Below are 115,343 nucleotides of genomic sequence, written 5' to 3' on the forward strand. Positions count from 1 at the left end.
GTGCGGTTCCGCACGGACAAGACGCCGTACAAGACCCACCAGGGCGCCTTCGTCGCCGCCGGCCCGTCGTGCGGCTGGTACGTCCAGGTCTCCGCGCGCGGCGTGCGCACCGGTGCGGGGTTCTACCGCGCCGACCCGCCGGCCCTGGCCCGCTACCGCGCCTACGCGGCCGACCCCGACACCGGCCCGCTGCTCGCGGAGCTCGTCGCGGCCGCCGAGGCCGACGGCTGGGAGCGCGCCGGGGACCGCCTCAAGACCGCGCCCCGGGGCTTCGACGCCTCCCACCCGCGCATCGCGCTGCTGCGCCACCGCTCGCTCTCGTTCGGCCGCGACCACGGCTTCGAGCCCGCGGTCATCGGGGTGCCCGCGTTCGCGGAGACGGTACGGCGGGACTGGCGCTCCCTGCGCCCGCTCGTCGAGGCGCTGGCCGAGGTGCTCGACGACCCGTTCGGCGCCGAGCCGGCCTGAGCCCCGGTCCGGCCGCCGGCCTGGGCGCCGGCCGGGGCGCCGGTCGGGGCGGCGCTCAGCGCGTCTGCCAGGCGTCCTCGTCGGCGGTGCGCTCGACGACCTCGGCGGGCAGCTCCCGCGACGACAGGTGCGCGATGGTGACGTTCTCGAAGACGTCGCGCAGCGAGTGCCGCGCGGCGATCCACACGTGCTGGAGCACGGCGGCCGCCTCGTTGTAGGTCACGGACTCCGGGCGCAGGCCGTAGACGGAGACCAGCGGGCCGTCGACGGCGCGGATGACGTCGGCCACCGAGATCTCGCCGGCCTCGCGCTGCAGGCGCCACCCGCCGTACTGCCCCCGCTGGGAGACCACGAGGCCCGCGCGGCGCAGGTCCGCGAGGATCGCCTGCAGGAACCCGTGCGGGATCTCCTGGAGCCGACCGAGCTCCTCCGCGCTGACCGGCCGCCCGTTGTCGCGCCCGGCCATCTCGATGAGGGCCCGCAGGGCGTAGTCGGACTTGGCGGAGACGCGCATGGGCCGATTCAACCAGAAGCGGCACCGCCCGGGTCCCGCGCCGGTGACCCCGTCGGGGTGAACAGGCCGGGGATCGGGCGGGCGGTCGGGCGGGGGATCAGGCGGGGAGGAGCTGCTCGTCGGCGGCCGCGTCGCGGGCCGCGGCCCGGCGCGCGGCGCGCTCGTGCTTGACGGCCCAGACGATGCCGACGACCCAGAGCACGCCGAGCACCGCGGCGAGCACGCCCGCCTGCGCGCCGGTGGCGCCGGCCGAGCCGGCGATCGTGTTCGAGTTGGTGAGCACGATGAGGCCGCCGGCGGCGACGCCGAGCACGCGCGCCGGGAGGATCTTCACGAGGTACGCCGCGATGGGCGCCGCGACCACGCCGCCCGCGAGGAGCGCCAGCGCGTAGCCCCAGTCGATGCCGGCCGCACCGAGCCCGAGCAGGAAGCCGAGCGAGCCGCCGACCGCGACGACGAACTCGGAGGTGTCGATCGAGCCGACCACCTTGCGCGGCTCGAGCCGCCCCGACGACAGCAGCGTCGTGGTGCCCACCGGGCCCCAGCCCCCGCCGCCGATGGCGTCGAGCGCACCGCCGAAGAGCCCCATGGGCGCGAGGAAGCCGGCGCTGGGGCGCCCGTTGAACTGCGGGCGGCGCCCGCCGAGCACGAGGAACCGGAAGATCACGTAGAGGCCGAGGGCGAGCAGGATGCCGGAGACCCACGGCTTGGCCGTGTCGCCCGGCAGGCTGACGAGGAACGTCGCGCCGGCGAAGGCCCCGACGAAGCCGGGCCCCGCCAGGATCGCGACCGTGCGCCAGTCGACGTTGCCCAGCTTGTGGTGGGAGAAGCCCGAGACCAGCGACGTGCCGATCTCGGAGAAGTGCACGGCGGCGGAGGCCGCGGCCGGGGCGACGCCCGCGGCGAGCAGCAGCGTGGAGGAGGTCACGCCGTACGCCATCCCGAGGGAGCCGTCGACGAGCTGGGCCAGGAACCCCACGACCCCCAGCACGATCAGCTTGCGCACACCTGCCCCCTCCGGGCCCGTCGTCCCCGTCCACGGCCAAGACGACCGCGACTGCTAACTCGACAAGGAAACCTAGGTTAGTCGCCGCGTGGGCGTATGGAGGCGTCCGGATGGTGGGACCGCCGGCGGTCGAGGTGGTGAGCGCCTCGCGACGCGATGCGCTCGGCGACTTGAAATCTCCGGCCGCTCGTCCGATCATTGAAGTTACTGGCTGGTAGCGATCGGCCCGACCCCTCTTCGACCGCACGAAGGTGATGCAGCGTGAGCCACTACAAGAGCAACCTGCGCGACATCGAGTTCAACCTCTTCGAGGTGCTCGGTCGCGACGAGATCCTCGGGACCGGTCGCTTCGCCGAGCTCGACGGCGAGACGGCCCGCGAGGTCCTGCGCGAGGTCGACCGCCTCGCCCGCGAGGACCTGGCCGCCTCCTTCGAGGACGCGGACCGCAACCCGCCGGTCTTCGACCCCACCACCCACACCGCCCCCATCACGCCGAGCTTCAAGAAGAGCTACGACGCGTGGATGGACGCCGAGTGGTGGCGCCTGCAGATCGACGAGGACCTCGGCGGCCAGCAGGCCCCGTCCAGCATCGTGTGGGCGCTCGGCGAGCTCGTGCTCGGCGCCAACGCCCCGGTGTGGATGTACGCCGCCGGCCCGGCCTTCGCCGCCGTGGTGCACCGCAACGGCACCGACCGTGACAAGCGCATCGCGCAGCTCATGGTCGAGAAGAAGTGGGGCGCCACGATGGTGCTCACCGAGCCCGACGCGGGCTCCGACGTGGGCGCCGGCCGCTCGCGGGCCACCCCCAACGAGGACGGCTCGTGGAACATCACGGGCGTCAAGCGCTTCATCACCTCGGCCGAGTCCGACCTGCAGGACAACATCATCCACCTCGTCCTCGCCCGCCCCGCGGGCATCGAGGGCGTCGGCGGCCCGGGCACCAAGGGCCTCAGCCTCTTCGTCGTGCCGAAGTACCACTTCGACCACGAGACCGGCGAGCTCACCGGTGAGCGCAACGGCGTCTACGTCACGAACGTCGAGCACAAGATGGGCATCAAGGTCTCCAACACCTGCGAGGTCACCTTCGGCGACCCGCAGGTCGGCGGCGGCGAGCCGGCCCAGGGCTGGCTGCTCGGCGAGATCCACGACGGCATCGCGCAGATGTTCCAGGTCATCGAGAACGCCCGGATGATGGTCGGCACCAAGGCCATCGCGACCCTGTCGACCGGCTACCTCAACGCGCTGGAGTACGCGAAGAACCGCGTCCAGGGCGCCGACCTGACCAACTCGGCCAAGACCGCGCCGCGCGTCACGATCACCCACCACCCCGACGTGCGCCGCTCGCTGATGACGCAGAAGTCGTTCGCCGAGGCCATGCGCTCGCTCGTGCTCTACACCGCCTCGTGGCAGGACAAGGTGCAGATCGCCGAGTCCACCGGCGAGAAGGACGACCTCGCCGAGGCCGTCAACGACCTGCTGCTCCCGATCGTGAAGGGCTACGGCTCGGAGCGCTCGTGGGTGCTGCTGGGCACCGAGTCGCTGCAGATCTTCGGCGGCTCGGGCTTCCTGCAGGAGTACCCGGTCGAGCAGTACGTGCGTGACGCCAAGATCGACACGCTCTACGAGGGCACCACCGCGATCCAGGGCCAGGACTTCTTCTTCCGCAAGATCGTCAAGGACCAGGGCCGCGCGCTCGGGCACCTCGCAGGCGAGATCAAGGGCTTCATCGAGTCCGAGGCGGGCAACGGCCGCCTCAAGACCGAGCGGGCCCTGCTCGCCACGGCCCTCGACGACGCGAACGCCCTCGTCGGCCTGATGATCAACGACCTCATGTCGGCCGACGCCTCCAGCGGCGGCGACATCCGCAACGTCTACAAGGTGGGCCTCAACACCACCCGCCTGCTCATGGCGCTCGGTGACGTGGTCTGCGGCTGGCTGCTGCTGCGCGGCGCCGAGGTGGCGCTCAACGCGCTCGCCGGCGACCCGGGCAAGGACAAGGCGTTCTACGAGGGCAAGGTCGCCGCGGCGCAGTTCTTCGCGCAGACCAACCTCCCGCGCATCAGCGCGGAGCGCGCCATCGCCGAGACGACCGACCTGGCGATCATGGACCTCGACGAGTCGGCGTTCTGATCCCCCGGCGGGCGACCGCCTGACGCACCACCCGCTCCACGCGAGGGGCCCCCGGCGCACCGCCGGGGGCCCCTCGTCGTACCCACCCACGGCCCGTCCCGCCACCGGCCCCCGCCACAGGGGCGGGGTACGGCGGACCTCACCCGCCCGGGGCCGCGGCCACCACCGCGTCGGTCAAGCGGTCGAGCACCTCCGAGCGCACGCGCCAGCGCTGCCAGAAGAGCGGCACCGAGCTCGTCTCCCCGCCGGGCAACGGCACGACGCGCCGGCCGGGGCGGGCGCCGGTGCCCGGCTCGTCGAGCTGGCCGTCGAGGAACATCCCCCAGCCCAGCCCGCGGCGCACCGCCTCGGCCATGTCGGCGGTGGTCGGCACCCGGTGGACGACGTCCGGCGGCGGGACGCCGAGGCGCTCCAGCTGCTCGTGCTGCAGCGTGTCGAGCTCGTTGAACCGCACCAGGGGGAGCCGGCGCCAGTCGACGGCGTCCGGTCCACCGACCCGCGCCAGCAGGTCCGCGTCGACGACGGGGTGGTAGCGCAGCGCGCCGATCGGGCGCACCGAGCAGCCCTGGACCGGCTGGCCGTCGGAGGTGACGGCGGCCAGCACCCGCCCCTCGCGCAGCAGGCGGGCCGAGTGCGCCTGGTCCTCCACGTGCACCTCGAGCGCGACGCCGGCCCAGCCCGCGACGGCCTCGAGCACGTCGTGGAACCAGGTGGCGAGCGAGTCGGCGTTGACGGCGACGGCGACCGTCCGGGGCGCGGCGTCGCCGCCGAGGCGCCGGGAGGCCTCCGCCGCCAGCAGGTCGGTCTGCCGGCCGAGGGCGACGAGCACCTCCCCGCTCGCGGTGGCGCGGCACGGCGCGGCGCGGCTCACGACGACCTGGCCGACCTGGGCCTCGAGTGCGCGGACGCGCTGGCTGACGGCCGACGGCGTGACGTGCAGCGCGCGGGCCGCCGCCTCGAACGTGCCGTGGTCGACGACGGCGACGAGGGCGGCGAGCTGGGCCGGCGCGAACATGAAGCAACGCTAAGGGATGCGAAGATCCTTTCGCTTCCCTTCACGAGTGGGCCGCCCTAGCGTCGAGCCCGTGCCCCTCCCCGACTCCGCCCTGATCGCCCTCGCCACCGGCCTGGTGACCGGGCTCGGCCTCATCGTCGCGATCGGCGCGCAGAACGCCTTCGTCCTGCGCCAGGGCCTGCTGCGCCGCCACGTCGCCGGGGTGGTCGCGGTGTGCGCCGTCTCCGACGCGGTGCTCATCACCGCCGGCGTGGCCGGCGTCGGCGGGCTGGTCGACGCCGCGCCCCTCGCGCTCGAGGTGCTGCGGTGGGGAGGGGTCGCCTTCCTCGTGACGTACGGCGTGCTCGCCCTGCGCCGGGCCACCCGGGGCGACGCGCTCGACCCGGCGGCCGCCGCGGGGGCGGGGGCGCGCCGTACCCTCCTGACGGCCGCGGCGCTGACCTGGCTCAACCCGCACGTCTACCTCGACACCGTCCTCATGCTGGGCTCCGTGGCCCAGCAGGAGGGGCCGGACCTGCGCTGGTGGTTCGCGGGCGGCGCGGTCGTCGCGAGCCTCGCGTGGTTCACGGCGCTGGGGTACGGCGCGGGCCGGGCCCACCGCCTGCTGTCGCGCCCGGCGACCTGGCGCGTGGTCGAGACGCTCGTCGGCCTCGTCATGCTGGCCATCGCCGCGCGGCTCGCGTGGGCACCGGTGGCCTGAGTCACGGCGCTCCAACCGGCGTCCGGCGTCGCGGCGAGCCCGCGCGGACGACGAGGGGCGGGGTCACGGGCCTCCTCTAGGATGGGAGCCCCGACCTCCGTAGCCCGCCCTCGCTGCACCGCCCGCACCTGCGACCGCGACCAGCACCGACCACGAAGGCCGTCACTCCTTGCTGCTCGCCGTCGTCGCCGCCCACCTCGTCCTCGCCGCGGTGGCCCCCGCCCTCGTGCGCCTGCTCGGCCGCCGCGCGTTCCTCGCCCTCGCCCTGCTCCCCGGGGCCACGACCGTCTGGGCGGCCACGCTCCTCGACGACGTGCGTGACGGCGGCACCGTCACGACGGTGGTCGACTGGGTCCCCGCGCTCCACCTCGAGCTGGCCTTCGCGGTCGGCACGCTGCAGTGGGTGATGCTGCTCGTCGTCGCCGGGATCGGCACGCTCGTGCTGACCTACTGCGCCTGGTACTTCGAGGACGGCGCGCCCGGGCTCCCGATCTTCACGACCAGCTTCGTCGCCTTCGTCGGCGCCATGCTCGGCCTCGTCATGGCGGACGACCTGCTGGTGCTCTTCGTCTTCTGGGAGCTCACGACGATCTTCTCGTTCCTGCTCATCGGGTTCGAGCCGACGAAGCGCTCCAGCCGGCTCGCGGCCATGGAGGCGCTCGTCGTCACCACGCTCGGCGGCCTCGTCATGTTCGTCGGCATGCTGCTGCTGGGCCGCGAGGCGGGGACGTTCCGCATCAGCGAGATCCTCGCCGACCCGCCGGCCGGCACGGCGGTGACGGTCGCCGTGCTGCTGCTGCTCGTCGGGGCGGTCAGCAAGTCCGCGATCTTCCCCTTCCACTTCTGGCTGCCCGGCGCGATGTCGGCGCCGACCCCGGTCAGCGCCTACCTGCACGCGGCCTCGATGGTGAAGGCCGGCATCTACCTCGTCGCGCTGCTCGCGCCCGCCTTCGCCGACGTGCCGGGCTGGCACCTGTCGCTGCTGACGCTGGGCACCGTGACGATGCTCGTCGGCGGCTGGCGGGCGCTGCGCCAGATCGACGTCAAGCTGCTGCTCGCCTACGGCACCGTCAGCCAGCTGGGCTTCCTCGTCGTCGTGCTCTCCATCGGCTCGCGCACGGCCGGGCTCGCGGGGCTCGGCCTGCTGGCGGCCCACGCCCTGTTCAAGGCGACGCTCTTCCTCTCCGTCGGCATCGTCGACAAGCAGACCGGCACCCGCGACCTGCACCGGCTCTCCGGCGTCGGCCGCGCGATGCCGGCCGTCGCGGTGGCCGCGATCCTGGCGGGCGCCTCCATGGCCGGCCTGCCCCCGCTGCTCGGGTTCGTCGCCAAGGAGACCGTCTTCACCGCGCTGCTCGAGCTGACCCACGGCGAGACCGCCGGCGTCCCCGGCTGGGCCGGGTGGCTCGTCGTCGCCGGTCTCGTCGCCGGCTCGGCGCTGACGGCCGGCTACACGGCGCGCTTCCTGTGGGGTGCGTTCGCCGCCAAGCCGGGCGTCGAGGCGACCGCGGTGAAGCCGCTCCACCCGGCGTTCGTCGTCTCCCCGGTCGTGCTCTCCGCGCTCGGCCTGGGCCTCGGCTTCGCCGGCGCGGCGCTGACGACCGTGTTCTCGCCGTACGCCGACACGCTCGTCGCGGGCGAGCACGAGGAGTACCTCGCCCTCTGGCACGGCCTCGGGCTGCCGCTGCTGTTCTCGCTGGTCACGCTCGTCGGCGGCGTCGCGCTCTTCGTGGTGCGGGAGCCGCTGTGCCGCTTCCAGCGGCGGGTGGCGCTGCCGGTCACGGCGGAGGGCGTCTACCGGTTCTGCATGCGCGCGGTCGACCGGGTCTCGGTCGAGGTCACCGGAACGCTGCAGCGCGGCTCGGTGGCCAACTACCTCGCGATCATCCTCGGCGTCGTGCTGCTCCTGCCGGGGTACGCCGCGGTGCGGGCCGTCGCGACCGGTCAGTCCCCCGTCGAGCTCGTGGCCTGGGACCGCATGGCGCAGCCGGTGATCGGCGTCGTCGTCGTGGCGGCCGCGATCGCGACGGTGCGCTCGCGCCGGCGGCTGCGGGCCGTGATCCTGGCCGGCGTCACCGGGTACGGCGTGGGCCTGCTCTTCCTCGTGCAGGGCGCGCCCGACATCGCGCTGACGCAGGTGCTCGTCGAGACGGTCAGCCTCGTCGTCTTCGTCCTGGTGCTGCGCCGGCTGCCGGACTACTTCACCAACCGGCCGCTGAGCCGCCAGCGGTTCTGGCGCATGGGGCTCGCGGCGCTGTTCGGCACCGCGGCCGCCGGGTTCATGGTCGTCGCCGCGGCCGCCCGCACCGCCACGCCCGTGTCCGCCGCCTTCCCCGAGGCGTCGGTCGAGTTCGCCTACGGCAAGAACATCGTCAACACGACGCTGGTCGACATGCGCGCCTGGGACACGATGGGCGAGATCTCCGTGCTCGTCGCCGCCGCGACCGGCGTGGCCAGCCTGATCTTCCTCGACACCCGGATGTCCGGCATCCGCCGCGTCCACGACATCCCGTACCCGAAGGGCGTCGAGAAGCAGCCCACGTCGCCGGGGCGCCGGGTGTGGCTGCCCGGCCCGCGCACCCTCAGCCCCGACCGCCGCTCGATCATCTTCGAGGTGGTCACCCGGCTGGTCTTCCACGTGATCATGGTGTTCGCGATCTACCTGCTCGTCGCCGGCCACAACCAGCCCGGCGGCGGCTTCGCGGCCGGCATGGTGACGGGTCTCGCGCTCGTCATCCGCTACCTGGCCGGGGGCCGCTACGAGCTCGACGAGGCCGCGCCGATCGACGCGGGCATCCTCATCGGCACGGGCCTGTTCATCTCCGCGCTGGCCGGTCTGGCGCCCATGCTCTTCGGCGGGGTGCCCCAGCAGACGGCGGACTACTACCTCCACCTCCCCCTGCTGGGCGAGGTGCACCTGGTCTCCTCGATCTTCTTCGACATCGGCGTCTACCTCGTGGTGGTGGGACTCATCCTCGACCTGCTCCGCACCTTCGGCTCGCGCCTGGACCGCCAGATCCTGCGGGCGGAGCGCGAGGGCCGTCCGGCCGGCTCCGGCTCGAAGCCCGGGGCGGTGGTCTGACGTGGAGGTCAACGCCACCCTCGTGGTGACCTGCGGCGCCCTCGTCGCCTGCGGCACCTACCTGCTGCTCGAGCGCAGCCTGACCCGCGTGCTCGTCGGCCTCGTGCTGCTGAGCAACGGGGTCAACATCATGTTCCTCATCTCCAGCGGGCCGTCGGGGAGCTCGCCCATCGTGGGCTCGTCGGATCCCTCGGAGATGACCGATCCCCTCCCCCAGGCGCTCGTGCTGACGGCCATCGTCATCACACTCGGCACGGTCGCCTTCCTGCTCGCCATGGCCCACCGGTCCTGGCAGCTGCACGAGCACGACGACGTGCAGGACGACGTGGAGGACGCCGCCATCCGCAAGCTCGCCATCGACGACGCCACGTCCGACAGCTACGGCCTGACGACGCGGGCCCAGCGGGACGACGACGAGGCCCCCCGGGAGGACGGCGCATGACCAACCTGGTCCCGCTCCCCGTGCTGCTGCCCCTGCTGGGCGCCGGCCTCGCCCTCATGCTGTCGCGCCGCCCGCAGGCGCAACGGGCGGTGACGTTCGGCGTGCTGGTCGCCATCGTCGTCATCGCCGCCGTGCTGCTCGTCGCCGCCGACCGGGACGGGCCGCAGGTGGTGTGGCTCGGGGCGTGGGAGGACATCGGCATCGCGCTCGTGGCCGACCGCCTGGCCGCGCTCATGCTGCTCGTCTCGTCGGTCGTCACGCTCGCGGTCCTCGCCTACTCCATCGGCCAGGGCATGACCGGCGACGAGTCGGAGGCGCCGGTCTCGATCTACCACCCGACCTTCCTGGTGCTCGTCGCCGGCGTCTCGAACGCCTTCCTGGCCGGCGACCTGTTCAACCTGTTCGTCAGCTTCGAGATGCTGCTCTTCGCCAGCTACGTGCTGCTCACGCTGGGCGGGACGGCGGCCCGCGTGCGGGCGGGCACGATCTACGTCGTCGTCAACGTGACGTCCTCGATGCTGTTCCTCATCTCGCTGGCCGCGGTGTACGCCGCCGTGGGCACGCTCAACCTCGCGCAGATCGCGCTGCGGCTCGACGACCTGCCCCACCACGTGTCGCTGACCCTGCAGCTGCTCCTGCTCGTCACGTTCTCGATCAAGGCGGCCGTCTTCCCGCTGTCGCTGTGGCTGCCCGACAGCTACCCGACCGCGCCCGCCCCCGTCACGGCCGTCTTCGCGGGCCTGCTGACGAAGGTCGGCGTCTACGCGATCCTGCGGCTGCAGACCCTGCTGTTCCCCGACAGCCCGCTGACCGACCTGCTGATGTGGGCGGCGCTGATCACGATGCTGGTGGGCATCCTCGGCGCGGTCGCGCAGTCGGACATCAAGCGCATGCTGTCCTTCACGCTGGTCAGCCACATCGGCTACATGATCTTCGGCATCGCCCTGGCCACCGAGGCCGGGCTGTCGGGTGCGGTGTTCTACGTGGCGCACCACATCACCATCCAGACCGCGCTGTTCCTCGTCCTGGGCCTCGTCGAGCGCCGCGCCGGCAGCACGGCGCTGCTCCGCCTCGGCGGCCTGGCCCGGCTGGCGCCGCTGCTGGGCGTGCTCTTCTTCGTGCCGGCGATGAACCTGGCGGGCATCCCGCCGCTGTCCGGGTTCCTCGGCAAGGCCGGGCTGCTGCAGGCCGGCCTCGCCGACGGGTCGTGGCTGGCGGTGCTGCTCGTCGCCGGCGGCACCCTGACGAGCCTGCTGACGCTGTACGCCGTCGCGAAGACCTGGGCGCTCGCCTTCTGGCGGTCCCCGGAGCAGGCGCACGAGATGATGCGGATGCTGCCCACCGGAGCGGACCCGGCCGAGGACACCACCTCGTCGGCGCCGCACCTCGTGCGCCACCGCGGTCACGTGCACGTCGGCTCGGTCGCCTTCGGCGAGCGCGACGTCGCCGAGGCCAAGCGGGTGGCGGACGACGACGAGCCGGACCGTGACCTCCACCAGCGGCTGCAGGACGGCTCGCTGCCGTCGCGCCTCCCGGCGTCCATGGTCGTGCCGGCCGCCGGCCTCGTGCTGGTGAGCGTCGCCATCACGTTCCTGGCGGGCCCGCTGTTCGCGTTCACGGACCGCGCGGCCGACGACCTGCTCGAGCGCACGCCGTACCTCTCCGCCGTTCTGGGGGACGAGGGATGAGCCCGCAGATGAGGACGACGCGGTCGGGTCTGCAGCGCCCGGCGCGCTACCGCTCCGTGCAGTGGCCGATGGTGCTGGTGCTCACCCTCGTGTGGTGGGCGCTGTGGGGCAGCTACAGCGCCTTCTCGTTCGTCGGCGGCATCGTGGTCGCGGTGGGGGTCTGCCTCGTCTTCCCGCTCCCGCCCCTGCGGATGCAGGTGCGGCTGCGGCCCTGGGCGTTCGTCGTGCTGGTGGCCCGGTTCCACTGGGACGTGCTGGTCGCCAGCGTCCAGGTCGCCCGCGTGACCCTCTTCCCGCCGAAGGACCTGACGAGCGCCCTGGTGGAGGTGCCGCTGCGCACCGAGTCCGACTTCGTGCTCACCGTCGTCGCCCAGCTCGCCTCGCTCGTGCCCGGCAGCGTCGTGGTCGAGGTCCACCGCGCCAGCCACACGCTCTACCTGCACGCGCTCGACGTGTCCGACGAGGCCGACCTCGAGGACGTGCGCCGCCGCGTGCTGGCGCAGGAGGACCGGGTGCTCAACGCGTTCGGCGGACCCGAGGAGCACACCCTGACGGAGGTGGACCGATGACCGTCATGACGGCCCTCATGGCCGTGGCGGGGCTGCTGCTCGGCGTCTCGGCGCTGCTCGTGGTGCTGCGGATGGCGCTGGGCCCCACGATGCTCGACCGCGCCATCGCGTTCGACGTGCTCATCGCGGTCAGCATCTGCGCCGTCGCCGTCGAGGCGGCGATCGACGCCAACACCGAGACGATCCCGCTGCTGCTCGTGGCGACCCTGCTCGGGTTCGTCGGCTCCGTCAGCGTCGCCCGGTTCTCGCCGGGCAGCGACGACGTCGAGGCCGAGGAGTCCGACGACCCCGACAACCGCGCGCGGCTGGCCCAGCGCCGGGCGCGCAGCCTGCGCGAGGACAGCCTGCGGGCGAGGAGGATGAAGCGATGAGCCTGACGGACGTCCTCGACGTGGTGGCCGCGGCGCTCCTGCTGCTCGGAGCGCTGCTGACCCTCATCGCGGCCATCGGGCTGCTGCGCTTCCCGGACCTGCTGACCCGGATGCACTCCGCGACCAAGCCGCAGGTGCTCGGCCTGCTCCTCGTCGTGCTCGGGCTCGCCCTGCGCCTGCGCGACCCGTCCGCCACCGCGCTGCTCGTGCTCGTCGCGGTCTTCCAGATGGTCACCTCGCCCGTCGCGTCGCACATGGCCGGGCGCGCGTCGTACCGCGCCGGGCAGGTGCGCGACGACCTCCTCGTCGCCGACGAGCTCAGCGAGGCCCTGCCGCGGCTGAAGGAGAACCGCGGCGCCCCGTGACGAGGCGTGGCGGGTTGTGGCGTCGGGTGTCGCCCGGAGGCAGGTCCGGGGCCGGTACGACGGCCCGCCCCGCCGCGCGCCGATCTCGCTCGGCGGGGCTCGAGGCCGCGCCCGGCCCCGGACGCGCGAGAGCCCCCGAGCATCGCTCGGGGGCTCTCGTCATGCCGGGGACGCCCGGGGGCGTCGGCGGTCAGCGCGTGAAGCGCTGCTCCTTGCTCCACCGCTCCTTCTTGCGACCCGCGCCCTGGGGCGCGTCGTCGCGGTTGCGCGGGCCGCGCTCGGAGCGCTCGGGGCGGTCGGTGCTGCGGGCGCCCGCCGGGGCGCCGTCGCGGTTGCCGCGGTAGCCACCCTCGCGGTTGCCCTGGTAGCCGCCACCCTCGCCGGAGCGCTCGGGACGGTTGCCCTGGTGGTAGCCACCCTCACGGTTCCCGCGGTAGCCACCCTCACGGGCACCACCCTCACGGTTGCCCTGGTAGCCACCCTCGCGGTTCCCGCGGTAGCCACCCTCGCGGGCACCACCCTCACGGTTGCCGCGGTAGCCGCCCTCGCGGTTGCCCTGGTAGCCGCCACCCTCGCCGGAGCGCTCGGGACGGTTGCCCTGGTAGCCACCCTCACGGTTCCCGCGGTAGCCACCCTCACGGGCACCACCCTCACGGTTGCCCTGGTAGCCGCCGCCCTCGCGGTTGCCGCGGTAGCCGCCCTGGCCGCCGCGGTTGCCGAACGAGCGCGAGCCGCCGCCACGGGGGCCGCCCTCGCTGCGGGGGCCGGCGGAGCGCTGGGGAGCGGCCTCGCCGGACTCGTCGAGAGACTTCACGGTCAGCGGACGCTGCGCCTTGCGGAAGTCGTGGTGGCGCACCTCGACCGCGGCGCCCTTCTGCAGGCGGACGACGGAGGAGAGGAACTTCGGCGTGGTCAGCGTGACGACACCACCGTCGTCACCGGCGCGAGCCGTGCGGCCCGAGCGGTGCAGGTAGGCCTTCGGGTCGGAGGCCGCGTCGAAGTGCACGACGAGCTTGACGCCGTCGACGTGGATGCCGCGGGCGGCGACGTCGGTGGCCACGACGGCCTGGGCGTCGCCGGAGGAGAACCGCGCAAGGTTCCGCTCGCGCACCCGCTGCGACAGGTCGCCGTGCAGGTCGACGGCCGGGAGGCCGGCCTGCTCGAGGGCGTCGGCGAGCTCGATGGCACCCTCACGGGTGCGGGTGAAGACGATCGTGCGGCCGTTGGCCTTCACGAGGTCGACAGCGGCGTCGACCTTCTCGCGGAAGCCGCCGACGACCATCGTGTGGTGGGTCATGGTGGTGACCGCACCGGCGTTCGGGTCGAGCTGGTGCAGGCGCGGGTCGCGCAGGTGGTGGCGCACCAGCGTGTCGACGTCGCCGTCGAGCGTGGCGCTCAGCAGCATGCGCTGCGTGCCGGCCGGCGTCATGCCGACGAGCTCGTCGACGACCGGGAAGAAGCCCAGGTCGCAGAGGTGGTCGGCCTCGTCGAGGACGGTGACCTCGACGTCGTCGAAGAAGCAGTAGCCGTTCTCGAGCAGGTCGCCCAGGCGGCCCGGCGTCGCGACGACGATGTCCGCGCGCTGGCGGAGCTGGCGGGTCTGGCGCTCGTAGGGCACCCCGCCGTACACGGTCGTCAGCTTGAGGCCGACGGCCTCGGCGAGCGGCTGCATCGAGCGCGTCACCTGCGTGGCGAGCTCGCGCGTTGGCACGATGATGACGGCGCGGGGGTGACAGGGGCGGCTGCGCTTGCCCGCGAGACGCTGCATCACGGGGATGCCGAACGCCAGCGTCTTGCCGGAGCCCGTCTGGGCGCGGCCCAGGACGTCGTGGCCGGCGAGGCCGTCGGGGATGACGGCCTGCTGCACCGGCGTGGGCGACGTGATGCCCTGCACGGCGAGCGCGGCGATGAGGTCGGCGCGCAGCTCGGGGAACGACGGGGCGTCCTCGGCGGCCGCGGCGAGCGCCTCGGCGATCTCGGTGGCCTCGTCGGCCTCGGGGACCTCGACGTCGGTGGTCGCGGGGGTCTCGTCGGCGGCGGGGGCCTCCGACTCGGCCGCGGCGGCGGCCTCGGTCTCGACGGACTCGATCGGCGCGGACTCCGTGGCGGGGTCCGTCACGACGGGCTCGGCCGTCGGGTTCTCGGAGGTGCTGCTCGGGGCAGCGGTGTGCTCGGGGGTGTGGGAAGACAAAGCGGAACCTTCAATTCACAGCGGTGACGGGCATGCGTCTGCGCGCGGAACCGCGGGTGCGGAGCCGATGGGCCTGACGAGACGCGATCTCGATGAACCCGATCGCTGGTCTCTGCATCCCCTGGAGCGGGGACGCACCACACCGGGTGCAAGGAAAGAGGTGGCTGCCGCCGCGAGGGGCGGACCACTGGCCGTCGTCAAGAGTACGCCGCTGCTCCCCCGACCGTGAATCCTCACGATTGTCTCGTGGGTCACCCCCGGGACGGCGGACGCCGTGGTGGCAGTCTGTGCCCGTGAGCACCGATCCCGCCGACGAGACGTCGGGCAACCCGACCACGACGCCGCCCGACAGCCGGCCCGTGCTGATGCGTCGTCGCTGGTGGGTGACCTTCACGGTGCTGCTGGCGGCAGTCGTGGCCGTCGTCTGGTGGGTGCGCCAGCCCGACGCCGACCCGCCCGCCGACGACCCGGAGAGCTCGAGCGAGAGCGGCGAGGCCGGCGGGGCCGGGGACGGCGCGGCCGCGACCGACGGGACGCTGGCCGTGCCCGACGGTTTCGACGTCGGCGGCACGGCGTGGGAGCGCGACACCTCCCCCGCGGCGCAGCAGCGGCTCGACCAGGCGCTCGAGGTGCTGTCGGACCGGCCGGCGGGGGCGGAGGGCGGTCCGGAGGGCGGCGTCTACGCCGTCGAGGGCACGAGCGACCCGGCCGAGCAGCTGGTCGCCGTGGTGCTGGCCAGCGAGGCCCTGGGCACCGCCCCGCCCGCCGAGATCGCTGCCCAGACGGTCGAGTTCAACCTGGGCCAGGAGATCGTCTCCGACGAGGTCGACGGCGGCGGCGTGGCGTGCGGCTTCGTGCCCGTCCTGCTCGCGGACGAGCAGCAGGCGCAGCAGTGGTTCTGCGCGGCGGCGTACGGCGACGCGGTCGCCAACCTCCTGCTCCCCCTGTCGGTCACCGACGCGGCCGCGGCCACCACGCAGGCCACCGCCTTCTACGAGGCCGCCCGCGCCTGACGGTCGCGGGGACCGGCGCGCTCCCGGCGCTCAGCCCTCCCCGCCGAGCGGCAGCAGCAGCTGCGCCGGCCCGTCGGCGCTGACGCGGACCGGCACCCCCCAGTCCTGCTGGTGCAGGTGGCACGCCGCACCCTCGGCGGGCACGCCGTCCGGCGCCACGTCGCACGACGCGGCGCGCGCGGCCACGTGGAGCACGCCCTCCCCGACGGCCGGGTCGAGGACGAGCCGGCGCACCAGGTCGGTGCCCCGCCCCTCGCCGTCGCGCAGCAGCGCGGGCGGGGTGGCGGAGACGAGGAGCTGCGAGGGCGGACCGAAGCGGTCGTCGACCTTCTGGCCCGGCGGCGGCGTGAAGGCGACCACGAGCTCGACGCCGCCCGCGACCTCGGTGACCGGGCGCTGCGTGGTGTGAGCGAACCCGTCGGTGGCGACGACCCCGCCGAGGGGCACGCGGGTGAGGCGGTGGGCCGTCGACTCCACGACCACGAGGTGGTCGCCCTCGACGTGGGCGCCGCTGGGCTCCGCCAGGTCGGTCGCCAGCGTCGTCAGCTCGCCCCGCTCGCCGGCCCGCGGGTCGAAGCGGCGCACCGCGCCGTTATAGGTGTCGCAGACGGCCACCGAGCCGTCGGGCAGCACGGTGACGCCGAGGGGGTGCTGCAGCAGTCCCGCGTCCTCGTCGTGGCCACCGGGGCCGTCGCGGAACCCGAAGTCGAACAGCCCGGAGCCGACCGCGGTGCGGACCTCGCCGGTCGTGCCGTCCACCCAGCGCAGCGACGAGGTCTCGGAGTCGGCCAGCCAGAGGCGGTCCCCGTCCACCGCCAGGCCGGAGGTCTGGGCGAACCACGCCGACGCGAGCGGGCCGTCGAGGAGGCCCTCGTTGGTCGTGCCCGCGGCGACCTCCACCGCACCGGTGAGGGGGTCGAGGGTCCACAGCTGGTGGATGCCGGCCATCGCGACCCACACCCGGTCGCGCCACCACACCACGTCCCACGGCGAGGACAGCCGCTCCGTGCCGTCGCCCTGCATCCACTGCGTGCCGTCGCCGGCGAGCACCCGGGTGCCGCCGTCGGCGAGGGTGAGTCCCACCAGCCGGTGGGCGACGGTGTCGGCGACCACCACGTCGTACCCCACCCGCTGCGCCACGTCCGCCGGCAGCAGGCACAGCCCGTTGGGCTCGCGGAACCCGCCGAAGCGGCGCAGCACGGGGCCGTCGGCACCGGCGAGCTCGACGACCTCGTCGTGCCCCGCGTCCGCGACCAGCACCTTCCCGTCGGGCAGGGGCACCGCCTTCGCGGGGAAGCGCAGGTCGCCCGCGACGGCGGGCGGCGGGACGTACGGCGAGTCCCCCGGCTGCAGGGTGCCCCGCGCGCGGTGCTCGACCACCAGCTCGTCGAGCAGCCGGTCGACGGCGTGAGCGTGGCCCTCCCCCGCGTACTGGGCCACGACGTAGCCCTCCGGGTCGACGAGCACCAGCGTCGGCCACGCTCGGGCCGTGTAGGCCTGCCAGGTGACGAGCTCGGGGTCGTCGAGCACGGGGTGGGCGACGCCGTACCGCTCCACGGCGGCCACGAGCGCGTCCGGGTCGGCCTCGTGGACGAACTTCGGGCTGTGCACGCCGACGACGACGAGGTGGTCGGCGTGCTTCTCCTCCACGGGGCGCAGCTCGTCGAGGACGTGCAGGCAGTTGACGCAGCAGAAGGTCCAGAAGTCGAGCAGCACGAAGCGGCCCCGCAGGCCGCCCAGCGTCAGGGGCTCCGCCACGTTCAGCCAGCCGCGCCCGCGCAGCTCGGGGGCCCGGACCCGGGGGACGGTGCCGTCGTTCCTCGTCATGCGGGCGAATCTAAGCGGCGCCGCCGACCGTCCCGACGTGGCCCTCCACAGGACGCCGCGGGGCCTCCCCGTGGGTCGGCGCCGTGGCTACTGTGGCGCCCATGACGACGCAGGAGTCCGTGCCCGCGACCACCGCCCCCGACGACGACACCGCCCGCCTGGCGGCGTACGTCGACGTGTGGTGGCTGGCGGTCGGCGAGGCCCTCGAGCTGGCCGAGCAGGTCCCCGACGACGCCTGGACGACGCCGACCGAGCTGCCGGGGTGGACCGCGCGCGACGTGCTGGCCCACCTCGCACACCTCGAGGCCGTCGCGGTCGGCGCCGAGCACACGCCGGTGGACGTCGGTGAGGCACCGCACGTCCGCAACGACATGGGCCGCTTCTGCGAGGAGGGCGTCGTGGCGCGGCGGGACTCGCCGCCCCGCACGCTGGTGCACGAGCTGCGCGCGGCGGCGACGACGCGGCGCACCGCGCTCGCGGCCACCCCGCCCACCGACCCGACCGCCCCCGCACCGGGCGCCTTCGGCGCGATCGGCTGGGACACGGAGACCTTCCTCGGCAACCGCCCCCTCGACGTGTGGATGCACGCGCTCGACATCCGGCGGGCCGTCGGCCTGCCGGGCGAGGTGGAGGGGCCGGCGGCGTCGTACGTCGCGACCAAGCTGCTGCGCTCGTTGCCGTTCGTGGTCGGGAAGCGGGCGCAGGCGCCCGTTGGTACGACGGTCGTGCTCGACGTCGCGGGACTGTCCCCCGTCGCGGTCGAGGTGGGCGCGGACGGCCGGGCGCGGGAGGTCGACGTCACGGCCGTGGCGAGCCCGTCGGTGCGGCTGTCCTGCGACCTGGAGACCTACGTGCTCGCCGCGGGCGGGCGCGGGACGCTCGACCCGGCCGCGTTCGGCGTCGAGGGCGACCGCGCGCTCGCCGACCGCGTCCTCGCCAGCCTGGCGGTCACGCCGTGAGCGCCTGGTCGCTGGCCGACGTGCCGTCACTGACCGGCCGCACGGTGGTGGTCACGGGTCCGACCAGCGGGCTCGGCGAGGTCACTGCGCTCGAGCTGGCCCGCGCCGGCGCCCGCGTCGTGCTGGCCGCCCGCAGCGAGGCGAAGCTGGACGTCACGGAGGCGGACATCCGCCGCGAGGTGCCCGGCGCGCAGCTGGAGCGCCTGCTCGTCGACCTGTCGTCCCTGGCCTCCGTGCGCGCGGCGGGCGCCGCCGCCGCGCCCCTCGGCGCGATCGACGTGCTCGTCAACAACGCGGGCGTGATGGCGACGCCGGCGCGCCGCACCGACGACGGCCTCGACCTGCAGATGGCGACGAACCACTTCGGCCCGTTCCTGCTGACCGGCCTGCTGCTCCCGCAGCTCGTCGAGGGCGGCGAGGGGCGCGTCGTGACGGTGTCGTCGATGATGCACACCATCGCGCGCACGCCGCCGCTGGGCGACCCGCGGCGGGCACCCCGGCGCTACAGCCGGTGGGGCGTCTACGGGCAGACGAAGCTGGCCAACCTGCTGTTCACCCACGAGCTGCAGCGCCGGGCCACGGCGGCCGGTCTCCCGCTGCGGGCGCTGGCGGCGCACCCGGGCTACGCGTCGACGCACCTGCTGTCCTACGGGCAGACGGGCGGGTCGGGCGGCGGGGCCGCCTCGATCCTCGACGCCGTCACCCGGTTCACCGCCCAGTCGGCGGCGCAGGGTGCGCAGCCGACGATCATGGCGGCCACCGCGGACCTGCCCGGCGGCACCTACTGCGGACCCGGCGGGTTCCGGGGCATCCGCGGCAAGCCCCGGGTCGTGGGTTCCACCGCGCTCTCGCGCGACGCCGAGGCGCAGCGACAGCTGTGGGAGCTGAGCGAGGAGACCGTCGGGCTCACCTGGCCCTGACCGAGGTCGCCGGCCCACGGCCGGTCCCGGTGGTCGAGGTGGCCGCCCCCACCTGTGGTTGAGGTCGCCGCGCCCACCCGGTGGTCGAGGCGGCCGCCCCCACCGGTGGTTGAGGTGGCCGCGCCCACCCGGTGGTTGAGGTGGCCGCGCCAGCGGCCCTCGAAGGCACGCCCATCCACCTGCGCCCGCCCGGTGGTTGAGGTGGCCGCGCCAGCGGCCCTCGAAACCACGCCCGGCTGCCCCTCTGGGCCCGCTCCGGATATGGCCTGACCTGCCAGAACTGGTCCGGTGGAGAACCCTCGATCGGGTCCGAGAATGTCGGTGGTCGCTGGTGTGATGGGTCCATGACCGAGACAGCGCTGCACCCCCTCGCCGGGGTTGCTGCGCGTCTGCACGCCGACCTCGACGACGGCTTCGACCTCGGTCTGCTGACCCTCGGGTCCGCCGCGACGGGTGCCGCCCTCGTGGAGCTCGAACGCGCTGCGAACCGCCTCTCGGCGTTGCAGTCGCGGTTGCTGGCCCACGCCGTCGAGGTGCGGGTGGAGGAGGAGACCGGTGCGCCGTCGACCGCGGTGTGGTTCGCGAACGCCACGCAGGTCACCCGCGCGGAGGCGCACCGTCGGGTCCGCACGGCGATCGCGGTGGACGAGCAGTACGACGCCCTCGCCACCGGCTGTGCGTCCGGGGAGGTCTCGCCCAGCCAGGCCGAGGCCGTCGTGCGGGCGCTGGACGACCTGGGCGGTGCCATCAGCGCGGAGGTCCGGGCGGATGCCGAGCGCGCACTGGTGGGGTTCGCGGTCGATCACGACGCGAAGGACCTGCGGGTGCTGGGCCGGCGCATCCTCGACGTCGTCGCCCCCGCTGTCGGCGAGGCCCACGAGGCGGAGGTGCTGGCCCGTGAGGAGCGGGAGGCCGCCGCCAAGGTCCGGTTGACGATGCGGGAGGACGGCCACGGCAGTGTCCACGGTCGGTTCACGATGCCGGAGATGCACGGGGCGATGTTCGCGAAGATGCTCGACGCCATCGCCTCGCCCCGACGGGATCACCTACGCGGCGGGGCGGACCACGACGCCGCTGACGACACGGGCGACGCTCGGCCGTCGTGGGCGCGCCGCGGTCAGGCGTTCGTCGAGCTGATCGAGCGGATGCGCGACGCCGACCTGCCCGACGCCGCAGGAGCGGGGGCGACGGTGGTGGTGACGATGCAGGTCGCCACCCTCACGGGCGGTCTCGCTGCGGCGTCCCTCGACACCGGGCACCGCATCTCGCCCGGCGAGGCCCGACGGCTCGCCTGCGGCGCGGACCTCGTGCCGGCGGTGCTCGGCAGCAAGAGCGAGGTGCTGGACCTCGGCCGGTCGGCGCGGTTGCACAGCAAGCCTCAGCGGATCGCGATGATCCTGCGCGACGGCGGCTGCACCGCCGACGGATGCGACGCACCACCCCACCGCTGCGAGGCCCACCACGAGGACCCCTGGTCACGAGGAGGCCGGACCTCCGTCGCGAGGGGGCGGCTCTTGTGCTGGCGACATCACCGCGTCGCCCACGACCCGACGTACCTCACCGAGACCCTCGGCACCGGCAAGCTCCGGTTCACCCGGCGGAACTGAGCAGCCCCCACGATCGGGCCCCGGTGGTTGAGGTGGGTTGCTCTGACAACCCCTCGAAACCACGCCCAGGAACCCCGTCGTGGTTCCGAGGGCCGCTGGCGCGGCCACCTCAACCACCGAACAGGCGCAGCCACCTCATGCCCTCGGTGGTTGAGGTGGGTTGCTCTGGCAACCCCTCGAAACCACGCCCGAACAACCCCTCGTGGTTCCGAGGGCCGCTGGCGCGGCCACCTCGACCACCGCACTGGCGCGGCCACCGCGTGCCTTCGGTGGTTGAGGTGGGTTGCTCTGGCAACCCCTCGAAACCACGCCCAGGTTCCCTCGTGGTTTCGAGGGCCGCCGGGGCGGCCACCTCCACCACCGGACAAGCTCGGCCACCGCATGCCCTCGGTGGTTGAGGTGGGTTGCTCTGGCAACCCCTCGAAACCACGCCCGAACAACCCCTCGTGGTTTCGAGGGCCGCTGGCGCGGCCACCTCAACTACCGGACAGGCGCGGCCACCTCGACCCCACGCCCCTCGCAAACCGCTCGCGCGCGCTGCCCCACCCCGCGACGATGCGACCCGTGGACACGGTGGTGTGGATCGACGAGGCGGAGGCGGGGTGCTGCGGGCCGGCGTTCGCGGTCGCCGACGTCGTCGCGTGGCCCCTCACGGCCGACGTGGAGGCCCCCGACGGCCTGCATGACCTCGACCCCGAGCTGGGGTAGGTCGCGTGGCGGCTGTCCCTGCACGACCAGCCCGCGCCGGCCGCGCAGCGCGGCAGGGTGCGGCGCATCCGCGCGCTCAAGACCGACGTCGACCCCGAGCCGCCGACCCGGTGGCCGGCGCCGCCCCGACCGCGGCGGGGCGGCTACGCGCCGGGGCCGGAGCTGGCGTCGTACCTCGTCGACGTGCCCCAGGTGCACCGCGACGACGAGCCCTCGTCCGCGGACCGGCGCATCGCCGGGTGGCTCGTCGACCTCGACCTGTTCTGACCCCCGGGAGCCGGGGGCCGGGAGCCGGAGCCAGGAGCCTCAGCGCGAGCGCGGACCGAACGACGGCGTGATCTTCGCGAACGCCGACTCGCGGGCGACGCGGGCGTTGCGGGTCGCGAGCAGGAGCACCTGCTCGATGCGCTCGCGACCGAAGGTACGGCGCGCGCTCGACGTCTGCGCGCCGTCGAAGAGCCGCTTGGCGGCAGCGATCGCGTCGGGCGACTTCGTGCGCAGCGTCTCCGCGAGCGCCTCGGCGGCGGCGACGGGCTCGGGGTCGAGCTCGGTCACCAGGCCCAGGTCACGGGCCTCCTTGCCCGAGATGACCTCGGCGGTCATGGTCAGCTTCTTCGCCACGTCGATGCCGACGAGCTCGGAGATGCTCCGCACGCCGCTCATGTCGGGGATGAGGCCCCACTTGCCCTCGAGCACCGACCAGCGGGAGTCGGGGGTGGCGATGCGGAAGTCCGCTGCCAGCGCGATCTGCAGCCCGCCGCCGTAGCAGTGGCCGTGCACGGCCGCGATCACCGGCACGGGCACCCGGCGCCAGGCCCAGCAGGCCTCCTGGAACTTGTTGGTCCCCCGCAGCGGCGACGGCAGCAGCGCCGCCGCGATCGCCGCCGGCTTGCGCATGACGGACCCGAAGTCGAGACCGGCGCAGAACGAGTCCCCCTCGCCCGAGATGACGACCGCCCGCAGGCTGCGGTCGGTGCGCAGCCAGCGGGCGGTGCGGATCAGGTCGTCGAGCGTCTCGAGCGTCAGCGCGTTCAGCTTGTCGGGACGGGCCAGGCGCACGTGCGCCACGCCGTTCTCGACCGTGCAGGTGACGTATGTGGTGGTCGGCGAGGAGGCGCGCATGTCCGCGATGGTACTCGCGGGTAACGAAGCGCGCCTCCCCCCGACTCAGCGGAAGCGCTTGCTGACGTCCGCGGCGCTGTGCGAGGAGCCCGAACCGGCGGGCCGGGCCGCGCCGGAGCGAGCGGCGCCCGCACCGGCAGTGCGGCCCCCGCCGGAGCGCGCGCCGCCCGTGGAACCACCACGGCCGCCGGCCGAGCCGGAGCGGCCGGAGCCGCCGGAGCCGCCCTGACCGCCGGCGGGACGCGACGAGCCGGACCCGCCCTGGCCGGAGCCCCCGCCGGAGCCGCTGCGACCACGGCGCCGGCGCGGTCGGCCGCCCCCGCCACCGCGGCGCTCGTCGGAGCCCTCACCCGAGCCGGAGGTCGAGCCCGAGCCGCGGCCCCCCGAGGCGACCTCGGTCGTCAGGTCGAGACCACCGGGGACGAGCGTGCGCTCGCCCGGGGCCAGCTCGGCGAGGACCGCGTCGGTGGGCCCGGCGAGCTTGGTCGTGCGCGGTCGGATGCCGGCGGCCTTCGTCAGGGCGCGCACGTCGCGCGCCTGGTCGTCGGTCATCAGCGTCACGACGGTGCCCGCGGCGCCGGCGCGCGCCGTACGCCCGGAGCGGTGCAGGTAGGCCTTGTGCTCGGCCGGCGGGTCGGCGTGCACCACGAGCTCAACGTCGTCGACGTGGATGCCGCGGGCCGCGATGTCGGTGGCCACGAGGGTGGTCGCCCGGCCGGCGTGGAACGCGTCCATGTTGCGGGTGCGGGCGCCCTGCGACAGGTTGCCGTGGAGGTCGACCGCCGGCACGCCCGCCTTGTTGAGCTGGCGGGCCAGCGCCTTGGCGCCGTGCTTCGTGCGGGTGAAGACCACGGTGCGGTCGGAGCCGCTCGTGAGGTCGACGAGCACCGGCAGGCGGTGGTCGCGGCTCGCGAGGTGCAGCACGTGGTGCTCCATCGCGGAGACCGGCGACTGCGCCGAGTCGGCCTCGTGGGTGACGGGCTGGTGGAGGAACTGCTTCACCAGCGCGTCGATGGCGTTGTCGAGCGTCGCCGAGAACAGCAGCCGCTGGCTGCGCTTCGGGGTCGCGTTGAGCAGGCGTCGTACGGCGGGCAGGAACCCGAGGTCGGCCATGTGGTCGGCCTCGTCCAGCACGGTGATCTCGACGTCGCCGAGGCTGCAGTGGCCCTGGCCGATGAGGTCCTCGAGGCGGCCGGGGCAGGCGACGACGATGTCGACGCCGCGGCGCAGCGCCTGCACCTGCGGGTTCTGGCCGACGCCACCGAAGACGGTGCGCGTCGTGAGGCCGCTCGCGGCCGCCAGCGGGGCCAGCGACTCCTCGATCTGCCCGACGAGCTCGCGCGTCGGGGCCAGGATCAGGGCGCGCGGGGCGCCCGGGCGCGGACGGCGGGCGGCGCCGGCGGTGAGGCGCGCCACCAGCGGCAGGAGGAACGCGTAGGTCTTGCCGGAGCCGGTGCGGCCGCGGCCGAGCACGTCACGGCCGTTCAGCGAGTCGCCGAGCGTGGCGGCCTGGATCGGGGTGGGGACGGTGATGCCCTGCGCGGACAGCACGTCGCAGAGGGCGGTGGGCACGCCGAGATCGGCGAAACCGGGAGAAGTCATGAGGGGGGTCGACCTTCGTCAGCTGACGTCCCACCTGGGGGCCCGGCCGGCGACGGGGCCGGCGGGCACGTGCCGCGTCGGAGCGGCCACGTCCGCCGCCACGAGGGGCGGACGCTCGGTCCGAGGTGAGACGGGACGGGCCGACGCGACCAACCTAGCCGTGCGCCCCGACGTACGACGATTCCCCACCCCCCGCGCGGGGGGTGGGGTGGCCGAGGTCACGCCGCGGCCGGGACCGGCTCAGGACCAGGCGAGCGCGTCGTCGTCGAGGTCGGCCCCGCGGATCGCCCGCAGGTCGGCCACGTAGTTCTGCCGCAGCCGCCACGGGGCCTCGGCGCCCTGCTTGGGCAGCTGGTCGATCGAGCGGAGCACGTAGCCCGCCTCGAAGTCCATGAACGGCTCCTCGGGGACCGCGGGGTCGCGCCGCACCTCGACCTTGCGCAGCCCCGAGCCGTGCAGCCGCCCGAGCACCTTCGAGACGTAGTCGGCCACGAGATCGGCCTTGAGCGTCCACGAGGCGTTGGTGTAGCCGATCGTGTACGCGAAGTTCGGCAGCCCGGTGAGCATCAGGCCGCGGTAGGCCATCGTGGTGGGCAGCGCGACCTCCTCGCCGTCGACCGCGAAGCGGATGCCGCCGAACGCCAGCAGGTTGAGCCCCGTCGCGGTCACCACCACGTCGGCCTCGAGCTCCTCCCCGCCCTCGAGCCGGATCCCCGTGGGCGTGAACGTCTCGATGCGACCCGTCGCGACCGACGCCCGCCCCGAGCGCAGCGCCTTGTAGAGGTCGCTGTCGGGCACGACGCAGAACCGCTGGTCCCACGGGTCGTACGGCGGGTTGAAGTGCGTGTCGACGTCGACCTGCGGCAGCTGGCGGCGCGTGTAGGCCCGCACGGCCTTCTTCACGGGGCCGGGGAACTTCTGGCTCACGTTGTAGAACGCCATCTGCTGCAGCACGTTGCGCCAGCGCACCACCTGGTAGGCGGTCATCTCGGGCAGCACCTTGCGCAGGGCGAGCGACAGCTTGTCCTTGGCCGGGATCGAGATGACGTACGTCGGGGTGCGCTGCAGCATCGTCACGTGCGCGGCGGCGCCCTCGCCCGACGACAGCGACGGCACCAGCGTGATGGCGGTCGCCCCGGACCCGATGACGACGACCCGCTTGCCGCTGACGTCGAGGTCCTCGGGCCAGTCCTGCGGGTGCACGAACGTGCCCCCGAACTGCTCCTCGCCCGGGAAGGTGGGCCGGTAGCCCGAGGCGTAGTCGTAGTAGCCCGAGCAGCAGTAGAGGAAGCCGGCCGTGTACGTCGTGGGCTCGCCGTCGACGAGCGCCTCGACCGTCCAGCGGGCGGCCGCCGAGTCCCAGGACGCGCCGACGACGCGGTGGCCGTAGCGGATGCGCTCGGTCAGGCCGAACTCCTCGGCGGTCTCCCGCACGTACTCCCGGATGGCGGGGCCGTCGGCCAGGGCCTTCTCGCCGAGCCACGGCTTGAAGCGGTAGCCGAGCGTGAACATGTCCGAGTCGGAGCGCACGCCCGGGTAGCGGAAGAGGTCCCACGTGCCGCCGAGACGCTCGCGCGACTCGAGGATGACGAGCGAGAGACCGGGGTGGTCCTGCGCGATGCGGGCCGCCGCGCCGATGCCCGACAGGCCGGCGCCGACGACCAGGACGTCGACGTGCTCGGCGGGGGCGACGTCACGCACGACCTCGTCGTGCGGGGCGGGGCCGGTGCTGCCGGCGGCCCCGGCGTCGTCCGCCGAGGTCGACGGGTCGCCCGGGACTGCGAGGTCGGTGGGCTCGGGGGTGTCGCCGGAGCGAGCCGGTGTCTGCGCCATGGTCGGGATCATGGCGCAGACACCGGCTTGTTGTCACGCGTTCAATAGCGCGACGGGTGGTCGATCAGCGGTTCAGAAGATCTCGCCGCCGGGCACGATGTTGAGGCGGAAGTCGCTCGTCGCGGCCGGGTCACCCGTGTACTCCGTGACCTCGATCTTGTAGGCCTCGCCCTCGACGACCTCGATGGCGCACTCCTCGTCGTCGTACGAGCTGTCGCGGTTGCACAGCTCGGCGCGGGCCCCGTCGAGCACCCGCAGGCGGAAGTCGATCGCCCCGCCCGAGCCGCCGCCGGCCACGTCGATGAGCTCGATCGTGATGACGCCGGACGCCGTCGCGGTGATCGTCGTGCTGGCACCGCCCGGGGGCATCGTCGTGCCGCCCGAGGTGCTGCCGTCGGGCAGGACCGCCGCGCCCGGCGTGCCCGACGTCGTCGGCTCGTCGGTCGGGCTGGGGTCGGCGTCGGTCTCCTCGATCGTGAGGCCGGAGTCGGTGACGACGGCGAGCACCTCGCCGTACAGCGTGCACTCGTCGCCGTCGCTGCAGAAGAAGTCGGTGAACATGCCGCTCGGCACGGCGTACTCCCCGTCGGTGTCCTCGTAGATCGCCGCGCCCACCTCGGCGCCGTCGGCCAGCTCGACCTCGTCGCCCGGCTGGATGCGCTCGGCGTCGATGACGTCGACGTAGACCTCGATCGACGTCAGGTCCTCGTCGCCGTCGTAGGCGATCCGGATCTCCTGCGTGCCGTCCTCGGCCGCGTCCCAGCCGCTGACGCCCGCGCCCTCGAACCAGCCCTCGTCGACGTAGAAGTCGTCGAAGTCGTAGGTCGGGTCGGAGAGGTCCTCCTGCTCGGAGGACAGCACGATGATCTGCCCGGCCTCGGCCTCGACCTCGATGACGGCCTCGTCGCCGTCCATCTCGACCTCGTTCACCGCGCCGAGCTCGATGCCCGAGCCGCTGTCGCCGCCCTCGGTCGACGACGTGTCGTCGCCGCCCGGGTCGTCGTCGCCGCCGTTGTCGTCACCCTTGAAGACCGTCAGCATCAGCACGGCCACGATGGCCGCGACAACCAGCAGCGCGACGATCGACCAGATGATGATCCACTTGCGCTTGCCGTTGCCCCCGGAGCCGCCCGCCCCGCCGGGGGGCGCGCCGTACTCCCCGCCGTCGTAGCCGCCGGGCCCGTAGCCGCCCTGGTTGAACCCACCCTGGTCGTAGCCGCCCTGGCCGTACTGGCCCTGGTCGTAGCCGCCCTGGCCGTACTGGCCCTGGTCGTAGCCGCCCTGGGGCGCGGCGTAGCCACCACCGTACGGCGGAGGCGCACCCTGGTCGCCCTGGCCGGCCTGGCCGCCCTGGCCGCCCTGGCCGTAGGCACCGGAGAAGGTCGTGGGCGCCTCGCCGGAGGGGCCGCCGTACTGCCCCTGGGGCGCGTACGACGGGGAGCCGGTGGCGCCGAAGGGCTGCGTGGGGTGGTTGCCGGAGCCGTGGACGTTCGTGGCGTCGCTCGGGGTGCCGCACTCCTCGCAGAACGCGGAGTCGGGCGGCAGCTCGTGGCCGCAGGCGGTGCAGTTGGTCATGACGGATTCCTTCCAGCGCCCGGGCCTTCGGGCGAGCGACGTGAGGCTACCGGGTGGCGAGCCCGGCCGGGGCGCTCCCTACCCCGCGGCTCACCCCGCCAATCCAACGGATCGGAGGGTGCCACGTCACGCCGACGGGCCGCGGGGATGCTGGTGCATCCCCGCGGCCCGTCGTGGTGCCTCGGCGTCGGCTCAGGCGGCCTTCTCGACCTTCCGCGCCGCGGCGAGGCGGCGGGCCTGCTGGTCGAGGCGCAGCTGCGCGACGCGACGGACCTTGCGGTCCCCCGTCGTCATGGCCCACAGCAGCTTGAGCTGGCCCGGCAGGTTCGAGCGGTTGGTCGTCTCCAGCCAGCCGTTGGGCAGCGAGAGGCGCACGACCTTGTGCCAGGCGGAGTAGACCTGCGCCACCAGCGGGGCCTCGTGGTAGTTCAGCTCGTACTTGTCGAACAGCGCCTTCACCTTCGGTGCGACCTCGGCGTAGCGGTTGCTCGGCAGGTCGGGGAAGAGGTGGTGCTCGATCTGGTGCGACAGGTTGCCCGTCATGAGGTGCATGGCCTTGGAGCCGGAGATGTTGGCGGAGCCCAGCATCTGGCGCAGGTACCACTCGCCGCGGGTCTCCTTCTCCGGGATGGCGGCCTTCTCGTAGGTCTCGACGCCCTCGGGGAAGTGGCCGCACATGATGACGGAGTGGCTCCACAGGTTGCGGACCAGGTTGGCCGTGAAGTTCGCGGCCAGCGTGGGCAGCAGCGACCCGGTGGGCGCCGACAGCAGCGGGTGGACGACGTAGTCCTTCGTCGCCTGCTTGCGGATCTTCGCCAGCGTGGCCCGCGCCGACTTCTTGAACGACTCGGGACGCTTGTCCTTCGGCGTCTTCAGGTTCTTGCCGAGCTCGAGGTCGTAGGCGGCGATGCCGTACTCGAAGAAGCAGGCGTTGATGAAGTTCCACACCGGCTGCGCCAGGTAGAAGGGGTACCAGCGCTGGTCCTCGTCGACGCGCATGATGCCGTAGCCGAGGTCGTTGTCCTTGCCGATGATGTTCGTGTACGTGTGGTGCAGCTCGTTGTGGCTGTGCTTCCAGCCCTCGGCCGTGGACGCGTTGTCCCACTCCCAGGTGGTCGAGTGGATCTTCGGGTCACGCATCCAGTCCCACTGGCCGTGCATGACGTTGTGCCCGATCTCCATGTTCTCGAGGATCTTCGCGATCGACAGCCCGATGGTGCCGGCGACGAAGGCGGGCGGGAACGCGCTGGCGAGCAGCACGGCGCGCGAGCCCAGCTCGAGCTTGCGCTGCACGTCGATCACCTTGCGGATGTACGCCGCGTCGCTGCCGCCGCGGGCGTCGAGCACCTCCTGGCGGATGGCGTCGAGCTCGCGACCCAGCTCCTCGACGTCCTCGGGCGACAGGTGGGCGATGGGGCTCTCGGACTTCTTGCTGACGACGGTCATGGGTGGATCCCCTCAGATCTCGATGTGGCAGGGGCCGGCGGCGGCCGTGATGCAGGTCTGGATGCGGATGCCCTCGGGCCCGACCTCGCCGGGCACCGCGGTGGTCACCTCGCCGTTGCGCAGGTCGCGCACGGAGCCCTCCTTGAGCGGGAGGACGCAGCCGAAGCAGACGCCCATGCGGCAGCCGCTCGGCATGAGGACGCCGGCGGACTCGCCGGCGTCGAGCAGGGTGGTGGCGCCGTCGGCGTCGACGGTCGCGCCCGTGCGGGTGAAGCTGACCTCGCCACCCTCGGCGACGACGAGGTTGGCGGGCCGGAACTGCTCGGTGAAGAGCTCGAGCCCGGCCTCGGCGTGGTGGGCCTCGAGCGCGTCGAGGAGACCGCCGGGGCCGCAGGCGTACGTCGTGCGCTCGCCCAGGTCGGGGACCAGGTCGGCGAGCCGGGAGACGTCGAGCAGGCCGTGCTCGTCGTCGTACCGCGCCACGAGGCGGATCGCGCCGGCGGCGTCGAGGGCCTCGAGGTCGCGACGGAAGATCGAGTCGGGCCGGCTCGGCGCCACGTGGACCACGGTGATGTCGAGGTGGGCGCTGCGCGGGAGCCGCAGGACGCCGTCGTCGGTGGCCGGGAAGAGGTTGCGCAGCATCCCGACGACCGGGGTGACCCCGGAGCCCGCGGTGACGAACAGCAGCTTCGCGCGCGGCCCGTCGGCGGGGGCGTCGGCGGGGCCGTCGGCGGGGCCGTCGGCGACCTCGGGGGCCAGCACGAACTCGCCGGTGGCCTGCTCGAGGTGCACCAGGGTGCCGACCCGCACCTCGTGGACGAGGTGGTTGCTGACGACACCCTCGGGGACGGCCTTCACCGTGACGGAGATGAGGCCGTCGCGGCGCGGGCCGTGGGTCAGGGAGTACGCGCGCCACTGGCGCACGCCGTCGACGTCGACACCGATGTGGACGTACTGGCCCGGCACGTGGCCCGCCCAGTCCGACCCGGGGCGGATGACGATCGTGGCGGCGTCGGCGGTCTCGGGCTCGACGGCCACGACGCGCCCCCGCAGCTCGGCGCCGGCGCGCAGCGGGTTGAAGAGGTCGAGGTAGTCGGCCGGGACGAGCGGCGTGACGGCCGCGTTGGCCAGCCGCTCGAGGCGCGCCCGCAGGGCCGGGCGGGTGCCGGACCCGCCCGAGCGGCTCTGCAGCAGGGGAGCGAAGGAGCTCATGACCCCATCGTGGCGTCCCGACGGCGTGATCCCGTCACGCCCGGTGGTTGAATCGACCCGGGCGAGTTGTTCGCTCGGGACAAGGTCGGCGTGCCCAGGCGCGCCCCGGAGGGCCGGAGGCACCGTGGACTCACCGCTGCAGGACGGGGTCACCCTCCCCGCGTCCACCGTCACGTCGTTGCGGGCCGCGCTGCCCGAGGTCGCCGGGCGCACGGTCGAGGCGATCATCGCCGACGTGCCCAGCTACGCCGGCGCGCTGTCGGGGCCCATGGGGGCGACCATCCGCCAGGCCGTCGAGCTGGCTCTCGGCGGCTTCGTCTCGCTCGTCTCCGGCGGCGCCCGCGATCCCCGCACGCCGACCGCCGCCTCCGTCCGCGGCGCCTACGACCTGGGCCGCGGCGAGGCGCGGAGCGGCCGCTCGATGGAGGCGCTGCTCGCGGCGTACCGCATCGGCGCGCGCGTCTCCTGGCGCGAGCTGTCGCGCACGGCGGTCGAGGCCGACATCGACGCGGCCACGCTCGCGGGCTTCGCCGAGCTGGTCTTCGCCTTCATCGACGAGCTGTCGGCCTCCAGCGCCGCGGGCCACTCCGACGAGCTGGCGGCGAGCGGCCGGGTGCGGCGCCGCCGCCTCGAGCGCGTCGCGCACCTCCTGCTGGAGCGGGCGCCCGCGGACGCCGTGCACGCCGCCGTCGAGGTCGTCGACTGGTCGCCGCCCACGACCCTGACGGCGCTCGTCGTGCCCAGCGAGCAGGCCCGCGCGGCGCTGACGATCGTGGACCCGGCGACGCTGCAGCCGGCCGACGAGCTGCCCGCCCTGGGGGACGGCGAGCGGGTGCTGCTGCTGGTGCCCGACGTACGGCGGCCCGCACTGCTCGCGGCGCTGGCCCGGCGCGACGTGGTCGTCGGCCCGACGGTGCCGTGGCTGGAGGCCCGCACCTCCTACGACCGCGCCGAGCGCGCGCTGGCGCTGCGGGCACCCGAGGGCGAGGCGTTCGCCGTACCGGACGGGGTGCTCGACACCGACGACCTGCTCGCCCGGCTCGTGGTGCACGCCGACCCCGCGGCGCACGCCGCGCTGCGGGCCCGCGCCCTCGCGCCGCTGGCCGGCGTGCGCCCCGACACCGCGGCGCGCCTCGAGGAGACGCTGCGGGCCTGGCTGCTCCACCAGGGCCGGCGCGACGACGTCGCCGCCGCCCTCTTCGTGCACCCGCAGACCGTCCGCTACCGCATGGGCAAGGTGCGCGAGCTGTGGGGCGAGTCGCTCACCGACCCGCAGGTCGTGCTCGACCTCGTGGTGGCGCTGGCGTAGGGCCCGGCGTGGGGCCGCGCGGATACTGGACGCATGCGTCCGCTCCGCCCCCTGCTGGGCCCCCTCGCCACGGGCACCGCCCTCCTGCTCGCCCTCGCCGCCTGCAGCGACGACGGGTCGGGCTCGGACGGGGCCGGCGGGGCCGGCGGGGCCGGCGGGGAGCGCAGCGGGGCGACGTCCGCGGCCGAGGAGACCCCCGAGGGTCCGGCGGTGCGCACCGACGACTCCGACGACCACGCGGACCAGGTCTACGTGGCGATGGGGGACTCCTACACGGCCGCGCCCGGGGTCGACCCGGCGCAGGGCGACTCGGGCGTCTGCGGGCGCTCGCAGGTCAACTACCCGTCGCTGGTGGCCGGCGCGTTCGGCGGCTCGACGCTCGTCGACGTGTCCTGCTCCGGCGCCACCACGGCCGACCTCCTGGGCAGCCAGCAGCTGGCCGGCCAGACGTTCCCGCCCCAGGTCGACGCCGTGACCGCCGACACCGACGTCGTCACCCTCAGCACCGGGGGCAACGACTTCGGGGCCTTCGGCGTGCTCGCCGGCCAGTGCGAACAGCCCGGCGCGACGTGCCCCACCCTCGACCTCGCGACCGCGCAGGCGGGGCTCGCCCGCGTCACCACCGACCTCGTCGCCGTGATCGGCGCCGTCCGCGAGCGTGCTCCGCAGGCCCGGGTGCTGGTGGTCGGCTACCCCCAGGTCGTGCCGCCGGGCGCCGAGGGCTGCGCGGACCTGCCCGTCGACGGCGAGCTGCTCGGCCTCGCTCGCCTGCTCAACGAGGAGCTCGTGAACGCGCAGCAGCGGGCCGCCGAGCAGGCCGGCGCCGACTACGTCGACGTCTTCGCCGCGACCGAGGGCCACGCGCTGTGCAGCGACGACCCGTGGATCAACGGCAGCGACTTCGTCGAGGCCGCGCCGTACCACCCCCTGCCCGCCGGCCAGCGCGCCGCTGCCGCCGAGGTGATCTCCGCGCTGGACGGGTGAGCACGCCTCCGACCTTGGGAACAGATACCCCCCGGGGGTATGTTCTCCTCTCGTGAGCACCACCGGAGGAGGAACCATGGCGGACGGACCCCGCACAGCGACCCGGCTCGGGCTGTACGCCGGCGCACTCGCCCTCGTCTTCGCCGGCGCGTACGGCGCGGGCGCGGCGCTCGTGCCCGACCCCGTCGTCGACCGATGGGTCGAGCGCGCGGGGGCCGGCGACCACGGCGCGGAGGACGGCGTCGAGGACGGCGGCGACGGCGCCCACGAGGGCGGGCACCGATGAGCACGACCAGCCTCGAGCTCGCCATCGGCGGCATGACCTGCGCGTCCTGCGCCAACCGCGTCGAGCGCAAGCTCAACAAGCTCGACGGCGTCGAGGCGTCGGTCAACTACGCGACGGAGAAGGCGCGGGTGGCGGTGCCCGAGGGCTTCGACCCGCTCCTGCTCGTCGCCGCGGTGGAGCAGGCGGGCTACCGCGCCGAGCTGCCCGCCGTACCGGACGAGCGGGGCGCTCCCGGCGGGGACGCGGGGACCGCGACGGACGACCGTGCCGCCACCGAGCTGCGTGCGCTGCGCGACCGGCTCGTGGCCTCGGCCGTGCTGACGGTGCCCGTGGTCGTGCTGGCGATGGTGCCGGCGTGGCAGTTCACCCACTGGCAGTGGCTCTCGCTGGCGCTGGCGTGGCCCGTCGTCGTCTGGGGCGCCTGGCCGTTCCACCGCGCCGCGGCGGTCAACCTGCGCCACGGCGCGGCGACGATGGACACCCTCGTCTCGCTCGGCACGCTGGCCGCGCTGGCGTGGTCGGTCTACGCCCTCTTCTGGGGCACGGCCGGCACGCCCGGCATGACGCACGCCTTCGAGCTCACCGTCGCGCCGTCGGACGGGGCGGCGAACATCTACCTCGAGGTCGCGGCCGGGGTCACGACCTTCGTGCTCGCGGGGCGCTACTTCGAGAAGCGCGCCAAGCGCCGGGCCGGGGACGCGCTGCGGGCGCTGCTCGACCTGGGCGCGAAGGACGTCGCGGTGCTCCGCGGCGGCGTCGAGACCCGCGTCGCGGTGGCGGACCTCGCGGTGGGCGACGAGTTCGTCGTGCGTCCCGGCGAGAAGGTCGCGACCGACGGCGAGGTCGTGAGCGGTACGTCGGCCGTCGACGCCTCGCTGCTCACCGGCGAGTCCGTGCCCGTCGAGGTCGGGCCGGGCGACGCCGTCACCGGCGCCACGATCAACGCCGGCGGCCGTCTCGTCGTGCGGGCCACCCGGGTCGGGGACGACACCCGGCTCGCGCAGATGGCGCGCCTGGTCGAGGACGCGCAGTCGGGCAAGGCGGAGGTGCAGCGGCTGGCCGACCGGGTGTCCGGGGTCTTCGTGCCCGTCGTCATCGCCATCGCCGTGGCGACGCTCGGGGCGTGGCTCGGTGCCGGCTTCCCGGCCTCGGCCGCGCTCACCGCCGCCGTCGCGGTCCTCATCATCGCGTGCCCCTGCGCGCTGGGCCTGGCGACGCCGACGGCGCTGCTCGTCGGCACCGGGCGGGGCGCGCAGCTCGGCGTGCTCATCAAGGGGCCCGAGGTGCTGGAGTCCACCCGCCGCGTCGACACCGTCGTGCTCGACAAGACCGGCACGGTCACCACGGGCGCGATGGCGCTGGGCGACGTCGTACCGGCCGCGGGCGAGGACCGGGCCGTCGTGCTGCGTCTCGCCGGGGCGCTCGAGGCGGCGTCCGAGCACCCGATCGCCCGGGCCGTGGCCCACGCGGCGGCCGAGGCCGACGCGGACGTGCCGGGGGTCGAGGGCTTCACCAACGTCCCGGGACGCGGCGCCCACGGCGTCGTCGAGGGCCACGCCGTGGTCGTCGGGCGGCCCGCGCTGCTCGCCGACTGGGCGCAGCACCTCGACGCCGACCTGGAGGCCGCCCGGGCCCGTGCGGAGGCCGAGGGGCGCACCGTCGTCGCCGTCGGCTGGGACGGTCGCGCGCGGGGCCTGCTCGTCGTCGCCGACGAGGTCAAGCCGACGAGCGCGGCCGCCGTCGCCCGGCTGCGAGAGCTGGGCCTGCGGCCCGTGCTGCTCACCGGCGACAACCGCGCGGTGGCCGAGCAGGTGGCGGCCGAGGTGGGGATCGACGAGGTGGTCGCCGACGTGCTGCCCGAGGACAAGGTCGCCGTCGTCACCCGGCTGCAGGCCGAGGGCCGCGTCGTGGCGATGGTGGGGGACGGCGTGAACGACGCCGCCGCGCTGGCGGCCGCCGACCTCGGCATCGCGATGGGCACGGGCACCGACGCGGCCATCGCGGCCGCCGACATCACGCTCGTGCGGGGCGACCTGCGCGCCGCCGCCGACGCCGTGCGGCTGTCGCGGGCGACGCTGCGGACGATCCGGGGCAACCTCTTCTGGGCGTTCGGCTACAACGTCGCGGCCGTCCCGCTCGCGGCGCTCGGGCTGCTGAACCCGATGCTGGCGGGCGCCGCCATGGCGTTCTCGAGCGTCTTCGTCGTGGGCAACAGCCTGCGCCTGCGGAGGTTCCGCGCCGGGAGCTGATGGTGGTGCCGCTGGCGGCCACCTCGACCACCGGAACGGCCTCAGCCCAGGTCGATGCCCGCACCGTGGACGGCGCGGCCGGCGACGTACGTCGCGGCGACGGGCAGGTGGCGCAGCCAGGCGCCCTGCTCGGCGGTGGTGGGGAACGCGGCGTACGGGTCGGCGTCGAGCAGCACGAGGTCACCCGGGTGGCCCACGGCCACGGTGCCCCAGCCGTCGGTGGACGCCGCGAGCGCCTCGGCGACGGTGAGGGCCTGCTCGCCGTGCCACGGCTCCCGCTCGTCGGCGCTGCGGTGCACCGCCGCGGCGATCGCCAGCCACGGGTCCAGCGGCGACACGGGCGCGTCGGAGCCGAGCACGACGTCGACGCCGTCGTCGAGCATCCAGCGGTAGGCGAAGCACCGCGCCGAGCGCTCCTGCCAGATCTTCTCGGTCAGGTCGCGGTCGTCGAGCAGGTGCGCCGGCTGCACGCTGGCCCGGATGCCGAGCTCGGCCATCCGCCGCGAGTCCGCCCGGTTCAGCATCTGCGCGTGCTCGATGGAGCCGCGGGCGCCGGTGGCGGCGTACGTCGCGAGCGCGGCCGCCGCGGCCGCGTCCCCGATCGCGTGCGTGGCGACCTCCAGCCCCGCGGCGTGCGCCCGGGCGAGCAGGTCGTGCAGCTCGGCGCCCGACAGGTTGGGCTGGCCCGCGGGGTACTCGAGGCGGTGGGCGTCGGCGTACGGCTCGCAGCACCACGCCGTGCGGGTGTTGAGGGAGCCGTCCGAGATGATCTTCAGCGGGCCCATCGTCAGGCGGTCGTCGCCCGGGCCGGTCACGTCGGCCACGCCCGGCAGGACGTCGCCGGTGCGCAGCCCCAGGCGCAGCACGTCGTCGAGGCCCTCGGCGTAGGTCGACATCCGGATCCGCAGCCGGTCGCAGCCGTGCTCCCAGCGGTGCAGCCACTCGGTCGCGCCGCCGGAGAACTCGAAGTCGACGAGCCCCACGACGCCGAGCGCGGCCGCCGCGTCGAGCGTCCGTCCGTACGCCTCCGGCGACGTGCCGTCGTCGCCGACGAGGGTGGACAGGCGGGCGTACGCCGCGAACCACTCCCCCTCGCGCACGACCGAGTCCCGCACCGGCATCGCCAGGTGCAGCAGCGCCGTGGTGTTGAGCCAGGCGTGGTGGGCGTCGCCCGAGATCAGGACCACCGGCACGTCGCCCGACACGGCGTCGAGCTCGCTCACCGTCACGTCGCGGTCCCACCCGCCCGAGCGGTGCCCCCACCCGATGACCGGGTGGCCGGGCAGCTCCGCGAGGCGCTCGGCGACCCGCTGCGTCACGTCCTCCGGGGAGCGCGCGGCCGTGAGGTCGAGCCGCTGCGACGCCAGCGTCCACTGCCCGAGGTGCACGTGGGAGTCCCACAGCCCGGGGATGAGCCACCGGCCCTCTGCGTCGACGACCTCCGCGTTGCTCGCGCCCGGCGGGACGGGCAGGTCGGGGCCGACCGCGGTCACCCGGCCGTCGGTCACCGCGACGTCGACGGGACGACCGGAGGGGCCGGGGACGACCCCCCGACCGACGGGCACCAGACGGGCCTGGCGGATGAGCAGGTCGGACATGATCGGCACCCTAACGACGGCCTCCCCGGGCCCCGGCCCCGTCCACGTCGCGCCGGTGTGAGGCTGCGCACGCCGGGCCGGGACGGCACACTGAGCGCCATGTCGTCGCCGCGCCCGCTGCCGCCCCGCCCGACACCCGGTCGTGCCCCCGACCCGGGCGCGACGGCCCCCGGCCAGGCCCCCGATCAGACCCCCGGCGAGCAGCAGGACGCGCGGGGCGGTGGGGCCCGCCGTACCCGCACGTGGCTCGCCGCCGGCGCGGCGGTCGTGCTCCTCGCCGGCGCGACCGGCGTGGGCGTGGTCACCGGGCTCGACGACGACACCGCCGACCGCGTCACCGGCGGCGCCAGCGAGGCCGGCCCCCGCGAGGGCGGCGGCGACGACGGCGACGACAGCGGCGGGGGCGCCGGCGGGGGGAGCCGCGGCGGCAGCGACACCGACCTCGACCCGGTCGAGCTGCCGGACGACGCCGAGCTCGCGGTGGCGCGGAGCACGCCACGCACCGACTCGGTCTACCCCGACAAGGGCCACCCCGGGGTCGACGCGCTGCACTACGACATCGAGCTCCGCTGGTTCCCCGACGACGCCGACGACGGCGAGGACCCGGAGCTCGAGGGCACCACGACGGTCACCTTCCGGTCGACGAGCGCCGCACCGGGGTTCCGCCTCGACCTCGCCGCGCACCTCGAGGTCACCGACCTCGTCCTCGACGGCACCCCGACCGACGCCTTCCGCCGCGAGGGCGACCACCTGGTCGTCGACGAGCCGGTGCTCATCGAGTCGCAGCACCGGCTGACGGTGACCTACCGCGGGCCCGCCGAGCCCGCCGCCGCCCCGACCGACCGCAGCGACTTCTCCGGCGTCGGCCTGACGCGCTCCACCTCGCAGGACAGCGAGGACTGGCTCTGGACGATGCAGGAGCCGTACGGCGCGTTCACCTGGTACCCCGTCAACGACCAGCCGGCCGACAAGGCCCTGTACGACGTCACGGTCCGCACGCAGCCGGGCTGGACGGGCGTCGCGAACGGCGAGCTCGTCGAGCAGGCGGAGGACGACGAGCAGTCGGTGGCGCGGTTCCACGCGCCGGAGCCGATGTCGTCGTACCTCGCGACCGTGGCCGTCGGCGACTACGAGCTGACCGAGGACGTCAGCGACTCGGGCGTGCCGCTGACCTACTGGACCCCGGACGGCGACGACGAGGCCCTCGAGCGGCTCGGGGCGACCAAGGAGGCGCTCGCCTGGCTGGAGGAGCGGCTCGGCCCCTACCCGTTCAGCAGCCTCGGCTCCGTCGTCGTCGACTCCGAGAGCGCCATGGAGACCCAGACGATGATCACCTACGGCAACACCGGGTACACGCTGTCGCCCGAGGTGATCGTCCACGAGATCGCGCACCACTGGTACGGCAACGTCGTCTCGCCCGACGACTGGAGCGACGTGTGGATGAACGAGGGCATGTCCATGTACCTGCAGATCCTGTGGGAGGCCGAGGACATCGGGGAGGACGTCGACGACTACGTGGGGTACTACGCCCTCGAGGACCAGGCCCTGCGTGACTCCTACGGCCCGCCCGCGGCGTACGACGGCAGCTCCTTCGGCCAGAGCAACATCTACGTCCCGCCCGCGGTGATGTGGCACGAGCTGCGCACCACCGTCGGTGACGAGGCGTTCTGGGAGATGGTGCGGGCGTGGCCGACGGCGGGCGGCGAGGGCGTCTACCGCAGCATCGGCCGCGACCAGTACTGGCCGTGGCTCTCCGAGCAGCTGGGCACCGACCTCACGCCGTTCCTCACCGCGTGGCTCCTCGGCACCCAGGAGCCGCCCACGACCTTCGGCCCCGTGGGCTGAGCCCGGGCCCGCGGGACCGGCCCCGCGGGCGGCGCGGCCCGGGGCGCAGTTGGTGCCGTCGCGCAGGCTGGGGGCATGTCCGAGCAGACCTCGCAGACGCCGCCCCCGCCCCACGTCGTCGTGCTCTTCGGCGCGACGGGCGACCTCGCCGAGCGCAAGCTCTTCCCCGCGCTGCTGCGCCTGGCGGCGTCGGGGTGGCTGCCCGCGTCGTACCGGGTCATCGGCTCGGGCCGGCACTCCCCCGGCAGCGACGAGGAGTTCCGCGACGGCCTGCGCGACGCGCTGGTCGAGCAGGCGGAGCCCGACGAGCGCGACGCCGTCGACGGGCTGCTCGAGCGGCTGAGCTTCCAGACGGCGTCGGCCGACGACGGCTCCGACCTCGCCGCGGCCGTGCGGGCCGCCGAGCAGGAGGTGGCCGACGAGGCCGGCACCGACGTGGAGGAGGTACGCCGGCTCGTCTACCTGTCGCTGCCCCCGTCGGCGATGACCGACATGATCGGGATGCTCGACCGCGAGGACCTCACCGACCGCGCCCGGCTCGTCGTGGAGAAGCCGTTCGGGCTCGACCTGGCCTCGGCGGAGCGGCTGGACGCCGCGCTGCTCGACGTGGTGAAGGAGGAGCAGGTCTTCCGCATCGACCACTTCCTCGGCAAGGAGGCGGTGCAGAACATCCTCGCGCTGCGGTTCGCCAACGGTCTCTTCGAGCCGGCCTGGGACCGCCGCTCCATCGCCTCGGTGCAGATCGACGTGCCCGAGTCGCTGTCGATCGAGGGCCGGGCGAGCTTCTACGAGTCCACGGGCGCCCTGCGCGACATGATCTCCACCCACCTCTTCCAGCTGCTCGGCTTCGTCGCCATGGAGGACCCGGGCGCGTTCGAGGCCGACGCGGTCCGCGACGCCAAGTCGGCGCTGTTCCGCGCCATCCGCCCCCTCGACCCCGCGAAGGTCGTGCTCGGGCAGTACGCCGGCTACCGCGACGAGGAGGACGTCGCCGACGACTCCGACGTGGAGACGTTCGTCGCCGCCGAGGTCTGCGTCGACAACGAGCGCTGGCGCGACGTGCCCTTCCTGCTGCGCACCGGCAAGTCGCTCGCCGAGGGCCGGCGCACCATCACGCTGCGCTTCCGCGACCCCGAGTCGTCGATGTTCGCGGCGCCCGCCTGCGGCAACGAGCTGGTGCTCGAGCTGACGGACGAGCCGCGGATCACCGTCGACGTGCGCGCCAAGCGGCCGGGGCGCGACTTCGACATCACCATCGCCACCATGGAGCTGCAGGTGCACGGCGACGGGGGCGAGTCGTTCGCGCTCGAGGCCTACGAGCGGCTGCTGCTCGACGTGCTGCGCGGCGACCAGACGCTCTTCACACGCTCCGACGAGGTGGAGCGGCTCTGGGAGGTCTGCCAGCCGGTGCTCGACGACCGCCCCGAGGTGCTCCCCTACGAGCCCGGCTCGTGGGGCCCGCAGGCCGCGCTCGACCTCGCGCCCGGCGGGTGGCGCCTCGGTGACTGAGGAGGCCCGCACCGACCGGGCGCCCGACATCGCCGCCCACGGCCTCATCGGCGACCTGCGCTCCTGCGCCCTGGTCTCCACCGACGGCACCATCGACTGGTTCTGCCCGGGCCGCTTCGACGCGCCCAGCATCTTCGCCGCCCTCCTCGACCCCGAGGTCGGCGGGGCGTGGACCCTGCGGCCGACCGGCGAGGTGACGCGCACGCAGCAGTACTACCTGCCCGACACCGCCATCCTCGTCACCCGCTTCCTCACCCCCCAGGGGGTCGTCGAGGTGCAGGACTTCATGCCGGTCCTGCGCCCCCACGACGACGAGCACCGCCAGCGCGTCGTACGACGGGTCTCGGCCGTGCGCGGCGCCGTGCCGTTCGTCACCCGCGTGCAGGTGCGCCACGACTACGGGCGCGAGGACGCGACGCCCACGCAGGTCGAGGGCGGCATCTCCATCCCCGACGGCCACGTCGACCTGGTGCTGTCCTCCACCCACGACCTGGTGATCGACGGCGGGGTCGTCGTCGCCGACGTCGAGCTGGCCGAGGGCGAGACCGCGCTGTTCGTGCTCGAGGTGCTCGCCGAGGGCGCCGAGCCCGTGCCCTGCGCGGTCGACGACACCGCGTCGCTGCTCGATCGGACGACGTCGTACTGGCGCGGCTGGCTGGCCAGCTCGTCGTACGCCGGCCGCTGGCGGGGTGCGGTCGAGCGGTCGGCCATCACCCTCAAGCTGATGTGCCACGAGCCCAGCGGCGGCGTCATCGCGTCGCCGACGACGAGCCTGCCGGAGGAGATCGGCGGCGAGCGCAACTGGGACTACCGGTTCGTCTGGATCCGCGACGCGGCGTTCACCCTCTACGGCCTGCTGCGCCTCGGGTTCACCGACGAGGCCGCCGCGTTCACCGCGTGGCTCTCGCGCCGCATCGGCGAGGCCGACCGCGACGACCCGACGTACGAGCGCCTCGGCCCGCTGCGGGTGCTCTACGACCTCGACGGGAAGGTGCCGGTCGAGGAGCACGAGCTCGACCACCTCGCCGGCCACCGCGGCTCGCGCCCCGTGCGGGTCGGCAACGCGGCGGTCGACCAGCTGCAGCTCGACATCTACGGCGAGCTCGTCGACTCGGTCTACCTCTTCGACAAGTACGGCGCCGGCATCAGCCACGACGGCTGGTCCGACCTGTGCACGGTGCTCGAGTGGGTGATGGACAACTGGGACCGCGACGACCACGGCATGTGGGAGATCCGGCAGGAGCCGCGGCCGCACACCACGTCGCGCCTCATGTGCTGGGTGGCGGTCGAGCGGATGATCCGCGTCGCCCGCCGCCGCGGCCTGCCCGGCGACATCGCGGCGTGGGGCAAGGTGCGCGACGAGATCTACGAGCGCGTCATGGCCGAGTCGTGGGACCCCGACCTGGAGTCGTTCACCCAGGCCGAGGGCTCCCGCGTGCTCGACGCCGGGCTGCTGCTCATGCCGCTCGTGAAGTTCACCGCCCCCGGCGACCCCCGCTTCCTCTCGACGCTGGACGCCATCGAGGAGCACCTCGTCACCGACTCGCTCGTCTTCCGCTACGACCCCGAGGCGCAGGACTCCCACGACGGCCTCGACGGCGCCGAGGGCACCTTCTCGATGTGCTCGTTCTGGTACGTCGAGGCACTCACCCGCGCCGGTCGGGTGGACGACGCGCGGCTGGCGTTCGAGAAGATGCTGACCTACGGCAACCACCTCGGGCTCTTCGCCGAGCAGGTCGGCCTCACCGGCGAGCAGCTGGGCAACTTCCCGCAGGCGTTCACGCACCTCTCGCTCATCAGCGCCGCGACCAACCTGGACCGGGCGCTGGGCTGAGCGGGCTGCGGGCGGCGGGATGCGGGGGCGCGCGCTCACCCCCAGGAAGCGGGGCTACATTCGCCCGGTGACCGCGCTCGACGTCGACCTCACACCCGCCGAGCGGGCCGAGCTGGAGGCCCTCGAGGCCCGGGACCGCGACCGTCGCCTGGGGTGGCTGCTGGTCGTGACCGGCGCCGTCGGGTTCGTCGCCGCGGTGACGCTGCTGCTGGAGCGGATCCAGCTGCTGGTCGACCCGTCGTACGTGCCGTCGTGCAGCCTCAACCCCGTGCTCAGCTGCGGTTCGGTGATGGTGACCGAGCAGGCGCGGGTGTTCGGGTTCCCCAACCCGGTGATCGGCGTCGCCGCGTTCCCGGTCGTCGTCGCCGTGGGGGCGGGGATCCTCGCCGGCGCGTCCTACGCCCGGTGGTTCTGGGCCGGCCTGCAGGCCGGCGTCGTGCTGGGCGCGGCGTTCGTGGCCTGGCTGATCGCCCAGAGTCTCTACTCGATCAACGCGCTGTGCCCCTACTGCATGGTCGTGTGGGCCGTCGTCGTGCCGCTGGCCTGGCACGTGACCGTGCGCAACGCCGAGGCCGGGGTGCTCGGCGCCGGCCTCGCGCGGTCCGGCGCCGTCCGCGCCGCCCGGAGGTGGTCGCTGCTGGGCGTGGTGGCGGTGTACCTCGTCGTCGTCGTGCTGATCCTCGAGCGGTTCTGGGACTACTGGTCCACGCTGCTCTGAGCGAGTCCCGGTGGTCGAGGTGGCCGCGCCAGCGGCGTTCCGGTGGTCGAGGTGGCCGCCAGCGGCGTTCCGGTGGTCGAGGTGGCCGCGCCAGGGTCCGATCCGGTGGTTGAGGTGGCCGCGCTAGCGGCCCTCGAAACCACCACGACACCCGGGCGTGGTTTCGAGGGGTTGCCAGAGCAACCCACCTCAACCACCGCACGCGGCCACGTCAGACCGGTGGTTGAGGTGGCCGCGCCAGCGGCCCTCGAAACCACCACGACACCCGGGCCTGGTTTCGAGAGGTTGCCAGAGCAACCCACCTCAACCACCGGGGCCAGAGCAACCCAGCCTCGACCACCGAGAGCGGGCCTCAGTCCTCGCGGCGGCGCAGCAGGTAGCGCTGCACCTTCCCGCTGGGGGTCTTCGGCAGCTCCGCGACGAAGTGCACGATGCGCGGGTAGGCGTGGGCCGAGTACTCGTTGCGCACCAGCTGCTGCAGGTCGTGGGCCAGGTCGTCGGTGGGCTCGGTGCCGGACGCCAGCACGACGTACGCCGCGACGACCTCGCCGCGCACCTCGTCGGGCTTGCCCACCACGGCCACGTCGACGACGGCGGGGTGGGTGACGAGCACGCTCTCCACGTCGAACGGGCCGATGCGGTAGCCGGCGGCGAGGATGACGTCGTCGTCGCGGGCCGAGAAGTAGAAGTGCCCGTCCTCGTCGACGCGGCCGGTGTCGCCGGTGAGGTACCAGCGACCGTCGCGGGTGAAGCGCTCGGCCGACTTCTCCGGCGCGTCGTGGTAGCCGCGGAAGAACATCAGCGGCGAGCCCTCGACGTCCAGCGCGATCTGGCCCTCGACCATCCCCGCGGCGAACCCGGGCAGCGCCGGACCCATCGACCCGGGCCGCACCGGCTCGCGCACGCCGTCGGCCCAGCAGTTGACGATGCACATGCCGTGCTCTGTCTGGCCGTAGTGGTCGCGCACCTCCACGCCGAGCGCCCGCTCGCCCCACGCGACGACGTCGGGCGTCAGCGGCTCGCCCGCCGACGAGGCGCGCCGCAGCGTGAAGCCGGTGAAGGAGGGGTCCTTCGACATGGCGCGGTACATCGTGGGCGCGCCCGCGAAGCTCGTCACGCCGAGACGCTCGATCACCCGCCGCGTGAGGTCCGGCGAGAAGCCGGCGTCGACGAGCACGTTGGTCCGGCCCTGCGCCAGCGGGCCCAGCACGCCGTAGTAGAGGCCGTAGGCCCACCCCGGGTCGGCGGCGTTCCAGAACACGTCGTCGGGCCGGACGTCGAGCCCGTGCACGAGGTAGGAGCTGAACGCCGCCAGCGCCCGCACCGGGATCGGCACGCCCTTCGGCTTCCCCGTCGTACCGCTTGTGAAGAGCATCGCCAGCAGGCCGTCGCCGCCGACCACCGCCGGCTCGGCCAGCGGCTCGCGGGTCAGCAGCGCGTCGTACTCCGGCCCGGTCACGAGCACCTCGACGCCCTCGACCGCGTCGAGCTTCGCCCGCTGCGACGGCTCGGTGACGACCAGCCGGGCGCCGCTCCCGCTCACCCGCACCTGGATGGCGCCGCTCGCGAACGCCGTGAAGAGCGGCACCAGCACGGCGCCGAGGCGCCACAGGGCGACGACGGTCACGACGTACTCCAGGCGCTTGCCCATCAGCACCCCCACCGCGTCGCCGCGCCCGACGCCGCGCTCGGCGAGCCCCGCGGCCAGCCGGGAGGAGAGGTCGCGCAGCTCGCCGTAGGTCAGCGCCCGCACCCCGAGGTCGGCGTCGACGAGCGTGAACGCGACCGCGTCGGGGTCGTGGCGGTCGCAGAGCAGCGCGGCCGCGCAGGCGTCGGGTGCGGCGTACTCGGCGAGCCAGCCCTCGATCCTGCGGGCGGTGTCGGGGGTGGTGTCGGGGGCGACGTCGGGGGCGGCGGTCACGGGGGCCTCCTATGATCGGCACGGGTGGTCGGCGTCACATCGTGCGCCGCCCACCTCCCGGCGACCACCCTCCGAGGAGGGGGGCCGGGCGTCGGCGACGAGGGCGGGCGGGGAGCACATGGCGGAGCGGGACCGGGGCGTGGGCGCCGGGGACGTGCGGGCGGCGACGCGCCAGGCGCTGGGGCGGGTACGCCGGGACGCGGCCGTCTCGCTCGCCTTCGCCGGCCGCGTCGAGGACGGCCGGGTCACCCTCGACACCTTCGACGGCCGCACCGTCGGCGCCCTCGCGGGCACCCGCCTGCAGCCCGGGCACGGCCTCGGCGGCCGCGTCATCACCCTCGGCCGGGCGCACGCCTTCAGCGACTACCTGTCCTCGCGCTCCATCTCCCACCGCTACGACGCGATCATCGCCGCGGAGGGCCTGCGGGCGATGGCCGCCGTCCCCGTGGTGGTCGGCCGGCGCCCCGTCGCGGTGCTGTACGGCGCGCTCCACGCCCCGGGCGGCCTCGCCGGGCGGGCCCTCGACGTGCTCACCGCCGAGGCCCGGGCCCTCGAGCAGGAGCTGGTCCTCTCGCGGGCCACGCCGCGACCCGTCCCGCCGCCCGAGGCGCCCGGGCCCGACCCGCTGCGCGAGCGGGTGCGCGCGGCGTACGCCGACCTGCGGCTGATCGCCGGGCAGCTCGACGACCCGCGCCTGCGTGACGCGCTGCTGCGCACCGCCGACACGCTCGCCGAGCGGACCCCGCGGGGCACGGGCGAGGGCCCCGGCGCGACGCTGCCCGCCGTCGCGCTCACGCCGCGCGAGGCAGACGTGCTCGGCCTGGTCGCGCTGGGGCACGGCAACGCGCGGATCGGGGCCGAGCTCGGCCTGACGCTGCACACGGTGAAGGGCTACGTGAAGGCCGTGATGGCCAAGCTGGGCGCGTCGACCCGGCTCGAGGCCGCCGTGCTCGCCCGCCGCCACGGCCTCCTGCCGTGAGCGGCCCGGCTCGGCGGCTCAGCGGGCGCCGGGGAGCTGCACGGTGAAGGTGCTGCCGGTGCCCATCTCGCTCGTGACGGCCACGGTGCCGCGGTGCGCCTCGACGATGGCCTTGACGATGGCCAGACCCAGACCGGTGCCGGGGACGGCGTCGGCGATGGCGGTGGGCACGCGGTAGAGGCGCTCGAAGATCCGCTCCCGCTCCTCGACCGGGATCCCCGGCCCGGTGTCGGCGACGGTGAGCACCACGCTGTCGCCGAGCACCTCGACGCCGAGCACGACGCGGCCACCGGCCGGCGTGAACTTGAGCGCGTTGCCGAGCAGGTTGTCGAGCACCTGCCGCAGCCGCTGCGGATCGGCGCGGGCGACCGGCGCGCGCGCGGCGGCTCCCGCCGTACCCCGCTCGGCGTCCGCGTCGGACAGCCGCGCGACGAGGGTGACGGCCCGGCTGGCGGCCTCGGTGCGGCGCTCGGCGACGGTGGTCCGCACCAGGGCGTCCAGGTCGACGTCCTCCAGCTCGAGGGGCACGGCGTGCAGGGTGCCGGTCGCCAGGGTGAGGAGGTCGTTGACGAGGGTGAGCTCGCGGTGGGCGCTGCGCGCCACCTTGCCGAGCATCGTGCGGCGGGCCTCGGGGCGCAGCGTCTCGTCGAGCTCGAGGAGCATGTCGACGTAGCCGATGATCACCGTCAGCGGCGTGCGCAGCTCGTGGGTGACGGTCGCGAGCATCTCGTCGCGCAGGCGCTCGGACTCGGCCTCGAGCCGGATCCGCTCGGAGATGTCGCGGACGGTGGCGGCCGTCCAGGTGGTGCCGTCGCCGAGCTCGATGGGCGCGAGCGAGATCTCGGCGGGGAACTCGGTGCCGTCGCGGCGCACGGCGGCGAGCTGCAGCAGGCCCATGGGACGCCGGGTGTAGCTCGAGCGGCGCCGCGGGTGCCCGGTGCGGAGGCGGGTGGGCACCAGCACCTCGATCAGCTGCTGCTCGAGCTCGGCGGGCCGGTAGCCGAACACGCCCTCGACCTGGGTGTTGGCCGTGACGATCACGCCCTGGCCGTCGACGATGACGACGGCGTCGGGGACCGCGTCGAGGGTCGCGCGGAAGAGGTCGGGGTGCTCGCTCGCGAGCAGCGCCGTCACCGCGACGGGCCCGTCCTGGCCCGGCGCGCTCCCGGGTGGGGGCATGTGGGGGATCCGATCGCCGTGCCGCACCCGCGTGCGGCCGCCGCCAGGTTACCGGTCGGTCCCCTGGTCGGACGGGAGCCTCGCACGGGCCCGGCCGGCGGGCTAGCGTCCACCCCGTGACCGAGCGACTGACCTCCCACGACCTGATCGACCTCGTGCTCGACGCGGGCAGCTGGCGCTCCTGGGACACCCCGCCCGTGCGGGGGGAGATCTCGGAGGAGTACGGCGCGGAGCTCGCCCGCGCCGCCGAGAAGGCCGGCACCGACGAGTCGGTCGTGACGGGCGAGGCGCTCATCCGCGGTCGCCGCGTCGCGGTGCTGCTCGGGGAGTTCCGGTTCCTCGCCGGCTCCATCGGCCGGGCGGCCGCCGACCGCGTCGTGGCCGCCGTCGAGCGCGCGACCGCCGAGGGCCTGCCCCTGCTGGCCGCGCCCGTCTCGGGCGGCACCCGCATGCAGGAGGGCACGCCGGCGTTCGTGCAGATGGTGCGCATCTCGGCCGCGGTCGCCACGCACAAGAAGGCGGGGCTGCCCTACCTCGTCTACCTGCGCCACCCCACCACCGGCGGCGTCATGGCCTCGTGGGGCTCGCTCGGGCACGTGACCGTCGCGGAGCCCGGCGCCCTGGTCGGCTTCCTCGGCCCCCGGGTCTACGAGGCGCTCTACGGCCAGCCGTTCCCCGAGGGCGTGCAGACCTCGGAGAACCTCTACGCCCGCGGCATCATCGACGCCGTCCTGGCCCCGCACGAGCTCGCCGACATCGTCGACCGCACCCTCACGATCCTGCTCGCCCGGCGCCAGGGCGTGGGCACGGTGCCCGCGCCGGTGCTGGACGCCGTACCCGACGTGGAGACGTGGGACGCCGTCACCCGCTCGCGCGACCCGGAGCGCCCGGGCGTGCGCCGCCTCCTGAAGTACGCCGCCAGCGACGTCGTGCTGCTCAACGGCACGGGCGAGGGCGAGGCGGACCCGGGGCTCATCATCGCCCTGGCCCGCTTCGGCGACGCCCCCTGCGTGTTCCTCGGCCAGGACCGGCGCGGGCAGACGCGGGAGCGGCCCATGGGACCGGAGGCGCTGCGCGAGGCCCGGCGCGGGATGCGGCTGGCCTCCGACCTCAAGCTGCCGCTCGTCAGCGTCATCGACACCCAGGGCGCCGCGCTCTCGGCCGACGCGGAGAACGGCGGGCTGGCCGGCGAGATCGCCCGCTGCCTGGCCGACCTCGTGACCCTCGACGCCCCGACGCTGTGCCTCATGCTCGGCGAGGGCAACGGCGGCGGGGCGCTCGCGCTCCTGCCGGCCGACCGGGTCGTCGCGGCGCAGCACGCGTGGCTCTCTCCCCTGCCGCCCGAGGGCGCGAGCGCGATCGTGCACCGCGACCTCGACCACGCCGCCGAGATGGCCCGGGCCCAGCAGGTGCGGGCGCTCGACCTGGCGGCGCGCGGGGTGGTCGACGTCGTCGTGCCCGAGCAGCCCGACGCCGCCGAGGAGCCCGAGGCGTTCTGCGCCCGCGTCGGCTCCGTGCTCGAGCACGAGCTGTCGCGCCTGCTCGTCGCCGGCGCCGGCTCCGTCGCGCAGCGCTCGCGGCGCTACCTGTTCTGAGGGCCCCTGGGGTCTCCCCGCCCGGGCGGGGAGACCTGTGGTCCGCGGTCGACGCCTGGGCCGCAGACCCCAGGCTTTCCTCGCAGGGTCCGCCGTGGCACGGTGCTGCGATGAGCCTGCACATCGTGAACATCTGCGTCGACTGCGCCGACCCCCGCGCCCTGGCCGCCTGGTGGGGCCGCGTGCTCGAGCTGCCGGTCTTCGACGACGACGCGGACGGCGACGACGAGGAGACCGGCATGACGCTGCCGGACGGCCGCGACCTGCTGTTCCTGCGCGTCCCCGAGCCCAAGACGGTCAAGAACCGCCTGCACCTCTGCCTCGCCCCGAGCGGTGAGGACGACCGGCGCGACGCCGAGGTCGAGCGGCTCCTCGGCATGGGCGCCACCCTCGTCGACGACCTGCGCGCCGAGGACGGCACCGGCTGGGCCGTGCTGGCCGACCCCGAGGGCAACGAGTTCTGCGTGCTGCGCGGCGAGGCGGAGCGCGCCGGTTCCTGACGCGCCCCGGGGGCCACGCCGTACCGGCCGGCCGTCTGCTGCGGTGCTGAGGTCACCTGCGGTGCTGCAGCGTCTGGGACAGGCGCCGGACGCGTGTGCAGCAGCCCGGACACCGCGTTGCACGGGGCGCCGAGCCGCCTGACGCCCGGGGTACGGCGAGGAGGGCCGCCGCCGGTCTCCCGGCGACGGCCCTCCCGTCGGTGCTGCGGTACTACAGGTGCTGCGGTTCGGTCAGCGGCGCACGGGCACCGAGAATGACGCGCCGGCGGCCGCGATGGTCGGGTGGTTCGCGTCCGTCCAGACCCGCAGGCGGTACCAGCCGGTCGGCATCGCGGGCAGCGTCACCCGGGCGAGGCCGTTGCGGACGTTCGCCACGAGGCGCACGTCGCCGTAGACCACCTGGGCGGTGCCGTTGTACGGCGCACCGCTCGAGTTGCCCACCTGGATGCCGAGCGTGCCGGTGCGGCCCGCCGGGATCGGCTGCGGCCACGCCGAGACCAGCAGCGTGGAGCGGGCCTTGCCGACGGTGACCACGACGCCGCCGGTGGCGGGGGTCGTCGTGTCGTCACCGAGGTAGCGCAGGCCGACCCGGTAGGTGCCCGGGCGCCACGACGCCGGCAGGCGCAGCGTGGCCCGGCCGTCGACGACCGCGGCGGTCGCGACCGCGCCGGTGCCCCACAGGGCCTCGACGGTGCCGGTCGCCCCCGGCGCACCCTCGGGCGTGCCGACCTCGACGACGACCGTCGCCGCCGTGCCGAACGAGCCCGTCGCCGTCGCCGGCGCGGTGAGGCTGGTGGTGTCCCGCACGAGGGTCGAGCCCTCGACGACCCGGCCCGTGCCGGCGCCGGTGGCGGTGAGCGCCAGGGCACCGCGCGCGGTGTCGGCCGGTACGGCGAGGCTCGCCGTCGCGACGCCGTCGCCGTCCGCGACGACCCGTACCGGCTCGACGCCGGGCGCGGTCACCGTGACGGACTCGCCGGCGCGGAAGCCGCCCGCGGTGACGGCGAGCGCCGTACCGGGGGTGACCGACGCCGCCACGTCGAGCTCGCCGCCGGTGAGGGTGGCCAGCTCGGCGCACGGGTCGCCGCTGGTGCCGACGGGCGGCAGCTCCGGCACCGCGGTGCCGGTCGGGGTGGCGGCGACGGTGCCGTCGTCCTCGCGGATCGTGGCGAAGACGATGGAGTCGGTGCCCATGACGGCGCCGCGGGTGTTGACCACCGACGCCTTGAGCGCGGTCGACGCGGTCGTGCTGGCCGTCGTGTCGCCGTTGAGCGTGGCGGTGACGACCCGGCAGGTCTCGCCCGGGGCGAAGTCGACGCGCTCCATGGCGGCGCCGGCGCGGGCGGTGCCCGAGCCGAGCAGGGAGACGTAGCCGGTGACGGTCGACGTGGCCGGGCGGTCGAGGTGGACGGCGACGTCGGTCGTGCCGGGCGCGTCGCCCTCCTCGGTGGCCGGGGCGAAGACCTCGACGACGGGCAGGTCGCCGACCCCGAGGTCGCCCACGGCGGACGACTCGAACGCGAGGTCGGACAGGTAGGCACCGCCGGTCGTGGCACCGCCCTCGACCGGGGCGCCCGTGAGGCTCACCTCGCGGAGGTCGCCCAGGTCGAGCCCGGCGGCCGACAGCGTGCCGAGCGGCACCGCCAGCTGCTGGAGGACGATCTTGCCCAGCGTGCTGGCGCTCGTCGCCGTGTCCGAGGACGGGAGGCGGCGCAGGGCCTGCGGGTTGAGCTCGGAGACCAGCGCGGACCAGCGGGCACCCGTGCCGTCGACGACGGTGAGGGTGGCGTCGGTGCCGCCGACGACGGTCTCGTCGGCCGCCACCTTGAGCGACAGGCGCTCGTACGGGCTGGCGTCACGGCGCGCGGCCGGTACGGCCACGCGCAGCCCGGCGCCCGCGGCGGTCCAGCTCAGCCGGGTCATCGGCGTGGCGGGCACGTTGGTCGCGTTGGACGCGGGCGTCCAGTGCGGCACCTGGGCCGACTGCGCGGTGGTGGCGCAGGCCGGCAGGGTCTGGCCGACGGTGCGGCCGCCGAGCGAGGCGCAGACGGTCGCCGTGGCGCCCGTCGTGGTGCGGATGAGCGAGCTGGTCTGCTCGAACGTCGCGACCGTCGAGCGGGCCGACGCGGGCGCGGTGGCCTGCGTGCGGACGTCCTCGGCACCGAGGGCGGCCGGGACCGCGCCCGTGCCGTCGAACATCGGCAGGAACTGCTCCTCGCCGCCGAGCGTGAGGCGGAACCAGGCGGCCATGTACGACGTGCCCTGGTCGTACTGCTCCTGCGCCGTCATGCGGATCGACGTCGCAGCGGTGCTCGGGGCGGTGCCGCAGACCGGCTCGGTGGCGCGGGCGCTGGCGGGGTTCGTGCCGCTCCAGTCGTCGCTGACGCTGTAGCGGTAGACGCCCGGGGTCCAGACCGTGTTGTAGAAGTTGTGGTTCGCGCCCATCACCCACGTGCCCGAGCGCAGCGCGTCGTCGCCGAACGCGTAGCGGCTGTCGTCGAGCATGTGCTGGCCCTGCTGGTTGCTGACGTCGCCGTCGCAGTAGGGCAGCACGACGTTCATCGCGAGGCCGGGCACCGTCATGCGGCCGAAGTCGACCGGGGCCAGCGGCAGCACCGAGGTGAAGCCGAAGGGCTCGTCGCGGGCGCCGTTGAGCGTCGCCGCCGACGTGATGCCCTCGCCGCCGCGGGAGTGGCCCATGAGGCCGACGTTGGTGAGGTCGAAGCGACCGACGAGGTCGCTCGCGGCGAGGTCGTCGGGCGCGTCGTACCCGCCGACGAAGCCCTCGGAGCGCTCCGCCACGGCCGCCGTGCCGGCGTCGAGCGCCGCGTCGAGCGTGACGTCCGCGTCCGTCGCGGCGTCGTGGAGGACGACGGGCTCGCCGGCCGAGGCGTCGGCGAGCAGGTCGAGGGTGTCGAGCACGAGCTGGCCGCGCGCGACGGCGCCCTGGTCGGCCGCGAGCTGGTTGTCGTTGGCGTTGATCGCGTTCGCCGAGATCGACACCACGGCGTACCCGTGGCTGGCCAGGGTGCGGGCGGTGCCGTCGTACCCGAGGTAGCTGGGGATCGACAGCTGCGTGGCCGAGCAGGGCCAGCGGTCCGGGTTGGCGTCCCCGGTGCCGTAGCAGTAGCTGTGGCGGCCGTGCAGCAGCACGACCGTGGGCCGGGCCTCGTCACCCTCGGGGAGGTAGAGCTTGCCCTCCATCTCGCCGCGGATGCCGCCGATTGCGGCGAGGTCGACGGACTGGTCGCCGAAGGAGTAGACCGCCTCGTCCCAGGCGAGGTCACCGAGCGCGGCCGGGTCGTCGGCCAGCGCCGCGAGCGCGGACGCCTCGGGGGTCGCGGCGGGCGCCTCGGCGGCGAGGCCGGCGGCGCCGGTCGGCGCCGTGCTGGCCCAGCCGGGCTCGACGGTGCGGGCGCGCAGCACCGAGGCGTCCGTGGTGACGGCCGCGAGGCTGAGGCCGTCGGCGGACTCCGTGGCGACGCCGAGCGACTGGCCGTCGACCACGATGGTGGGCGCGTCGGAGACGATCGGCAGCGGCGCGTCGAGGTCGACGGTCACCTCGTAACCGCCGGGGACGACCTCCACCTCCCAGTCGTCGCCGGAGGGTGCGGTGGTCGGGGCGGCGGACGCGACGCCCGCGGACAGGGTCGCCGCGACGAGCGCGGCGCCGCTGAGCGCTCGGACGGCGTTCCGGGTGGCGCTCCGGGCGCGGGGCGCTCCGGAGCGGGTGAAGGCAGGCAGCAAGGACAAGACAGACCTCTCGTGGCCGCGGGGGACGGGTGCCGGCGTCACGCCCCGGGGGGAGGGTCGTGCTGGCAGCCGGACGCTACGGAGGGCCTGTTTCTAAAACGTTTCAATCGTGGGGCGGTCGGGCACGCACCCGCGGGGACGCCCCCCGCGGGTGCGCCGACCTCAGAGCAGCAGCGCGTTCGCCGGGTCCTCCAGCACGCTCGCGACGTCGGTGAGGAACGCCGCCCCCGTCGCCCCGTCGACGTGGCGGTGGTCGAAGCTCAGCGTCAGCGTGACCACGTCGCGCGGCGCCAGCGTCTCCGTGCCGTCCGCGTCCGTCACCACCCACGGGCGGCGCTGGACGGCGCCGAGGCAGAGGATCCCCGACTCGCCCGGGTTGATGATGGGCGTCCCGCCCTCGATGCCGAGCACCCCGACGTTGGTGATGGTGAACGTGCCCCCGGCCTGGTCGGCCGGCGCCGTGCGTCCCTCGCGCGCCGTCGCGACCAGCTCGCCGATCGCCCGGGCGAGCCCCGGCAGCGACAGCGTGTCCGCCGCCTTCACGTTCGGCACCACCAGCCCGCGCGGCGTCGCGGCCGCGATGCCGAGGTTCACCCGCTCGCGCAGCACGACCTCCCCGGCGCCGTCCGCCGCGTCGGCGTCGAACCAGGAGTTGAGCAGCGGCGTGCGGCGCACCGCGAGCGTGACGGCCCGCGCCACGAGCAGCAGCGGGGAGACGGGCAGGTCGGCGAAGTCGCGCCGCGCCCGCAACCGGGCGAGGTACGCCGTGGACGCGCTCACGTCCACCGTCGTCCAGATCGTCACGTGCGGCGCCGAGAACGCCGAGGCCACCATCGCCTCGGCCATCGCCCTCCGGACGCCCTTGACCGGCTCGCGCGTCTCCCCGACCCCGTCCGGTACGGCGGCCCGCACCGCCGCGGGGGCCTGCTGCCCGGCGGGGGTCGGGGCGGGGGCGGCGGGGGCGGCGGCCCGCTGCACGTCCTCCCGCGTGACGTCACCGTGCGGGCCCGTCGGCGTCAGCGCCGCCAGGTCGACGCCGAGGTCGGCCGCCAGCCGGCGCACGGGGGGCTTCGCCAGCACCCCGGCGGGCGGGGCGACGGCCACCGCCGCGGGCGCGCGGCGGGGGCGGCGCGCCGTACCGGTCTCGCGGGGGCCGTAGCCGACGAGGGTCGCGTTGCCCTCCGGCGGGACGTTGGTGTCGATGGGCTCGTGGGGGGTTCGAGACGCCGGCTCGCTCCGCTCGCGGGGCTCCTCACCCACCGCAGACGCCGGCTCGCTCCGCTCGCGGGGCTCCTCACCCACCGCAGACGCCGGCTCGCCGACGGCGATGATCGGCGTCCCGACGGCGACGGTCTCGCCGACCTCGACGAGCAGGGCGGTGACCTCCCCGGCGTACGGGCTGGGCAGCTCGACCACCGACTTGGCGGTCTCGATGTCGACGATCGGGTCGTTGACCTCGACCACGTCGCCGACCTTCACGTGCCAGGCGACGATCTCGGCCTCGGTGAGGCCCTCGCCGACGTCGGGCAGGTTGAACTCGGGCACGGGCGGGCTCCTCAGAAGGCCAGGGACGCATCGACGGCGTCGAGCACGCGGTCGAGGTCGGGCAGGAAGTGGTGCTCGTTGCGGGCGGCGGGGTAGGGCACGTCGAAGCCGCCGACCCGCAGCACGGGCGCCTCGAGGGAGTAGAAGCACTGCTCGCTCACGCGGGCGGCGACCTCCGCCCCCATGCCGAGGTTGGTGTGGGCCTCGTGGGCGACGACGACGTGGCCCGTGCGACGCGCGGACTCCACGACGGGGCCGAGGTCGAGCGGGGAGAGCGTGCGCAGGTCGATCACCTCGAGCGACCGGCCCTCGGGCACGGCGGCCTCGGCGGCGGCGAGGCACGTGCGCACCATGGGGCCGTAGGTGACGAGCGTGGCGTCGGTGCCCGGGCGCACGACGCGAGAGGCGAGGAACGGCGGCGGCTCGGCGGTGGTGTCGAGCTCGGCCTTGTCGCCGTGGTACTGCCGCTTCGGCTCCAGGAAGATCACCGGGTCGTCGCAGGCGATCGCCTGCTGGATCATCCAGTAGGCGTCGACGGGGTTCGAGCAGGCCACCACCTTCAGGCCGGGCGTGTGCGCGAACTGCGCCTCCGGGCTCTCGCTGTGGTGCTCGACCGCCCCGATGCCGCCGCCGAACGGGATGCGGATGACGACGGGCAGCCGCACCCGTCCCTGGGAGCGGTAGGACATCTTCGCGAGCTGGCAGACGATCTGGTCGTACGCCGGGTAGACGAACCCGTCGAACTGGATCTCCACGACGGGCCGGTAGCCGCGCATCGCCATGCCGATCGCCGTGCCGACGATGCCGGACTCGGCGAGCGGCGAGTCGTGCACGCGGCGCTCCCCGAAGTCCTTCTGCAGACCGTCGGTGACGCGGAAGACGCCGCCGAGCCGGCCCACGTCCTCGCCCATCAGCACGACCTTGTCGTCGGCCTCCATGGCCGCCCGCAGGCCGGCGTTCAGCGCCTTGGCCAGGGTCACGCGGCTCATCGGGAGACCCCCGGCGTCGTCGCGGCCGGCGCGTCGAACTGCGCGAGGTACGCCGCGTAGGCGTCGCGCTGCTCCGCCAGCTCGGGAGGCGTGTCGGCGTACACGTGGTCGAAGAGCGCGAGGGGCGCCGGGTCCGGCAGCTCGCGGCAGCGCCGGCGCAGGTCGGCCCCGAGGTCGGCCGCCTCCTGGTCCAAGGCGGCGAGGTAGGCGTCGTCGATCGCGTCGGCGCGGCGCAGGTAGGTCTCGACGCGCGCGATCGGGTCCTTGCGGCGCCAGGCGTCGACGTCGGCGCCGGAGCGGTAGCGGGTCGGGTCGTCCGTCGTGGTGTGGGCGCCCATCCGGTAGGTGTAGGCCTCGACGAGCACGGGGCCCTCGCCCGAGCGCGCCCGGTCGGTCGCCGACCGCATGACGGCGTACGTCGCGAGCGCGTCGTTGCCGTCGACCCGCACCCCGGGGAAGCCGAACGCCGGGGCCCGCCAGTGCAGCGGCGTGCGCGACTGGCGCTCGATCGGGGCCGAGATGGCCCACTGGTTGTTCTGGCAGAAGAAGACGACGGGCGCGTCGTAGGTCGCGGCGAAGACGAACGACTCCAGCACGTCGCCCTGGCTGGAGGCGCCGTCGCCGAAGTGCGCGATCGCGCAGGCGTCGCGGGCCGGGTCACCGGTGCCGACGCAGCCGTCGGCGGTGAGGCCCATGGCGTAGCCGACCGCGTGGAGCGTCTGCGCGCCGATGACGATCGTGTAGAGACCGACGTTGTGCTCCGCCGGGTCCCAGCCGCCGTGGTCGACGCCGCGGAACAGGCCCAGCAGGTGGGCGGGGTCGACGCCCCGCACCCACGCGACGCCGTGCTCGCGGTAGGTCGGGAAGAAGAAGTCCTGGGGCCGGGTGGCGTGGGCGGCGCCGACCTGGGCCGCCTCCTGGCCGAGCAGCTGGGCCCAGATGCCGAGCTCGCCGTGGCGCTGCAGCGCGGTGGCCTCGGTGTCGACGCGCCGCACGAGCACCATGTCGCGGTGCATCGTGCGGACGAGGTCGTCGTCGCCGTCGAAGTGGTGGTCCGGGTGCTCGCGCCGCTCGCCCTCGGGCGTCAGCAGCTGCACGTAGTCCGGTTCGCAGTCGGCCGACTCGTGTGCGGTCGGCGCGCCGGTCAGGATCGTCATGGCCCGCTCCTCGCCCGGCCGCGGGGTCACCGCCGTCGGGCTCGTCGTGACGGCCCCGGTACGGCGCGGGGGTGGGGCGCCGGTCGGGTCGTCGGGTGTGTAGTGTTGTGACCCAGGTCACTGGGCGCCACCACGGTAGCGGACCGGGCGCCGGCGGGCGAGACCGGCGCGCACCTGAGGACCCCCGACGTACGTTGACGAGATGAGCATCCGCAAGGGGACGACGGTCACGTGGAAGTGGGGCAGCTCGGAGGCGAGCGGCACGGTCACCGAGGTGCACCACGACAAGGTCACGCGCACGACGAAGGGCAACGAGGTCACCCGCAACGGCAGCGACGACGACCCGGCCTACGTCATCGAGCAGGAGGACGGCACCGTGGTGCTGAAGCTGCGCAGCGAGGTCGAGCGGGACTGAGCCGGAGCGAGCCCGGCGACCGCCGGGTGTCGACGAGGCGGCCGTTCGGGGGCGCTGGTCCGGCAGCCTTGGGCGGGCCCGGCGCCGTGGCTACGTTCGATCCATGAGCGCACACGACGACCGCCCCGAGATCGACCTCTCCGCCGTCGCCGGCGAGGACACCCCGCCGCAGACCGCTCGGACGGACGAGGAGCAGGTGCCGGCCGAGCGGGACGTCGAGCGGCACCAGCAGGACGACGACCAGGGCGGCGGCGCCAGCCTCGGCGGCACCATCGCCGGCCAGGAGGGCGGCTACCCGGTGGACGGCCCGCCCCTCAGCTGAGCGCCGGCACGAACCCGTACGGCGGGCGCCCGCCCGCCGTGGGTCCCGCGGCCTCAGTGGGCCTCGCCGAGGTCCTCGTGGGCGCGGTGGGTCGCGGGCTCGATCTGGAACGTCGCGTGGCGCACCTCGAAGTGCTCCGCCACGCAGTGGCTGATCCGGTCGAGCATCCCGCCCACCCCGTGCTGCGCCAGCGCCTCCTCGGTCACGGTGACGTGCGCCGACAGCGACGGCAGCCCCGACGTGATGGTCCAGGCGTGGAGGTCGTGCACGTCGAGCACGCCGTCCATCGACCGGATGTGGGCGGTGACGGCGGCGAGGTCGAGGTCGTCGGGCGCCACCTCCAGCAGCACCCGCAGGGCGTCCCGGGCGAGGCTCACGGCGCGGGGCAGGATCATCACGGCGATGAGCAGGGAGGCGACAGGGTCGGCGCGCTGCCACCCGGTCACCAGGATCACGACGCCGGCGGCGATCGCGAAGACCGAGCCGAGCAGGTCGGCCACGACCTCCATGAGCGCCCCGCGCAGGTTGAGCGAGCCGGTGTCGGAGCGGCTCAGCACCGCCATGGACACGCCGTTGGCGACGAGGCCGCTGAGCGCGAACAGGATCATCGGGCCCGCGTCGACCTCGCCCGGGTCGACGAGTCGGCTCGCCCCGAACCACAGCAGCACGGCGCAGAGCCCCAGCAGCACCACCGCGTTCGCCAGCGCCGCGACCACCTCGGCCCGGTGGTAGCCGAACGTGGAGCGCTCCCCCGCCGGCCGCGCCGCGACGTACGACGCACCCAGCGCCAGCAGCACGCCACCGGCGTCCATCGCCATGTGTGCGGAGTCGGCGACCAGCGCCAGCGACCCGGTCAGCAGGCCCCCCACGGCCTGGAGCACCATGATCGAGCCGGTGACCGCGAGCACGATGCGGAGCCGGCGACGGTCCGCCGCCCGGCCGGCCCCGTGGGCGCCGTGACCGCCCGGGCCGCCGTGGCCGTGCCCGTGACCGTGCCCCATCGCTCCTCCTGACCGTCCGCCCGATGCCGCCGCGACCATACCCCCAGGGGGTACCTTGCGGCTGATTCTCGTTCGCCCGGACGGGCCCGGCTCAGCGGGCGAAGGCGGGCGTGGGCCCGAGCGCCTCGCGCCCGTGCGGCGTCGTCCAGCCCGACAGGTCCGGGCCCTTCGGCACGACCTGCGTCGGGTTGATGTCGCTGTGCACCACGTAGTAGTGCGCCTTGATCTGGTCGAAGTCCGTGCTCTCGCCGAAGCCGGGCAGCTGGTAGAGGTCCCGCGCGTACGCCCAGAGGACGGGGAGCTCGGTCAGCTTCTGCCGGTTGCACTTGAAGTGGCCGTGGTAGACCGCGTCGAAGCGCACCAGCGTCGTGAACAGCCGCACGTCGGACTCCGTCAGCCGGTCGCCCAGGAGGAACCGCCGGTCGGCCAGCCGCTCCTCCAGCCAGTCGAGGGCGGTGAACAGCCGGTCGTACGCCGCGTCGTACGCCTCCTGGGAGCCCGCGAAGCCGCAGCGGTAGACGCCGTTGTTGACCTCCGTGAAGACCCGCTTGTCGACGACGTCCATCTCCTCGCGGAGGTCGTCGGGCCACAGGTCGGGGGCGTCCGCGCGGTGGTGGTCGCGCCACTCGTGGAAGAGGTCGTGGGTGATCCACGGGAAGTCGTTGGTGACGACCTCGCCGCTGGCGACGTCGACGATCGCCGGCACGGTGATGCCGCGGGGGTAGTCGGGGTAGCGCCGGAAGTACGACTCCTGCAGCCGCTCGACGCCGAGCACCGGGTCCCGGCCGTCGGGGTCGAGGTCGAAGGTCCAGGAGCGCTGGTCGTGCGTGGGGCCCGGCGTGCCGAGGGAGAGGACGTCCTCCAGCCCGAGCAGGCGCCGCACGATGATCGCGCGGGTGGCCCAGGGGCAGGCCTTCGCCGCGACGAGGCGGTAGCGACCCGGCTCGACCGGCCACAGCGGCACGTCGGCGGGGCCGTGCGCGGGACGCCGCGGCTCACCCGTCGCCGGGTCGACCGCCGTGATCCGGTCCGGGATGTAGTTCATGTCCCGGTCGAACCCACCGCCCTTGATGACGTAGCCCGGCCCGCTGTCCTCGCTCATGGCCCCCAGCGTAGGCAGGCCGCACCCGTCGCCGGGGTCACAGCCCGGTCGGTGCCCGTCACCGGCGCCCCGGCGGCTACCGTGCCCACCTGACCGCGCCGCGGCGCGGACGACCGAGAGCGGGAGGCCCACGGGTGAGCGCGGAGACCCTGATCGCGGAGTACCGGGTGCTCGACCAGCCCCCGGCCGCGCTCCAGGGCGTCGTCGAGACGGCCGCGCTGGTCGCCGGGGTGCCGCTCGCCTCGGTCAACATCTTCACCGCCGGAGCGCAGCACCAGGTCGCCGTCGTGGGCATGGCCCCCACCGTGGTGCGGCGCGAGCACACCATGTGCGCCGTCGCGGTCGACGGCGACGAGCCGGTCGTCACCGGGGACGCCCGCCTCGACCCCCGCTTCGCCGACCACCCCTTCGTGACGGGCGAGCGCGGCTCGATCCGCTTCTACGCCAGCCACCCGCTCCGCACGCCCGACGGCACCGTCATCGGCACCCTCTGCGTCTTCGACGACCAGCCGCGCGAGCCCGACGCCGCCCACGTGCGCTCGCTGGCCCACCTGGCCGACCGGGTCGTCGACGTGCTCGAGCTGGACCGGCGCACCCGTGCCCTGCAGTCCGCCCTGCGCTCCGCCGAGGACCTGCGGGCCGAGCTCGAGCGCTCCAACGAGCACCTCGCCGCCTTCGCCGGGCAGGTCAGCCACGACCTCGCGAACCCGCTGGCCACCGTGGCGATGGCCCTGCAGCTGCTGGAGCTGCAGCTGGGCGCCGTGCCGGCCGACGCCGTCGAGTCCCTGCGCACCGCCCAGCGCGGCGCGGACCGCATGCGGACCCTCGTCGCGGAGGTGCTGGCCTACGCCCGGGTCGGCGGGAGCCTCCAGCGCCGGCCCGTCGACCTCGCCACGACCACGGCGTCCGTCGTCGCCGACCTCGGGGACGCGCTCGCCGGGACCCGGCTCGAGGTCGGGCCGCTGCCCACCGTGCCGGGCGACCCCGTGCAGCTCTCCGCGGTGCTCGCCAACCTGCTCGGCAACGCGGCCAAGCACGCCGGGCCCACCCCCACCGTCGAGGTGGGGGCGCGGCGCGTCGAGGCGGGCTGGCGGGTCGAGGTCACCGACGACGGCCCCGGCATCGACCCCGCGGACGCGGAGCGGGCGTTCGAGCCGCTGGTGCGCCTCGACGCCGCCGGTGGCGACGGATCGGGTCTCGGGCTGGCCACGTGCCGGCGCGTCGTCGAGGCCCACGGCGGCACCATCGGGCTGCTGGCGCGCCCGGACGGCGGCACGGTGGCCTGGTTCGAGCTGCCGGCGGTCTGAGCCGCCGGGGGGCCGACCGGGGGGCCGACCGGGTCGCCCCGACCGGCCGGGGGCCTCAGCCCCAGACGCCCGTGGACAGGCGGCGGTGCGTGGTGGCGCGCACCTCGGCGGCGTCGCCGAGGCCGCTCACGTGCTCGCTTGGCTCGCCGGTCTTCTCGTCGACCACCCAGGCCACGAGGTTGCGCGACCAGGAGACGGAGCCGTACGCCGCCACGTGCTGCAGGACCGGTCCGACGCTGCGCTGCATGACCTGCGGCTCGCCCTCGCGCACCAGCGCGCGGGCCAGCTCGCCGGACGTGACGGGCTCGGTCGTCTCGCGGGCCCGGGACACCAGGTAGGACTCCGCGCGCTCGGCGAGCACGGGCACGGTTCTCTTCGTCATCTGGGCAACTTAACCGCTGCAGGCCCCGCAGCGGCCATCGGCGGACGTCCCCCGTCGCGCGGCAGCCGCGCGGCGCAGGCGCGACGACCGTGCGGCAGGCCTCAGTACGCCGCGCGCGGCGGCGCTGCGGGACGGCGCCGGCGTACCACCGCGAGCGCGACGACGAGCAGCACGGCGACGACGACGGCGACGACGAGCGCGGTCAGCGCCCGGGTCCGCAGGCCGGCGAGCAGCACCTCGAGCACCGCCGAGGCCAGGTCGCGGTCGGCCGGGTCGACCTGCAGCTCGGCCACGTCGGCCCCGACGCCGAGAACGGCGAGCAGGGCCCCCGAGGTGATGGCCGCGCCGATCGCCGCGACGAGCCCGACACCCAGGCGCGAGCGTCCGGCGGGCAGCGCGAGGGCCACGACGAGCAGCACCACGGCGAGGACGGGCAGGAGCGTGCCCGCGCCCACGACGCTGGTGTAGCCGTCGCGCACGTCGGCCAGGCGTTCACCCGAGGCCACCCGGAACGTCATGGCCCCCTCGGGCACGGCGCCGGTGGGCACGCCCCGCGCCCCGAGCTCCTCCAGCGCCGCGTCCAGCAGCGGCCGCAGGGAGACCTCGAAGCTCTCCCCGTCGCCGCGGCCGTCCATGATCGCGAGGAACTGCTCGTGGGCCGAGCGGTTCGCCTCCTCCCACGCGGCCACCAGCTCGTCGCTGTCGAGCACGTCCTCCACGGTCGCGTCGACGACCTCCTGGACGGCCGCGGGCAGCTCGACGCCGCCCAGGCGGCCCTCGACGGCGGCGGTGACCGCCGTACCCAGCCGGTCCACGACCTCGGCGCGCACGACCTCGTCGCGGGCCACGTCGCTCACGTTCTCGACGTAGGCGTCGGTGTCGTCCACCTCGGTGTCCGCCCACGACGCCACGAGGGCGAGGGGCAGCACCAGGGCGAACACCAGCGCCACCATGGTGCCGAGCGTCGTCCGCAGTCCGCGCACGTGTTCCTCCTCAGACGTCGGCGTCGCTGCCGGCGCCGGACTCGGCGAGGGCGGCGACGAAGTCCAGCTTGTCGAGCACGGGGTCGGGGATGACGAACGGGTAGAGGTCGTCCTTCCCCATGGACTTGTTGATCTCGTTGAGCGCGATGCTCAGCGGCACCCAGACCCCGACCACCAGGTCGCGGAAGGAGCCGAACACCGACGGGTTGACCGTCAGCAGGCCCTGCTCGACGGCCGTGTCGACGGTGTCGGAGATGTGCAGGTAGTGCGCGAAGGTCTCGGCGAAGTCCTCGAACGGGTGCATCGTCGCGTACGTCGTGATGTAGCGCCGCTGCCAGTCGTCGGGCGGGCCCTCGGAGTAGTGCCGGTCGATCTCCGCCTGGTAGTCGCGGGTGTCGTCCCCGAACAGCTCGCGGCACCGGGTCAGGAGCGCGTCGCCCGTCACGAGCTTGAACTCCACGTAGTGGCCCACCTCGTGGCGCAGGTGGCCCAGCATCGTGCGGTAGGGCTCTCCCAGCTCGACCCGCACGCGCTCTCGGCGGGCGTCGTCGGTCTCGGCGAGGTCGATGGTGATGACGCCGCTGGCGTGCCCGATGACGACGTTCTCCTCGACGCTGCTCAGCATGTCGAAGCACAGGCCCGTGTCCGGGTCCTCGTCACGACCCACGACGGGGAAGCCCAGCACGTCGAGCTCGTGCACCAGCCGGCGCTTGGCCGCCTCGGCGGTCGGCAGCTGGGCGAGGCCCTCCGCGTCGTCGTCGGCCGGGCGGGTGCGGGTCAGCGCGCAGGCCCCGCAGGGCGTGCCCGGCTCCGCGCTGAGCCAGTTGCAGCGGACCGCGCGCCGCAGCGAGCACGTGTGCCACGCCGTGCCGCCGGCGTCGACGTACCGCCCCTCGTCGTCGACGGGAACCATCGCCCGCTCGGCGCGGGAGAAGCCCAGGGCCGTGCCGCACGAGACGCACCGGGAGTTGTCGAAGTAGAGCGCGTTGTCGCACACGCGGCAGCGGAAGGCCTTCACGAGCGGCAATGGTGGCACGGCGGGGAAGCGCACCGGGGCCCCGCCGACGGAGCGGCGGGGCCCCGGTGCTCGAGCGGGTGGTCGCGGGCCTCAGAGCCCGTCGACGACCTTCCACTCGCCGTCCTCGCGGACCATCTCGAGCTCGTCGGAGCCCTCCTCGGCCTCGTCGCCGACGGCGTCGCGGATGTCCTCGTCGTCGCCCGTGTACTCGGTCGTGTAGTCGAACTCGACCGTCGCCTCGTCACCGTTCTCGGTCACCTTCGTGATCTCGGTCGAGATCTCGAAGTCCTCGGTCGAGAAACCGCCCTCGTCGCCGGCGGACTCGATCTCGTCGGCCAGCCCGGCGCAGTCGTCGACGCCGTCGAAGGTCTCGAACTGCTCCTGCTGGGAGTCCTCGCTGGAGAGCTCGCAGGCCTTCTCGTAGTCGTTGTCGGCGACGGCGTCGAAGTACTCCTCCGCCGCGTCCTCGGCGCTGTCCCCGCCGCTGAACACCGTGAGGAACAGCACGAGGAGGATCACCAGGGCGATGACCACGCCGGCGATGATGCCGATCAGCTTGCCCTTGCCCTTGAGGGCGCCGCCGCGGCCGCCGTGGCCCGCCGCCGCGCTGGCGCCGCCGGGGCCCCAGCCCTGCTGCCCGTACGCCGGTGCGCCGTGCTGGCCCCCCTGGCCGTAGCCCGGCGCGCCGTACTGGCCCGGCTGCCCCGGCTGACCCGGCTGGCCCGGCTGACCCTGGCCGCCCTGGCCGTAGCCGGGCTGCTGGCCGTAACCGGGCTGCTGGCCGTAACCGGGCTGCTGGCCGAACGACTCCTGCTGGCCGAACCCGCCCTGCGGGCCGAAACCGGGCTGCTGGCCGAAGCCCTGCTCGCCCTGGCCGGGTGCGCCGTACCCGCCCTGCTGGCCCGGCTGGCCCTGCTGGCCCTGCTGACCCGGCTGGCCGGTCTGGCCCGAGGCGGCCGCCTGCTCGAGGCGGCGGGGGTCGTGCGCGACCTGGGTGCGGTCGGCACCGGCACCGCCGTCGGCGCCCGGCGTGCCGGCGGGGTCGCCGGCGGCGCTGCCGCTCGCGGCGTCCCCGAGGTCGCCGGGGCCGGGCTGGGTGTGCTGGGTCCAGGCCTGGCCGTCCCACCAGCGCTGGGTGCCGGAGCCGTCGTCGTACCAGCCGGCGGGAGTCGTGCGGTCGTCCGTCATGGGCGCCATCATGGCCCGCGGGTGGTCACCGTGTCTCCCGACCCGCCCGACGGGCCGCCGGGCTCAGGCCTCGGACAGCGGCGCGACGTCGACCGCGACGGCCAGCGAGGAGCTCGTCGCCTCGGTGTAGATGACGCCCTTGAGCGGCGGCACGTCGCCGTAGTCCCGGCCCCAGGCGACCGTCACGTAGCGCTCGTCGACCCACGTGTCGTTCGTCGGGTCGACCATCAGCCAGGTGCCGGGCTCGCGCCCCTCGCCGGCGGCGCGCCCCGGGGCCCACACCGCGATCCAGGCGTGGGTGGCGTCGGCCCCGACGAGGCGCTCGCGTCCCGGCGGCGGGGTGGTGGCCAGGTAGCCGGAGACGTAGCGGGCGGCCAGGCCGTGGGCGCGCAGGCCGGCGAGCAGGAGGTGCGCGAAGTCCTGGCACACCCCGGCGTGCGCGGTCATCACCTCGGCGACCGAGGTGGTCACGGTCGTGGCGCCGGGCCGGTAGGCGAAGTCGGCGTGCACCCGGCGGACCAGGTCGGTGAGCACCTCGCCGAGGGGGCGGCCCGGGGTCAGCGACGCCCCGACGTACTCCCGCACCTCGGGGCCGGGTGCGGCCAGCCGCGTCGGCAGCGCCCCGTCCCAGGCCTCCCAGGCGTCCGGGCTGTCGGGGCGGGCGGCCGGGCGGGCCTCCTCCCACGGGGTGGCGAGCAGCTCCGCGTCGTACGACGGCGCGGTCACCTCGACGACGCTCTCGGCGCGCACGACGAGCTCGCGGTGGGGCCGGACCACCTGGAAGAAGGTCGCCACGTTGCCGTGGACGTCGACGTCGTCGCGGACCTCGTCGGTGGCCGGGGAGACCGTCAGCTCGCGGCTGACCACGCGCTGCAGGTCGCCCGTGCGGGGCGTCAGGTAGGCGATGCCGAGGCTGTCGGTGACGTCGGCGTCGTAGGTGTAGGTGGTGCGGTGCCACACGCGGTACCTCACGCCTGGCCCTCCTCGGTGCCGGTGGCCGCGCCGAGCCGGGCGGGCAGCAGCTGGGTGAACGAGCGCGGGCCGGGGCCGCTGGGGAAGTGCAGCAGGGCGATCGCGTCGGAGAGCCGGGCGACGTCGGCGACGACCTCGTCGAGGAAGCGCGCGAGGTGGGGGCGGCGCTCGCCCCCGAGGGCCACGAGCGCGCGGGGGTCCACCGTGGTGACCCGCTCGACCAGCTCGTCGAGCAGCCGCTCGGGGCGGGTGGAGCCCGTCGAGCCCGGCACGGCGGCCAGGTGGGTGCGGAGCTCGCCGAGCGCGTGCGCCACGGAGCGGGGGTTGGCCCTGTCGAGCAGCAGCAGGTCGAGGGTGCTGCCGACCTTCACGTAGCCGCGGTGGCGGCGCCGGTGCGTCACCACGGACTCGGTCGAGCCCAGGACGGCGTTGAGCACCCGCCGGTCGGTGTCGAGGCCGCGGCGCTCGACGAGCGTCGCCCGCAGCAGGCGGGCGACCTGGTGGACCCGCTCGACGGCGCGGCCGGCGCCGATCATGTGCCAGCCCGGGTCGCGCACCATGTTGGCGCTCACGCCCGTCAGCGCGAGCACGCCGTCGAGCATCCGGCCGCACACCTCCTCCACGCGGTGGCTGTGGGGGGAGGCCCGCAGGTCGGCGGCCGCGCGGTCCAGCGCGGCGAAGGTGCGCCACGTGTCGGCGGACAGGTGGTCGCGCACGGCCAGGGAGCAGGCGCGCAGCGCCGCGAGGGACTGGGCCACGCTGCCCGCGCGGGTCGCGTCGAGCACGACGGCGCGGAACTCCTCGTCGTACCCGCCGTCGTGCCCGCCGTCGCCACCCGGCCCCGGGCCCGCGCCCGGGCCGGACCGCGGCGGGCAGAGGGCCTGGACGGCGCCCCAGGTGACCGCGAGGCTCGCGCCGCCGGCCGACAGCGGGCGGGTGCGGTAGTCGTCGGCCAGCGCGTGGGCGGTGAGCAGGAGCCGCAGCAGGTCCTCGGCGCGCTCGAGGTAGCGCCCCGACCAGTAGAGGTCGTCGAGCACGCGCGGCACCATCGCGGTGCCCGGGTCGGTGTAGGACAGCTGCAGCTGGTGGGCGAGGTGCTGGTCCGGCTCGGCCGGGTCCCGCTTGAGCACCCACACGTCCTTGGCGGTCGCCGGGACGGTACGGCGGCCCTCCCGCCGCTCGCGCACGGTCGCCAGACCGCCGACGAGCGGGCGGTAGGAGGAGCCGTGCCAGAGCGTGAAGGTGCGCAGCGAGAGCGGGCCGGGCGCCACCGCGGCGCCGCTCGCGGACGTGCGGGCGGACGAGACCGTGGGGGCCTGCGACAGCGCGACCGGCAGCTGGCCGACGTGGGTGTGCGGCGACTCCTCGACGCGGCGGCGCAGCTCGTCGCGGGTGCCGTCGACGCGGGTGCCGTCGGTGCGCCGCACCTCCAGCTCGTCGAGACGGTCGAGGACGGTGCGGCGGGCCCGCTCGTCCCCGCACCACCACGTGGGCACCGCGTCGAGGCGCAGCTCCTCGCCCAGGAGGCGCTCGGCGACGGCCGGCAGGTAGGGCAGGAGGCCGGGGTTCTCGACGACGCCCGCACCGAGCCCGTTGACGACGCGCACCGTGCCGCGCCGCACCGCCTCGGTGAGCCCGGCGACGCCGAGACGGGAGCCGGCCCGCAGCTCCAGGGGGTCGCTCCAGGCGGCGTCGACGCGGCGCAGCACGACGTGCACCCGCTCGAGGTGCTCGAACACGCGCATCCACACCGCCCCGTCGCGCACCACGAGGTCATCGCCCTGCACGAGCGGGAAGCCGAGGGTGCTGGCCAGGAACGCCTGGTCGTAGGCCGTCTCCGAGCGCGGCCCCGGCGACAGCACCACGACGCGCGGCGTGGGCGGGTCGCCCGGGGCGGCGTTGAGCAGCATCGTGCGCAGCGCGTGGAAGAAGGGCGCCATCCGGTGCAGGTCGGCCTGCCGGTAGAGCTCGGGCAGCACGCGGGAGACGACGCGGCGGTTCTCCATGGCGTAGCCCATGCCCGACGGCGCCTGCGCGCGGTCGGCGAGCACCCGCCACGACCCGTCGGCGGCCCGTCCCAGGTCGCACGCGGTCAGCAGGAGCGGTCGCGGGTCGGCCGTCGAGGGGCGGGCCAGCACCCGCTCGTAGCCCGGGTGGCCCAGCACGAGCGGCGCGGGCAGCACGCCCTCGGCGAGGAGGCGGCGCGGCCCGTGCAGGTCGGCCGCGAGCGCGTTGAGCACCTCGGCGCGCTGGGTCAGGCCCACCTCGAGGGTCGCCCAGTCCTCGGGGTCGAGCACGAGGGGCACCGGGTCGAGGCGCCAGGGCGCGAGGTCCTCGCCGGGGGCCGCGTAGGTGACGCCGTCGTCGGCGAGGGCCCGGCGGATCTCGCCGTGCACGCGCGCCAGGTCCTCGGAGGTGAGCCGCACCGCGACCTCCGCGAGGCCGCGCCACGCGGGCCGCAGCGAGCCGTCGGGGGCGACCAGCTCGTCGTACCGCTCGGGGCCGGCGTCGAGCCGCGGCTGGGCGAGGGCCGCCGTGTAGTCGTCGAGGGCGGTCACGGCTCCACCCCGGTCGGCATGCACGGCACGGGGACACCCTGACACGGGCACGCGCCGTCGCCCGCCCCGTCCCGTCCTGGCCCGTCCTGGCTCTTCCTGCGCGAGGAAGCACGAGAAGGGGCCGCAGCACGTACCGTGACCCCGGTGAGCACCGACACCCCCCTCGCACGCGCCGCCGAGGAAGCCCTGCGGCAGGTCAACGCCCCCCGGGACGTGCCGACCACGCTGCAGACGATCGTCGAGGTGGCCCGGCGCACCATCCCGGGCATCGACCACGTCAGCGTCTCCCTGGCCCGCCGCGACGGCACGCTCGAGACGGTCGCGGGCACCGACGACGTGGCGAAGGGGTTGGACCGCGTGCAGTACGAGCTCGGCGAGGGCCCCTGCCTGTACGCCGTCCTCGAGGAGCGCACCGTCCGCGTGGAGCACCTGCGCCACGAGCAGCGCTGGCCCGGGTACGTCGCGCGGGCCGTCCGCGAGGGCCTGCAGGCCCAGATGGGGCTGCGGCTGTTCGTCGACGAGGACACCCTCGGCGGGCTCAACCTCTACTCCTCCACCCAGGAGACCTTCGACGAGGGCACGCTCGAGCTCGCGGAGCTGTTCGCCGCCAGCGCGGCCGTCGCGCTCGGCGGGGTGCGGGAGCGCTCGCAGCTGGCCGAGGCGCTGGAGTCGCGGGAGCTCATCGGCGTCGCCGTCGGGGTCGTCATGCAGCGGTTCGGCCTGGACCGCAGCCGCGCCTTCGAGTTCCTGGCCCGCACCTCGCAGAACAGCAACACCAAGCTGCGCGACGTCGCCGAGCGCCTCGTCGCGCAGACCGAGCACGAGGGCCCGGCCGACGGGGCCGACGGGGCCGACGGGGCCGACGGCAGCTAGGGCCTAGGGGGCGCGGGACTCCACGACGACGCGGGCCAGCACCGCGGGGGCGACGTCGGCGAGGCGGGCGGCCTCGACCAGCTGCTCCTCGGCCCGCAGCACGCTGATGCCGTGGGCGGCGGCCAGGATCCCGGCCGCCACCGCCACCGTCGTCTGGTCGCGCAGCTCGCCGGGGGTACGACGGGCCGCCTCCAGCGTGGAGAACGTCAGGTCGGCGTTGAGCACCGCGCCGTGCGCCCAGGCGCCGAGCACGCTCGCCAGCTCCTCGACGTGGTCGGCGAACGACCCGGGCCGCGAGCCGTAGAGGTTCACCCCGCCGATCACGCGTCCCCGACGCAGCAACGGCAGCGAGAGGGACGACAGGACGCCCGTGGCCGCCGACGCGGCCGAGTAGAGATGCCACCGGCCCTCGTCCAACGGGGAGTCGTCGACCGGCTCGGTCGCCGCGTCCCCGATCGCGAGCCGGTCGTGGTCGACGTCGAGGTGCAGCACCTCGCCGCTGCGCATCGACTCCACGCAGGGCCCGCCGTCGAGGTACTGCACCGCGTCGAGCGCCGCCGTCGTGGTCGAGGTCGACGCCAGCGTGAAGGTGGCGCCGTGGTCGTGGAGCGAGATGCTGAGCCCCACGCACTCGGGGGCGATCTCCTGCACCTCGCCGGCGATCTCGCGCAGCTCCTCGAGCACGTCGCGGTCCGGGACCAGCTGGCGGAGCTCGCCTGCCGCCTCCACGGTCTCCGGCAACGGCTCCATCCCCACGCACGTACCTCCTGCTCGGGTGCCGCCCCTCCCGGTCGGGGCGACTCGTGGACCGCCGGTACCCAACCCGCGCGCTCCGGTGCGCCGTCAGCCGGTCGGGGCGCTGGACGCCTGCGGGACCGCGGGCGCGACGAGGAGCCCGACACGCGAGGGGTACGTCGCGTCCTGCGTCGCCACGTCCGTCACCGCGAACCCCACGACGACGCCGTCGGCCTCGCGGACGAACGTGCGCAACGCGGACAGGGTGTCGGACTCGAACGCCTCGCCCTCGACGAAGCCGGCCGCGGCGAGACGTTCGTCGGTCGTGACCTCGGCCAGCTCGGGCACGTCGGTGGAGCGCAGGAGGAGGAACCAGCCCGTCTCGGCGCAGCCGTAGGACGCCACGTCGGCCGGGTCGACGCCGGCGGGCAGCACGTCGGCGGGCAGCTCCGCGGGCACCACCCCGGCCCCCTCGGTGCTCGTCGTGCCGTCGACCGCCGGCAGGCCGTCGAGCGCCGCCTGCAGCCGGTCCGCGGGGGAGACGGACGGGTCGACGGCAGCCGACCCGTCCCCGGCACCGGTCGCGGTGCAGCTGTCCGCCGCCTCGCCGACCGTCGGCTCCGGCGTCACCGTCGCCTCGTCCGACCCGCCGCAGGCGGTGAGCGCGGCCAGCGCGAGGGAGGCGACCGCGGCGGCCAGGGGCCGGGCGGCGCGGGCGGGGCGGGGCGGGCGCGTCATGGCGCCGATCCTCCCAGCCGAGGCTGAGCGCGACCTGTGGACGTGGCCGTCAGCGGCGGTACGCCGACGCAACCGCGAGCAGCCGGTCGCACGCCTCCTCCTCGCCGATGGTGACGCGCACGCCGTCGCCCGCGAAGGGGCGCACGACGATGCCCGCCTCCTCGGCGGCCGCCGCGAACGTGCCGGCGTGGTCGGGGGCCCCCGCCGTCGTACCGGTCAGGGGGAGCCACACGAAGTTGCCCTGCGCGTCGGGGACGTCCCAGCCGGCCTCGCGGAGCCCGGCCAGCACGCGGGCGCGCCGCTGCACGACCGCCTCCACCCGCTCGGCCAGCGCCCCGCCCTCGGCCAGGGAGGCGACGGCGGCGGCCTGCGCGACCGCGGACACACCGAAGGGCAGCGACACCGCGCGGAGGGCGGCGGCGACGTCGGGGTGGGCGACGGCGTACCCGACCCGGAAGCCGGCGAGCCCGTAGGCCTTCGAGAACGTGCGGGTGACCACCACGTTGGCGTGACGGGTGACCGTGGCGACCCCGTCGACGGGGTCGTCGCTGCGCACGAACTCGACGTACGCCTCGTCGAGCACCACGACGACGTGGCCGGGGACGCGGGCGAGGAACGCGTCCACCTCGGCCTGCGTCAGCGCGGGCCCGGTCGGGTTGTTGGGCGTGCAGAGGATGACGACGCGGGTGCGGTCGGTGACGGCCGCGGCCATGGCGTCGAGGTCGTGGCGGTGACCGGGGCCGAGCGGCACCGCCACGCCGCGCGCACCGCCCGCCGTCACGGCGATCGGGTAGGCCTCGAACGAGCGCCAGGCGTGCACCACCTCGTCGCCGGGCTCGCAGTAGGCGGCGACGAGCTGGTAGAGCAGCGCGACCGACCCCGTGGCGACGCTCAGCCGGTCGCTCGGCACGCCGAGGTGGTCGGCGAGCGCGGCGTACAGCGTGGCGCTGCCCATGTCCGGGTAGCGGTTCATCTGCGCCGCCGCCTCGTGCGCGGCCGCCAGCACGCCGGGCAGCGGCGGGAAGGGCAGCTCGTTGCTCGACAGCTTGTACGACGTGAGGCCCGGGCGGGTGGTGGGCGGCCGGCCCGGCACGTAGGCCGGGATCGCCAGCACGCTGCTCCGGGGCGTGGGCGCGGCGGCGCCCGGGACGGGATCGGTCATGGAAGCCAGGCTAGGGGGTGCGCCGGGCGCGCCACGGGCGGAGCACCACGGCGAGCAGCACCCCGCCCGCGGCGCCCAGCGCGGCGCCGGTCGCGTTGTCGATCACGTCGGTGACGTCGCAGGCGCGGTCGATGCGTGCCAGCTCGAGCTGGGTCCACTCGATGCCGACGGAGTAGAGCGCGAGGCCCGCCGCCACCAGCGGCACCAGGCCCCAGCCCGCCCGCCAGCGGCAGGCGGCGAGCGCGCCCAGCGCGCCGGCGGGCACGAAGAGGGCGGTGTTGAGCAGCCGTTGGCCGCCGTCGAAGATCCAGAACCCGTCGGGGGCGGGCCCGCCGACGTCGAAGGAGCACGTCGCGGCCCGCGTCTCGGCCGCGACCCAGCCCGTGGTGCCGCCCGCCGGCACCAGGGTGACGAGCGCGATCACCACCACCCACCAGGCGAACCCGGCCGCGGCGACCGCGAACACGGGGCCCGTGCGGCGTGCCGCCACGACCGCGGCCCCGGCGAGCACGACGCCCGCGAGCACCGCGCCGAGCAGCATCACCGCCGGTCCGCCGTAGGTCACCACGACGCGAGAACCTACCGGGGCCGGCTGTGCGTCGGCTGAGCGCGAGCGGCGGTCCCGCTCGCCGGGCGGGCGGGTCGCGGTGCCTGCGATAGTCCTCCCCTGCCGCTCCTACCGCTCCCACACCGCGACCCGCGCACCTGGAGGACCTCCGTGAGCACCCCGCCCGACGCCGGTACGCCGGCCCGCACCGGCCGCGTCGTGGTGGTCGGATCGGTCAACGTGGACCGGGTCCACCGGCTCGCGGCGCTGCCCGCGCCCGGCGAGACGGTGCTGGCGCGCTCGATGACGCTCGGACCGGGCGGCAAGGGCGCCAACCAGGCGGCGGCCGCGCGCCGGGCCGGCGCGCACGTCGCGCTGGTCGGACGGGTGGGCGCCGACGGCGAGGGGGCGGCGTACCGTGCCCGGCTCGACGACCTCGGCGTCGACACCACGCACCTGGCCGCCGACGCGGCCGCGCCGACCGGCAGCGCGACGATCCTCGTGGACGACGCGGGCGAGAACTCGATCGTGGTCGTCGCGGGGGCGAACGGGGCCGTGGACGCCGCCGACGTGGCCGGGGCGGGCGCCGTGCTGGCCGCCGCCGACGTGGTGCTCACCCAGCTGGAGGTGCCGCTCGCCGCGGTGGAGGCGCTCCTCGACGCCGTCGCGGCGACGTCCGCCCGGCTCGTCGTCAACGCCTCCCCGGTGCCCGACGACGCCGCGGGACGCGACCGGCTCGCCACCCTGCTGTCCCGGCTGGGCCCCGACGACGTGGTGGTCGTCAACGAGGTCGAGGCGGCGCGGCTCGGGCTCGCCGCCGACGACCCGCGCGCCTGCACGACGCTGGGTGCGGCGGGCGCGCGGTGGGCGGGTGCCGTCGTACCCAGCCCGCAGGTCGAGCCCGTCGACACCACCGGGGCCGGCGACACCTTCGCAGGCACGCTGACCGCGGCACTGGCCCGGGGCGCCGACCGCGCCGCCGCCCTCACCGCGGCCGTCGTCGCCGCCGCCCGCAGCACAGAGTGGGCGGGCGCGCAGCCGGGCTGACGGGGCTCAGCCCCCGACGACCTCGCCGCCGGGCACGTGCACGAGGTCGCGGCCGACGACGACGTCGAGGGGGTTGGTGAGGCAGCGGATCGAGCCGCCGCCCTTGTGCAGCTCGGAGACGTCGACGAGCACCACGTCGAAGCCCCACGCCTCGAGCTGCTCGCGCACCCGCGGCGGGCAGGCCGGCATGAGGACGGCGCGGCCGACGACCACCGAGTTGGCGCAGAACGTCAGCGCCTCGACCTCGTCGAGCACCAGCGGCTCCGGTACGGCGGCCAGCAGCGCCGCCGCGGACTCCTCGTCGAACGCCGCCGGGCAGACCATCGCGCGGCGCTCGTCGAGCGGGCAGAAGGCGAGGTCGAGGTGGTACATGCCGGGGTGCGTGATCCGCAGCCCCCGCACGCGCACCTCGAGCGCGGCGGCGATGCCGGCCAGCGCCGCGTCCTCGGTGCGCGGGCCGAACCCGGCGAGCAGCTCGCCGCCGAAGGGGAACAGGTCACCGGCCTCGACGTGCGCGCCGACGCCGTCGCGGCCGACGTACGCGACCTCCCGGCCGCGCGCCTCGGCCCAGGCCACGGCGCTCGCGGTCTCGGCGCGGCGCTGCGGGTAGCGCATGTGGGAGGCGAGGAACGCGGGGGTGCCGTCCGCCCGCGTGAACGGCAGGCCGAGGTTCATCGCGTAGACCATGTCGGGGCTGTCGCCGCGCTGGCGCAGCACGTCGACGCGGGCGCCGGCGTCGCGCAGGGCGGCGAGCATGCCGTGCCACTGCTCGCGGGTGCGCTCGGGCTCGGGCTGCGTCGCGGGGTCCATGTAGGGGTTGATGACGTAGTCGACCCGGAAGTGGTCGGGGCTCACCGTCAGGTAGGAGCGGCCCCACGGCAGGTCGGCGACCCGCTCCGTCTCCCGCTCCACCACCGAGCTCGGCTGGTCCACCAGGTCCGTGCGCATCCGTCCACCTCCGTTGATTGTCCGACAATCCGACCGCCGGTGAGTGTGGCACGGCCGCGCCCCACCCGCCAAGACGACGGGCCCCGGTGTCGCCGGGCTCACGGACGCGCGATGATGCGGGGCGTGTCCGATCCCTACGCCGGCCTGCGCGTCGAGGTGACCTCGACCGTCGCGCGCGTGGCCGACGAGCTGCGGCGCGCGGTCTTCGACGGCGAGCTCGAGTCGGGTACGCCGCTGCGGGAGGTCGCGCTCGCCGCCTCCCTCGGCGTCGCGCGCTCCACGGTCCGCGAGGCGCTGACCGTGCTGGTCGCCGAGTCGATCGCCACCCGCGAGCCCAACCGCGGCGTGACGGTGGCCGTGCCGGACGTCGCGTCCGTGCGCGACGTCTGCCGGGCCCGGACCGTGCTCGAGGTGGCCGGCGTGCGCCACTGGGCGGGTGCCGACGAGGCGGCCCGCACCGCCGTGCGCGAGGCGGTCGCGGCGTACACCGACGCGGTGGGGCGGGAGGCGTCGTACGCGGAGCTGAACGAGAAGCACCTCGCCGTGCACGTCTCGTTCGTCGGTCTCGTGGGGTCCCCGCGGCTCGTCGCGACCGCCCGCTCGCTCGTCGCCGAGCTCAAGCTCGTGCTCGCCCAGATCGACCGCGCGGAGCGCAACGCCCACGACCAGGCGCACACCCACGGCGCGCTCGTGGCGATGCTCGACCGGGGCGACGTGGAGGGCGCGGCGGCCGAGGTCGAGCACCACCTGGCCCTCGCCGAGCAAGACATCCTGCGCGCCCTCGGGGCCCGCTGAGCCGCGCGCGACCCGCCGTACCCCTGGCCCGGCCTGCCTAGGATCGGGTGCGTGAAGTTCGTCGCCTGGGTCCTCGTCAACGCGCTCGGCATCGCCGTGGCCGCGTGGCTGTTCGACGGCATCGCGTTCGACGGCGCCACCACCGGCCAGGCGGAGATCGAGGACAAGATCCTCCCGCTGCTCGGCGTCGCGCTGATCTTCTCGGTCGTGACGGCGTTCGTGACGCCGCTGGTCAAGCTGCTGTCGCTGCCGCTGATCCTGCTGACGCTCGGGCTGTTCCTCTTCGTCGTGAACGCCGCGATGTTCCTGTTCACCGGGTGGGTCGCGGACCGCTTCGACATCCCCTTCACGGTCGACGGGTTCTGGACCGCGCTCGGCGCCTCGATCGTCATCACCGTCGTCACGTGGATCGTCGAGGCCGTCACCGACACCGAGGTGCGCGGGTGACGGGGGTCCTCCCCCCGCCCCGACCCACCCGCGCGGACGGCTCCGCGCCGTACCGGCTCGCCGTCGTGTGCCTCGGCAACATCTGCCGCTCCCCCGTCGCCGACGTGGTGATCGAGGCGCGCCTGGCCTCGGCCGGTCTGGCCGACGCGGTCGAGGTGCGCTCGTTCGGCACGGGCGGCTGGCACGTGGGCGGCCCGATGGACGAGCGGTCCGCGGCGGTGCTGACCCGCGGGGGGTACGACGCCACCCGCCACCGCGCGCGCCGCCTCGACGCCGACGAGGCCGCCGGCTTCGACCCGCTGCTCGGCATGGACGCCACGAACGTCGCCGACGTGCGGGCCCTCGCGGGCGACGCCGCCGACCGCGTCCTGCTCTTCCGCGACCTCGACCCCGCGGGCACGGGCGACGTGCCCGATCCGTACGCGGGCGGCCCCGAGGGGTTCGACGCCACGCTCGCCGTCGTCGAGCGGGTCGCCGACGCGCTCGTCGCCGAGCTGGGCGCCCTGCTGCGCGCGCCCTCAGCCGCGCCCGGGCCCGCCCCGACCTCCCCCGCCCCGACCGGGGGTGCGGTATGACGCGCCAGCCCCTCGTCGCGCGCCGGGCCGAGCAGCTGCTCGGCACCGCGGTCGCCGCCACCTCGCCCGTCGCGGGTGGCGACACCTCGACCGCGACCCGCCTGCGCCTGGCCGACGGGCGCAACGCGCTCATGAAGACCTGCCCCGGGGCGCCGGCCGGCTTCTTCGAGGCCGAGGCGCGCGGGCTGGCGCGGCTCGCCGGCGTACCCGGGGGCGTCGAGGTCCCCGAGGTGCTGGCCGCCGCGTCCGACTGCGTGATCCTGCGGTGGGTCGACCCGGGCCGCCCGTCGGCCGACGCCGCCGCCGCGCTGGGCGCCGCGCTGGCCCGCACCCACCTCGCCCCCGCGATCCTGGGCGCGGAGCAGGACGGCTTCATCGGCCGCCTGCCCCTGCCCTGCTCCGCCCCGCCGGGCGCGACGTGGGCGGAGTTCTACGCCGTGCGCCGCGTGCTGCCCTACCTCAAGCTGGCCCGCGACCGCGGCGCCGTGCTGCCCGAGGACGCCCGCAAGGTCGAGGCCGTCCTACCCCGCCTCGCCGGGCTGCTGCCCGAGGAGCCCCCGGCCCTGCTGCACGGCGACCTGTGGAACGGCAACGTCCTGTGGGGCGTGGGCGGCACCGTGCACGTCGTCGACCCCGCGTCGTACGGCGGGCACCGCGAGGTCGACCTCGCCATGCTCGCGCTCTTCGGCCTGCCCCACCTCGCCGAGCTCTGCGACGCCTACGAGGACACCGCGGCCGCTGCCGGCCGACCGCTCGTCGGCGGCTGGCGCGACCGCGTGCCGCTGCACCAGCTCTTCCCGCTGCTGGTCCACGCCGCGCTCTTCGGCGGCGGGTACGGCGCCCGCGCCGCCGCCGTCGCGTCGGCGTACTCCTGAGCGCGCCCGACCGATCCCGCCCGTCTCTCAGCGCGGCCTCAGAGACGTTCGGCATACTCGACGGGTGCCGGACACCAAGGGATCGCGCGTGCTCGTCGTCGACGACGACCGCGCCGTGCGGGAGTCGCTGCGCCGCTCCCTGGAGTTCAACGGGTACGTCGTGGCCACCGCCGGCGACGGCGCGGAGGCCCTCGCGGGCATCGCCGCCGCCGCGCCCGACGTGGTCGTGATGGACGTGATGATGCCGCGCCTCGACGGGCTCGAGACGACGCGGGCGCTGCGGGCGGCGGGCAACGACGTGCCGATCCTCGTCCTCACCGCGCGCGACGCCGTGGGCGAGCGGGTCGAGGGCCTCGACGCGGGGGCCGACGACTACCTGACCAAGCCCTTCGCGCTCGAGGAGCTGCTGGCCCGCGTGCGGGCCCTGCTGCGCCGGGTCGTGCCGACCGAGCAGGCCGACGAGTCGCTGTCGTTCGCCGACCTCACGATGGACGTCGCCACCCGCGAGGTGCGCCGCGGCTCGCGTGCCATCGAGCTCACACGCACCGAGTTCACCCTGCTCGAGATGTTCCTGCGCCGCCCGCGCCGCGTGCTGGAGCGCTCCTTCATCCTCGAGGAGGTCTGGGGCTACGACTTCCCGACGACCGCGAACTCCCTCGAGGTGTACGTCGGGTACCTGCGCCGCAAGACCGAGGCCGAGGGCGAGCCGCGCCTCATCCACACGGTCCGCGGCGTCGGCTACGTCCTGAAGGAAGCGTGAGCACCCGCCCCGGGAGCCCCGCCCCCGCCGCTCCCCTCCCCCCGGCGCCCCGGCCCGCCGGCCCCCCGCCGTACGACGGCGACCTCGGCGCCCCCGCCGACCCCGACCTGCCGGACCTGCCCGACGGCCGGCGCTGGCACTACCGGCGCTCCCTGGCCAGCCGGGTCACGCTCCTCACCACCATCGCGGTGGGCACGACGGTGGCGCTGCTGTCGCTGAGCGTCTACCTCGTGGTGCGCGTGCAGATGCAGCAGACGATGGACGAGCAGCTGGTCGAGCGCGCGCAGACCACGGCGAGCGTCTACAAGGGCGACGCCGTGACGACCTACGACACCCAGCCGTGGCTCGACGAGGCCAGCGACGTGCGCGTCGTGCTGCTGACCGTGAGCGGCACCCAGCTGCTGCAGGGCCACCAGGACGGGGCGCTGCCCTTCGGCCAGGACGAGCTGCAGGTCGCGGCCGGCGCGGCGAACCACGCCGTGCTGCGGACCGTGACGATCGAGGGGGAGCGCTACCGCATCGCCACCGTGCCCCTGCCGAACCCGGTGGGGATCGAGGGCACGTCGGAGTACGCCGGCGCGCTCATGCTCGCCCAGAAGACCGCGTCGCAGCAGGCGTTCCTCGGCAAGCTCGGCCTCGTGATGGTCGTGCTCGGCGCGAGCGGCGTGCTCCTCGCGGGTCTCGCCGGCACGGCGGTCGCACGCAACGGCCTGCGGCCCGTGCGCCGGCTCACCGACGCGGTCGAGGAGATCGCCCGCACCGAGGACCTGCGCCCGCTGCAGGTCGAGGGCGACGACGAGATCGCCCGTCTCGCGACCGCGTTCAACCAGATGCTCACCGCCCTCGAGGCCTCGCGCGTGCGGCAGCGGCAGCTGGTGGCCGACGCCAGCCACGAGCTGAAGACGCCGCTGACGTCGCTGCGCACGAACCTCGACCTCCTCGCCCAGGCCGAGAGCGCGTCCGCCGCGGCCGTGCTGCCCCCCGAGACCCGCCGCGAGCTCATCGACGACGTCCGCGCCCAGATCATGGAGCTGAGCACCCTCATCGGCGACCTGGTCGAGCTGGCCCGCGACGAGCAGGTGCGCCACGTGGTGGAGCCGGTCTCGCTCGTCGAGGTGCTCGACCGGTCGGTCTCGCGGGTGCGGCTGCGCGCCCCGAGCGTCACCTTCGAGGTGCGCGCCGCGCCGTGGTGGCTCGTGGGCGAGTCGCACTCGCTGGAGCGCGCGATCACCAACCTGCTCGACAACGCCGCGAAGTGGAGCCCGGCGGGCGGCCGCGTCGTGGCGACGCTCGCCAACGGCATCCTCACCGTGGACGACGAGGGCCCGGGCATCCCCGAGCCGGACCGCCCCCACGTCTTCGAGCGCTTCTTCCGCTCCACCGAGTCCCGCGGGATGCCCGGCTCGGGTCTCGGGCTGTCGATCGTGCGGCAGGTCGCCGAGCGGCACGCGGGCACCGTCGCGGCCAGCGAGTCCCCGTCGGGCGGGGCCCGGATGACCCTGCAGCTGCCCGGTTCGCCGCTCCACCCCGACGCCGCCGGCGCCTGAACCTCGCCCGGCGCGGCGCGGCAGGTGCAAGCCGGGGCCGGGCGGGGTAAGGATCACCGCCATGACCGACCAGCAGCCGCCGCGCCCGGACCGCCGCGGACCCGTGGGCCCTCCCCCCGGCACCTCCCCCCGCCTGCCCGCGCCCCCGTCGTACGGCGCGCCCTCCCACCCGCAGCACGGCGCGGGCCCCGGCTACCCCGGTCAGCAGGGGTACCCCGGCCAGCCCGGCCAGCAGCCCCACCCGGGCCAGCCGGGCCAGGGCCAGCCGTTCGGCCAGCAGGGTCAGCACGGCCAGCAGGGCCAGCAAGGGCCCGGCCAGGGGGGACCGGCCACGCCCCGGCGCGCGCGGCGCGAGCGCAGCGGAGGCGGTCGCGGCGTCGGCCTCCTCGCCGGCGCCCTGGCGCTCGGCCTGGCGGGCGGCGTGGGCGGCGCGGCGGGCTACTCCGCGCTGGTCGACGAGGGGATCTTCGAGGCCCCGGGCGAGGGCACCGGCACGGGCGGCGACACCCGCATCGACGCCGAGGAGATCGACACCGAGAGCCTCGACCCGCTCGACCTGGTCTCCGTCAACGACATCTCCAACGTCGTGCTGCCGGCGGTCGTGCAGATCAACGTGCCGGTGGAGGGCGGCTACTCCCAGGGCTCGGGCTTCGTGGTCTCCGAGGACGGCGAGATCATCACGAACCACCACGTCGTCGACTCGGCGTCGCCGGGCGACGAGATCGTGCTGACCTTCTACGACGGCTCGTTCGGCACCGCCGAGGTCGTCGGCAGCGACCCGCTGCTCGACGTCGCGCTGCTGGAGATCACCGAGGGTCCCGACGACCTGACGGTCGCCTCGCTGGGCTCCTCGGACGAGACCGAGGTCGGCCAGGCCGTCGTGGCCATCGGCGCGCCGTACGGCCTGCAGTCGACCGTGACCGCGGGCATCGTGAGCGCGATGAACCGGCCGTTCGTGCTGTCGCTGCCGGACGAGCTGGTGGCCTACCCGGCCATCCAGACCGACGCCGCGGTGAACTCGGGCAACTCGGGCGGGCCGCTGGTCAACCTGCGCGGCGAGGTGGTCGGCATCAACGGGGCGATCGAGCTGGCGCAGGGCGAGACGGGCTACGAGGCCGGCTTCATCGGCATCAGCTACGCCATCCCGATCGACGTCGCGAACGTGGTCGTCGACCAGCTGCGGGAGGGCGAGGAGCCGGAGCACGCCTCCCTCGGCGTGGCCGCCGAGACCGCCGTCATCGACGACATCGTCGACGGAGCGGCGGTGGTGACGGACGTCGACAGCGGCGGGGCGGCCGACGAGGCCGGCCTGGAGCCGGGTGACATCATCGTGCAGGTCGGCGACATCCACGTGAACGGCACGGAGGCGTTGCTGACGGCGGTCCTCGACCACGAGGTGGGCGAGGAGGTCGAGGTGACGTTCCTCGACGACGGCGAGCAGGAGACCACCACCACCGTGACGATGGGCAGCGACCTGGATGGATGACCCACGACGACACGGCGGCCCGACCCGGGCCGCCGTGCGGGCCGTCGGGCTGGCGCTGCTGGGCGCCGTGGCCCTCGCGGGCTGCGGCGGCGACGGCGACGACCTGCCGGCCGGCGCGTCGACGCAGACCAGCTTCCCCACCGCCGACCCGTCGGTGAGCGGTACGGCGGGGGCCGCCCGGGAGGTGCCCGACCCCTGCGCGGCCGCCACGCCGGAGGAGGTCGCCGCGCTGCTCGGCGTGGACCCGGTGCGGGAGGAGCCGGCCGGGGCGGCGACGTACCGGGGCTGCACCTACACCGACGTCGCCACCGACGTCGTCGTGCTGACCATCACCACCGTCGCGGCGGCGGCCGACTTCGAGACCATCTGGGGGGCGACGCTCGGCGAGATCGCGGCGCCGACCGAGGACCTCACCGTCGCGGGCGCCGACGGGGCCCGGCTCGTCACCGACGCTGGGGACGACGCGGTCGCCATGACCGGTCTGGCCTCGCACGACGCGCTCGTGGACATCGTGAACCTCAGCGTGCCCGCGCCGTACGACGTCGCGACCCAGCGCGCGGCCGTCACCACCGTGCTCGAGCAGCTGGTGGCGCTGGGCGGCTGAGCCTCTCGCCGTCCGTGGCCCCGTTCGTGCTCAGCGCAGGTACGACGCAGGCTCAGCGCAGGGCGCCCAGCACCCGCTCGACCTTCCAGCCGGCCTCGGCCCACTCGTCGGCGACGCGCGAGCGCACCGTGATGCCCCCGCCGGTGCCGGCGCGCCACGTGCGACCATCCGCGCCGTACAGGCTGCGGATCACCACGCCCAGGTCGGCGCCCTCGCCCGAGAGCCAGCCCAGCGCGCCGGCGTACGGGCCGCGCGACGCCCCCTCCACCGCCGCCACGACCTCCATCGTGCGCAGCTTGGGGGCGCCCGTCATCGACCCGGCGGGGAAGAGCGAGCGGACGGCGTCGACCACGCCGACCTCGGCGCGCAGCTCGCCGACCACCGTCGAGACGAGCTGGTGGACGCCGGGGTAGGTCTCGGTCGCCATGAGGTCGGGCACCCGCACCGAGCCGGGGCGGCTCACCGACGCGACGTCGTTGCGCAGCAGGTCGACGATCATCAGGTTCTCGGCGCGCGTCTTGGGGTCGGCGGCCAGCGCGTCGCGCAGCGCGGCGTCCTCGACGGGGTCGGCGCTGCGCGGGGCGGTGCCCTTCATCGGCTTGGTCTCCACGACCCGGGCGCCGCCCGTCGTGCCGATGCGCGCGAACCGCTCCGGCGACGAGCCGAGCAGCCAGGCCCGGGCGCGGTGGGGCGCGGCGTCGCCCGTACCCGTGACGTCGTGCTGGAGGAACCCGGCGTACGGCGCGGGGTTGGCCGCGCGCAGCCGGGTGTAGGCCGCCCACGGCTCGAGGTCGGTGCGGGCGGTGACGCGGTGGGTGAGGTTGACCTCGTAGGAGTCGCCGGCGTGGAGCGCCTCCTGCACCCGGTCGAACGCCGCGGCGTAGGCGGCGGGGACGGCGCCGGACACGTCGCCGGGCGGCGTGCGGGGGCGGTCGGCGGGCGGCATCGCGGGGGCCGAGGGGACGGGGCCGTGCTGCACCTCCCGCACCCGGCTCGGCCGCAGCCACACCGCCTCGGGCGGGTCGGCCGCGTCGAGGAGGGCGGGCAGGTCGCGGCGCGCGGCGTACCCCAGGTAGCCGAACCACCGCGCCCCCGGCTCCTGCTCGACCTCGGCGGCGAGCACGGTGAAGGGGTCGTCGCCGACGACGGTGCTGCGCCAGCGACCGGGCCGGCCCGTCCAGCGGCGCACCTCGCCGGCCACCGCGTCGTACGTCAGCGACACGTCCTCGGGCTCCAGGCCCGCCACGAACGAGCGGCGCCCCGACCAGGCGCGCCCGGCGCCGCCGTCGAGCCAGACGCAGCGGGGGTACGCCGTCGCGAGCGCCTCGAGGTCGACGTCGGGGTCCGGCGGGGGCACGGGCAGGACCGTAGCCGAGCCGCGCGCACCCGGGTTCGTGGTAGGAGCGCCGCGGGATGTCTGGCGCTGCCACCACGAACGGGGGCCGGGCGGGGGCGGTGGGACGGGCTCAGCGCCCCAGGAACGCCGCGACCATCTCCGCGCCGTGCTCGCTCAGCACCGACTCGGGGTGGAACTGCACCGCCTCGAGCGGCAGGTCGCGGTGGCGCACACCCATGACGACATCCGGCTCGCCCGGCTCGCCGGCGCACGTCGCCGACACCTCGAGGCAGTCGGGCACCGCGACGGCGCCCAGCGAGTGGTAGCGCACGGCGGCCAGGCCCTGCGGCAGGCCCGCGAACACCCCGCGCCCGTCGTGGCGCACCCGGGCGACCTCGCCGTGGGCGGGCGTGAGGCGGGTGACGCGTCCGCCGTACGCCGTCACGAGGCCCTGCAGCCCGAGGCAGACGCCGAGCACGGGCCGGGCCCCGGCGCGCAGCACCGCGCGCCCGACCGAGAAGTCGCGCTCGACCTCGGGGTGGCCCGGCCCGGCCGACAGCACGACGTGGGAGTGGCGCAGCACGTCGGCGGCGTCGACCTCGTCGTGCTGCACCACCCGCGGCAGCTCGCCCGTCACCGCGGCGACGAGGTGGGCGAGGCTCTGCGTGTAGGAGTCGTGGTGGTCGACGACCACGACGTCCGGCGCGTCCGGGCGGCTCACCGGGGCCGGCTCAGACGAGCAGCTCCCGCACCAGGCGGTGCAGGATGTCGAAGCCGTTCTGGGTGAGGATCGACTCGGCGTGGAACTGGATGCCGCGGTAGTGCGGCCCCGCCAGGGCGTGCACGTCGCCGGTCGCGGGGTCGGCCTCGACGCGTACGCCGCCGCTCACCGCCGCGCGGCCGTCCGCGCCGACCTCGTCGGTCGGGACGCGACCGACGAAGGTGTTGTAGAAGCCGACGCGCTCGGTGCGCCCGTCCATCCGCACGGGCGACTGCGTGCCCTGGAACACGATGTCCTTGAACGCCAGCGGCAGCCCGAGGTGGTGGCACAGCGCCTGGTGGCCCAGGCACACGGCGAGGAAGGGCCGCTCGGTCGCCATCAGCTCGGCCACGGCGGCGCGCAGGTGCGCCATCTTCGGGTCGTCGCCGTCGCGGGGGTCCCCCGGCCCGGGGCCGACCACGACGAGGTCGAACCCGTCGAGCGCGCCCGGCGCGTAGGCCTCGTGCCGAACGACCTCGCTCGTCATGCCGAGCACGGCGAAGACGTGGCGGAGCATGTTCACGAAGTCGTCCTCGCCGTCGAGGATGACGACGCTGCGCCCGGCCAGGTCCGCGTCGGCGTCCTCGCCGGCCTGGTCGGTCAACCAGAACGAGGAGAGCCGGCGGTTGCGGGCGTTGAGCGCGAGCAGCACGTCCTCGTCGGCGACGAGCTCGTGCACGTCGACGCCGCTGGCCGGGGCGGCGGGCACCAGGCCGAAGGCGCTGAGGATGCCACCCGCCTTGGCGTGCGTCTCCGCGACCTCGTACGCCGCGTCCGAGTCCCGCACGAGGGTCGCGCCCGCGGTGACGGTGAGGTTGCCGGCGACGTCGACGTCCGCCGTACGGATGACGATGGGGCTGTCGAGCACGGGCTCGCCCTGCTCGTCGCGGCCGAGGACCGCGAGCGCCGCGCCGTAGTAGCCGCGGCCGCCGGGCTCGTGGGCCTTGATGAGGCGGCAGGCGTTCTCGACGGGGCTGCCGGTGACGGTGGCGGCGTACATCGTGTCGCGCAGCACCTCGCGGACGTCGCGGTCGGTGCGGCCGGCGAGGAGGTACTCGGTGTGCACGAGGTGCGACATCGGCTTGAGGAACGGGCCGAGCACCTGGCCGCCCTCGTGGCAGATGTCGCACATCATCTTCAGCTCCTCGTCCACGACCATGAAGAGCTCGTAGACCTCCTTCTCGTCGGCGAGGAAGTCGAGCAGCCGGGGCTTGAGCTCGGCGGCCGCCGCCTCGCCGCGCGGGAGGCGGAAGGTGCCGGAGATGGGGTTCATGCGCACGTCGCCGCCGTGCACGCTGACGTGACGCTCGGGGCTGGCGCCGACGAGGTAGCGGTCGCCGGTGAAGAAGCAGAACGTCCAGTAGGCGCCGCGCTCGCGCTCGAGGAGGCGGCGGTAGACCGTCAGCGCCTTCTCGGCGCTCCAGTCGGCGACGACCGCGCGGTACTGCCGGCCGATCACGAGGTTCGCGCCCTCGCCCTGCCCGATCTCCTCGGTGATGACCTGGTCGACGACCTTCGCGTAGGCGTCGTCGTCGATCTCGAAACCCCCGCGGTCGGTGAACTCGACCTCGCCGACCGGCAGCGCGGCGACCACCTCGGCCACGGAGAACTCGAACTCGTCCTCGACGTCGACGACCACGAGCGGCGTGCCGTCGTCGTGCGCCTCGAAGCCGCGCTCGGCGACCTGGCGGAACGGCACGGCCACGAGGCGGTCGCACGTGCGGCCCGGCGCGGGCACGCCCGTCTCGAGGGGGATGTCGAGGATCGACTCGGCGACCCAGCGCCGCCCGCCCACGAACCCGACCGTGTCACGGTCGCCCGCCCGCGTCGAGCGCCGGATGATCGCCCACGCCTCGTGCCCCTGGAGCGCGGCGAGGGCGTCCTCGACGGTCAGGGCGGCGGGGGGCGTGGTCATGGCAGGTGAGCCTACTTTCCCCGTACGGCGCGCCTCGCCGCCGTCCCAGGCCCGGGGACCGGAGGTGGTCTCGAGGGCCGCTGGCGCGGCCACCTCGACCACCGCGCCGCATCGACCTCCGGTGGTTGAGGTGGGTTGCTCTGGCAACCCCTCGAAACCACGCCCGGCGACCGCTCAGCGGCCCGCGTGCGCCCAGCGGGCGAGGTGCTCGACGAGCACGGCGCGGTCGCGGTCCCAGTTGTGGTGGGCGGCGACGTACGCGTGGCCGCGCTCCGCCATCGCCCGGGCGCGCTCGCGGTCGTCGGCCAGGGCCAGCACCGCGTCGGTGGGGGCCGCGCCGAAGGGCACGACGACGCCGCCGCCGGAGGCCGCGAGGAACGCCTCGACCTCGGGCAGCGGGGTCGCGACGACGGGCACGCCGTGCGCCAGGTACTCCATGTTCTTCGTCGGCAGCGACACCCGGTGGTTGGCCTCGTCGTGCAGCAGCGCCAGCCCGGCGACCGCTCCCTGCACGAGCGGCAGCGCCCGGTCGTTCGGCACGAACCCGTGCCACACCAGCGTGCCCGCGTCGTGCGCGGCCTGCAGCGCGGCGCCGACGGTGCCGTGCGCCGTACCCACGACCTCGACGCGCACGTCGTCGCGCCCGCGGTCGGCCAGCTCGCGCGCCAGCGCGACGATCTCGTCGGCGCCGCGGTCGCGGGTCAGCGAGCCGAGGTAGACGACCCGCGCGGGGCCGTCGGCGTCGGGGCCGGGCACGGTGGCGGGCACGGACGTGGAGTTCGGTACGACGGGGTGGTCGCCGCGGAACAGCCGGCGGTAGCCGTGCTCGGCGAGCAGCAGGTGGTGGCGCCGCTCGGCGCGGCCCAGCAGGAACCGCAGGAAGCCGGCCAGCGGCACGCGCAGCCAGGTCGGGATCCAGGTGCGGATCTCGACGGTCGCGGGCACGTCCTCGTGCACGTCCCACACCACGGGTGTGCGCCCGGCGGCGCCCGCGACGAGCAGCAGCTCGGGGTCGTGGAGCAGCACGAGGTCGTGCTCGGGCGCCAGCGCCCGGATCTTGCGCCGGGCGTCGAGCAGCGCGCCGAGGCGGCGGCGGCCGTAGGAGCGGCGCACGTCGACCACCGTCACCCCCGGGCGAGCCGGCACGGCGAAGCCGGAGAACGGCGCCAGGTAGGTGACCTCGAACCCCGCGTCGAGCAGCGCGCCCATCTCGCGGTGCGCGATCCGCGCGTCGCCGGGGTGGTGCACGACCGTCGCGACCAGCACGCGCAGGCCCGCGCCGGGTCGCTCCCCGCCGGTCACCGCACCGCTCACCGGGCTCACCCGACCGTCGACAGCAGCTGGGTGGCGCGGGTGAGCACGACGTACAGCGTCGCGCGCCCCGTCTGCGACTCGTCCTCGATCTCCTGCGGGCGCACCACCACGATGCCGTCGAACTCGAGGCCCTTGGTGTCGAGGCCGGTGAGCACGACGACGCGGTCGGTGCCGCTCGGCGCGCTCGCCGAGTCGACCGACGCGGCGGCCGACGGCGCGTCCTGCGCCAGCTCGGGCCACGAGGCGAGCCACGCGTTGACCTCGGAGCGGCGGGCGACGGGCACGACGACGCCGACGGTGCCGGCCACCTCGCCCGCGATCCGGGCGACCTCGGCGCGCACGGCGGCCTCGAGGTCGGCGTCGGCGACCGGGCCGGTCTCGACCGGCGCCGTGCCGGTACGGCGGACCGCGTCCGGCAGGTCGGCGTCGAGGCCGACGCGCGCGGCGTAGGCGGCGGCGTACGCGTAGATCTCGGCCGAGTTGCGGTAGTTCGTCGACAGGTGGAAGGAGTGCTCGACCTTGCCCTCGAGCGCCTCGGCGCGCGCGGCGGCGGCCTCGGCGGGCACGGGCCACGACGACTGCGCCGGGTCGCCGACGATCGTCCACGACGCGGTGCGGCCGCGGCGGCCGACCATGCGCCACTGCATCGGCGTCAGGTCCTGCGCCTCGTCGACGAGCACGTGGGCGTAGGGGTCGTCCTCGATGCGGTGCGTCGGCGGGGTCCAGGCGCGGCCCGACGGGGCGTACTCCCGGTCCGACGCCGTCGTCAGCTCCTGCAGGTCGACGCCGCCCTCCGCGGCGCCGAGAACGTCGTCGAGCGAGGTGTCCGACTCGGTCGCGGCCGGCACGTCGCCCAGCGCGTAGCGCAGCTCGTCGACGAGCGGCACGTCCTCGATGCTGAGCCCGGCGCCCGTGCGCGGGTCGACGGGGCCGGTGCCCCACGACTTCACGAGGAGGCGCTGCTCCTCGGGCTCGAGGAGGCCGTCGGCGACCCGGGCGAGCAGCTCGGGGTCGCGCAGCCACGTGAACACCTCGACGGCCGACAGCGGCGGCCACCACGCGGTCGCGAACTCGACGAACGCGGCGTTGTCGAGCATGTCCTCGTCGAAGAACTCGCGGCCCAGGTCGCGCCCGCGCTCCGAGCGCACCTGGCGCCACATCGCGTCGAGCAGCGCCCGCGGCACGCGCGGCAGCTGCCGGTTGCGCAGACCCTGGCTCATCAGCTGGCGGCGGATCCGGCCCAGCACCCCGCGGTCGAGCACGATGCGGTTGTCGCGCCAGAAGACGGAGAACTCGGTCGGCGAGCCGGGCGCCTGCTGGCGGGCGACGCGGCGCACCACCTCGGCCATGCGGGCGGAGCCCTTGACGTCGGCGACCCGCGGCTCGTCGTGGCGGCTCGCGCGCACGCCGTCGACGACCTCGCCCAGCGAGCGCAGCGCCACCGCGGTCTCGCCGAGGCTCGGCAGGACCCGCTCGATGTAGCGCATGAACACGCCGCTGGGACCGATGACGAGCACGCCGCCGGTCTCGAAGCGCCGGCGGTCGTTGTAGAGCAGGTACGCCGCGCGGTGCAGCGCCACGACCGTCTTGCCCGTGCCGGGGCCACCGGAGATCGAGACCACGCCCTTCGAGGGCGCGCGGATCGCCTCGTCCTGCTCGGCCTGGATCGTGGCGACGATGGAGTGCATGGACCGGTCGCGGGCGCGGGACAGCTGGGCCATGAGCGCGCCCTCGCCGATGATCGGCAGGCTGCGCCCGGCGGCCTCCGCCTCGGCCTGGCCCTCGGCGTCGAGCAGCTCGTCCTCGACGCCGAGCACGGTGCTGCCGGTGCTGCGCAGCACGCGGCGCCGCACGACGCCCTGGGGCGTGGCGGCCGTGGCCTGGTAGAACACCGCCGCCGCGGGCGCGCGCCAGTCGATGAGCAGCATGTCGTGCTGCTCGTCGCGCAGCCCGATCCGGCCGACGTAGCGGGGCTCGGGGTCGCGGTCCTGGGTGAGGTCGAGGCGGCCGAACACGAGGCCCTCGTGGGCGGCGTCGAGCTGCGCCATGCGCTTCGCGGCCTGGAAGACCATGGCGTCGCGCTCGACGAGCCCGCCCTCGTGGCCGAGCTTGCCGCGGGCGTGGCCCTCCGCCGCGAGGCGCTGGGCGCGCTGGGTGGAGTGCACCAGCTGGGCCTGCACGTGGTCGACGAACGCCTGCTCCGTCGCCACCTCGCGGGCGGCGAGGTCCTCGCTCTGCTGCGCGCCGTCCTCCGGCGCCTGGTCCTGCGTCACTTCTGCACCTTCCGCACCCTCCGACGGGCCCCGGCGCGGGACCCTGCGTCCGTCGTACCCACACCGACGGGACAAGCAGGAAACCTTACCTGCGGGACGTGACCGCCGTGATATCCCGCGACGACCCGTGGACCCGCACAATGGGCCCGTGAAGCGCGACATGGGCTGCCGCCTCGAGATCGACGTGCTCGACCCCACCGACCTGGAGCTGCAGGTCGCCGTCAGCGGCCGGTACGACGAGGGCCAGGTGACGGAGAACCTCAGCTGCACCCTCGACGGGCGCCCCGTGGAGGTCCGTGAGATCCGCGACCCCTCCGGCGCCCGCATCCACCAGCTCGACCCCGGGCGGGGCCGGCTCGTCGTGACCTACGAGGCGACCGTGCGGGGACGCGCGCAGCAGGTCGCGGGCACGGCGTACGAGCGCTCCCTCTACCTGCGGCCCAGCCGCTACGCGGAGGCCGACAAGTTCTTCGGCTTCGCGGCGACCGAGTTCGCCGAGGTGCTCGAGGAGCACGGCGACGCCCCGCAGGTGCTGCTGCCGCGCGTGGCCGCGTGGGTCGGGGCACGCCTCGACTACGTGCCCGGCGCGAGCAAGCCGACCGACGGCGCGACCGACACGCTGCTCGAGGGCGCGGGCGTGTGCCGCGACTACAGCCACCTGACCGTCGCGCTGCTGCGCGCGCTCGGCGTGCCGGCCCGGCTGGCGGCGGTCTACGCGCCGGGCTGCGACCCGATGGACTTCCACGCCGTGGCCGAGGCGCTCGTCGGGGACACGTGGTTCGTCGCCGACGCCACCTGCCTGGCGCCGCGCTCCTCGCTGGTGCGCATCGCCACGGGCCGCGACGCCTCCGACACGGCGTTCTGCGACAACCACGGCGGCCAGATCGAGCTGCTGTCCTCGCAGGTCTTCGCGATCGTCGACGGCACGCTGCCCGGCGACGACCTCGACGAGCTGGTCGCGATCACCTGAGCGGGGCCCGCGGGTACGGCGTACCGCTCACCGCCCCCGCGACAGGAACGCCGTCATCGCCTCGCGGGCGGCGTCGGAGCGGAACAGCCGCGCGCTGAGCTCGACGAGGCGCTCGCCGTCGGCGTCGATGCGGGCCAGCAGGTCGCGGTTGAGCAGCGCCTTCGTCTCGGCCAGGCCCTGCGGCGCCCCGCTCGCGAGCGCGGCCACCACCCGGTCGACCTCGGCGTCGAGCTCGACGGGCTCGACGGCGGTGGTCACGAGCCCGTACGCCGCGGCGCGGGCGCCGTCGAACACCTCGCCGCCCAGCGCCACGAGGCTCGCGGCCCGGGACGTCAGCCGGGGCAGCACGGTCAGCGAGATCACGGCCGGGGTCACGCCGAGCTTGACCTCGGTGAGCGCGAACGTCGCGGCGGTGCTGGCCACCACCACGTCGGCGGCCGCCACGATGCCGATGCCGCCGGCGCGCACGGGGCCGGGCAGTGCCACGACGACCGGCTTCGGGTGCGCCACGATCCGGCGCTGCAGCTCGACGACCGCGCGGGCGCCCTCCTCCATCGGCGCCGTGGCCGCCTCCGACAGGTCGGCGCCGGAGCAGAAGACCCGGTGCGCGGTGCGGAGCACGACGACCTTGACCTCCGGGTCGTCGGCCGTCGCCGCGAGGTGACCGAGCAGCTCGGTGACCAGCTGGCGCGACAGTGCGTTGCGGTTGTGGGGCGAGTCGAGGGTGATCGTGGCGACCCGGCCGTCGGCGGTGTCGGCGTGGGCGAGGTGGACGAGCTCGTCGGTCATGGCGGGCATCCTGCCGTCTCGGGTGCCCGCCGTCGCCCCTCAGCGCAGGACCGGCTCCGGTGTGGCGGACAGGCCGAGGTGGTCGCGCAGCGTGCGGCCCGTGTACTCCTCCCGGAACAGGCCGCGGCGACGCAGCTCGGGCACGACCTGGTCGACGAAGTCGTCGAAGGTGCCGGGCGACTGGGCCGCGGAGAGGATGTACCCGTCGGCCTCGCCCCCGGTGAAGCCCTCCTCGATCTGGTCGGCGACGTCGGAGGCCGTACCGACGAACTGCGGGAGCAGCACACCCTGGGCGTAGAGCCGACCGATGTCGCGCAACGTCAGGTCGTCGCGCTCGCCGAGCCGTCGCGCGACGTCGAAGAGACCCTGGGTGCCCGCGACCTGCACGTCCTCCACGGGCGCGTCCAGGTCGTACGTCGAGAAGTCGTGGTCGGTGTGCACCGAGAGCGTCAGCAGTCCCGAGATCGGGTCGGCGAGCTCGTTGTGGAACGCCTGCTTCTCGCGGGCGATCGACGCCGTCTCCGCGACGAACGGGATGAAGGACGGGAAGACCTTCACGGTGTCCGGGTCCCGGCCGGCGTCGCTGGCACGGCTCTTCAGGTCGTCGTAGTACGCCCGGCGGCCCTCGGGGGTCGGATCGATCTCGAAGACGGCGTCGGCCCAGCGGGCCGCGAAGTCCTTGCCCTTCCCCGAGGCGCCGGCCTGGATGAGCACCGGCCGGGTCTGGGGGGAACGGGGGGTCGGCAGCGGGCCGCGCGTCTTGAAGAAGAGACCGTCGTGGTCGACGGCGTGCACCTTCGCGGGCTCGGCGAAGACCCCGGCGGCCTTGTCCTGCACGAGCGCGTCGGGCTCCCAGCTCTCCCACAGCGCCACGGCCGCCTCCACGAACTCCTGCGCGCGGTCGTAGCGCAGGTCGTGGTCCAGGGCGTTCTCCAGGCCGAAGTTGCGGGCCTCTGCCGTGCTCAACGACGTGACGATGTTCCAGGCGACGCGGCCGCGGCTGAGGTGGTCCAGCGAGGCGAACACGCGCGCCACCTCGAACGGGTGGAAGTACGTCGTGCTCTTGGTGACCGCGACCCCGAGGTGACGCGTGACGGCGGCGATGCTCGTCGCCACCAGCGTGGGATCCAGGGTCGCGCTGGCCTGGGTGCCGCGGCGCAGCGCCTCGTCCTGGTCGCCGCCGTAGTTCGTCGGCACCGCGAGCAGGTCGGCGAAGAAGACGAAGTCGAACGTGCCGCGCTCCAGGGTGCGGCCGACGCGGTGGTAGTACTCCGCGTCGAGGAACCCGGGGTCGGAGCCGGGGTGCCGCCAGGCGGCGTGGGAGTGGGTGACGTGGGACGCGATCTGGAAACCGCCGAGGTGCAGCTGTCGGGTCACGGGGACCTCCTCGTGGGGGATTAAGTCGATCGAGACACTACGGTTTGGACCGACCGCGGCCCCCGACGTCCCGAACCGTGGACCGCGCCCAGGCGGCGGGGCTCAGGCCACCAGCGCCGCGGCGGCGGGGCTCAGGCCACCAGCGCCGCGGCGAGCGTCACGACGGGCACGGACAGCACCGTCGTGAGGAAGACCGCGTCGCGGGCGAGCACGACGCCGCGGTCGTAGCGCGTCGCGTGCACGAAGACGTTCTGCGCGGTCGGGAGCGCCGAGATGACCGTGACGGCGAGCAGCGCCGTGTCGTCGAGCCCCAGCACGAACCGCCCGACCGCCCACGCGACGACCGGCTGCACCCCGAGCTTGAGCGCCGTGATGAGGAGCAGCTCCGGGGCGTCGTTGAGCCCGGGACGCGGGCCGAGCCGCAGGTACACGCCGTACGCCAGCAGCATGCTCGGCACCGCCATCGCGGCCAGCAGCTCCAGGGGGTCGTGCACGGCCCGCGGCAGCTCGACGTCGGTGCCGGCCAGCACGAGGCCGATCACGGAGCCGACGGTCAGCGGGGTGCGCAGCGGCCGGCTGAGGATGCGCCACACCGAGAGCCGCTGCTCGGCGACGGCGACGTCCATCACGGTGAGCGCCAGCGGCTGCAGCACGAGCAGCTGCAGCAGCAGGACGGGCGCGACGAGCGCGGCGTCGCCGAGCACGTAGGCGGCGATGGGGATGCCGAGGTTGCCCGCGTTGACGTAGGCCGAGCACAGCGACCCGACCACCGTGTGGGCGAGGTCGCGGTGCAGCACGAGCCGGGCGACGAGGACGTAGACGGTCGCCGTGACCACCACCGCGGCGGCCGAGGCGACGAGGGTGGAGGAGAGCACGGCGCCGATGTCGGCGTCCTCCAGCACGGTGATCAGCAGCGCCGGGCTGGCGACGTAGAACGCCAGCAGTGAGAGCGCCCGCTGGCCCGGGAGGTCGATGACGCCCAGGTGGGCGAGCAGCACGCCGACGAGGATGAGCACGCCGATCGTCGCGAACCCCTCGAGCACCGCCGTCACGCCGCGACCCTACGGGCGGGGCGACCCATCCGCCGCACCGGCGGCGACGAACACCTCCCATGGCCACCTCAGCGAGCGGTACGACCCACCGCAGCCCCGCCGCCGGCGGGCGCGCCCGCACGGCGATCGCCGCTCTCGGCGGCGTCCTCGCCACCCTCGTCGGGATGGCCGTCGGCCACCTCGTCGCCGCCCTGCTCGACCCGTCCGCCTCGCCGGTGCTCGCGGTCGGCTCGACCGTCATCGACCTGACGCCGACGCCGGTGAAGGAGTGGGCGGTCGCGAACTTCGGCAACGCGGACAAGCCGATCCTCATCGGCTCCGTCCTGCTGGTGACGCTGCTGCTCGCCGCGGTGGCGGGCATCATCGCCGCCCGCCGCTTCGTCGTCGGGCTCGCGCTGCTGCTGGTGCTCGTCGGCGTCGCCGGCGTGCTGGCGCTCGTGCGCCCGACCGCGTCCGTCGTCGACGTCGTGCCCGCCCTGGCGACCGCGCTCACCGGTGCGGCCGCCCTGTGGTGGTTCCACCGCACCGCGCTGGGGGTGGGACCGGGTACGACGACCGCGGCCGACGCCCCCCGCGAGGCCACGACCCAGGACACCGAGGGTGCCGGCGCGACCGACCACCCCACGGGCCCGCGCCCCACGCGTCGCGGCGTGCTCGTCGCCGGCGGCGTCCTCGCCGTGACCGCCGCCGCGGCCGGTGCGGTCGGCCAGTGGATCGGCTCGGTCAAGACCCGCATCGGCAACATCGTGCTGCCGACCGCCGTCGACTCCGACCCCGACCTGCCCGACGGCCTCGACATCGACGGCCTCTCGAAGTTCCGCACGCCGAACGACGAGTTCTACCGCGTCGACGTCAACCTGACGGTGCCGGTCGTCGACCAGGACGACTGGACGCTCACCATCGACGGCGACGTCGAGAACGAGCTGACGATCACGTGGGACGAGCTGCTCGACATGGACATGGTCGAGCGCGACATCACGATGACCTGCGTCTCCAACGACGTGGGCGGGCAGTACGTCGGCGCCGCGCGCTGGCTGGGCGTGCCCCTCACCGACCTCCTCGACCGCGCCGGCGTCGGCGACCGCGCCGACCAGCTGCTCTCCACGGCGGTCGACGGCTTCACCATCTCCACCCCCCTCGACGTCGCCACCGACGGCCGCGACGCGCTCGTCGTCGTCGGCATGAACGGCGAGCCGCTCCCCCGCGAGCACGGCTTCCCCGTGCGCCTCGTCATCCCGGGCATCTACGGCTACGTCGGCTCGACGAAGTGGCTCACGAAGCTGACGCTCACGACGTACGACGAGGAGGTCGCCTACTGGACCGAGCGCGGCTGGGCCACCGAGGCGCCCGTGAAGATCTCCTCGCGCGTCGACGTGCCGAAGGCCGCCGAGGAGATGGAGCCGGGCAAGGTCGTCATCGCCGGTGTCGCCTGGGCCCAGACCCGCGGCATCGCGAAGGTCGAGGTGCAGATCGACGGCGGCGGCTGGACCGAGGCCACGCTGGGCGCCGACGCCGGCGTCGACTACTGGCGGCAGTGGTACTACGAGTGGGACGCCACCGAGTCCGGCCGTCACACCGTCACCGTCCGCGCCACCGACGTCGACGGCGAGGTGCAGACCGACGCCCGCATGGCCCCGTTCCCCGAGGGCTCCAGCGGCCTGCACACCCGCGCCATCCAGGTCGCCTGACGCCGAGTCGTCGCGAACCGCACGCCACCGAGCTGCCGTCACCCCCGTACGTCGGGAGTGGCGGCAGCTCGTCCGTGTGCCGGCCCGGACCCGCCCGGCGCAGCTGGCGACGACTCGACGGCCCCGCGCCGACCGTTCGCGACGACTCGGCGGAAAGTCCCGAGAAAAAGTTCGCCCGCGTCCAATCCGTCCCCGGAGCACCACCGAACTACCTGTGCAAGCCCGCGGAGGGACCGGTCAAGCAGAGGCCGGCCGGACAGTGCGGGACGACGAACCGGAAGGGCCATCACCATGAAGACCATCTCCCACCGCTCCACGATCCGTCGCGCGAGCGGGATCGCCGCCCTCGCCCTGACCATGTCGGTCGGCCTGGCTGCGTGCTCCGACGACTCCTCCTCCGAGGACGGCGCCAGCGACTCGTCCGGCGATACCTCGGAGTCGTCGTCGCCCAGCGAGTCGGCCTCGTCCGACGCCAGCTCGGACGGCGCCGCCACCGAGTCCGCCGTGTTCGGCGACGCGTGTGGCCAGATCCCGACCGACGGTGCCGGCTCCCTCGAGGGCATGACCGTCGACCCGGTCGCCACCGCGGCCAGCAACAACCCGCTGCTCTCGCAGCTCGTGGGCGCCGTCGGCCTGGTGCCGGGTCTCGCCGACCAGCTCAACTCGGCCGAGGGCCTCACCGTCTTCGCGCCGTTCAACGGTGCCTTCGAGGCCGTCCCGGCCGACGTCATGTCGGGTCTGACGGCCGACCCCGAGGGTGCTCTCGCCCCGGTCCTCAGCTACCACGTGGTGCCCGAGCGCCTCGAGCCCGACGAGGTCGCCGGCGAGCACGAGACCCTCAACGGCGCGATGCTGACGGTCGAGGGTGACGCGGAGCAGGGCGTGACGTCCGGTGCCACCGGCACCGAGGCCACCGTCCTCTGCGGCGGCATCCAGACCGCCAACGCCACCGTCTACGTGATCGACAGCGTCATGCTGCCGCCCGCGTGACGGACTGACTGCGAGAACACCGAACACCAGGGAATGATCAGCGCATGACCACCCTCCGCTCCGTGCCCTCCGGCGATCCGCCGGAGGGCACGGGCGGGCAGACACCGCCCGCCGCCCCCGCCGCTGGAGCCGCCGTCCCCGCCGACGGCGACGTGAACACCCAGCTCGGCTCGCTCCTCCGGCTCTCCTGCCGGGGCGACGAGCAGGCCTTCGCCGCGTTGTACGACGCGACCTCGGCCCGCGTGCACGGTCTGGTGCTGCGCGTGGTGCGCAACCCGTCGCAGGCCGAGGAGGTCACCCAGGAGGTCTTCCTGGAGATCTGGCGGACGGCCTCGCGGTTCGACCCCGAGCGCGGCTCGGCGCTCTCGTGGCTCATGACCATCGCGCACCGCAAGGCGGTCGACCGGGTCCGCTCGGCGGAGGCGGCGACGCGGCGGGACACGTCGTACCACCAGCAGAGCCAGGGCGTCGACCACGACGCCACGGCGGAGGCGGCGCACTCCTCGATCGAGGCCCAGCGCGTCCGTTCCGCCCTCGGGGCACTGACGGCGGTGCAGCACGAAGCCGTGCAGCTGGCCTACTTCGGCGGCTACACGCACACAGAGGTGGCAGCGATGCTCGACCTACCGGTCGGCACGGCCAAGACACGTATCCGGGATGGGCTCATCCGGTTGCGCGACGCGATGGGAGTGGGCCAGTGAACGACATCCACGCTCTCACCGGCGCCTACGCGGTGGACGCCCTGTCCGACGCGGAGCGCGCCGAGTTCGAGGAGCACCTGGCGCTGTGCGCGGACTGCCGCGCCGAGGTCGCCTCCCTCCAGGAGGCCGCCGCCCTGCTCCCCCTCGTGTCGGAGACGCCCGTCCCCGCGTCGCTGCGGGCCTCGGTGCTCGACAGCATCGCCCAGGTGCGCCCGCTGCCCCCCGTGGGCCCGGAGCCGCTCCACCCCGCCGCCCCGTCTGCCGCCCACTCTGTCGCTGCCCCGCCGGCCGCGCCGTCGAACGTCGTGCCGATGCGGCGTCGCCGTCTGCGTACGGCGCTGGTCGCCGCCGCGGCCGCGGTCGTCGTGGCCACGGGTGTCGGCGTCACCGCGCAGCAGCTCGGTGACGACGGCCGTGACGGGCCCTCGATCGCCGACCCCACCCAGGGCCCGACCGACAGCGACGTCGCCGCCGTGCTCGCGGCCAGCGACGTCAAGGTCGCCCACCCCGCCGCCGGCGCCCAGCTCCCCCCGGGCGCCGAGGCCACCGTGCACTGGTCCGACGACGTCGGCCGCGCGGTCATCGTCACCTCGGGCATGCCGGCCCTGGACCCGTCGCAGGTCTACCAGCTGTGGTTCCAGTCGGCCGACGACGAGATGCTGCCGGCCGGCACCATGACCGGCGACAGCGACCGCCCGCTCCCCCTCGAGGGCGACGCCGACGCCGCCAAGGCCGTCGGCATCACCATCGAGGCCGCGCCGGGGGTGCCCGCGCCGACGCAGAACCCGATCGCTTACTTCTCCTTCGAGTCGGCATGACCCCCGCCCCGCGCCGGGTCGCCGTGATCGGGTCCGGGGTCGCCGGGCTCACCGCCGCGTACGTCGCCTCCCGCAGCGCGCACGTCACGCTGTTCGAGGCCGACGCGCGCCTGGGCGGCCACGCCGACACCCACCTCGTGCCCGTCCCCGACGGTCGGGGCGGCGAGGTCGTCGTGCCCATCGACACCGGCTTCATCGTCCACAACGAGCGCACCTACCCGGTGCTGCTGCGCATGTTCGCCGAGCTGGGCGTCGCGACGCAGGACTCCGAGATGTCGATGTCCATCCGCGACGACGCCGCCCCCGGTGGCGGCCTCGAGTGGGCCGGCGCGCTCGGCCTGCCCGGGCTGTTCCCGACGTGGCGCCACGCGCTGCGGCCGGGCTACCTGCGGATGCTCACGGAGATCCCCCGCTTCCACCGCATGGCCCGCCGCCTGCTCGACACCGAGGGCTCCGACCTCGGCGCCCGGGAGACGTTCGGCGACCTGCTGGACCGCGGCGGCTTCTCCGCCGACTTCCGCGCCCACTTCGCAGAGCCCCTCGTCGGCGCCGTGTGGTCCACCGACCCGGCGCAGGCGCTGGAGTACCCCGCCCGCTACCTGTTCCGCTTCCTCGACCACCACGGGATGCTCGGCGTCTTCGGCTCGCCGCAGTGGCGCACCGTCACCGGTGGCTCGCGGGAGTACGTCGAGCGCGTCGCCGCCCTGCTCCCCGACGTGCGCGTCGGCACCAAGGTGACCTCGGTCGTCGAGACGCCGGACGAGGTGCGGGTGACCGACGGCAACGGCGAGCAGTCGTCGTACGACGCCGTGGTCATCGCCACCCACCCCCACCAGGCGCTGGCGATGCTCGCGCAGCCGACGCCCGCGCAGCAGCAGGTGCTGTCGGCGCTCACCTACACGCCGAACACCGCCCAGCTGCACACCGACACCTCGGTGCTGCCTCGCAACGAGCGGGCGCGCGCGTCGTGGAACTACCTGCGCCGCGACGCCGCCCGGCTCGACGACCTGCCGACGCTCGAGGAGCGCGGCGGGCCGGTCACGATCACCTACGACCTGACGCGCCTCATGCGGGTGCCGGAGCTGCCGGGCGCCCCCGGCACGCGCTTCCTCGTCACCCTCGGCGGCCTCGACCTCGTCGACCCGTCGACGGTGATCGACACGATGGAGTACGAGCACCCGCTCTACACCCGCGAGTCCGTCGCCGCGCAGGCCCGCCTGGGCGAGTGCGACACCGCGCGCATCGCGCTGGCCGGCGCCTACCACGGCTGGGGCTTCCACGAGGACGGCGCACGCTCCGGCGTCGAGGCCGCCGGCCGGCTCGGGATGACCTGGGAGGGCACCGCGCCGACCGCGACCCCCGGTACGGACCCGGCGGGCACCGTCTTCCGCACGACGATCCGCCACACGCGCCGCGCGCCGTGGCGCCGTACCTTCGAGCACTCCTCCCGCACCTGGGTGGTCGACCTCGACGACCTGCCCGACCACGGCGCGCTCGCGGGGGTGAAGGGCAGCTTCGAGGCCCGCGACCACCTCGGCGACCCGGAGCGGTCGATCCGCTGCAACGTCGAGGCGTTCCTCGACCTGCACGGCATCGAGCTCGACCGGGCGGGCCGGCGCGGCCGCGTGCTCATGGCCGCCCAGCCGCGGGCGTTCGGCTACTGCTTCAACCCGATCAGCGTGTTCTGGTGCTTCGCCGGCGACCAGGCCCTCACCGACGTGCCTGCCGCGGTCGTCGTGGAGGTGCACAACACGTACGGCGACCGCCACGCCTACCTCGTCCACCCCGACGAGCAGGGGCGCGCGGAGACGCCGAAGGCCATGTACGTCTCGCCGTTCCACGGCACCGACGGCACCTACACGCTCGCCGTGCCGACCCCCAGCGCCGGCGCCGACGGCCGGCTCCACGTGGCCGTCGCGCTGCGCACCGACGACGGCGCGACCTTCAGCGCCTCCCTCTCGGGGCGGCCCGACCACGGCCGCAGCAGCACGTGGCGCGCGGCCGGTGCCGCGCTCCGGGGATCCGTCCTCATCCGCCTGCACGGCGTCTGGCTCTGGGCCCGCCGGCTGCGGATCCACCCCCGTCCCGACCACCACCAGGAAGGCGTGCGATGACCACCGACGCCCACCGTGAGGTCACGCCGTCGACGCCCCCCGCCGTCGTCCCCCCGGCGCCCGCACGTCCCGACGTCCACCGCTGGCCCGACCTCGGGCGCGTGCCCGCCGGGCCCCGCGCCACGGCGTACGCGCGGATCGCCCGCGTCCTCTTCCACGGCGTCGTCAGCCGCCTCGACGTCACCGTGCGGATCGGCTCGGGCCCCGACGCCCCGGCCTGGGGTCGCGGCGGCCCCGTCATGGTCGTGCACCGCCCCGACGAGTTCTTCGCCCGCCTGGGCCGCCACGGCCTCATCGGGTTCGGCGAGGCCTACCAGACGGGGGCCTGGGACGTGCCGGGCGTCGACGAGGGCGCGAGCCCCGGCGCCCTCGGCGACTTCCTCACCGTCCTGGCCGCCCAGATGGGCTCGCTCGTGCCCGAGCGGTTGCAGCGGCTGCGCGCGGCGTACGTCACCCGCCCCCCGCGCCACCAGGTCAGCTCGACGGAGAACAGCCGGGCCAACATCGCCCACCACTACGACCTGAGCAACGAGCTGTTCACGCGGTTCCTCGACCCGACGACGAGCTACTCCTCCGCACTGTTCGAGCACCAGCTCATCCCCCGCACCGACGCGGTGGGCCCCCACCACGTCGCGACGTCACCCGACCCCCGCTCGAACGAGGCCCTCGCCGACGCCCAGGGCACGAAGATCGACCGCCTGCTCGACGCGGCCGGGGTGGGCGCGGGCACGCACGTGCTGGAGATCGGCACCGGCTGGGGCGAGCTGGCCCTGCGCGCCGCCCGCCGCGGCGCCCGGGTGCACTCCGTGACCCTGTCGACCGAGCAGCAGGCCCTGGCCCGGCGGCGCATCGCCGACGCGGACCTCACGGACCGGGTGGACGTCGAGCTGTGCGACTACCGCGACGTCGTCGCGCCGCCCGCCGGTTTCGACGCCGTCGTGTCGGTGGAGATGGTCGAGGCGGTGGGGCACGAGTTCTGGTCGACCTACTTCTCGAAGATCGACTCCGTGCTGGCCCCCGGGGGCCGTGCAGGCATCCAGGCCATCACGATGCCGCACGACCGGATGCTTGCGACCCGGGAGACCTACACCTGGATCCACAAGTACATCTTCCCGGGCGGGATGCTGCCGTCCGTGCAGGTCGTCGACGAGATCACCCGCAGCGAGACCGACCTGCGCCTCCTGGGCGGCGAGCACCGGCTGTCGTTCGGCGGCCACTACGCCGAGACGCTGCGCCGGTGGGACGAGGCGTTCCTCGCCGCGTGGCCCGAGATCACGGCGCTGGGCTTCGACGACACCTTCGCCCGGATGTGGCACTTCTACCTGGAGTACTCCCGCGCCGGCTTCTCCTCCGGCTACATCGACGTGCAGCAGCTGGTGCTGCAGAAGGACCCGACATGAGCGCCTCCACCACCTCCGGCACCCCCGTCGCGATCCGCCTGGAGGACGCGCTGCGCCCGTTCGTCGGCGGCGACCTCCCCGTGCGCCTGCGGGCGTGGGACGGGTCCGAGGCCGGTCCCGTCGACGCCCCGCTGGTCGAGCTGCGCTCGCCCGCCGCCGTACGACGTCTCGTGCGGCACCCGGGCGAGCTCGGCGCCGCGCAGGCCTACGTCACCGGCGAGCTCGAGGTGCACCACGACCTCGACGACGCCCTGACCCACGCGTGGGGCGTCGTCGCCGAGCGCGACCTCGGGGGCGTGCGCCCCGGTCCGCAGGCGTACGCCGCCGCGCTGCGCGCCGCGCTCGACACGGGCGCCGTCGGCGTGCCGCCGCGCGCCCCGCGCAGCCAGGCGCAGGTCGGCGGTCCGCTCAACGCCCTGCTGGGCCGGCGCCTGCACTCGAAGCTGCGGGACCGCCTCGCGATCAGCCACCACTACGACCTCTCCAACGAGTTCTACGCGGCGATCCTCGACGACCACATGGCGTACTCGTCGGCCTACTACACCCAGGACCCGGCGACCCCCGGCTACACGCTGGAGGACGCGCAGGCCGACAAGCTCGACCTCGTCTGCCGCAAGCTCGGCCTGCAGGCGGGTGACCGTTTCCTCGACGTCGGCTGCGGCTGGGGCTCGCTGTCGCTCTTCGCGGCCGAGCGGTACGGCGCGCAGGTCACCGGTGTGACCATCGCGGCGGAGCAGAAGAAGTTCATCGACGCCCGCATCGCCGAGCGCGGCCTGCAGGACAAGGTCGAGATCCGCCTCCAGGACTACCGCGAGGTCCCCGAGGCCCAGGGCGGCGCGGGCCACTTCGACGCCGTCGCCTCGATCGAGATGGGCGAGCACGTCGGCCAGCGCAACTACCCGACGTACGCCGGCGTGCTCCGCGACGCCGTGAAGCCGGGCGGGCGGGTGCTGATCCAGCAGATGTCGCGCTCCGGCGGGCGCGGCGGCCACCCCGGCGGCGGCCCGTTCATCGAGTCGTTCATCGCTCCGGACATGTACATGCGGCCCGTCGGCGAGACCATCGCGTTCCTGGAGCGCGGCGGGCTGGAGGTCCGGGACGTGCACGGCCTGCGCGAGCACTACGTGTGGACGGTCGACGCCTGGATGCAGCGGTTCGAGAAGAACGAGGCGCGCCTGACCGAGCTGGTGGGCGAGGAGGTCGTGCGCGTGTGGCGGCTCTACCTCGTCGGCGGGCGGATGGCGTTCCGCGACGGCCGGATGGGCGTGGACCAGATCCTGATGGTGCGGCCCGGCGGCGAGCACACGCTCCCGCGTCGTCGCGACTTCTGAGGCCGTCGTGACGCTCGTTGCCGCGCTCGTCGCGGCCGCCGTCGTGGTCGCCGTGCTCATGACCGGTACGGCGCTGCTCGCCCGCCGCGTCGGCCGGCTGGCGGTCGTCGACGTCGTGTGGGGCGCCGGGTTCGTGCTCGTCGCGGTCGTGGCCGCCCTCGTGGTGTCGGTGGACGACGCCGGGGGGCCGGGCACCACCGCGCGGCGCTGGCTGCTGGTGCTGCTCGTGGCCGTCTGGGGTGGCCGCCTCGCGTGGCACATCCGGCAGCGGGCGCACGGTCTGCTCGGCCCGGGCGAGACACCGCCGGAGGACCCGCGCTACGCCGATCTCATGGAGGGCAAGCCGTTCTCCCACGCCGTGACCCGGGTCTTCCTGACGCAGGGCGTGGCGATGTGGCTGGTGGCCACGCCGGTCGTCGTCGGCATCGCGCTGGCGGTGCCGGAGGACCCGTGGGCCCGGTGGCCGATCGCGCTCGGGGTCGTCGTGTGGGCGGTCGGGCTGACGTTCGAGGCCGTCGGCGACGCCCAGCTGGCGGCGTACAAGGCCGTGCCGAAGGAAGAACGTCCGTCGGTCATGGACACCGGGCTGTGGGCGTGGTCGCGGCACCCGAACTACTTCGGCGACGCGTGCGTGTGGTGGGGGCTGTGGCTCGTCGGCGGCCTCGGCTCGGGCTGGGTCGCGGGCCTGGCGACGGTGGTGGCGCCGGTGGCGATGACGTACTTCCTCGCGTTCGCCACCGGCGCGCGGCTGCTGGAGCGGGAGATGATGCGGCGCCCCGGCTACCCCGAGTACGCCGCGCGCACGTCGATGTTCGTGCCGCTGCCGCCGAAGCGCGCCTGACCCGTCGGCCCCGCGGTGGTTGAGGTGGCTTGTTCTGGCAAGCCCTCGAAACCACGCCCCGTGCGGCCCCTCCGGTGGCTGAGGTGGCTTGCTCTGGCAAGCCCCTTCGGTGGTTGAGGTGGCTTGTTCTGGCAAGCCCTCGAAACCACGCCCCGTGCGGCAGGATCGCCCCATGAGCGACGCGCCCGCTGCCGACGTACCCGACGCCTCCGGCCTCGAGACCGTGACCGCCCGGATCGGCGGCGTCGAGGTTCGGGCCACCGCGCGGGCCCGGATGGCGCCGCTGGCCCAGGGCGTGCTCAACCAGGTCGCGGCGCTCGGCACGGCGCCGGTCGACGGGCTCGCGGCGGCGCCGGGCTGGGGGCCGTTCACGCTCCGCGCCCGCGACGGCGGGTTCGTGGTGGTGGCCCCGGCGTACGAGACCGACGCCGCGCAGGAGACCGAGGACCTCAGCCACGCGCTGACCATCGACCTCGAGCAGGTGCGCGTCGCGGGGGCGTCGAGAGCCCGCGCCACGTTCGCCCGCTTCGACCAGCGCGTCATCGGGGTGCGCGGCTGCCTCGACGCGCCCGCGCTGCTCCTCAAGCGCGACCACGTGACGAACCCGACGGACTCGGGGTGGTTCGTCGAGCCCTTCCCGCCGACAGCCGACCGCAGCTGGACCCCCGAGCGCCTCGCGGCCTGGCCCGCATGGGAGGTCGCCCGGCGCCGCTGGGACGTGGGCCGGGCGCTCGCGCTTCCCCACGGGTACGTCGCCGTCGTCGAGGCGGGCCGCGTCGTCCAGGTGCGCGACGCCTCCGACGCGGTGGTCGGGGAGGACCTGTGAGCGAGCCCCGTGTCGCGCTCTACCTCGACTTCGAGAACCTGGTCGCGTCGCAGTACAACGCCGTGCACGGCAAGAGCGCCTGGATTAAGGACCGCGTCGTCCACGCCGCCGCCGACGACCCGACGGTCGCCCCGCGGCTGGAGGCCTCGCGGATCGACGTCGACGCGATCGTCGACTACGCGGCGTCGCTGGGCGTGGTGGCGATCAGCCGGGCCTACGCGAACTGGGCGTGCCCGGCGTTCGCGTCGTACGCCCGCGACGTCACCGCCCGCGCCCTCGACCTGACGCAGCTGTTTCCCCTGGCCGGCACGAAGAACGGGGCCGACATCCGGCTCGCCACCGACGTCTTCGACGACATGCTGCGCCACCCCGACATCACCCACGTCCTGGTCGCGGCCGGGGACTCCGACTACGTGGCCGTCGCGCAGAAGGCCAAGCGCCTCGGCCGCTCCGTCGTCGGCGTCGGTGTCGCGGGATCGGTCGGGCGCTACTGGGAGGCGGCGTGCGACGAGTTCACCAAGTACGACGCGCTGCCCGGCGTCGAGCGGGTGGTCCGCCCCGAGACTCCGCCCGCTCCGGCCGCCTCCGCGGCGGACCAGGGGGCGGACGCCGCGGCGTCCGGTGCGCGCGCCGCCGCGGCCGCTCGGACCGAGACGGCGCCGGAGGAGCGGGCCAAGCCCATCCCGTACTCCAAGCTCTTCCGCAACGCCATGAACCTGCTGGCCCGCAAGAGCGACGACGGCAAGGTGCGGATGTCCGAGCTGAAGCAGGTGCTCGTGCGGATGAGCCCCGGCTTCGACGAGGCGACGCTGGGCCACAAGACGTTCTCGAGCTGGGTCCGCGCCCAGCCCGGTGTCGCGACGGACGCGAAGAACCAGCAGGTGTGGTTCAAGGACTGACGGTGGCTCGCTCGCGGACGTCATCCCGATCGTGGCGCAGGGCGCTCGCCCCGCATGACGTCCGGTGTGGGTCCACGCCGCCCTCCCGCCTCCCCGCGGGACGTCATCCCGACCGTGGGCCCCAGCGCTCGCCCCGCATGACGTCCGCCGTGGGCGGGCGCCGCGGCTACCCGTTCGGCGGGGCTCGCCGTCACCCGCCGTCGGGCAGGTCGATCGTCGTCACGACGCTCGTGATGCTCGGGCGCGGCGGCGTCGAGCTGAACCCGAAGCGGGCCGGTGGGTCGACGGGGCGCAGCGCGCCGAGGTCGACGCCGTCGAACGAGCCCCGCACGGCCGTGACGGCGCGGACGCCGTGCGCGCCGTACCACTCCCGCCGCCCGCCGCCGGCGGACCCGCGGGTGCGCACGCCCCGCAGCAGGACGCGCGCCACGGGGTCGGTGACGGCGCACCACAGCGGCGAGGTGGCGATGCGCCGAGGCACCAGCGCGACGAGCCGCCCGAGCAGCGTCGGCCGCCCGACCTCGATCTCCAGGCGCAGCGACGGGCTCGTGAACCGGCGCGTCCCGTCGGTCGCCACGAGCTCGACGGGCTCGACGCGCACCTCGTCGAACGTGTAGGTCGCGGCGATGAAGTCGGCGAGGTCCTGGCTGGGGGCGACCAGCACCCGGTGGCCGTCGGCGGTCTCGACCATGGCGTCGGCGACCTCGCCGTACGGCGAGCGGACCCACCGCCCCACGACCACCCGCACGCCGCTCGTCGACCCGACTCCGGCGATCTCGCCGTGGAAGCGCACCCGCATGCCGCCAGCCTGTCACCCGGCCCGTCACTCGGCCGGCACCCGCTCTTGAACCGCGTTCAACAACGCCCCTAGAGTCCCCCCATGACCGACCTCGCAGCGCCCCTGACCCTCCCCTGCGGCCAGGTGCTGCCGAACCGCCTCATGAAGTCGGCCCTCAGCGAGTCGCTCGGCACGTCCGCCGGGGCGCCGACCGCCCGCCTGGGGCGCTTGTACGACGCATGGGCCGGCGGCGGGTGGGGCCTGGTCGTGACGGGCAACGTCATGGTCGACCTGCGCCAGCGCGGCGAGCCCGGCAACGTCGTGGTCGAGGACGAGCGCCACCTCGAGGCGCTCACCCGCTGGGCCGACGGCTTCGCCGGCTCGGGCACCCCGCTGTGGATGCAGGTCAACCACCCCGGCCGCCAGGCCAACGCGCTCGTGGGCCGCTCCCGCCCCGTGGCGCCGAGCGCGGTGGCCGCCGCCGTACCCGTCGCCACCCGCCCCCGCGAGCTGTCCGAGTCGGAGATCCTCGACGTCGTCGAGCGCTACGCCCGCACCGCGGCGGTCGCCGAGGCCGCCGGGTTCGACGGGGTGCAGGTGCACGCGGCGCACGGCTACCTCGTCACCCAGTTCCTGTCCCCCCTCGCCAACCGGCGCACCGACGGCTGGGGCGGCGACCCCGAGCGGCGCCGCCGGTTCCTGCTCGAGGTGGTGCGCTCGATCCGCGAGCGCGTCTCGCCCGGGTTCGCGGTCGGCGTGAAGCTCAACTCCGCCGACTTCCAGCGCGGCGGGTTCGACGAGACGGAGTCCCGCGACGTCGTCGCCGCCCTGGCCGCCGAGGGCGTGGACCTCGTCGAGATCAGCGGCGGCACCTACGAGTCGCCCGTCATGTTCGGCCCCGACACGCGGCGGGAGTCGACGAAGGCGCGCGAGGCCTATTTCCTGGAGTACGCCGCGGGCGTGCGCGCCGCGGCCGGCGCGGTGCCGCTGGCGGTGACGGGTGGCTTCCGCTCGCGCTCGGCCATGGACGACGCCCTCGCGAGCGGCGACTGCGACGTCGTCGGTCTCGGACGCCCGGCGTCGGTGTTCCCGCACGTCGCCCGGTCGCTGCTGGAGGAGGGGCTCGAGCGCGTCGAGCTGCCGACCGTGCGCGTCGAGCGGGGCCGGCGCGCCGTCGGGCGCGTGACGGCGCTGCACACCGTCGACAGCGCGCTCGACCTGTCGTGGCACACCGACCAGCTGCACCGCCTCGGCGCGGGCCGCGCGCCCGACCTCGCCCGGCCGTGGTGGCGCGCCGCCGCCTCCGCGACCCTGCGCAACGGCCCCGGCGCGTTCGTGCCGAAGCGGGGGTGAGTGCCGCCGTACCTCCGCGGGTCCCGCCTCAGCGCCCGAGCCACTCCGCGGCGAGGTCGGCGAGCTCGCGGCGCCGGGCGCCCTTCATCTTGTCGAGGGTGCGCACGGTCATCGACGTGCGCGGGTTGGCGGCGAAGCCGTCGCGGTGGTCGTCGACGAACTGCCAGTAGAGCGCGTCCCACGCGTCGGCCCAGGAGCGGCCCTCGGCGTCGCGCTCGCCGTCGCGCTTGGAGAAGTTGCTCATCCGCAGCACGTAGTTCGACCCCGAGACGTAGGGCTTCGTCGTCACCGCCTCGGCGGCGGCGAACTGGCTCATCGCGTAGACGTTGGGCACCATCACCCAGTCGTAGGCGTCGACGAACATCGCCATGAACCACTCGTAGACCTCGTCGGGATCCGTGCGCAGCAGCAGCATCGCGTTGCCGAGGATCATCAGCCGCTCGATGTGGTGGGCGTAGCCGTGCTCGAGCACGCGTCGTACGACGACGTCGACCGGGTGCAGGCCGGTCGTGCCGTCCCACCAGCCCGGCTCGAGGTCACGGGCCAGGCGCAACCGGTTGCCGGTGCGCAGCCGGCGGCCGCGGGTCACGTAGACGCCGCGGATGTACTCCCGCCACCCGATCACCTGCCGCACGAACCCCTCGAGGCTGGCCAGCGGCACGTCCTCGGCGGCCAGCGCGGCGTCGAGCACCTCGCGCGGCGAGAGCAGCCCGAGGTTGATCAGCGGGCTGAGCGTCGAGTGGAAGAGGAACGGCTCGTCGGCCGCGATCGCGTCCTCGTGCGGGCCGAACCCGGCGAGACGGTCCGCCACGAACCGCTCCAGCCACCGCTTCGCCTGCGCCCGGCTCGTCGGCCACGCGAACGCCGCCGGGTCGCCGGGGTTGTCGGGGAACTCCGCCGCCACCCACGCGATCGCGTCGCGCACGTGGGCGTCGCGGCGCACCGTCGGCAGCGGCGGTACGTCGAGCCCTCCGCGCGGGTAGGGCTCCCGGTTCTCCTCGTCGAACGACCAGCGCCCACCGGCGGGCTCCCCGGCCTCGACGAGCACGTCGAGGCGTCGACGCTGCCAGGCGTAGAACGTGGCCATCCGCGGCCGGCTCCCCCGCTTCGGCGCCAGCTGGGCGCGCACCTCGGCGTCGCTGGTGAGGAAGGCCGGCGTCTCCTCGACCTCCGGCTCGATGCCCAGCCCCGCGGCGACGGCGCGCAGGTCACGGTCGAGCCAGTCGTCGACCACGTCGAACCAGCTGAGCCGGGTCGCCCCCCGCTCGCGCAGCAGGTCGGCCAGCTGGGCGTCCGTGTCGCGGTCGGCCAGCGTCTCGACGTACGCCGTCGCGCGGCCCGCCTTCGCCACCTCGGCCGCGAAGCGGCGCATCGACGCCCGGTGCAGCACCAGCTTGTGGCTGTGGAACGCGAACTGCCGGAAGAACAGGTCGGGCTCGACGAGGACGAGGAGGTCGGCGCCGACCGTGCGCTGCTCGTCGAACAGCTGGTGCGGGAGGACCAGGCGCGCGTGCATGGTCCCCAGCCTCCCCCCGGGGCGAAGCGGCGGCGCCCCGCCGGCCGGCGCGCGCCGTACTGCGGGTCACAGAGGGGCTGACGGAGTGGTTACCGGGTGGTAGGAAAGTCAGATGACCTCCCGCACCGTCGTCATCACCGGCGCCGCCGCCGGCATCGGCCGCGCCGCCGCCCTCACCTTCGCCCGCGACGGCTGGACCGTCGGCGCCTACGACGTCGACGAGGACGGCCTCGCGACCCTGGCCGACGAGGTCGCCGCGCTCGGCCAGCGCGCCGTCACGGGCCGCCTCGACGTCTCCGACGCGGACGGCTTCCGCGCGGCCCTCGACGCGTTCGTCGCGGAGACCGGGCGCCTCGACGTGCTCGTCAACAACGCCGGCATCCTCACCGCCGGCAAGTTCGAGGAGATCCCGGTCGAGCGCCACCACCGCGAGATCGACGTCAACGTGCGCGGCGTCGTCAACGGCCTGCACGCGGCCGAGCCGCACCTGCGTCCCGGCTCGGTGGTGGTCAACCTGGCGTCGGCCTCGGCCATCTACGGGCAGGCGGAGCTGGCGGTCTACAGCGCGACCAAGTTCTTCGTGCGCGGCCTCACCGAGGCGCTCGACATCGAGTGGGGTGAGCGGGGTGTGCGCGTCGTCGCGCTGTGGCCGCTGTTCGTCGAGACGGCGATGACGCAGGGCGTCTCGACCGGCACCACGCAGTCGCTCGGCATCAACCTCGGCCCGCAGGACGTGGCCGACGCGATCGTCGCCGCCGTCGAGCCGTCGCGGCTCGCCCGGACGTTGCACCAGGTGCACTTCCCCGTCGGGCGCCAGAGCGAGGTGCTGTCGCTGGCCTCGCGCTTCTCCCCCGCCTGGCTGACGCGCCTGGTCAACAAGAAGCTCGCCGCGCACTGAGGGGGCTGGGGTCTCCCGCCTAGGTGGGGAGACCCCGGAGCCCGGCCAGCTTCGCCGGGTTGCGCACGAGGTCGACGCGGACGACGCGCCCGCCCGCCGTGGTGAGTGCCACGACGCCGGTGACGCGGGTCGTGGCGCCGCCGTCGGGGCCCTCGGGCCGCACGATCGCGAACCCGGTCGCGCCGTTCACCCGCACCAGCTCGACCCGCTCGCGCCCGGCGGCGTCGACCTTGGCGAGCACGCCGAGCAGGAAGCGCGCGACGCGGTCGGCGCCCACCACCGGGCGGCGTGCGGAGCTGACGACGCCGCCGCCGTCACCGGTCAGCACGACGTCGGGGTCGAGCACCGCGACGAGACCCGCGAGGTCGCCCTGCAGGCTCGCCCCGGCGAAGGCGGCGACGACCGCGTCGTGCTCGGCCGGGTCGACGGGTGCGCGGGTGCGCTCCGCGGCCAGGTGGCGCCGGGCCCGGCTGGCGAGCTGGCGCACCGCGGCCGGCGTGCGCCCCACGACCCGGGCCACCTCGTCGAACGTCAGGCCGAACACGTCGTGCAGCACCCACGCCGTGCGCTCCGCGGGCGAGAGCCGCTCGAGCAGCACCAGCAGCGCGTAGTGCACCTCGTCCGCCAGCGTCACCCGGTCCGCGGGGTCGTCGCCGTCGCCCGCCCCTCCGGGACCACCGGGCGCCGCGAGCCCGCCGAGCACCGGCTCGGGGAGCCAGGGGCCGACGTAGGTCTCCCGCCGTACCCGCGCGGAGCGGAGCACGTCGAGCGCCCGCCGCGACACCGCGACCACCGCCCACGCCTCGAGGTCGTCGAGCGGCTCCGCGACCCCCGCGAGCCGCAGCCACGTGTCGGCGACGACGTCCTCGGCGTCCGCGCGGGAGCCGAGGATCGCGTAGGCCACGCCGACGAGCCGGGGCCGCAGCGCGTCGTACCGCTCCGCGAGCTCGGCCGGGCTCGAGCGGGGAGCGGGGTCAGCGGCCACCGAGCCACTCCGCGAAGGTCTGCGTGCCGACGAGGTCGGGCGCGGCGGGCACGAGCGCCCCCGCGCGCACGCCCTTCCCGAACGCGCCCGGCACGGGCACGGGCACGACGAAGCGGGGTCCGTCCCCGCGGCGCGCCGGGGTGCGGGCGGTGCGGCGGGCCATGGCGGCGAGGTCCTCGCGGGCGGGGCCGGCGAGCTCGAGGACGGTACGACGGGGCTCGCCCACCGCGAGCCGTGCGAGGACCTCGGCGACCTCCGCGGCGGCGACGGGCCGCACCGGCATCCGGGGCGCGAGGCCGACGGGACCGAGCGCCATCCGCTGCGTCATCTGGCCGGCGAACTCGTGGAACTGGGTGGCGCGCAGGACCGTCCAGGGCACGGGACCGGCGGTCACGAGCGCCTCCTGGCGCAGCTTGCCGGCGTAGTAGTCGTAGGGGACCCGGTCGATCCCGACGATGGAGAGCACGACGTGGTGCCCGACACCGGCGGCCTGCTCGGCGGCCAGGAGGGCCTCGGTGGTGCGGCCGAAGAACGCCTCCGACTCCGCGCCCTTCATCGTGACCACGTTGAGCGCGTCGACCACGGCGTCGACGCCGGCGAGGCGCTCGGTCAGCGTCGCCGCGAGTGCGGCCCCCGGCCGCGTGAGGTCGACACCCGTCGAGCGCGCCAGCACCACCGTCTCGTGCCCCGCGGCGCGCAGCGCCTCCGCCGTGAGCGCTCCGACCAGCCCGGTCCCGCCCGCCACTGCCACCCGCATGTCCGTCCCTCTCCGTCGCGGCCCCCGGCGGGCCGTCCACACCGAGGACGAGACGGCCGGCCAGAGTGTGACATCCCCGCCGCCGTGCGCGGCGCGTCCTTGCCGCGCCGACGTAGCGTCGCCGCATGAGCGAGACCAACGACGCCGTCGCCGAGGTCTGGGACGACTGGCAGGACGCCGTGAACATGACCCCGTCCGAGCTCGAGAAGTGGCTCGAGACCGACGAGTCGCAGTCGGTCGGGCAGGGCGAGGGCGAGTCGACCGGGCACAAGTCGGGCCGCCGCATCGTCGAGATCAAGCACAAGAACAAGACCGAGCTCACCGACGACGACGCCGCCCACATGCGCAAGGTCGTCGGGTACGTCGCGCGCCACTCCGCGCAGCGGCCGAAGGGCGACGTCACCGACACGAAGTGGCGCTGGTCGCTGATGAACTGGGGCCACGACCCGCTGAAGTAGCCGGCCGCCCGGATCGGGTACCGGGCCCCCATGAGCCGACGACTGGTACGACGCGTGGTGGGGCAGGGCCTGGCGGCCGGGGCGATCGGGGCCGTCGTGATGACGCTCGGCGAGAAGGTCGAGCAGCGTCGGACCGGGCGGCCAGACTCCTTCGTGCCCGCGCGCGTGCTCGAGCGACTCGTCGGGGCCGACGAGCAGACCGGGGCGCGGTCGACGGCGACGAACTGGGCGATGCACTTCGGCCAGGCCGCCCTGCTGGGCGTGGTGCGGTCGACGATGGCGCACGCCGGCCTGCGCGGGCCGCTGGCCTCGGCGAAGTTCACGGTCCTGCGCCTCACCACCGACCAGGTGCTCGAGAACGCCACCGGCGTCGGGGCGCCCCCGCAGACCTGGCCGCGGGGCGAGCTCGTGCTGGACGTGGTCCACAAGACGGTCTACGCCTTCACCACCGGGCTCGTCGCTGACGCGCTCGCCGCGAAGGAAGGCCCGGGTCCCGGCCAGCGCCACGCCGCCGCGGTGCCCGGGCGTCACGCCGACGTCGGCCCGGTCCCGCGCGACTCGGCGTTCGGGCGCTGAGGGCCCGGGCCGCCCGCAGCGGTACGCCGGCCCGCCCGCGCCTCCCGCCGCCGCCAGCGGTACGCCGGCCCGCACGAGCCGCCGTACCGGCCCGGGATTTGCCTCCGGGCGACACTTGACGCCGCAACCCGCCACTTCCGGCGGAAAGTTTTCGCCCGGAAGTGGCGGGTTCCCCGGTGCACCGGGGAACCCGCCACGACCCGCCCCTCAGTACGACTCCGGCCGCCCGCAGCGGTACGCCGGCCCGCGCGCGCCGCCGTACCGGCCCGAGATTTGCCCCTGGACGACACTTGACGCCTCAACCCGCCACTTCCGGCGGAAAGCTTTCACCCGGAAGTGGCGGGTTCCCCGGTGCACCGGGGAACCCGCCACGACCCGCCCCTCAGTACGACTTCGGCAGCCCGAGGGTGTGCATGGCGACGAAGTTGAGGATCATCTCGCGGCTGACGGGCGCGATGCGGCCGAGCCGTGCGGCGACCAGCATGTTGCCGAGCCCGTACTCCACCGTCAGGCCGTTGCCGCCGTGGGTGTGGACGGCGACGTCGGTGGCGTTGCAGGCGACCTCGCCGCCGGCGTACTTGGCCATGTTGGCGTACTCGCCGGCCCCGAAGTCGTCGCCCGCGTCGTACAGCGCCGCGGCCTTCTGCCACAGCAGCCGCGCCTGCTCGAGCTCGATCTTGATCTTCGCCAGCGGGTGCGCGATGCCCTGGTGGGCGCCGATGGGCTGGTCGCGCCAGACGGTGCGCTCCTTGGCGTAGGCCACGCCCTTGTCGAGCGCGTAGCGCGCCATGCCGCACGAGAAGGCCGCGCCCATGATGCGCTCGGGGTTGAGCCCGGCGAAGAGCTGCCACATCCCGCCGTCCTCGTCCCCGACGAGCGCGTCGGCCGGCACGCGCACGTCGTCGAGGAACAGCGTGAACTGCTTCTCCGGCGCCTGCCACGACATGGGGATGACCTGCTTGTCGAAGCCCGGGGCGTCGGTCGGCACCACGAACAGCGCCGGCTTGAGCTTGCCCGTCGTCGCGTCCGCCGTGCGCGCCACGATGAGCACCGACGCGGCCTCGTCGACGCCGGAGATGTAGGTCTTCTGCCCCTTGATCACCCAGTGGTCGCCGTCGCGCGTGGCGGTCGTGGTGATCTGGTGGGAGTTGGACCCGGCGTCGGCCTCGGTGATGCCGAACGCCATGAGGTGCGTGCCGTCGGCGATGCCCGGCAGCCAGCGCTGCTTCTGCTCGGGCGTGCCGCAGCGGTTGATGATCGAGCCGCAGATCGCGGGGCTGACGACCATCATCAGCAGCGGGGCGCCGGCCGCCGCCGACTCCTCGAGCACCGCCGCGAGGTCGGCCATGCCGCCGCCGCCACCGCCGTGCTCCTCGGGGATGTTGACGCCGAGGAAGCCGTTGCGGCCCATCTCGAGCCACATCTCGGTCATCTTGCCGCCCTCGCGGGCCTGCTTCGCGACGTACTCGTGGCCGTACTTGGCCGCCAGCTTCGCGACCGCCTCCCGCAGCGCGGTGCGCTCGTCGGGCTCGGTGAACGTGCTCATGCCTCTTCCCCTCCGTCGGCGACGACCGCGAGCACCTCGCCCGCGGCCACCTGCTGCCCGGCAGCGACCGGGACGTCGGTGACGGTGCCGTCGTGCGGCGCCGCCACGGTGTGCTGCATCTTCATCGCCTCGAGCACGAGCACCGGGTCGCCCGCGGCGACCTGCTGCCCGGCCTCGGCCACCACCCGCACGACCGTGCCGGGCATGGGCGCGAGCAGCGAGCCGCTCGCGACCGCGTCGGCCGGGTCGGTGAACCGCGGCAGCACCCGCAGCGCCACGTGACCCCCGGGGCCGTCGACGTCGACGACGCCCACCCCGCCCGCGGGCACGGCGACGGCGTACGTCGAGCGCACCCCGTCCACCTCGAGCACCACGCGCGTGGGGCTCGCGGCCACGACCACGGCGTCGTCCACGACGTACCCGTCGGCGCCCCCGCGGGCGCCGCTCCACGCCACCTCGACCTCGGCGTCGCCGTGCACGAACCGGGTCACCTGCGGCTGCGAGGGCACGTTGCGCCACGCGACCGGGATGCCCCGCTGCACCGTCCGCTCGCCACGGGCGGTCTCGGCGAGGGCGACGGCGGCCGCCACCGCCGCCGGGCGTACGGCGGGAGCCTCCCCGCCGAGCGGGCGCTCGCCGAGGAACGCCGTGGAGACGTCCCCGGCCAGGAACGCCTCGTCGCCCAGCACCGCGACGAGCTGGTCGCGGTTGGTCACGAGCCCGTGGATGCGCGCCCGGCGCAGCGCGCCCGCCAGCGCCCGCGCGGCCTGGCGCCGGGTCGGCGCCCACGCGATGACCTTGGCCAGCATGGCGTCGTAGTGCGTGCCGACCTCGTCGCCCCCGGCGAACCCGGAGTCCAGCCGCAGCCCGGCCGGGGCGGTGCCGAGCTCGAACGCGACGTCGACACCCGGCAGGTCGAACGCCGTCAGCAGGCCCGACTGGGGCTGGTAGTCGGCCGCCGGGTCCTCGGCGTAGAGCCGCACCTCGATCGCGTGGCCCACCGGCTCGGGGCGGGCGGCGGGCAGCGGCGTGCCCTCCGCGACCGCGAGCTGCATCGCGACGAGGTCGACCCCGAAGACCTGCTCGGTGACGGGGTGCTCGACCTGCAGGCGCGTGTTCATCTCGAGGAAGAAGAACCGCTGGGTGGTCGCGTCCATGAGGAACTCGACCGTGCCGGCGCCGCGGTAGTCGATCGCCTCCGCGGCCCGGCGGGCCGCCTCGTGCAGGGCGCGCCACGTCTCCTCGGCGAGCCCGGGGGCGGGTGCCTCCTCGACGACCTTCTGGTGGCGGCGCTGCAGCGAGCAGTCCCGCTCGCCGAGCACGATCGCGCCCTGCTCGGTGCCGACGACCTGCACCTCGACGTGGCGGCCGCGCTCGACGTACGGCTCGACGAAGACGGTGCCGTCCCCGAAGGCGCTCGCGGCCTCGGCCTGGGCGGCCGCGACGGCGTCGGGCAGCTCGGCGAGGGTGCGCACGATGCGCATGCCGCGCCCGCCGCCGCCCGCCGAGGCCTTCACCAGCAGCGGCAGGTCGTCCTCGGTGGCCGCCGCGGGCTCGACCGAGTCGAGGACGGGTACGCCGGCGCCCGCCATCAGCTCCTTGGCGGCGACCTTCGAGCCCATGACGTCGATCGACTCGGGGCTGGGGCCGATCCAGGTCAGGCCCGCGTCGACCACGGCCCGCGCGAACGCGGCGTTCTCCGACAGGAAGCCGTAGCCGGGGTGCACCGCGTCGGCGCCGGCCGCCCGCGCGGCCGCCAGCACGAGGTCGGCGCGCAGGTAGGTCTCGGCCGGCGTGCTGCCGGGCAGCCGCACCGCGGTGTCGGCCTCGGCCACGAACGGCAGGTGGGCGTCGGCGTCGGAGTGCACGGCCACGGTGGCGACGCCGAGACGGCGGCAGGTGGCGAAGACGCGGCGGGCGATCTCGCCGCGGTTGGCGACGAGGACTCGGGTGATCACGGGTGCGCTCACATCCTGAAGACGCCGAAGCGGTCGGTCCCGCGGATCGGCTGGTTGTCGATGACGGACAGGCAGATGCCGAGCACGGTGCGGGTGTCGCGCGGGTCGATGACCCCGTCGTCGTACACGAGCCCGGAGAGGAAGAACGGCAGGCTCTGCTCCTCGACCTGCTGCTCGACGTACGCGCGGATGCCCGCGGCGCCCTCCTCGTCGTACGGCTGGCCCTTGGCCTCGGCGCCGGCCCGCATGACGAGGTCCATGACGCCGGCGAGCTGCGCCGGGCCCATGACGGCCGACTTCGCCGAGGGCCAGGTGAAGAGGAAGCGCGGGTCGTAGGCGCGCCCGTTCATGCCGTAGTTCCCCGCGCCGTAGGAGGCGCCCATGATCACCGTCAGGTGCGGCACCGCGGAGTTGGAGACCGC

General features: G+C 74.9%; 100 protein-coding genes (2 of these 100 cut by a window edge). 54 read left to right on the top strand and 46 right to left on the bottom strand.

All coding sequences use genetic code 11. The features are described from left to right. A protein-coding gene (locus INN71_RS06320; RefSeq protein ID WP_301799904.1) for a DUF2461 domain-containing protein crosses the window boundary here: on the top strand, window positions 1-468 show its 3' portion. 216 nt of this gene lie to the left of the window's left edge; 468 of the gene's 684 nt are visible here — the last part of the coding sequence; its start codon lies off the left edge, out of view; it ends in the stop codon at window positions 466-468. 55 nt (window positions 469-523) lie between these two features. Here the strand turns inward: INN71_RS06320 and INN71_RS06325 are convergent, their stop codons facing one another. Both INN71_RS06325 and INN71_RS06330 read right to left on the bottom strand, forming a co-directional pair. Continuing rightward, on the bottom strand, window positions 524-982 hold the full coding sequence (locus INN71_RS06325; RefSeq protein ID WP_277499037.1) for an Rrf2 family transcriptional regulator: 459 nt from the start codon (window positions 980-982) through the stop codon (window positions 524-526). A 97-nt stretch (window positions 983-1,079) separates the two neighbouring features. Next, the gene (locus INN71_RS06330) at window positions 1,080-1,988 is read right to left on the bottom strand and encodes a sulfite exporter TauE/SafE family protein (protein WP_277499039.1); all 909 of its coding nucleotides are present in this window, start codon (window positions 1,986-1,988) and stop codon (window positions 1,080-1,082) included. A 261-nt stretch (window positions 1,989-2,249) separates the two neighbouring features. On the opposite strand from INN71_RS06330, the gene INN71_RS06335 reads away from it, so the two are divergent. Continuing rightward, window positions 2,250-4,118: an acyl-CoA dehydrogenase gene (locus tag INN71_RS06335; RefSeq protein WP_301799906.1), complete on the top strand. Its 1,869-nt coding sequence runs from the start codon at window positions 2,250-2,252 to the stop codon at window positions 4,116-4,118. 139 nt (window positions 4,119-4,257) lie between these two features. On the opposite strand, the gene INN71_RS06340 is transcribed toward INN71_RS06335, so the two are convergent. Then, window positions 4,258-5,133 (bottom strand): ArgP/LysG family DNA-binding transcriptional regulator, encoded by an 876-nt coding sequence (locus tag INN71_RS06340; protein ID WP_301799907.1) that lies wholly within the window; start codon window positions 5,131-5,133, stop codon window positions 4,258-4,260. 70 nt (window positions 5,134-5,203) lie between these two features. Here INN71_RS06340 and INN71_RS06345 point away from each other — a divergent pair, with 70 nt between their 5' ends. The 7 genes from INN71_RS06345 (at window position 5,204) to mnhG (ending at window position 12,350) form a co-directional block, all read left to right on the top strand. Then, window positions 5,204-5,833: a LysE/ArgO family amino acid transporter gene (locus INN71_RS06345; RefSeq protein WP_277499044.1), complete on the top strand. Its 630-nt coding sequence runs from the start codon at window positions 5,204-5,206 to the stop codon at window positions 5,831-5,833. 169 nt (window positions 5,834-6,002) lie between these two features. Beyond that, the gene (locus INN71_RS06350; RefSeq protein ID WP_301799908.1) at window positions 6,003-8,915 is read left to right on the top strand and encodes a Na+/H+ antiporter subunit A; all 2,913 of its coding nucleotides are present in this window, start codon (window positions 6,003-6,005) and stop codon (window positions 8,913-8,915) included. A gap of 1 nt (window position 8,916) precedes the next feature. After that, window positions 8,917-9,357: a Na(+)/H(+) antiporter subunit C gene (locus INN71_RS06355; RefSeq protein WP_301799909.1), complete on the top strand. Its 441-nt coding sequence runs from the start codon at window positions 8,917-8,919 to the stop codon at window positions 9,355-9,357. Then, on the top strand, window positions 9,354-11,045 hold the full coding sequence (locus tag INN71_RS06360; RefSeq protein ID WP_301799910.1) for a Na+/H+ antiporter subunit D: 1,692 nt from the start codon (window positions 9,354-9,356) through the stop codon (window positions 11,043-11,045). Before INN71_RS06355 ends, INN71_RS06360 begins: the two co-directional genes overlap by 4 nt. Before the next feature lie 8 nt (window positions 11,046-11,053). Beyond that, window positions 11,054-11,614: a Na+/H+ antiporter subunit E gene (locus INN71_RS06365; RefSeq protein ID WP_301799911.1), complete on the top strand. Its 561-nt coding sequence runs from the start codon at window positions 11,054-11,056 to the stop codon at window positions 11,612-11,614. Beyond that, a complete protein-coding gene (locus tag INN71_RS06370) occupies window positions 11,611-11,985 on the top strand; it encodes a monovalent cation/H+ antiporter complex subunit F (RefSeq protein WP_277499054.1) in 375 nt (124 codons plus the stop codon). Before INN71_RS06365 ends, INN71_RS06370 begins: the two co-directional genes overlap by 4 nt. After that, window positions 11,982-12,350 carry a monovalent cation/H(+) antiporter subunit G gene (mnhG, locus tag INN71_RS06375; RefSeq protein WP_301799912.1) on the top strand — a complete coding sequence of 123 codons (369 nt, stop codon included), beginning with the start codon at window positions 11,982-11,984 and terminating at the stop codon, window positions 12,348-12,350. The genes INN71_RS06370 and mnhG overlap by 4 nt, the downstream gene beginning before the upstream one ends. Before the next feature lie 190 nt (window positions 12,351-12,540). On the opposite strand, the gene INN71_RS06380 is transcribed toward mnhG, so the two are convergent. Beyond that, entirely contained in the window at window positions 12,541-14,541 is a 2,001-nt protein-coding gene (locus INN71_RS06380) for a DEAD/DEAH box helicase (RefSeq protein WP_301799913.1), read from the bottom strand. Between the two features lie 293 nt (window positions 14,542-14,834). On the opposite strand from INN71_RS06380, the gene INN71_RS06385 reads away from it, so the two are divergent. Next, window positions 14,835-15,554, top strand: coding sequence for a hypothetical protein (locus INN71_RS06385; protein ID WP_301799914.1), 720 nt, complete (start codon window positions 14,835-14,837; stop codon window positions 15,552-15,554). Window positions 15,555-15,584: 30 nt separating this feature from the next. Here the strand turns inward: INN71_RS06385 and INN71_RS06390 are convergent, their stop codons facing one another. Then, window positions 15,585-17,381, bottom strand: coding sequence for an NHL domain-containing thioredoxin family protein (locus tag INN71_RS06390; protein WP_301799915.1), 1,797 nt, complete (start codon window positions 17,379-17,381; stop codon window positions 15,585-15,587). A gap of 101 nt (window positions 17,382-17,482) precedes the next feature. Here INN71_RS06390 and INN71_RS06395 point away from each other — a divergent pair, with 101 nt between their 5' ends. The 5 genes from INN71_RS06395 (at window position 17,483) to INN71_RS06415 (ending at window position 21,842) form a co-directional block, all read left to right on the top strand. Next, window positions 17,483-18,340 carry a maleylpyruvate isomerase family mycothiol-dependent enzyme gene (locus tag INN71_RS06395; protein ID WP_301799916.1) on the top strand — a complete coding sequence of 286 codons (858 nt, stop codon included), beginning with the start codon at window positions 17,483-17,485 and terminating at the stop codon, window positions 18,338-18,340. Continuing rightward, window positions 18,337-19,260 (top strand): oxidoreductase, encoded by a 924-nt coding sequence (locus INN71_RS06400; protein WP_277499064.1) that lies wholly within the window; start codon window positions 18,337-18,339, stop codon window positions 19,258-19,260. Before INN71_RS06395 ends, INN71_RS06400 begins: the two co-directional genes overlap by 4 nt. A gap of 344 nt (window positions 19,261-19,604) precedes the next feature. Continuing rightward, a complete protein-coding gene (locus INN71_RS06405; RefSeq protein ID WP_277499065.1) occupies window positions 19,605-20,867 on the top strand; it encodes an HNH endonuclease signature motif containing protein in 1,263 nt (420 codons plus the stop codon). Window positions 20,868-21,431: 564 nt separating this feature from the next. Continuing rightward, window positions 21,432-21,575 (top strand): DUF6578 domain-containing protein, encoded by a 144-nt coding sequence (locus INN71_RS06410; RefSeq protein ID WP_277499066.1) that lies wholly within the window; start codon window positions 21,432-21,434, stop codon window positions 21,573-21,575. A gap of 57 nt (window positions 21,576-21,632) precedes the next feature. Next, the gene (locus INN71_RS06415; RefSeq protein WP_277499067.1) at window positions 21,633-21,842 is read left to right on the top strand and encodes a hypothetical protein; all 210 of its coding nucleotides are present in this window, start codon (window positions 21,633-21,635) and stop codon (window positions 21,840-21,842) included. A gap of 39 nt (window positions 21,843-21,881) precedes the next feature. On the opposite strand, the gene INN71_RS06420 is transcribed toward INN71_RS06415, so the two are convergent. From INN71_RS06420 to INN71_RS06445, 6 genes are all read right to left on the bottom strand, one after another. Then, on the bottom strand, window positions 21,882-22,697 hold the full coding sequence (locus tag INN71_RS06420) for a crotonase/enoyl-CoA hydratase family protein (RefSeq protein ID WP_277499068.1): 816 nt from the start codon (window positions 22,695-22,697) through the stop codon (window positions 21,882-21,884). A 45-nt stretch (window positions 22,698-22,742) separates the two neighbouring features. Further along, a complete protein-coding gene (locus INN71_RS06425) occupies window positions 22,743-24,299 on the bottom strand; it encodes a DEAD/DEAH box helicase (protein WP_301799917.1) in 1,557 nt (518 codons plus the stop codon). A gap of 240 nt (window positions 24,300-24,539) precedes the next feature. Continuing rightward, window positions 24,540-26,132 carry an NAD(P)/FAD-dependent oxidoreductase gene (locus tag INN71_RS06430; protein WP_277498122.1) on the bottom strand — a complete coding sequence of 531 codons (1,593 nt, stop codon included), beginning with the start codon at window positions 26,130-26,132 and terminating at the stop codon, window positions 24,540-24,542. Between the two features lie 72 nt (window positions 26,133-26,204). Next, the gene (locus INN71_RS06435; protein WP_277498121.1) at window positions 26,205-27,707 is read right to left on the bottom strand and encodes a zinc ribbon domain-containing protein; all 1,503 of its coding nucleotides are present in this window, start codon (window positions 27,705-27,707) and stop codon (window positions 26,205-26,207) included. A gap of 192 nt (window positions 27,708-27,899) precedes the next feature. Continuing rightward, the gene (locus tag INN71_RS06440) at window positions 27,900-29,153 is read right to left on the bottom strand and encodes an acyl-CoA desaturase (protein ID WP_277498120.1); all 1,254 of its coding nucleotides are present in this window, start codon (window positions 29,151-29,153) and stop codon (window positions 27,900-27,902) included. A 12-nt stretch (window positions 29,154-29,165) separates the two neighbouring features. Continuing rightward, window positions 29,166-30,365, bottom strand: coding sequence for a ferredoxin reductase (locus tag INN71_RS06445; RefSeq protein ID WP_277498119.1), 1,200 nt, complete (start codon window positions 30,363-30,365; stop codon window positions 29,166-29,168). Window positions 30,366-30,489: 124 nt separating this feature from the next. On the opposite strand from INN71_RS06445, the gene INN71_RS06450 reads away from it, so the two are divergent. From INN71_RS06450 to INN71_RS06465, 4 genes are all read left to right on the top strand, one after another. Continuing rightward, a complete protein-coding gene (locus INN71_RS06450; RefSeq protein WP_277498118.1) occupies window positions 30,490-31,674 on the top strand; it encodes a CdaR family transcriptional regulator in 1,185 nt (394 codons plus the stop codon). 33 nt (window positions 31,675-31,707) lie between these two features. Continuing rightward, on the top strand, window positions 31,708-32,658 hold the full coding sequence (locus INN71_RS06455) for an SGNH/GDSL hydrolase family protein (RefSeq protein WP_277498117.1): 951 nt from the start codon (window positions 31,708-31,710) through the stop codon (window positions 32,656-32,658). Window positions 32,659-32,734: 76 nt separating this feature from the next. Then, window positions 32,735-32,944: a hypothetical protein gene (locus INN71_RS06460; protein WP_277498116.1), complete on the top strand. Its 210-nt coding sequence runs from the start codon at window positions 32,735-32,737 to the stop codon at window positions 32,942-32,944. Further along, entirely contained in the window at window positions 32,941-35,193 is a 2,253-nt protein-coding gene (locus INN71_RS06465) for a cation-translocating P-type ATPase (RefSeq protein WP_277498115.1), read from the top strand. Before INN71_RS06460 ends, INN71_RS06465 begins: the two co-directional genes overlap by 4 nt. A gap of 41 nt (window positions 35,194-35,234) precedes the next feature. Here the strand turns inward: INN71_RS06465 and INN71_RS06470 are convergent, their stop codons facing one another. Next, window positions 35,235-36,791, bottom strand: coding sequence for an amidohydrolase (locus INN71_RS06470; protein ID WP_277498114.1), 1,557 nt, complete (start codon window positions 36,789-36,791; stop codon window positions 35,235-35,237). 99 nt (window positions 36,792-36,890) lie between these two features. Here INN71_RS06470 and INN71_RS06475 point away from each other — a divergent pair, with 99 nt between their 5' ends. From INN71_RS06475 to INN71_RS06490, 4 genes are all read left to right on the top strand, one after another. Next, on the top strand, window positions 36,891-38,636 hold the full coding sequence (locus tag INN71_RS06475) for a M1 family metallopeptidase (protein WP_301799919.1): 1,746 nt from the start codon (window positions 36,891-36,893) through the stop codon (window positions 38,634-38,636). 75 nt (window positions 38,637-38,711) lie between these two features. After that, a complete protein-coding gene (gene zwf / locus INN71_RS06480; protein ID WP_277498112.1) occupies window positions 38,712-40,145 on the top strand; it encodes a glucose-6-phosphate dehydrogenase in 1,434 nt (477 codons plus the stop codon). Continuing rightward, complete coding sequence (locus INN71_RS06485) at window positions 40,138-41,979, top strand: glycoside hydrolase family 15 protein (protein ID WP_277498111.1); 1,842 nt, start codon at window positions 40,138-40,140, stop codon at window positions 41,977-41,979. The genes zwf and INN71_RS06485 overlap by 8 nt, the downstream gene beginning before the upstream one ends. 67 nt (window positions 41,980-42,046) lie before the next feature. Then, a complete protein-coding gene (locus INN71_RS06490; RefSeq protein WP_277498110.1) occupies window positions 42,047-42,697 on the top strand; it encodes a vitamin K epoxide reductase family protein in 651 nt (216 codons plus the stop codon). Between the two features lie 352 nt (window positions 42,698-43,049). On the opposite strand, the gene INN71_RS06495 is transcribed toward INN71_RS06490, so the two are convergent. Further along, window positions 43,050-44,618: an AMP-binding protein gene (locus tag INN71_RS06495; protein WP_277498109.1), complete on the bottom strand. Its 1,569-nt coding sequence runs from the start codon at window positions 44,616-44,618 to the stop codon at window positions 43,050-43,052. A 118-nt stretch (window positions 44,619-44,736) separates the two neighbouring features. On the opposite strand from INN71_RS06495, the gene INN71_RS06500 reads away from it, so the two are divergent. After that, the gene (locus INN71_RS06500) at window positions 44,737-45,597 is read left to right on the top strand and encodes a LuxR C-terminal-related transcriptional regulator (RefSeq protein ID WP_277498108.1); all 861 of its coding nucleotides are present in this window, start codon (window positions 44,737-44,739) and stop codon (window positions 45,595-45,597) included. 18 nt (window positions 45,598-45,615) lie between these two features. On the opposite strand, the gene INN71_RS06505 is transcribed toward INN71_RS06500, so the two are convergent. After that, window positions 45,616-46,776 carry a cell wall metabolism sensor histidine kinase WalK gene (locus INN71_RS06505; protein WP_277498107.1) on the bottom strand — a complete coding sequence of 387 codons (1,161 nt, stop codon included), beginning with the start codon at window positions 46,774-46,776 and terminating at the stop codon, window positions 45,616-45,618. Window positions 46,777-46,892: 116 nt separating this feature from the next. Between INN71_RS06505 and INN71_RS06510 the strand changes: the two genes are divergently transcribed. Together INN71_RS06510 and INN71_RS06515 are read left to right on the top strand one after the other, a co-directional pair. After that, entirely contained in the window at window positions 46,893-48,371 is a 1,479-nt protein-coding gene (locus INN71_RS06510) for a carboxyl transferase domain-containing protein (RefSeq protein ID WP_277498106.1), read from the top strand. 110 nt (window positions 48,372-48,481) lie between these two features. Then, window positions 48,482-48,871: a VOC family protein gene (locus tag INN71_RS06515; protein ID WP_277498105.1), complete on the top strand. Its 390-nt coding sequence runs from the start codon at window positions 48,482-48,484 to the stop codon at window positions 48,869-48,871. A 231-nt stretch (window positions 48,872-49,102) separates the two neighbouring features. Here INN71_RS06515 and INN71_RS06520 read toward each other — a convergent pair whose 3' ends face one another. The 4 genes from INN71_RS06520 to pdhA form a co-directional block, all read right to left on the bottom strand. Next, window positions 49,103-52,624, bottom strand: a complete 3,522-nt coding sequence (locus tag INN71_RS06520) for a hypothetical protein (RefSeq protein WP_277498104.1) — start codon at window positions 52,622-52,624, stop codon at window positions 49,103-49,105. A 162-nt stretch (window positions 52,625-52,786) separates the two neighbouring features. Continuing rightward, on the bottom strand, window positions 52,787-54,169 hold the full coding sequence (locus INN71_RS06525) for a dihydrolipoamide acetyltransferase family protein (RefSeq protein WP_277498103.1): 1,383 nt from the start codon (window positions 54,167-54,169) through the stop codon (window positions 52,787-52,789). A gap of 11 nt (window positions 54,170-54,180) precedes the next feature. Continuing rightward, the gene (locus INN71_RS06530; RefSeq protein ID WP_277498102.1) at window positions 54,181-55,158 is read right to left on the bottom strand and encodes an alpha-ketoacid dehydrogenase subunit beta; all 978 of its coding nucleotides are present in this window, start codon (window positions 55,156-55,158) and stop codon (window positions 54,181-54,183) included. Further along, window positions 55,155-56,315 (bottom strand): pyruvate dehydrogenase (acetyl-transferring) E1 component subunit alpha, encoded by a 1,161-nt coding sequence (gene pdhA, locus INN71_RS06535; RefSeq protein WP_277498101.1) that lies wholly within the window; start codon window positions 56,313-56,315, stop codon window positions 55,155-55,157. Before pdhA ends, INN71_RS06530 begins: the two co-directional genes overlap by 4 nt. 202 nt (window positions 56,316-56,517) lie before the next feature. On the opposite strand from pdhA, the gene INN71_RS06540 reads away from it, so the two are divergent. Continuing rightward, complete coding sequence (locus tag INN71_RS06540; protein ID WP_277498100.1) at window positions 56,518-56,730, top strand: DUF2945 domain-containing protein; 213 nt, start codon at window positions 56,518-56,520, stop codon at window positions 56,728-56,730. A gap of 103 nt (window positions 56,731-56,833) precedes the next feature. Further along, window positions 56,834-57,052, top strand: coding sequence for a hypothetical protein (locus INN71_RS06545; RefSeq protein WP_277498099.1), 219 nt, complete (start codon window positions 56,834-56,836; stop codon window positions 57,050-57,052). Between the two features lie 53 nt (window positions 57,053-57,105). Here INN71_RS06545 and INN71_RS06550 read toward each other — a convergent pair whose 3' ends face one another. Continuing rightward, window positions 57,106-58,053: a cation diffusion facilitator family transporter gene (locus INN71_RS06550; RefSeq protein ID WP_277498098.1), complete on the bottom strand. Its 948-nt coding sequence runs from the start codon at window positions 58,051-58,053 to the stop codon at window positions 57,106-57,108. 91 nt (window positions 58,054-58,144) lie between these two features. Next, complete coding sequence (locus INN71_RS06555; protein WP_277498097.1) at window positions 58,145-59,155, bottom strand: glutathione S-transferase family protein; 1,011 nt, start codon at window positions 59,153-59,155, stop codon at window positions 58,145-58,147. A 134-nt stretch (window positions 59,156-59,289) separates the two neighbouring features. On the opposite strand from INN71_RS06555, the gene INN71_RS06560 reads away from it, so the two are divergent. Next, window positions 59,290-60,462 carry a GAF domain-containing sensor histidine kinase gene (locus INN71_RS06560; protein ID WP_277498096.1) on the top strand — a complete coding sequence of 391 codons (1,173 nt, stop codon included), beginning with the start codon at window positions 59,290-59,292 and terminating at the stop codon, window positions 60,460-60,462. A 55-nt stretch (window positions 60,463-60,517) separates the two neighbouring features. Here the strand turns inward: INN71_RS06560 and INN71_RS06565 are convergent, their stop codons facing one another. The 6 genes from INN71_RS06565 to INN71_RS06590 form a co-directional block, all read right to left on the bottom strand. After that, complete coding sequence (locus INN71_RS06565) at window positions 60,518-60,844, bottom strand: hypothetical protein (protein WP_277498095.1); 327 nt, start codon at window positions 60,842-60,844, stop codon at window positions 60,518-60,520. 101 nt (window positions 60,845-60,945) lie between these two features. Further along, window positions 60,946-61,827: a hypothetical protein gene (locus INN71_RS06570; RefSeq protein WP_277498094.1), complete on the bottom strand. Its 882-nt coding sequence runs from the start codon at window positions 61,825-61,827 to the stop codon at window positions 60,946-60,948. 10 nt (window positions 61,828-61,837) lie between these two features. After that, window positions 61,838-62,845: a putative zinc-binding metallopeptidase gene (locus INN71_RS06575; RefSeq protein WP_277498093.1), complete on the bottom strand. Its 1,008-nt coding sequence runs from the start codon at window positions 62,843-62,845 to the stop codon at window positions 61,838-61,840. A 90-nt stretch (window positions 62,846-62,935) separates the two neighbouring features. Further along, on the bottom strand, window positions 62,936-64,033 hold the full coding sequence (locus INN71_RS06580; protein WP_277498092.1) for a DUF2510 domain-containing protein: 1,098 nt from the start codon (window positions 64,031-64,033) through the stop codon (window positions 62,936-62,938). 63 nt (window positions 64,034-64,096) lie between these two features. Then, window positions 64,097-65,005 carry a transglutaminase family protein gene (locus INN71_RS06585; protein ID WP_277498091.1) on the bottom strand — a complete coding sequence of 303 codons (909 nt, stop codon included), beginning with the start codon at window positions 65,003-65,005 and terminating at the stop codon, window positions 64,097-64,099. Further along, entirely contained in the window at window positions 65,002-67,563 is a 2,562-nt protein-coding gene (locus INN71_RS06590; RefSeq protein ID WP_277498090.1) for a circularly permuted type 2 ATP-grasp protein, read from the bottom strand. The genes INN71_RS06585 and INN71_RS06590 overlap by 4 nt, the downstream gene beginning before the upstream one ends. Window positions 67,564-67,707: 144 nt before the next feature. Here INN71_RS06590 and INN71_RS06595 point away from each other — a divergent pair, with 144 nt between their 5' ends. Then, window positions 67,708-68,436 (top strand): GAF and ANTAR domain-containing protein, encoded by a 729-nt coding sequence (locus INN71_RS06595; RefSeq protein ID WP_277498089.1) that lies wholly within the window; start codon window positions 67,708-67,710, stop codon window positions 68,434-68,436. Window positions 68,437-68,439: 3 nt separating this feature from the next. Here INN71_RS06595 and INN71_RS06600 read toward each other — a convergent pair whose 3' ends face one another. From INN71_RS06600 to INN71_RS06615, 4 genes are all read right to left on the bottom strand, one after another. Next, on the bottom strand, window positions 68,440-69,186 hold the full coding sequence (locus INN71_RS06600; RefSeq protein WP_277498088.1) for a GAF domain-containing protein: 747 nt from the start codon (window positions 69,184-69,186) through the stop codon (window positions 68,440-68,442). A gap of 93 nt (window positions 69,187-69,279) precedes the next feature. After that, on the bottom strand, window positions 69,280-69,909 hold the full coding sequence (locus tag INN71_RS06605; RefSeq protein ID WP_277498087.1) for a hypothetical protein: 630 nt from the start codon (window positions 69,907-69,909) through the stop codon (window positions 69,280-69,282). Window positions 69,910-69,958: 49 nt separating this feature from the next. Beyond that, window positions 69,959-71,071, bottom strand: coding sequence for a histidinol-phosphate transaminase (hisC, locus tag INN71_RS06610; protein WP_277498086.1), 1,113 nt, complete (start codon window positions 71,069-71,071; stop codon window positions 69,959-69,961). A 10-nt stretch (window positions 71,072-71,081) separates the two neighbouring features. Then, entirely contained in the window at window positions 71,082-71,639 is a 558-nt protein-coding gene (locus tag INN71_RS06615) for a VanZ family protein (RefSeq protein WP_277498085.1), read from the bottom strand. Window positions 71,640-71,789: 150 nt separating this feature from the next. Here INN71_RS06615 and INN71_RS06620 point away from each other — a divergent pair, with 150 nt between their 5' ends. Then, a complete protein-coding gene (locus INN71_RS06620) occupies window positions 71,790-72,665 on the top strand; it encodes a PfkB family carbohydrate kinase (protein WP_301799921.1) in 876 nt (291 codons plus the stop codon). A 6-nt stretch (window positions 72,666-72,671) separates the two neighbouring features. Here INN71_RS06620 and INN71_RS06625 read toward each other — a convergent pair whose 3' ends face one another. Continuing rightward, window positions 72,672-73,613 carry a dimethylarginine dimethylaminohydrolase family protein gene (locus tag INN71_RS06625; protein WP_301799922.1) on the bottom strand — a complete coding sequence of 314 codons (942 nt, stop codon included), beginning with the start codon at window positions 73,611-73,613 and terminating at the stop codon, window positions 72,672-72,674. A gap of 123 nt (window positions 73,614-73,736) precedes the next feature. On the opposite strand from INN71_RS06625, the gene INN71_RS06630 reads away from it, so the two are divergent. The 8 genes from INN71_RS06630 to INN71_RS06665 all read left to right on the top strand — a co-directional run bounded on the left by INN71_RS06630 (window position 73,737) and on the right by INN71_RS06665 (window position 80,702). Next, window positions 73,737-74,408: a GntR family transcriptional regulator gene (locus INN71_RS06630; RefSeq protein ID WP_301799923.1), complete on the top strand. Its 672-nt coding sequence runs from the start codon at window positions 73,737-73,739 to the stop codon at window positions 74,406-74,408. 51 nt (window positions 74,409-74,459) lie between these two features. Then, window positions 74,460-74,855, top strand: a complete 396-nt coding sequence (locus INN71_RS06635) for a phage holin family protein (protein WP_301799924.1) — start codon at window positions 74,460-74,462, stop codon at window positions 74,853-74,855. Continuing rightward, window positions 74,852-75,430 carry a low molecular weight protein-tyrosine-phosphatase gene (locus INN71_RS06640; protein WP_301799925.1) on the top strand — a complete coding sequence of 193 codons (579 nt, stop codon included), beginning with the start codon at window positions 74,852-74,854 and terminating at the stop codon, window positions 75,428-75,430. Before INN71_RS06635 ends, INN71_RS06640 begins: the two co-directional genes overlap by 4 nt. Beyond that, entirely contained in the window at window positions 75,427-76,305 is an 879-nt protein-coding gene (locus INN71_RS06645) for a fructosamine kinase family protein (protein WP_277498078.1), read from the top strand. Before INN71_RS06640 ends, INN71_RS06645 begins: the two co-directional genes overlap by 4 nt. Before the next feature lie 64 nt (window positions 76,306-76,369). Then, on the top strand, window positions 76,370-77,065 hold the full coding sequence (locus INN71_RS06650; protein ID WP_277498077.1) for a response regulator transcription factor: 696 nt from the start codon (window positions 76,370-76,372) through the stop codon (window positions 77,063-77,065). Then, window positions 77,062-78,612, top strand: a complete 1,551-nt coding sequence (locus INN71_RS06655; RefSeq protein ID WP_301799926.1) for a HAMP domain-containing sensor histidine kinase — start codon at window positions 77,062-77,064, stop codon at window positions 78,610-78,612. Before INN71_RS06650 ends, INN71_RS06655 begins: the two co-directional genes overlap by 4 nt. Window positions 78,613-78,673: 61 nt before the next feature. Continuing rightward, on the top strand, window positions 78,674-80,098 hold the full coding sequence (locus INN71_RS06660) for a S1C family serine protease (protein ID WP_301799927.1): 1,425 nt from the start codon (window positions 78,674-78,676) through the stop codon (window positions 80,096-80,098). Continuing rightward, a complete protein-coding gene (locus tag INN71_RS06665) occupies window positions 80,091-80,702 on the top strand; it encodes a DUF3558 family protein (protein ID WP_301799928.1) in 612 nt (203 codons plus the stop codon). The genes INN71_RS06660 and INN71_RS06665 overlap by 8 nt, the downstream gene beginning before the upstream one ends. Before the next feature lie 52 nt (window positions 80,703-80,754). Here the strand turns inward: INN71_RS06665 and INN71_RS06670 are convergent, their stop codons facing one another. The 5 genes from INN71_RS06670 to INN71_RS06690 all read right to left on the bottom strand — a co-directional run bounded on the left by INN71_RS06670 (window position 80,755) and on the right by INN71_RS06690 (window position 88,300). Next, on the bottom strand, window positions 80,755-82,059 hold the full coding sequence (locus INN71_RS06670) for an anthranilate synthase component I family protein (RefSeq protein ID WP_301799930.1): 1,305 nt from the start codon (window positions 82,057-82,059) through the stop codon (window positions 80,755-80,757). A 109-nt stretch (window positions 82,060-82,168) separates the two neighbouring features. After that, window positions 82,169-82,759 carry an aminodeoxychorismate/anthranilate synthase component II gene (locus INN71_RS06675; RefSeq protein ID WP_301799931.1) on the bottom strand — a complete coding sequence of 197 codons (591 nt, stop codon included), beginning with the start codon at window positions 82,757-82,759 and terminating at the stop codon, window positions 82,169-82,171. A 10-nt stretch (window positions 82,760-82,769) separates the two neighbouring features. Then, the gene (locus tag INN71_RS06680) at window positions 82,770-84,713 is read right to left on the bottom strand and encodes an anthranilate synthase family protein (protein ID WP_301799932.1); all 1,944 of its coding nucleotides are present in this window, start codon (window positions 84,711-84,713) and stop codon (window positions 82,770-82,772) included. Between the two features lie 174 nt (window positions 84,714-84,887). Beyond that, window positions 84,888-86,027, bottom strand: coding sequence for a glycosyltransferase (locus tag INN71_RS06685; protein ID WP_301799933.1), 1,140 nt, complete (start codon window positions 86,025-86,027; stop codon window positions 84,888-84,890). A gap of 5 nt (window positions 86,028-86,032) precedes the next feature. Beyond that, window positions 86,033-88,300, bottom strand: coding sequence for a UvrD-helicase domain-containing protein (locus INN71_RS06690; protein ID WP_301799934.1), 2,268 nt, complete (start codon window positions 88,298-88,300; stop codon window positions 86,033-86,035). A 148-nt stretch (window positions 88,301-88,448) separates the two neighbouring features. Here INN71_RS06690 and INN71_RS06695 point away from each other — a divergent pair, with 148 nt between their 5' ends. Continuing rightward, window positions 88,449-89,270, top strand: coding sequence for a transglutaminase family protein (locus INN71_RS06695; RefSeq protein WP_301799935.1), 822 nt, complete (start codon window positions 88,449-88,451; stop codon window positions 89,268-89,270). A 27-nt stretch (window positions 89,271-89,297) separates the two neighbouring features. Here INN71_RS06695 and INN71_RS06700 read toward each other — a convergent pair whose 3' ends face one another. From INN71_RS06700 to INN71_RS06710, 3 genes are all read right to left on the bottom strand, one after another. Next, window positions 89,298-90,059 (bottom strand): enoyl-CoA hydratase-related protein, encoded by a 762-nt coding sequence (locus tag INN71_RS06700; RefSeq protein WP_367619025.1) that lies wholly within the window; start codon window positions 90,057-90,059, stop codon window positions 89,298-89,300. 39 nt (window positions 90,060-90,098) lie between these two features. Continuing rightward, the gene (locus INN71_RS06705; protein WP_301799937.1) at window positions 90,099-91,436 is read right to left on the bottom strand and encodes an LLM class flavin-dependent oxidoreductase; all 1,338 of its coding nucleotides are present in this window, start codon (window positions 91,434-91,436) and stop codon (window positions 90,099-90,101) included. 131 nt (window positions 91,437-91,567) lie between these two features. Next, on the bottom strand, window positions 91,568-92,488 hold the full coding sequence (locus INN71_RS06710) for an AEC family transporter (RefSeq protein WP_301799938.1): 921 nt from the start codon (window positions 92,486-92,488) through the stop codon (window positions 91,568-91,570). Between the two features lie 59 nt (window positions 92,489-92,547). Between INN71_RS06710 and INN71_RS06715 the strand changes: the two genes are divergently transcribed. The 10 genes from INN71_RS06715 (at window position 92,548) to INN71_RS06760 (ending at window position 104,096) form a co-directional block, all read left to right on the top strand. After that, a complete protein-coding gene (locus tag INN71_RS06715) occupies window positions 92,548-94,176 on the top strand; it encodes a molybdopterin-dependent oxidoreductase (protein ID WP_301799939.1) in 1,629 nt (542 codons plus the stop codon). A 291-nt stretch (window positions 94,177-94,467) separates the two neighbouring features. Then, window positions 94,468-95,166 (top strand): fasciclin domain-containing protein, encoded by a 699-nt coding sequence (locus INN71_RS06720; protein ID WP_277498063.1) that lies wholly within the window; start codon window positions 94,468-94,470, stop codon window positions 95,164-95,166. Between the two features lie 44 nt (window positions 95,167-95,210). After that, window positions 95,211-95,867 carry an ECF RNA polymerase sigma factor SigK gene (gene sigK / locus INN71_RS06725; protein ID WP_301799940.1) on the top strand — a complete coding sequence of 219 codons (657 nt, stop codon included), beginning with the start codon at window positions 95,211-95,213 and terminating at the stop codon, window positions 95,865-95,867. Next, window positions 95,864-96,685, top strand: coding sequence for an anti-sigma factor (locus INN71_RS06730; protein ID WP_277498059.1), 822 nt, complete (start codon window positions 95,864-95,866; stop codon window positions 96,683-96,685). The genes sigK and INN71_RS06730 overlap by 4 nt, the downstream gene beginning before the upstream one ends. Beyond that, window positions 96,682-98,799 carry an FAD-dependent oxidoreductase gene (locus tag INN71_RS06735; RefSeq protein ID WP_277498058.1) on the top strand — a complete coding sequence of 706 codons (2,118 nt, stop codon included), beginning with the start codon at window positions 96,682-96,684 and terminating at the stop codon, window positions 98,797-98,799. Before INN71_RS06730 ends, INN71_RS06735 begins: the two co-directional genes overlap by 4 nt. Next, window positions 98,796-100,199, top strand: coding sequence for a class I SAM-dependent methyltransferase (locus tag INN71_RS06740; protein WP_277498057.1), 1,404 nt, complete (start codon window positions 98,796-98,798; stop codon window positions 100,197-100,199). The genes INN71_RS06735 and INN71_RS06740 overlap by 4 nt, the downstream gene beginning before the upstream one ends. Continuing rightward, window positions 100,196-101,530 (top strand): cyclopropane-fatty-acyl-phospholipid synthase family protein, encoded by a 1,335-nt coding sequence (locus INN71_RS06745; protein WP_277498056.1) that lies wholly within the window; start codon window positions 100,196-100,198, stop codon window positions 101,528-101,530. Before INN71_RS06740 ends, INN71_RS06745 begins: the two co-directional genes overlap by 4 nt. Window positions 101,531-101,537: 7 nt before the next feature. Beyond that, complete coding sequence (locus INN71_RS06750; protein ID WP_301799942.1) at window positions 101,538-102,371, top strand: DUF1295 domain-containing protein; 834 nt, start codon at window positions 101,538-101,540, stop codon at window positions 102,369-102,371. 172 nt (window positions 102,372-102,543) lie between these two features. Beyond that, a complete protein-coding gene (locus tag INN71_RS06755; RefSeq protein WP_301799943.1) occupies window positions 102,544-103,197 on the top strand; it encodes a hypothetical protein in 654 nt (217 codons plus the stop codon). Continuing rightward, window positions 103,194-104,096 (top strand): NYN domain-containing protein, encoded by a 903-nt coding sequence (locus INN71_RS06760; protein WP_301799944.1) that lies wholly within the window; start codon window positions 103,194-103,196, stop codon window positions 104,094-104,096. Before INN71_RS06755 ends, INN71_RS06760 begins: the two co-directional genes overlap by 4 nt. Window positions 104,097-104,286: 190 nt before the next feature. Here the strand turns inward: INN71_RS06760 and INN71_RS06765 are convergent, their stop codons facing one another. Continuing rightward, entirely contained in the window at window positions 104,287-104,895 is a 609-nt protein-coding gene (locus tag INN71_RS06765; protein WP_277498051.1) for a hypothetical protein, read from the bottom strand. Window positions 104,896-104,976: 81 nt separating this feature from the next. Here INN71_RS06765 and INN71_RS06770 point away from each other — a divergent pair, with 81 nt between their 5' ends. After that, on the top strand, window positions 104,977-106,227 hold the full coding sequence (locus INN71_RS06770; protein WP_301799945.1) for an NADH:flavin oxidoreductase/NADH oxidase family protein: 1,251 nt from the start codon (window positions 104,977-104,979) through the stop codon (window positions 106,225-106,227). 28 nt (window positions 106,228-106,255) lie between these two features. On the opposite strand, the gene INN71_RS06775 is transcribed toward INN71_RS06770, so the two are convergent. Beyond that, on the bottom strand, window positions 106,256-107,743 hold the full coding sequence (locus INN71_RS06775) for a cryptochrome/photolyase family protein (protein ID WP_301799946.1): 1,488 nt from the start codon (window positions 107,741-107,743) through the stop codon (window positions 106,256-106,258). A gap of 112 nt (window positions 107,744-107,855) precedes the next feature. Here INN71_RS06775 and INN71_RS06780 point away from each other — a divergent pair, with 112 nt between their 5' ends. Further along, the gene (locus INN71_RS06780; protein WP_301799947.1) at window positions 107,856-108,641 is read left to right on the top strand and encodes an SDR family oxidoreductase; all 786 of its coding nucleotides are present in this window, start codon (window positions 107,856-107,858) and stop codon (window positions 108,639-108,641) included. A 19-nt stretch (window positions 108,642-108,660) separates the two neighbouring features. On the opposite strand, the gene sigJ is transcribed toward INN71_RS06780, so the two are convergent. Together sigJ and INN71_RS06790 are read right to left on the bottom strand one after the other, a co-directional pair. Further along, the gene (sigJ, locus tag INN71_RS06785) at window positions 108,661-109,626 is read right to left on the bottom strand and encodes an RNA polymerase sigma factor SigJ (RefSeq protein ID WP_301799948.1); all 966 of its coding nucleotides are present in this window, start codon (window positions 109,624-109,626) and stop codon (window positions 108,661-108,663) included. Next, complete coding sequence (locus INN71_RS06790; protein WP_301799949.1) at window positions 109,616-110,383, bottom strand: SDR family oxidoreductase; 768 nt, start codon at window positions 110,381-110,383, stop codon at window positions 109,616-109,618. The genes sigJ and INN71_RS06790 overlap by 11 nt, the downstream gene beginning before the upstream one ends. A gap of 125 nt (window positions 110,384-110,508) precedes the next feature. Here INN71_RS06790 and INN71_RS06795 point away from each other — a divergent pair, with 125 nt between their 5' ends. After that, complete coding sequence (locus tag INN71_RS06795) at window positions 110,509-110,841, top strand: DUF3140 domain-containing protein (RefSeq protein ID WP_277498044.1); 333 nt, start codon at window positions 110,509-110,511, stop codon at window positions 110,839-110,841. 30 nt (window positions 110,842-110,871) lie between these two features. Continuing rightward, a complete protein-coding gene (locus tag INN71_RS06800; RefSeq protein WP_301799950.1) occupies window positions 110,872-111,417 on the top strand; it encodes a hypothetical protein in 546 nt (181 codons plus the stop codon). Between the two features lie 382 nt (window positions 111,418-111,799). On the opposite strand, the gene INN71_RS06805 is transcribed toward INN71_RS06800, so the two are convergent. The 3 genes in view from INN71_RS06805 to INN71_RS06815 are tightly spaced (at most 8 nt apart) and all read right to left on the bottom strand, a layout consistent with a single transcriptional unit that may run on beyond the window. Continuing rightward, window positions 111,800-112,963: an acyl-CoA dehydrogenase family protein gene (locus INN71_RS06805; RefSeq protein WP_301799951.1), complete on the bottom strand. Its 1,164-nt coding sequence runs from the start codon at window positions 112,961-112,963 to the stop codon at window positions 111,800-111,802. Then, the gene (locus tag INN71_RS06810) at window positions 112,960-114,921 is read right to left on the bottom strand and encodes a biotin carboxylase N-terminal domain-containing protein (protein ID WP_301799952.1); all 1,962 of its coding nucleotides are present in this window, start codon (window positions 114,919-114,921) and stop codon (window positions 112,960-112,962) included. Before INN71_RS06810 ends, INN71_RS06805 begins: the two co-directional genes overlap by 4 nt. 8 nt (window positions 114,922-114,929) lie before the next feature. After that, a protein-coding gene (locus INN71_RS06815; RefSeq protein WP_301799953.1) for an acyl-CoA carboxylase subunit beta crosses the window boundary here: on the bottom strand, window positions 114,930-115,343 show its final stretch. Its footprint extends 1,176 nt past the window's final position; 414 of the gene's 1,590 nt are visible here — the last part of the coding sequence; its start codon lies beyond the right edge, outside the window; its stop codon occupies window positions 114,930-114,932.

It is taken from the genome of Nocardioides sp. ChNu-153, assembly GCF_030466625.1.
Lineage (GTDB): Bacteria > Actinomycetota > Actinomycetes > Propionibacteriales > Nocardioidaceae > Nocardioides.

Coding starts and splice junctions, on each gene's coding strand:
- INN71_RS06325 (WP_277499037.1), bottom strand. CDS start 982: ATGCGCGTCTCCGCCAAGTCCGACTACGCCCTGCGGGCCCTCATCGAG.
- INN71_RS06340 (WP_301799907.1), bottom strand. CDS start 5,133: ATGTTCGCGCCGGCCCAGCTCGCCGCCCTCGTCGCCGTCGTCGACCAC.
- INN71_RS06360 (WP_301799910.1), top strand. CDS start 9,354: ATGACCAACCTGGTCCCGCTCCCCGTGCTGCTGCCCCTGCTGGGCGCC.
- INN71_RS06365 (WP_301799911.1), top strand. CDS start 11,054: ATGAGGACGACGCGGTCGGGTCTGCAGCGCCCGGCGCGCTACCGCTCC.
- INN71_RS06370 (WP_277499054.1), top strand. CDS start 11,611: ATGACCGTCATGACGGCCCTCATGGCCGTGGCGGGGCTGCTGCTCGGC.
- mnhG (WP_301799912.1), top strand. CDS start 11,982: ATGAGCCTGACGGACGTCCTCGACGTGGTGGCCGCGGCGCTCCTGCTG.
- INN71_RS06390 (WP_301799915.1), bottom strand. CDS start 17,381: ATGACGAGGAACGACGGCACCGTCCCCCGGGTCCGGGCCCCCGAGCTG.
- INN71_RS06395 (WP_301799916.1), top strand. CDS start 17,483: ATGACGACGCAGGAGTCCGTGCCCGCGACCACCGCCCCCGACGACGAC.
- INN71_RS06405 (WP_277499065.1), top strand. CDS start 19,605: ATGACCGAGACAGCGCTGCACCCCCTCGCCGGGGTTGCTGCGCGTCTG.
- INN71_RS06420 (WP_277499068.1), bottom strand. CDS start 22,697: ATGCGCGCCTCCTCGCCGACCACCACATACGTCACCTGCACGGTCGAG.
- INN71_RS06425 (WP_301799917.1), bottom strand. CDS start 24,299: ATGACTTCTCCCGGTTTCGCCGATCTCGGCGTGCCCACCGCCCTCTGC.
- INN71_RS06430 (WP_277498122.1), bottom strand. CDS start 26,132: ATGGCGCAGACACCGGCTCGCTCCGGCGACACCCCCGAGCCCACCGAC.
- INN71_RS06435 (WP_277498121.1), bottom strand. CDS start 27,707: ATGACCAACTGCACCGCCTGCGGCCACGAGCTGCCGCCCGACTCCGCG.
- INN71_RS06440 (WP_277498120.1), bottom strand. CDS start 29,153: ATGACCGTCGTCAGCAAGAAGTCCGAGAGCCCCATCGCCCACCTGTCG.
- INN71_RS06445 (WP_277498119.1), bottom strand. CDS start 30,365: ATGAGCTCCTTCGCTCCCCTGCTGCAGAGCCGCTCGGGCGGGTCCGGC.
- INN71_RS06455 (WP_277498117.1), top strand. CDS start 31,708: ATGCGTCCGCTCCGCCCCCTGCTGGGCCCCCTCGCCACGGGCACCGCC.
- INN71_RS06460 (WP_277498116.1), top strand. CDS start 32,735: ATGGCGGACGGACCCCGCACAGCGACCCGGCTCGGGCTGTACGCCGGC.
- INN71_RS06465 (WP_277498115.1), top strand. CDS start 32,941: ATGAGCACGACCAGCCTCGAGCTCGCCATCGGCGGCATGACCTGCGCG.
- INN71_RS06470 (WP_277498114.1), bottom strand. CDS start 36,791: ATGTCCGACCTGCTCATCCGCCAGGCCCGTCTGGTGCCCGTCGGTCGG.
- INN71_RS06475 (WP_301799919.1), top strand. CDS start 36,891: ATGTCGTCGCCGCGCCCGCTGCCGCCCCGCCCGACACCCGGTCGTGCC.
- zwf (WP_277498112.1), top strand. CDS start 38,712: ATGTCCGAGCAGACCTCGCAGACGCCGCCCCCGCCCCACGTCGTCGTG.
- INN71_RS06500 (WP_277498108.1), top strand. CDS start 44,737: ATGGCGGAGCGGGACCGGGGCGTGGGCGCCGGGGACGTGCGGGCGGCG.
- INN71_RS06505 (WP_277498107.1), bottom strand. CDS start 46,776: ATGCCCCCACCCGGGAGCGCGCCGGGCCAGGACGGGCCCGTCGCGGTG.
- INN71_RS06515 (WP_277498105.1), top strand. CDS start 48,482: ATGAGCCTGCACATCGTGAACATCTGCGTCGACTGCGCCGACCCCCGC.
- INN71_RS06530 (WP_277498102.1), bottom strand. CDS start 55,158: ATGAGCCGCGTGACCCTGGCCAAGGCGCTGAACGCCGGCCTGCGGGCG.
- pdhA (WP_277498101.1), bottom strand. CDS start 56,315: ATGACGATCCTGACCGGCGCGCCGACCGCACACGAGTCGGCCGACTGC.
- INN71_RS06540 (WP_277498100.1), top strand. CDS start 56,518: ATGAGCATCCGCAAGGGGACGACGGTCACGTGGAAGTGGGGCAGCTCG.
- INN71_RS06545 (WP_277498099.1), top strand. CDS start 56,834: ATGAGCGCACACGACGACCGCCCCGAGATCGACCTCTCCGCCGTCGCC.
- INN71_RS06550 (WP_277498098.1), bottom strand. CDS start 58,053: ATGGGGCACGGTCACGGGCACGGCCACGGCGGCCCGGGCGGTCACGGC.
- INN71_RS06555 (WP_277498097.1), bottom strand. CDS start 59,155: ATGAGCGAGGACAGCGGGCCGGGCTACGTCATCAAGGGCGGTGGGTTC.
- INN71_RS06565 (WP_277498095.1), bottom strand. CDS start 60,844: ATGACGAAGAGAACCGTGCCCGTGCTCGCCGAGCGCGCGGAGTCCTAC.
- INN71_RS06580 (WP_277498092.1), bottom strand. CDS start 64,033: ATGACGGACGACCGCACGACTCCCGCCGGCTGGTACGACGACGGCTCC.
- INN71_RS06600 (WP_277498088.1), bottom strand. CDS start 69,186: ATGGAGCCGTTGCCGGAGACCGTGGAGGCGGCAGGCGAGCTCCGCCAG.
- INN71_RS06605 (WP_277498087.1), bottom strand. CDS start 69,909: ATGACGCGCCCGCCCCGCCCCGCCCGCGCCGCCCGGCCCCTGGCCGCC.
- hisC (WP_277498086.1), bottom strand. CDS start 71,071: ATGACCGATCCCGTCCCGGGCGCCGCCGCGCCCACGCCCCGGAGCAGC.
- INN71_RS06625 (WP_301799922.1), bottom strand. CDS start 73,613: ATGCGCACGGACCTGGTGGACCAGCCGAGCTCGGTGGTGGAGCGGGAG.
- INN71_RS06645 (WP_277498078.1), top strand. CDS start 75,427: ATGACGCGCCAGCCCCTCGTCGCGCGCCGGGCCGAGCAGCTGCTCGGC.
- INN71_RS06660 (WP_301799927.1), top strand. CDS start 78,674: ATGACCGACCAGCAGCCGCCGCGCCCGGACCGCCGCGGACCCGTGGGC.
- INN71_RS06665 (WP_301799928.1), top strand. CDS start 80,091: ATGGATGACCCACGACGACACGGCGGCCCGACCCGGGCCGCCGTGCGG.
- INN71_RS06680 (WP_301799932.1), bottom strand. CDS start 84,713: ATGACCACGCCCCCCGCCGCCCTGACCGTCGAGGACGCCCTCGCCGCG.
- INN71_RS06700 (WP_367619025.1), bottom strand. CDS start 90,059: ATGACCGACGAGCTCGTCCACCTCGCCCACGCCGACACCGCCGACGGC.
- INN71_RS06715 (WP_301799939.1), top strand. CDS start 92,548: ATGGCCACCTCAGCGAGCGGTACGACCCACCGCAGCCCCGCCGCCGGC.
- INN71_RS06720 (WP_277498063.1), top strand. CDS start 94,468: ATGAAGACCATCTCCCACCGCTCCACGATCCGTCGCGCGAGCGGGATC.
- sigK (WP_301799940.1), top strand. CDS start 95,211: ATGACCACCCTCCGCTCCGTGCCCTCCGGCGATCCGCCGGAGGGCACG.
- INN71_RS06735 (WP_277498058.1), top strand. CDS start 96,682: ATGACCCCCGCCCCGCGCCGGGTCGCCGTGATCGGGTCCGGGGTCGCC.
- INN71_RS06740 (WP_277498057.1), top strand. CDS start 98,796: ATGACCACCGACGCCCACCGTGAGGTCACGCCGTCGACGCCCCCCGCC.
- INN71_RS06745 (WP_277498056.1), top strand. CDS start 100,196: ATGAGCGCCTCCACCACCTCCGGCACCCCCGTCGCGATCCGCCTGGAG.
- INN71_RS06755 (WP_301799943.1), top strand. CDS start 102,544: ATGAGCGACGCGCCCGCTGCCGACGTACCCGACGCCTCCGGCCTCGAG.
- INN71_RS06765 (WP_277498051.1), bottom strand. CDS start 104,895: ATGCGGGTGCGCTTCCACGGCGAGATCGCCGGAGTCGGGTCGACGAGC.
- INN71_RS06770 (WP_301799945.1), top strand. CDS start 104,977: ATGACCGACCTCGCAGCGCCCCTGACCCTCCCCTGCGGCCAGGTGCTG.
- INN71_RS06775 (WP_301799946.1), bottom strand. CDS start 107,743: ATGCACGCGCGCCTGGTCCTCCCGCACCAGCTGTTCGACGAGCAGCGC.
- INN71_RS06780 (WP_301799947.1), top strand. CDS start 107,856: ATGACCTCCCGCACCGTCGTCATCACCGGCGCCGCCGCCGGCATCGGC.
- INN71_RS06790 (WP_301799949.1), bottom strand. CDS start 110,383: ATGCGGGTGGCAGTGGCGGGCGGGACCGGGCTGGTCGGAGCGCTCACG.
- INN71_RS06795 (WP_277498044.1), top strand. CDS start 110,509: ATGAGCGAGACCAACGACGCCGTCGCCGAGGTCTGGGACGACTGGCAG.
- INN71_RS06800 (WP_301799950.1), top strand. CDS start 110,872: ATGAGCCGACGACTGGTACGACGCGTGGTGGGGCAGGGCCTGGCGGCC.
- INN71_RS06805 (WP_301799951.1), bottom strand. CDS start 112,963: ATGAGCACGTTCACCGAGCCCGACGAGCGCACCGCGCTGCGGGAGGCG.